This is a genomic window from Microbacterium sp. LjRoot205 (assembly GCF_056175745.1).
On the sequence record NZ_JBGFFH010000006.1, the window covers coordinates 1 to 112,568 of the forward strand.

General features: G+C 67.5%; 114 protein-coding genes, 3 tRNA genes and 1 other RNA gene (1 of these 118 running past the window's edge). 78 read left to right on the forward strand and 40 right to left on the reverse strand.

The features are described from left to right. Positions 1-55 precede the first annotated feature (55 nt). Complete coding sequence (locus AC04ME_RS12535) at positions 56-925, reverse strand: fumarylacetoacetate hydrolase family protein (RefSeq protein WP_079112664.1); 870 nt, start codon at positions 923-925, stop codon at positions 56-58. An 88-nt stretch (positions 926-1,013) separates the two neighbouring features. On the opposite strand from AC04ME_RS12535, the gene AC04ME_RS12540 reads away from it, so the two are divergent. The 4 genes from AC04ME_RS12540 to AC04ME_RS12555 all read left to right on the forward strand — a co-directional run bounded on the left by AC04ME_RS12540 (position 1,014) and on the right by AC04ME_RS12555 (position 4,390). Beyond that, positions 1,014-2,354: a PrsW family intramembrane metalloprotease gene (locus AC04ME_RS12540; RefSeq protein ID WP_309687829.1), complete on the forward strand. Its 1,341-nt coding sequence runs from the start codon at positions 1,014-1,016 to the stop codon at positions 2,352-2,354. A 13-nt stretch (positions 2,355-2,367) separates the two neighbouring features. Then, a complete protein-coding gene (locus AC04ME_RS12545; RefSeq protein WP_475435269.1) occupies positions 2,368-3,063 on the forward strand; it encodes an alpha/beta fold hydrolase in 696 nt (231 codons plus the stop codon). A gap of 222 nt (positions 3,064-3,285) precedes the next feature. After that, entirely contained in the window at positions 3,286-3,654 is a 369-nt protein-coding gene (locus tag AC04ME_RS12550; protein ID WP_042541806.1) for an FKBP-type peptidyl-prolyl cis-trans isomerase, read from the forward strand. A 181-nt stretch (positions 3,655-3,835) separates the two neighbouring features. Continuing rightward, positions 3,836-4,390: a YceI family protein gene (locus AC04ME_RS12555; RefSeq protein WP_042541805.1), complete on the forward strand. Its 555-nt coding sequence runs from the start codon at positions 3,836-3,838 to the stop codon at positions 4,388-4,390. Positions 4,391-4,418: 28 nt separating this feature from the next. Here the strand turns inward: AC04ME_RS12555 and AC04ME_RS12560 are convergent, their stop codons facing one another. Continuing rightward, a complete protein-coding gene (locus AC04ME_RS12560) occupies positions 4,419-5,711 on the reverse strand; it encodes an MFS transporter (RefSeq protein ID WP_475435271.1) in 1,293 nt (430 codons plus the stop codon). A gap of 185 nt (positions 5,712-5,896) precedes the next feature. On the opposite strand from AC04ME_RS12560, the gene rpsO reads away from it, so the two are divergent. The 3 genes from rpsO to AC04ME_RS12575 all read left to right on the forward strand — a co-directional run bounded on the left by rpsO (position 5,897) and on the right by AC04ME_RS12575 (position 7,500). After that, positions 5,897-6,166, forward strand: coding sequence for a 30S ribosomal protein S15 (gene rpsO / locus AC04ME_RS12565; protein WP_017203073.1), 270 nt, complete (start codon positions 5,897-5,899; stop codon positions 6,164-6,166). 154 nt (positions 6,167-6,320) lie between these two features. After that, entirely contained in the window at positions 6,321-7,178 is an 858-nt protein-coding gene (locus AC04ME_RS12570) for a hypothetical protein (RefSeq protein WP_042541803.1), read from the forward strand. Next, the gene (locus AC04ME_RS12575; RefSeq protein ID WP_042541802.1) at positions 7,171-7,500 is read left to right on the forward strand and encodes a transcriptional regulator; all 330 of its coding nucleotides are present in this window, start codon (positions 7,171-7,173) and stop codon (positions 7,498-7,500) included. Before AC04ME_RS12570 ends, AC04ME_RS12575 begins: the two co-directional genes overlap by 8 nt. A 7-nt stretch (positions 7,501-7,507) precedes the next feature. Here the strand turns inward: AC04ME_RS12575 and AC04ME_RS12580 are convergent, their stop codons facing one another. Then, positions 7,508-8,512, reverse strand: coding sequence for an isopenicillin N synthase family dioxygenase (locus AC04ME_RS12580; RefSeq protein WP_475435274.1), 1,005 nt, complete (start codon positions 8,510-8,512; stop codon positions 7,508-7,510). Between the two features lie 158 nt (positions 8,513-8,670). Here AC04ME_RS12580 and efeU point away from each other — a divergent pair, with 158 nt between their 5' ends. The 3 genes from efeU to efeB are packed head-to-tail and all read left to right on the forward strand — an operon-like array spanning position 8,671 to position 12,186. Further along, positions 8,671-9,621, forward strand: coding sequence for an iron uptake transporter permease EfeU (efeU, locus tag AC04ME_RS12585; protein ID WP_311879294.1), 951 nt, complete (start codon positions 8,671-8,673; stop codon positions 9,619-9,621). Beyond that, positions 9,618-10,850 (forward strand): iron uptake system protein EfeO, encoded by a 1,233-nt coding sequence (gene efeO / locus AC04ME_RS12590; protein ID WP_475435276.1) that lies wholly within the window; start codon positions 9,618-9,620, stop codon positions 10,848-10,850. Before efeU ends, efeO begins: the two co-directional genes overlap by 4 nt. Before the next feature lie 22 nt (positions 10,851-10,872). Next, positions 10,873-12,186 carry an iron uptake transporter deferrochelatase/peroxidase subunit gene (gene efeB, locus AC04ME_RS12595; protein ID WP_042541798.1) on the forward strand — a complete coding sequence of 438 codons (1,314 nt, stop codon included), beginning with the start codon at positions 10,873-10,875 and terminating at the stop codon, positions 12,184-12,186. Between the two features lie 16 nt (positions 12,187-12,202). On the opposite strand, the gene AC04ME_RS12600 is transcribed toward efeB, so the two are convergent. Continuing rightward, positions 12,203-13,066 carry a serine hydrolase domain-containing protein gene (locus AC04ME_RS12600; protein ID WP_475435278.1) on the reverse strand — a complete coding sequence of 288 codons (864 nt, stop codon included), beginning with the start codon at positions 13,064-13,066 and terminating at the stop codon, positions 12,203-12,205. Next, complete coding sequence (locus AC04ME_RS12605; protein ID WP_475435280.1) at positions 13,063-14,220, reverse strand: acyltransferase family protein; 1,158 nt, start codon at positions 14,218-14,220, stop codon at positions 13,063-13,065. The genes AC04ME_RS12600 and AC04ME_RS12605 overlap by 4 nt, the downstream gene beginning before the upstream one ends. 109 nt (positions 14,221-14,329) lie before the next feature. On the opposite strand from AC04ME_RS12605, the gene AC04ME_RS12610 reads away from it, so the two are divergent. From AC04ME_RS12610 to AC04ME_RS12620, 3 genes are all read left to right on the forward strand, one after another. Continuing rightward, positions 14,330-15,553 (forward strand): LLM class flavin-dependent oxidoreductase, encoded by a 1,224-nt coding sequence (locus AC04ME_RS12610; protein WP_475435282.1) that lies wholly within the window; start codon positions 14,330-14,332, stop codon positions 15,551-15,553. Between the two features lies 1 nt (position 15,554). Continuing rightward, positions 15,555-16,199, forward strand: a complete 645-nt coding sequence (locus tag AC04ME_RS12615) for an FMN reductase (protein ID WP_042541795.1) — start codon at positions 15,555-15,557, stop codon at positions 16,197-16,199. Positions 16,200-16,280: 81 nt separating this feature from the next. Then, entirely contained in the window at positions 16,281-17,633 is a 1,353-nt protein-coding gene (locus AC04ME_RS12620; RefSeq protein WP_475435284.1) for an FAD-binding oxidoreductase, read from the forward strand. 70 nt (positions 17,634-17,703) lie between these two features. Here the strand turns inward: AC04ME_RS12620 and AC04ME_RS12625 are convergent, their stop codons facing one another. Both AC04ME_RS12625 and AC04ME_RS12630 read right to left on the reverse strand, forming a co-directional pair. Further along, positions 17,704-18,399 carry a response regulator gene (locus AC04ME_RS12625; protein ID WP_311879284.1) on the reverse strand — a complete coding sequence of 232 codons (696 nt, stop codon included), beginning with the start codon at positions 18,397-18,399 and terminating at the stop codon, positions 17,704-17,706. Further along, a complete protein-coding gene (locus AC04ME_RS12630) occupies positions 18,396-19,676 on the reverse strand; it encodes a sensor histidine kinase (protein ID WP_475435286.1) in 1,281 nt (426 codons plus the stop codon). Before AC04ME_RS12630 ends, AC04ME_RS12625 begins: the two co-directional genes overlap by 4 nt. Before the next feature lie 160 nt (positions 19,677-19,836). On the opposite strand from AC04ME_RS12630, the gene AC04ME_RS12635 reads away from it, so the two are divergent. Continuing rightward, positions 19,837-21,276, forward strand: coding sequence for a cation:dicarboxylate symporter family transporter (locus AC04ME_RS12635; RefSeq protein WP_475435288.1), 1,440 nt, complete (start codon positions 19,837-19,839; stop codon positions 21,274-21,276). 60 nt (positions 21,277-21,336) lie between these two features. Here the strand turns inward: AC04ME_RS12635 and AC04ME_RS12640 are convergent, their stop codons facing one another. Continuing rightward, complete coding sequence (locus AC04ME_RS12640) at positions 21,337-21,513, reverse strand: DUF5302 domain-containing protein (RefSeq protein WP_091232420.1); 177 nt, start codon at positions 21,511-21,513, stop codon at positions 21,337-21,339. Positions 21,514-21,552: 39 nt separating this feature from the next. Next, complete coding sequence (locus AC04ME_RS12645; RefSeq protein ID WP_311879281.1) at positions 21,553-22,125, reverse strand: DedA family protein; 573 nt, start codon at positions 22,123-22,125, stop codon at positions 21,553-21,555. A 154-nt stretch (positions 22,126-22,279) separates the two neighbouring features. On the opposite strand from AC04ME_RS12645, the gene AC04ME_RS12650 reads away from it, so the two are divergent. The 6 genes from AC04ME_RS12650 to AC04ME_RS12675 all read left to right on the forward strand — a co-directional run bounded on the left by AC04ME_RS12650 (position 22,280) and on the right by AC04ME_RS12675 (position 29,948). Further along, positions 22,280-24,205: a GDSL-type esterase/lipase family protein gene (locus tag AC04ME_RS12650; protein ID WP_475435290.1), complete on the forward strand. Its 1,926-nt coding sequence runs from the start codon at positions 22,280-22,282 to the stop codon at positions 24,203-24,205. 305 nt (positions 24,206-24,510) lie between these two features. Beyond that, the gene (locus tag AC04ME_RS12655; protein ID WP_475435291.1) at positions 24,511-26,787 is read left to right on the forward strand and encodes a polyribonucleotide nucleotidyltransferase; all 2,277 of its coding nucleotides are present in this window, start codon (positions 24,511-24,513) and stop codon (positions 26,785-26,787) included. A gap of 215 nt (positions 26,788-27,002) precedes the next feature. Beyond that, positions 27,003-28,031 (forward strand): aldo/keto reductase, encoded by a 1,029-nt coding sequence (locus tag AC04ME_RS12660; RefSeq protein WP_475435293.1) that lies wholly within the window; start codon positions 27,003-27,005, stop codon positions 28,029-28,031. Between the two features lie 80 nt (positions 28,032-28,111). Next, positions 28,112-28,714: a histidine phosphatase family protein gene (locus AC04ME_RS12665; RefSeq protein WP_042541788.1), complete on the forward strand. Its 603-nt coding sequence runs from the start codon at positions 28,112-28,114 to the stop codon at positions 28,712-28,714. Positions 28,715-28,773: 59 nt separating this feature from the next. After that, entirely contained in the window at positions 28,774-29,514 is a 741-nt protein-coding gene (gene dapB / locus AC04ME_RS12670; RefSeq protein WP_042541787.1) for a 4-hydroxy-tetrahydrodipicolinate reductase, read from the forward strand. Beyond that, on the forward strand, positions 29,514-29,948 hold the full coding sequence (locus tag AC04ME_RS12675; protein ID WP_052493003.1) for a hypothetical protein: 435 nt from the start codon (positions 29,514-29,516) through the stop codon (positions 29,946-29,948). The genes dapB and AC04ME_RS12675 overlap by 1 nt, the downstream gene beginning before the upstream one ends. A gap of 6 nt (positions 29,949-29,954) precedes the next feature. Here AC04ME_RS12675 and AC04ME_RS12680 read toward each other — a convergent pair whose 3' ends face one another. The 3 genes from AC04ME_RS12680 to AC04ME_RS12690 form a co-directional block, all read right to left on the reverse strand. After that, complete coding sequence (locus AC04ME_RS12680; RefSeq protein WP_042541785.1) at positions 29,955-30,380, reverse strand: OsmC family peroxiredoxin; 426 nt, start codon at positions 30,378-30,380, stop codon at positions 29,955-29,957. A gap of 89 nt (positions 30,381-30,469) precedes the next feature. Then, complete coding sequence (locus AC04ME_RS12685) at positions 30,470-31,033, reverse strand: DUF4395 domain-containing protein (RefSeq protein ID WP_309687902.1); 564 nt, start codon at positions 31,031-31,033, stop codon at positions 30,470-30,472. A gap of 22 nt (positions 31,034-31,055) precedes the next feature. Continuing rightward, positions 31,056-31,469: a thioredoxin family protein gene (locus tag AC04ME_RS12690; protein ID WP_042541783.1), complete on the reverse strand. Its 414-nt coding sequence runs from the start codon at positions 31,467-31,469 to the stop codon at positions 31,056-31,058. A 95-nt stretch (positions 31,470-31,564) separates the two neighbouring features. On the opposite strand from AC04ME_RS12690, the gene AC04ME_RS12695 reads away from it, so the two are divergent. Genes AC04ME_RS12695 through AC04ME_RS12705 form a run of 3 tightly spaced genes read left to right on the forward strand, consistent with a single transcriptional unit; the run spans position 31,565 to position 33,608 of the window. Further along, positions 31,565-32,374 carry a thymidylate synthase gene (locus tag AC04ME_RS12695; RefSeq protein WP_042541782.1) on the forward strand — a complete coding sequence of 270 codons (810 nt, stop codon included), beginning with the start codon at positions 31,565-31,567 and terminating at the stop codon, positions 32,372-32,374. After that, positions 32,371-32,847, forward strand: a complete 477-nt coding sequence (locus AC04ME_RS12700; RefSeq protein WP_042541781.1) for a dihydrofolate reductase — start codon at positions 32,371-32,373, stop codon at positions 32,845-32,847. The genes AC04ME_RS12695 and AC04ME_RS12700 overlap by 4 nt, the downstream gene beginning before the upstream one ends. Next, positions 32,847-33,608 (forward strand): SDR family NAD(P)-dependent oxidoreductase, encoded by a 762-nt coding sequence (locus AC04ME_RS12705; protein WP_475435295.1) that lies wholly within the window; start codon positions 32,847-32,849, stop codon positions 33,606-33,608. The genes AC04ME_RS12700 and AC04ME_RS12705 overlap by 1 nt, the downstream gene beginning before the upstream one ends. A 44-nt stretch (positions 33,609-33,652) precedes the next feature. Here AC04ME_RS12705 and AC04ME_RS12710 read toward each other — a convergent pair whose 3' ends face one another. Further along, on the reverse strand, positions 33,653-34,192 hold the full coding sequence (locus tag AC04ME_RS12710) for an NUDIX domain-containing protein (protein WP_042541779.1): 540 nt from the start codon (positions 34,190-34,192) through the stop codon (positions 33,653-33,655). A gap of 36 nt (positions 34,193-34,228) precedes the next feature. On the opposite strand from AC04ME_RS12710, the gene AC04ME_RS12715 reads away from it, so the two are divergent. From AC04ME_RS12715 to AC04ME_RS12795, 17 genes are all read left to right on the forward strand, one after another. Further along, a complete protein-coding gene (locus AC04ME_RS12715) occupies positions 34,229-34,675 on the forward strand; it encodes an EF-Tu/IF-2/RF-3 family GTPase (protein ID WP_475435297.1) in 447 nt (148 codons plus the stop codon). A 28-nt stretch (positions 34,676-34,703) separates the two neighbouring features. Further along, positions 34,704-35,681, forward strand: coding sequence for a 4-hydroxy-tetrahydrodipicolinate synthase (gene dapA / locus AC04ME_RS12720; protein WP_475435299.1), 978 nt, complete (start codon positions 34,704-34,706; stop codon positions 35,679-35,681). A 68-nt stretch (positions 35,682-35,749) separates the two neighbouring features. Then, a complete protein-coding gene (locus AC04ME_RS12725; RefSeq protein ID WP_042541777.1) occupies positions 35,750-37,426 on the forward strand; it encodes a ribonuclease J in 1,677 nt (558 codons plus the stop codon). A 73-nt stretch (positions 37,427-37,499) separates the two neighbouring features. Continuing rightward, the gene (locus AC04ME_RS12730) at positions 37,500-37,994 is read left to right on the forward strand and encodes a GNAT family N-acetyltransferase (protein WP_311879270.1); all 495 of its coding nucleotides are present in this window, start codon (positions 37,500-37,502) and stop codon (positions 37,992-37,994) included. 82 nt (positions 37,995-38,076) lie between these two features. Beyond that, entirely contained in the window at positions 38,077-40,815 is a 2,739-nt protein-coding gene (locus AC04ME_RS12735) for an FtsK/SpoIIIE family DNA translocase (RefSeq protein WP_079112685.1), read from the forward strand. After that, positions 40,815-41,390, forward strand: a complete 576-nt coding sequence (gene pgsA, locus AC04ME_RS12740; protein ID WP_056376621.1) for a CDP-diacylglycerol--glycerol-3-phosphate 3-phosphatidyltransferase — start codon at positions 40,815-40,817, stop codon at positions 41,388-41,390. Before AC04ME_RS12735 ends, pgsA begins: the two co-directional genes overlap by 1 nt. After that, entirely contained in the window at positions 41,387-41,875 is a 489-nt protein-coding gene (locus AC04ME_RS12745; protein ID WP_311879269.1) for a CinA family protein, read from the forward strand. Before pgsA ends, AC04ME_RS12745 begins: the two co-directional genes overlap by 4 nt. Positions 41,876-42,016: 141 nt before the next feature. After that, positions 42,017-42,325 (forward strand): helix-turn-helix domain-containing protein, encoded by a 309-nt coding sequence (locus tag AC04ME_RS12750; protein ID WP_042541772.1) that lies wholly within the window; start codon positions 42,017-42,019, stop codon positions 42,323-42,325. A 24-nt stretch (positions 42,326-42,349) separates the two neighbouring features. Further along, entirely contained in the window at positions 42,350-42,574 is a 225-nt protein-coding gene (locus AC04ME_RS12755; RefSeq protein ID WP_475435302.1) for a DUF3046 domain-containing protein, read from the forward strand. Positions 42,575-42,841: 267 nt separating this feature from the next. Beyond that, the gene (gene recA, locus AC04ME_RS12760; RefSeq protein ID WP_042541770.1) at positions 42,842-43,885 is read left to right on the forward strand and encodes a recombinase RecA; all 1,044 of its coding nucleotides are present in this window, start codon (positions 42,842-42,844) and stop codon (positions 43,883-43,885) included. 39 nt (positions 43,886-43,924) lie between these two features. Further along, a complete protein-coding gene (locus tag AC04ME_RS12765) occupies positions 43,925-44,764 on the forward strand; it encodes a regulatory protein RecX (protein WP_311879267.1) in 840 nt (279 codons plus the stop codon). A gap of 70 nt (positions 44,765-44,834) precedes the next feature. Continuing rightward, positions 44,835-46,382 carry a tRNA (N6-isopentenyl adenosine(37)-C2)-methylthiotransferase MiaB gene (miaB, locus tag AC04ME_RS12770; protein WP_311879266.1) on the forward strand — a complete coding sequence of 516 codons (1,548 nt, stop codon included), beginning with the start codon at positions 44,835-44,837 and terminating at the stop codon, positions 46,380-46,382. A gap of 14 nt (positions 46,383-46,396) precedes the next feature. Continuing rightward, the gene (miaA, locus tag AC04ME_RS12775) at positions 46,397-47,335 is read left to right on the forward strand and encodes a tRNA (adenosine(37)-N6)-dimethylallyltransferase MiaA (protein ID WP_475435305.1); all 939 of its coding nucleotides are present in this window, start codon (positions 46,397-46,399) and stop codon (positions 47,333-47,335) included. 59 nt (positions 47,336-47,394) lie between these two features. Further along, positions 47,395-47,922, forward strand: a complete 528-nt coding sequence (locus AC04ME_RS12780) for a dihydrofolate reductase family protein (protein WP_475435307.1) — start codon at positions 47,395-47,397, stop codon at positions 47,920-47,922. Then, on the forward strand, positions 47,915-48,388 hold the full coding sequence (locus AC04ME_RS12785; protein WP_475435309.1) for a GNAT family acetyltransferase: 474 nt from the start codon (positions 47,915-47,917) through the stop codon (positions 48,386-48,388). Before AC04ME_RS12780 ends, AC04ME_RS12785 begins: the two co-directional genes overlap by 8 nt. Positions 48,389-48,410: 22 nt before the next feature. Beyond that, positions 48,411-49,283 (forward strand): diaminopimelate epimerase, encoded by an 873-nt coding sequence (gene dapF, locus AC04ME_RS12790; protein ID WP_475435311.1) that lies wholly within the window; start codon positions 48,411-48,413, stop codon positions 49,281-49,283. Beyond that, positions 49,283-49,936, forward strand: coding sequence for an HAD family hydrolase (locus tag AC04ME_RS12795; RefSeq protein WP_042541763.1), 654 nt, complete (start codon positions 49,283-49,285; stop codon positions 49,934-49,936). The genes dapF and AC04ME_RS12795 overlap by 1 nt, the downstream gene beginning before the upstream one ends. An 18-nt stretch (positions 49,937-49,954) precedes the next feature. Here the strand turns inward: AC04ME_RS12795 and AC04ME_RS12800 are convergent, their stop codons facing one another. Then, positions 49,955-50,596: a class I SAM-dependent methyltransferase gene (locus AC04ME_RS12800; RefSeq protein WP_042541762.1), complete on the reverse strand. Its 642-nt coding sequence runs from the start codon at positions 50,594-50,596 to the stop codon at positions 49,955-49,957. Positions 50,597-50,664: 68 nt separating this feature from the next. On the opposite strand from AC04ME_RS12800, the gene hflX reads away from it, so the two are divergent. Then, positions 50,665-52,176 carry a GTPase HflX gene (gene hflX / locus AC04ME_RS12805; protein ID WP_475435313.1) on the forward strand — a complete coding sequence of 504 codons (1,512 nt, stop codon included), beginning with the start codon at positions 50,665-50,667 and terminating at the stop codon, positions 52,174-52,176. Positions 52,177-52,185: 9 nt separating this feature from the next. Here the strand turns inward: hflX and AC04ME_RS12810 are convergent, their stop codons facing one another. Beyond that, positions 52,186-52,854, reverse strand: a complete 669-nt coding sequence (locus tag AC04ME_RS12810) for an SIMPL domain-containing protein (protein WP_042541760.1) — start codon at positions 52,852-52,854, stop codon at positions 52,186-52,188. A 142-nt stretch (positions 52,855-52,996) separates the two neighbouring features. On the opposite strand from AC04ME_RS12810, the gene ssrA reads away from it, so the two are divergent. Further along, positions 52,997-53,366, forward strand: a transfer-messenger RNA (tmRNA) gene (gene ssrA / locus AC04ME_RS12815). A 94-nt stretch (positions 53,367-53,460) separates the two neighbouring features. On the opposite strand, the gene AC04ME_RS12820 is transcribed toward ssrA, so the two are convergent. Then, positions 53,461-54,636: a GmrSD restriction endonuclease domain-containing protein gene (locus tag AC04ME_RS12820; RefSeq protein ID WP_052493002.1), complete on the reverse strand. Its 1,176-nt coding sequence runs from the start codon at positions 54,634-54,636 to the stop codon at positions 53,461-53,463. Between the two features lie 125 nt (positions 54,637-54,761). After that, on the reverse strand, positions 54,762-55,616 hold the full coding sequence (locus AC04ME_RS12825) for a transposase (RefSeq protein ID WP_475435315.1): 855 nt from the start codon (positions 55,614-55,616) through the stop codon (positions 54,762-54,764). A gap of 87 nt (positions 55,617-55,703) precedes the next feature. On the opposite strand from AC04ME_RS12825, the gene AC04ME_RS12830 reads away from it, so the two are divergent. Further along, complete coding sequence (locus AC04ME_RS12830; RefSeq protein WP_056376632.1) at positions 55,704-56,018, forward strand: DUF7882 family protein; 315 nt, start codon at positions 55,704-55,706, stop codon at positions 56,016-56,018. Positions 56,019-56,048: 30 nt separating this feature from the next. On the opposite strand, the gene AC04ME_RS12835 is transcribed toward AC04ME_RS12830, so the two are convergent. Both AC04ME_RS12835 and AC04ME_RS12840 read right to left on the reverse strand, forming a co-directional pair. Beyond that, complete coding sequence (locus AC04ME_RS12835; RefSeq protein ID WP_042542141.1) at positions 56,049-56,612, reverse strand: hypothetical protein; 564 nt, start codon at positions 56,610-56,612, stop codon at positions 56,049-56,051. Between the two features lie 22 nt (positions 56,613-56,634). Next, complete coding sequence (locus AC04ME_RS12840) at positions 56,635-57,432, reverse strand: inositol monophosphatase family protein (RefSeq protein ID WP_042541757.1); 798 nt, start codon at positions 57,430-57,432, stop codon at positions 56,635-56,637. A gap of 147 nt (positions 57,433-57,579) precedes the next feature. On the opposite strand from AC04ME_RS12840, the gene AC04ME_RS12845 reads away from it, so the two are divergent. Both AC04ME_RS12845 and AC04ME_RS12850 read left to right on the forward strand, forming a co-directional pair. Next, positions 57,580-57,652 (forward strand) — tRNA-Lys (locus AC04ME_RS12845). Between the two features lie 106 nt (positions 57,653-57,758). After that, positions 57,759-58,172, forward strand: a complete 414-nt coding sequence (locus AC04ME_RS12850; RefSeq protein ID WP_156145952.1) for a hypothetical protein — start codon at positions 57,759-57,761, stop codon at positions 58,170-58,172. Between the two features lie 7 nt (positions 58,173-58,179). Here AC04ME_RS12850 and AC04ME_RS12855 read toward each other — a convergent pair whose 3' ends face one another. The 4 genes from AC04ME_RS12855 to AC04ME_RS12870 form a co-directional block, all read right to left on the reverse strand. Then, the gene (locus tag AC04ME_RS12855; protein WP_042541755.1) at positions 58,180-58,653 is read right to left on the reverse strand and encodes a YbaK/EbsC family protein; all 474 of its coding nucleotides are present in this window, start codon (positions 58,651-58,653) and stop codon (positions 58,180-58,182) included. 34 nt (positions 58,654-58,687) lie between these two features. After that, positions 58,688-59,914, reverse strand: coding sequence for an MFS transporter (locus AC04ME_RS12860; protein WP_042541754.1), 1,227 nt, complete (start codon positions 59,912-59,914; stop codon positions 58,688-58,690). Continuing rightward, complete coding sequence (locus AC04ME_RS12865; RefSeq protein ID WP_042541753.1) at positions 59,911-60,348, reverse strand: MarR family winged helix-turn-helix transcriptional regulator; 438 nt, start codon at positions 60,346-60,348, stop codon at positions 59,911-59,913. The genes AC04ME_RS12860 and AC04ME_RS12865 overlap by 4 nt, the downstream gene beginning before the upstream one ends. Positions 60,349-60,413: 65 nt before the next feature. Beyond that, positions 60,414-61,199, reverse strand: coding sequence for an IclR family transcriptional regulator (locus tag AC04ME_RS12870; RefSeq protein WP_475435318.1), 786 nt, complete (start codon positions 61,197-61,199; stop codon positions 60,414-60,416). Between the two features lie 103 nt (positions 61,200-61,302). Between AC04ME_RS12870 and AC04ME_RS12875 the strand changes: the two genes are divergently transcribed. The 3 genes from AC04ME_RS12875 to AC04ME_RS12885 are packed head-to-tail and all read left to right on the forward strand — an operon-like array spanning position 61,303 to position 63,954. After that, entirely contained in the window at positions 61,303-62,076 is a 774-nt protein-coding gene (locus AC04ME_RS12875; RefSeq protein ID WP_311879248.1) for a CoA transferase subunit A, read from the forward strand. 1 nt (position 62,077) lies between these two features. Beyond that, positions 62,078-62,728 carry a 3-oxoacid CoA-transferase subunit B gene (locus AC04ME_RS12880; protein ID WP_475435320.1) on the forward strand — a complete coding sequence of 217 codons (651 nt, stop codon included), beginning with the start codon at positions 62,078-62,080 and terminating at the stop codon, positions 62,726-62,728. A gap of 23 nt (positions 62,729-62,751) precedes the next feature. Next, positions 62,752-63,954, forward strand: coding sequence for an acetyl-CoA C-acetyltransferase (locus AC04ME_RS12885; protein WP_311879246.1), 1,203 nt, complete (start codon positions 62,752-62,754; stop codon positions 63,952-63,954). 4 nt (positions 63,955-63,958) lie between these two features. Here the strand turns inward: AC04ME_RS12885 and AC04ME_RS12890 are convergent, their stop codons facing one another. Next, positions 63,959-64,237, reverse strand: a complete 279-nt coding sequence (locus AC04ME_RS12890; RefSeq protein WP_475435322.1) for a hypothetical protein — start codon at positions 64,235-64,237, stop codon at positions 63,959-63,961. A 233-nt stretch (positions 64,238-64,470) separates the two neighbouring features. On the opposite strand from AC04ME_RS12890, the gene AC04ME_RS12895 reads away from it, so the two are divergent. The 8 genes from AC04ME_RS12895 (at position 64,471) to AC04ME_RS12930 (ending at position 74,594) form a co-directional block, all read left to right on the forward strand. Next, complete coding sequence (locus AC04ME_RS12895) at positions 64,471-65,742, forward strand: MFS transporter (protein WP_475435324.1); 1,272 nt, start codon at positions 64,471-64,473, stop codon at positions 65,740-65,742. A 51-nt stretch (positions 65,743-65,793) separates the two neighbouring features. Beyond that, positions 65,794-67,203, forward strand: coding sequence for an alpha,alpha-trehalose-phosphate synthase (UDP-forming) (locus tag AC04ME_RS12900; protein ID WP_042541747.1), 1,410 nt, complete (start codon positions 65,794-65,796; stop codon positions 67,201-67,203). Positions 67,204-67,248: 45 nt separating this feature from the next. Beyond that, positions 67,249-68,046, forward strand: coding sequence for a trehalose-phosphatase (otsB, locus tag AC04ME_RS12905; RefSeq protein WP_475435325.1), 798 nt, complete (start codon positions 67,249-67,251; stop codon positions 68,044-68,046). A gap of 9 nt (positions 68,047-68,055) precedes the next feature. Beyond that, positions 68,056-69,774 (forward strand): dihydroxy-acid dehydratase, encoded by a 1,719-nt coding sequence (gene ilvD / locus AC04ME_RS12910; protein ID WP_042541745.1) that lies wholly within the window; start codon positions 68,056-68,058, stop codon positions 69,772-69,774. A gap of 60 nt (positions 69,775-69,834) precedes the next feature. Further along, a complete protein-coding gene (locus AC04ME_RS12915; protein WP_042541744.1) occupies positions 69,835-71,637 on the forward strand; it encodes an acetolactate synthase large subunit in 1,803 nt (600 codons plus the stop codon). A gap of 2 nt (positions 71,638-71,639) precedes the next feature. Then, a complete protein-coding gene (gene ilvN, locus AC04ME_RS12920) occupies positions 71,640-72,149 on the forward strand; it encodes an acetolactate synthase small subunit (protein WP_042541743.1) in 510 nt (169 codons plus the stop codon). 45 nt (positions 72,150-72,194) lie between these two features. Beyond that, positions 72,195-73,223 (forward strand): ketol-acid reductoisomerase, encoded by a 1,029-nt coding sequence (gene ilvC / locus AC04ME_RS12925; protein ID WP_042541742.1) that lies wholly within the window; start codon positions 72,195-72,197, stop codon positions 73,221-73,223. Positions 73,224-73,331: 108 nt separating this feature from the next. Next, complete coding sequence (locus AC04ME_RS12930) at positions 73,332-74,594, forward strand: alpha-L-fucosidase (protein ID WP_475435327.1); 1,263 nt, start codon at positions 73,332-73,334, stop codon at positions 74,592-74,594. 19 nt (positions 74,595-74,613) lie between these two features. Here AC04ME_RS12930 and AC04ME_RS12935 read toward each other — a convergent pair whose 3' ends face one another. Beyond that, entirely contained in the window at positions 74,614-75,759 is a 1,146-nt protein-coding gene (locus AC04ME_RS12935) for an ROK family transcriptional regulator (RefSeq protein ID WP_042541740.1), read from the reverse strand. A 201-nt stretch (positions 75,760-75,960) separates the two neighbouring features. Between AC04ME_RS12935 and AC04ME_RS12940 the strand changes: the two genes are divergently transcribed. The 6 genes from AC04ME_RS12940 to AC04ME_RS12965 are packed head-to-tail and all read left to right on the forward strand — an operon-like array spanning position 75,961 to position 82,995. Next, entirely contained in the window at positions 75,961-77,217 is a 1,257-nt protein-coding gene (locus AC04ME_RS12940) for an ABC transporter substrate-binding protein (protein ID WP_475435329.1), read from the forward strand. 44 nt (positions 77,218-77,261) lie between these two features. Further along, positions 77,262-78,167 carry a carbohydrate ABC transporter permease gene (locus tag AC04ME_RS12945; protein ID WP_042541738.1) on the forward strand — a complete coding sequence of 302 codons (906 nt, stop codon included), beginning with the start codon at positions 77,262-77,264 and terminating at the stop codon, positions 78,165-78,167. Then, positions 78,157-79,068: a carbohydrate ABC transporter permease gene (locus tag AC04ME_RS12950; protein ID WP_475435331.1), complete on the forward strand. Its 912-nt coding sequence runs from the start codon at positions 78,157-78,159 to the stop codon at positions 79,066-79,068. Before AC04ME_RS12945 ends, AC04ME_RS12950 begins: the two co-directional genes overlap by 11 nt. After that, complete coding sequence (locus AC04ME_RS12955; protein WP_475435333.1) at positions 79,065-80,045, forward strand: ROK family protein; 981 nt, start codon at positions 79,065-79,067, stop codon at positions 80,043-80,045. Before AC04ME_RS12950 ends, AC04ME_RS12955 begins: the two co-directional genes overlap by 4 nt. A gap of 56 nt (positions 80,046-80,101) precedes the next feature. Continuing rightward, positions 80,102-81,646 carry a M81 family metallopeptidase gene (locus AC04ME_RS12960; protein ID WP_475435435.1) on the forward strand — a complete coding sequence of 515 codons (1,545 nt, stop codon included), beginning with the start codon at positions 80,102-80,104 and terminating at the stop codon, positions 81,644-81,646. Then, complete coding sequence (locus AC04ME_RS12965; RefSeq protein ID WP_475435335.1) at positions 81,643-82,995, forward strand: alpha-L-fucosidase; 1,353 nt, start codon at positions 81,643-81,645, stop codon at positions 82,993-82,995. The genes AC04ME_RS12960 and AC04ME_RS12965 overlap by 4 nt, the downstream gene beginning before the upstream one ends. A 75-nt stretch (positions 82,996-83,070) precedes the next feature. Here AC04ME_RS12965 and AC04ME_RS12970 read toward each other — a convergent pair whose 3' ends face one another. Next, positions 83,071-84,003, reverse strand: coding sequence for a hypothetical protein (locus tag AC04ME_RS12970; RefSeq protein ID WP_153302167.1), 933 nt, complete (start codon positions 84,001-84,003; stop codon positions 83,071-83,073). A gap of 76 nt (positions 84,004-84,079) precedes the next feature. Between AC04ME_RS12970 and AC04ME_RS12975 the strand changes: the two genes are divergently transcribed. The 3 genes from AC04ME_RS12975 to serA all read left to right on the forward strand — a co-directional run bounded on the left by AC04ME_RS12975 (position 84,080) and on the right by serA (position 86,673). Further along, positions 84,080-84,604 (forward strand): hypothetical protein, encoded by a 525-nt coding sequence (locus AC04ME_RS12975; RefSeq protein WP_475435337.1) that lies wholly within the window; start codon positions 84,080-84,082, stop codon positions 84,602-84,604. After that, positions 84,601-84,954, forward strand: a complete 354-nt coding sequence (locus tag AC04ME_RS12980) for a hypothetical protein (protein ID WP_042541735.1) — start codon at positions 84,601-84,603, stop codon at positions 84,952-84,954. The genes AC04ME_RS12975 and AC04ME_RS12980 overlap by 4 nt, the downstream gene beginning before the upstream one ends. Positions 84,955-85,068: 114 nt before the next feature. After that, the gene (gene serA / locus AC04ME_RS12985; protein ID WP_475435339.1) at positions 85,069-86,673 is read left to right on the forward strand and encodes a phosphoglycerate dehydrogenase; all 1,605 of its coding nucleotides are present in this window, start codon (positions 85,069-85,071) and stop codon (positions 86,671-86,673) included. Between the two features lie 69 nt (positions 86,674-86,742). Here the strand turns inward: serA and AC04ME_RS12990 are convergent, their stop codons facing one another. Then, a complete protein-coding gene (locus tag AC04ME_RS12990; protein ID WP_475435341.1) occupies positions 86,743-87,288 on the reverse strand; it encodes a TetR/AcrR family transcriptional regulator in 546 nt (181 codons plus the stop codon). A 112-nt stretch (positions 87,289-87,400) separates the two neighbouring features. Between AC04ME_RS12990 and AC04ME_RS12995 the strand changes: the two genes are divergently transcribed. The 6 genes from AC04ME_RS12995 to AC04ME_RS13020 all read left to right on the forward strand — a co-directional run bounded on the left by AC04ME_RS12995 (position 87,401) and on the right by AC04ME_RS13020 (position 94,093). Continuing rightward, positions 87,401-88,936: an MFS transporter gene (locus AC04ME_RS12995; protein WP_475435343.1), complete on the forward strand. Its 1,536-nt coding sequence runs from the start codon at positions 87,401-87,403 to the stop codon at positions 88,934-88,936. Positions 88,937-89,011: 75 nt separating this feature from the next. Beyond that, a complete protein-coding gene (locus tag AC04ME_RS13000) occupies positions 89,012-90,055 on the forward strand; it encodes a 3-isopropylmalate dehydrogenase (protein ID WP_042541731.1) in 1,044 nt (347 codons plus the stop codon). Positions 90,056-90,115: 60 nt separating this feature from the next. After that, entirely contained in the window at positions 90,116-91,216 is a 1,101-nt protein-coding gene (locus AC04ME_RS13005) for a branched-chain amino acid aminotransferase (protein ID WP_042542135.1), read from the forward strand. 83 nt (positions 91,217-91,299) lie between these two features. Then, complete coding sequence (locus AC04ME_RS13010; RefSeq protein WP_042541730.1) at positions 91,300-92,076, forward strand: fumarylacetoacetate hydrolase family protein; 777 nt, start codon at positions 91,300-91,302, stop codon at positions 92,074-92,076. Continuing rightward, positions 92,073-93,332 (forward strand): MFS transporter, encoded by a 1,260-nt coding sequence (locus tag AC04ME_RS13015; protein WP_042541729.1) that lies wholly within the window; start codon positions 92,073-92,075, stop codon positions 93,330-93,332. The genes AC04ME_RS13010 and AC04ME_RS13015 overlap by 4 nt, the downstream gene beginning before the upstream one ends. Next, positions 93,329-94,093, forward strand: a complete 765-nt coding sequence (locus AC04ME_RS13020; protein WP_475435346.1) for a class I SAM-dependent methyltransferase — start codon at positions 93,329-93,331, stop codon at positions 94,091-94,093. The genes AC04ME_RS13015 and AC04ME_RS13020 overlap by 4 nt, the downstream gene beginning before the upstream one ends. Before the next feature lie 89 nt (positions 94,094-94,182). On the opposite strand, the gene AC04ME_RS13025 is transcribed toward AC04ME_RS13020, so the two are convergent. Further along, complete coding sequence (locus AC04ME_RS13025; RefSeq protein ID WP_475435348.1) at positions 94,183-95,427, reverse strand: acyl-CoA dehydrogenase family protein; 1,245 nt, start codon at positions 95,425-95,427, stop codon at positions 94,183-94,185. Between the two features lie 172 nt (positions 95,428-95,599). Between AC04ME_RS13025 and gltX the strand changes: the two genes are divergently transcribed. Then, positions 95,600-97,105 (forward strand): glutamate--tRNA ligase, encoded by a 1,506-nt coding sequence (gltX, locus tag AC04ME_RS13030; RefSeq protein WP_475435350.1) that lies wholly within the window; start codon positions 95,600-95,602, stop codon positions 97,103-97,105. Between the two features lie 169 nt (positions 97,106-97,274). After that, a tRNA-Gln gene (locus AC04ME_RS13035) sits at positions 97,275-97,346 on the forward strand. A 53-nt stretch (positions 97,347-97,399) separates the two neighbouring features. Here AC04ME_RS13035 and AC04ME_RS13040 read toward each other — a convergent pair. Then, complete coding sequence (locus tag AC04ME_RS13040; protein WP_475435352.1) at positions 97,400-98,299, reverse strand: hypothetical protein; 900 nt, start codon at positions 98,297-98,299, stop codon at positions 97,400-97,402. Positions 98,300-98,509: 210 nt separating this feature from the next. Here AC04ME_RS13040 and AC04ME_RS13045 point away from each other — a divergent pair, with 210 nt between their 5' ends. After that, a complete protein-coding gene (locus AC04ME_RS13045; protein ID WP_042541726.1) occupies positions 98,510-99,469 on the forward strand; it encodes a DNA topoisomerase IB in 960 nt (319 codons plus the stop codon). A 6-nt stretch (positions 99,470-99,475) separates the two neighbouring features. Here the strand turns inward: AC04ME_RS13045 and AC04ME_RS13050 are convergent, their stop codons facing one another. Together AC04ME_RS13050 and AC04ME_RS13055 are read right to left on the reverse strand one after the other, a co-directional pair. Further along, the gene (locus AC04ME_RS13050) at positions 99,476-100,333 is read right to left on the reverse strand and encodes a 3-hydroxyacyl-CoA dehydrogenase (RefSeq protein ID WP_475435354.1); all 858 of its coding nucleotides are present in this window, start codon (positions 100,331-100,333) and stop codon (positions 99,476-99,478) included. A gap of 36 nt (positions 100,334-100,369) precedes the next feature. Beyond that, complete coding sequence (locus AC04ME_RS13055; RefSeq protein ID WP_475435356.1) at positions 100,370-100,816, reverse strand: MarR family winged helix-turn-helix transcriptional regulator; 447 nt, start codon at positions 100,814-100,816, stop codon at positions 100,370-100,372. Between the two features lie 80 nt (positions 100,817-100,896). Here AC04ME_RS13055 and pepN point away from each other — a divergent pair, with 80 nt between their 5' ends. Further along, the gene (pepN, locus tag AC04ME_RS13060; RefSeq protein ID WP_475435358.1) at positions 100,897-103,380 is read left to right on the forward strand and encodes an aminopeptidase N; all 2,484 of its coding nucleotides are present in this window, start codon (positions 100,897-100,899) and stop codon (positions 103,378-103,380) included. On the opposite strand, the gene AC04ME_RS13065 is transcribed toward pepN, so the two are convergent. Together AC04ME_RS13065 and AC04ME_RS13070 are read right to left on the reverse strand one after the other, a co-directional pair. After that, a complete protein-coding gene (locus AC04ME_RS13065; protein WP_475435360.1) occupies positions 103,377-104,255 on the reverse strand; it encodes an aminoglycoside phosphotransferase family protein in 879 nt (292 codons plus the stop codon). The genes pepN and AC04ME_RS13065 overlap by 4 nt on opposite strands. Positions 104,256-104,257: 2 nt before the next feature. Beyond that, on the reverse strand, positions 104,258-104,896 hold the full coding sequence (locus AC04ME_RS13070) for an MBL fold metallo-hydrolase (protein WP_042541722.1): 639 nt from the start codon (positions 104,894-104,896) through the stop codon (positions 104,258-104,260). A 153-nt stretch (positions 104,897-105,049) separates the two neighbouring features. Here AC04ME_RS13070 and AC04ME_RS13075 point away from each other — a divergent pair. Continuing rightward, positions 105,050-105,122 (forward strand) — tRNA-Glu (locus tag AC04ME_RS13075). A gap of 82 nt (positions 105,123-105,204) precedes the next feature. Here AC04ME_RS13075 and AC04ME_RS13080 read toward each other — a convergent pair. From AC04ME_RS13080 to AC04ME_RS13095, 4 genes are all read right to left on the reverse strand, one after another. After that, entirely contained in the window at positions 105,205-106,446 is a 1,242-nt protein-coding gene (locus tag AC04ME_RS13080) for an MFS transporter (protein ID WP_475435362.1), read from the reverse strand. Continuing rightward, a complete protein-coding gene (locus AC04ME_RS13085; RefSeq protein ID WP_475435364.1) occupies positions 106,443-106,991 on the reverse strand; it encodes an ArsR/SmtB family transcription factor in 549 nt (182 codons plus the stop codon). Before AC04ME_RS13085 ends, AC04ME_RS13080 begins: the two co-directional genes overlap by 4 nt. A gap of 113 nt (positions 106,992-107,104) precedes the next feature. Further along, positions 107,105-108,187, reverse strand: coding sequence for a DUF4349 domain-containing protein (locus tag AC04ME_RS13090; RefSeq protein WP_475435366.1), 1,083 nt, complete (start codon positions 108,185-108,187; stop codon positions 107,105-107,107). Further along, positions 108,184-108,741, reverse strand: coding sequence for an RNA polymerase sigma factor (locus AC04ME_RS13095; protein ID WP_455904768.1), 558 nt, complete (start codon positions 108,739-108,741; stop codon positions 108,184-108,186). The genes AC04ME_RS13090 and AC04ME_RS13095 overlap by 4 nt, the downstream gene beginning before the upstream one ends. A gap of 340 nt (positions 108,742-109,081) precedes the next feature. Between AC04ME_RS13095 and AC04ME_RS13100 the strand changes: the two genes are divergently transcribed. Further along, the gene (locus AC04ME_RS13100) at positions 109,082-110,086 is read left to right on the forward strand and encodes a TerC/Alx family metal homeostasis membrane protein (protein ID WP_042541711.1); all 1,005 of its coding nucleotides are present in this window, start codon (positions 109,082-109,084) and stop codon (positions 110,084-110,086) included. Between the two features lie 11 nt (positions 110,087-110,097). On the opposite strand, the gene AC04ME_RS13105 is transcribed toward AC04ME_RS13100, so the two are convergent. Then, positions 110,098-110,691: an LON peptidase substrate-binding domain-containing protein gene (locus AC04ME_RS13105; RefSeq protein WP_042541710.1), complete on the reverse strand. Its 594-nt coding sequence runs from the start codon at positions 110,689-110,691 to the stop codon at positions 110,098-110,100. A 36-nt stretch (positions 110,692-110,727) separates the two neighbouring features. Between AC04ME_RS13105 and AC04ME_RS13110 the strand changes: the two genes are divergently transcribed. After that, a complete protein-coding gene (locus AC04ME_RS13110; RefSeq protein ID WP_475435368.1) occupies positions 110,728-111,225 on the forward strand; it encodes a DUF427 domain-containing protein in 498 nt (165 codons plus the stop codon). Between the two features lie 21 nt (positions 111,226-111,246). Here AC04ME_RS13110 and AC04ME_RS13115 read toward each other — a convergent pair whose 3' ends face one another. Beyond that, a complete protein-coding gene (locus AC04ME_RS13115) occupies positions 111,247-112,560 on the reverse strand; it encodes an LLM class flavin-dependent oxidoreductase (RefSeq protein ID WP_475435370.1) in 1,314 nt (437 codons plus the stop codon). Then, positions 112,557-112,568: the end of an O-acetylhomoserine aminocarboxypropyltransferase/cysteine synthase family protein gene (locus AC04ME_RS13120; protein ID WP_475435372.1), read on the reverse strand. Its footprint extends 1,284 nt past the window's final position; 12 of the gene's 1,296 nt are visible here — the last part of the coding sequence; its start codon lies beyond the right edge, outside the window; its stop codon occupies positions 112,557-112,559. The genes AC04ME_RS13115 and AC04ME_RS13120 overlap by 4 nt, the downstream gene beginning before the upstream one ends.

The following is a 112,568-nucleotide window of genomic DNA, read 5'->3' on the forward strand; positions in this document are numbered from 1 at the left end:
GCCCCGGCGCGCCCCGGCGCATGCGCCGGGGCCCCTTCTCGTATCCGCGTCCGGCTCAGTCCAGCACGCGGCAGTGGGTGGTGAGCTCGCCGATCCCGTCGATGCCGACTGTCACGGTCGAACGATCGCGGAGGAAGATCTGCGGGTCACGGGAGTAGCCGGCTCCGCCGGGGCTGCCGGTGGAGATCAGCGTGCCGGGCAGCAGCGTGAGCGACTGCGAGAGGTGTGCGATGAGCTTCGCGACCGATCGGACCATCTGGTCGGTGCTCGCGTCCTGCACGGTCTGGCCGTCCACGACGGCCCAGATGTGCAGGTCCTGAGGGTCGGCGATCTCGTCGGCCGTGACGGCGAACGGACCGGTTGGGGTGAAGCCGTCGAAGGACTTGCACCGTGACCACTGCGCCTCAGAGAACTGCACGTTGCGTGCGGTGATGTCGTTGACGACGGTGTAGCCCCAGACGTACGACAGGGCGTCGGCCTCTGCGACGTCTTTCGCAGGCGTGCCGATCAGCACGCCGAGCTCCGCCTCGTAGTCCACGGCCTCGCTCAGTGCTCGCGGCCACGACGTCGTCTGCTGATGGCCCGTGAGCGAATTGGGCCACAGGGTGAAGACGGTCGGAGCCGCGTCGGTCTTCAGGCCGAGCTCGCTCGAGTGTGCGGCGTAGTTCAGGCCGACCGCGAGCACCGCGGGGGGAGCGATGACCGCTGACACGAATGACCAGCCCTCGAGCGGATGCCGGGTGGCGGTGCCGCTCTCGACAGCGGCGCGAAGCGCGGAGAGCATCTGCTCACCGCCCTCGATCAGCTGCTGAAGCGTCGCAGGGGGGTCGGGAAGGAGATCGGAGACGAGGATGGCATCGGCACCCTCCACCACTGCGAGATGCGCAGCAGGGGAGTCGGCACGACGCAGATGAGCGAACCGCATGCTCCTACGCTATCCGCTGCCCGGCTCGATTGCCTGGAGGAAGTCACCAGACCCGGGGGAAGTTGGTTGTTCGCCATATGCTTTGGCTATGAGTTCCGGAGGACCGTCCCAGCCATCGCCGTACACGCCGCCGCCAGCACAGCAGCAGCCCCCGGCGTATCCTCAGCAGCCCCAGGCCTATCCTCAGCAGCCGCAGGCCGGTCCGCCGCAGTACTCCGCTCAGCAATACGCGCAGTCGAGCTATGCGCCGACGCAGTTCTCGCAGCGTCCGGACTACGCGTCGGTGCTCGCCCAGCCGACCCCGTATTCCCCTCCGGCCCCTGCCGCCCCTTCGCCTGCCCCCGGTCTTCCTGCACTGCCCGCGGCGCGCCGAGGCGGACGAGTCGCTCTGTTCTCGCTGTTCGGCTTCCTCGGTCTGCTGTTGCTCGGCCTGATCGCCTACTTCGGGCTGTTCCTCGGCCCGCTCGCATCGATCATCGGGCTCGTGCTCGCGCTCGTGCCGCTCGCGATCGTCTTCTTTGTCGTGCGCATGATCGACCGGTGGGAGCCCGAGCCCAAGTCGCTCGTGTTCTTCGCGATCGCCTGGGGTGCCATCGCCGCCGTGGGACTCACCCTTCTCGTCGACCTGGGGCTGACCGCCGTCCTGGGGCTCAGGGGTGAGGTCGCGGGCGCTGTGATCCAGGCTCCCATCGTCGAGGAGTTCTGGAAGGGCTTCGGAGTCTTCCTGATCTTCCTCATCGCGCGTCGGTCCTTCGACGGACCGGTCGACGGAGTCGTCTACGGCGCGCTGGTGGGTGCCGGCTTCGCGTTCACCGAGAACATCCAGTACTTCGCGATCAGCCTCATCGAGGGCGGGGGAGAGCAGCTGACGGTGACGTTCATCCTGCGTGCGATCATGTCGCCGTTCGCGCACGCCATGTTCACATCGCTCACCGGCCTCGCAATCGGCCTCGCCGCTCGACGTCACGCATCCACAGGTGCAGCGCTCGGCTTCGGCCTTCTCGGGATGCTGGGCGCGATGGTGCTGCACGGCCTGTGGAACGGCTCGTCCTTCGCGAACTTCTTCCTCCTCTACTTCGTCCTCCAGGTGCCCCTGTTCGTCGGGTTCATCTTCGGCATCATCGCCTTGCGGCGAGAGGAATCGCGCTTGACGAAGGCTCGTCTGGGCGACTACGCGGCTGCAGGATGGTTCACCCCTGAAGAGGTCACGATGCTGGCGACCCCGGCTGGGCGCAAGACCGGCCTCGCCTGGGCCTCGCAGCTGCGCGGCGATCGACGTCCGCTGATGCGCGAGTTCATCAAGGACGCGACGATGCTGGCTTCCGTCCGTCAGCGGGCGATCACGGGCCGCGACCCGATGGCCCCGGCAGACGAACAGGCCCTGCTCGCACGCACGCGCGCCACGCGGGCAGCACTGCTGGCGTACTGAAGGAGGCTGGGTCATGGCCGTCTTCATCCTCGTTCACGGAGCGGGAGACACAGGATGGTCATGGCATCGCGTCGCAGCCGCACTGAGGGATCGCGGACACGAGGTGATCGCGCCCGACCTGCCGGGTGATGACGAGTCGCTCACTCTCATCGACTATGCGGATGCCGTCGTGGATGCGGTCGGCGGACGACGAGGCGGAGTCGTGGTCGGTCACTCGTTCGGCGGATTCACTGCGCCGATCGTCGCCGAGAAGGTCGCAGCTGACGCCCTCGTGATGCTCGCGGCGATGATCCCGATGCCGGGGGAGTCGCCGGGTGAGTGGTGGTCGAACACAGGGTTCGCTGCCGCGGTGAAGGCGCAGGCGGCTCGCGACGGCGGGGTGACCGGAAACGATGATCCCCTCGTCGGCTTCTATCACGACGTGCCGCGACCGCTGGCCGAGGAGGCGATGGGTCGCGAGAGGGCGCATCCGTCCGAAGCCTCGATGGCTGCGCCCTGGCCGCTCACCGCCTGGCCGAGCGTGCCGACGAAGTTCATCGTCTGCACGGAGGACAGGTTCTTCCCGTCTGAGTTCCTCCGGGACCTCGCTCTCGAGCGCCTGGGCGTCGTCGCTGACGAGATCCTGGCCGGCCATTGCGTCGCGCTCAGCCGGCCGGACGAGCTCGCATCGTTGCTCGTCGAGTTCGCGGCCGAGGCGCATCGCGTCTGATGTTGACGCGAGAGACGAATGCCCCGTAGCAAGACTCAGCGCCCGGTGCTGCGGCGATGCCTGCATGTCTACCCGGGCGCTGAGTTGATCTGTAAACAGGGTGCACCCGGTGCGGGCGGGTGTCAAGGGCTTGGAGGGTTCGAGTCGGCACACATCGCCGTTTCGCCCTCAGCGGAGCGATCGCGTTGACCGGCGACCCACGGCTCAGGTTTGATGGAGAGCATGACTGATCGCACAAAGCCTGAGTTCGACGCACCCACCGGGCCCGCCCCCGCGGAGCTCGTCATCCGAGACCTCATCGAGGGAGACGGCGCCGAGGCCAAGCCCGGCGACACCGTGACCGTGCACTATGCCGGTGTCGAGTTCGATTCGGGCGAGGAGTTCGACTCGTCGTGGGGTCGCGGAGAGACCATCCAGTTCCCGCTTCGCGGCCTGATCCAGGGCTGGCAGGACGGCATCCCCGGTATGAAGGAGGGCGGACGGCGTGAGCTCGTCATTCCGCCGCACCTGGCATACGGCCCCGTCGGCGGAGGCCACTTCCTCTCGGGAAAGACCCTCATCTTCATCATCGATCTCGTCGCCGTAGGCTGACCCGATCAAAGCCGGAAGGCGCCGAGACCCTCGTGGGTCCGGCGCCTTCTCCGTTGCAGGAGGAGAATCTGCGTGTTCGGGGAATACATGCATGTGCATGTAAGTTGTAACGCGTGACGCCGTGAACACGGCCCCTCATCCGTTGCCGCGTACTGCGGCTGATGTCTCCCGAGGAGAAACCATGACCAGCATCGACATTCCCGGTTACCGTCCCGGCACCTGGGTGCTCGACCCGTCGCACAGCGAGGTCACCTTCAGCGTGCGCCACATGATGATCTCGAAGGTGCGGGGCACCTTCGGCGTCAAGAGCGCGACCCTGATCGCCCCCGAGAACCCCCTCGAGGCCCGCGTCGAGGCGAGCGTCGACGTCACGTCGATCGACACGAAGGACGAGGGGCGCGACACGCACCTGCGTTCCGGCGACTTCTTCGACACCGAGAACTTCCCGACGATGGAGTTCGTGTCGACCGGTGCGCGCGCCGAGGGCGGCGAGCTCTTCGTCGACGGCGACCTCACCATCCGCGGCATCACCAAGCCCGTCAGCTTCGAGCTCGACTTCGGCGGTTTCGGCTCCGACCCGTGGGGCAACTACAAGGCCGGCGCTTCGGCCAAGACGGTCATCAACCGCGAGGACTTCGGCCTGACGTGGAACGCAGCACTCGAGACCGGCGGAGTGCTGGTCGGCAAGGACGTCACGATCAGCCTCGACCTGCAGGGCGCTCTGCAGCAGGACTGATCGCCTGATCTCGAGAACCCCGGGCCCATCAGGGCTCGGGGTTCTCTGCGTCGTACGCACGGAACCCCGGGCTGCGCCGTGCGAGCAGCGCGACCAGAGCGATCACGAGCAATCCGCCGAGCAGCGGGGGGAACCAGAGAGTTGTCAGGGTCGCGAGCGTGCCGGCGTAGAGGGCGCCGATGCGAGGGCCACCGGCGACGACGATGATGAAGACGCCCTGCAGGCGGCCGCGCATCGCGTCTGGCACCGCCGCCTGCATCATGGTGTTGCGGTAGATCGAGCTCACGTTGTCGGATGCGCCCGAGAGGGCGAGTGCCACGCACGCCGCGACGATCAGCCCAACATTCGGAGCCTGTTCGGTCGCCCCGCCGGAGAGGGCCCCGGCCACCAGGACCGCGCCGAACAAAAGGATCGATGCGCCGTAGGCCTCGACCGCCCGCTCGATGCCGCGCCCGTGCCAGCGATACTGCACGACCCGTCCGGAGAAGAGGCTCGAAGCGAACGTGCCCGCTGCGACGGCTGCGGTGAGGATGCCGGTCGTCACCGCTCCTCCGCCGAGGAGGACCGTCCCGAGAGCCGGGAACAGCACGAGCGGCTGCCCGAAAGTCATGGCGATGATGTCGACGACGTATTGCATCCGGATGTTGCTCGCTCGGCGCAGGAATCGCCACCCGTCCACGAGCGACGCGAAGCCCGGCCTCACGGTCTCGCCCTCGGGGCGAAGCGGAGGCAGGCTCCACAGTCCGAGGAACATCGACAGCATCAGGATCACATCGAGGGTGTACGTCCATCCGTACCCGGTGAGTGCGACGAGGATTCCCGCGATGGCGGGTCCGGCCATCACCGTGAGTCCGAATGCCACTCCGTTGAGGGCGGAAGCGGCGGCGAGCTTGTCGCGGGGGATGAGCCGCGGCACGATCGCCGTGCGGGTGGCCATGCCGACCGAATTCGCCGCGGAGTTGACGATGCTCAGCACATAGAGCCACCAGATGGCCTCCGCGCCGCTCCAGGTGAGCGCCGCGAGCAGCGCGGTGGAGGCGAAGGTCACCGTGGCGGCGATCAACGCCACCCTGCGACGGTCGAAGGCGTCGGCGAGCATCCCGCCGTACAGCCCGGCGAGGACCATCGGCACGAGCCCGGCCACGGCGATCATCGAGACTGCGAAGGTGCTCCCGGTGAGCGCGAACACGTGCAGCATCACCGTGACGATCGTCAGTTGCCCGCCGATCCCTGCGAGGACCGAGCCGATCCACATCCGCGCGAACGCCGGGCTGGCCTTGAGGGGGCTGAGGTCGATCAGATGGCTGCGTGCGTCGCTCACGCCGGGTGTCCGTCATGCATGATTCGAGAGTATCCGAGGCGCCATCGCGCGAGCGCAGTCGCGGTCCTCCAGCGGCATCGAGTCCTGGTAGACTCTTCAGGTTGCCGTTTGATCGGCCGCGGATAAAGAGAGCTCACGCATCAGGCGTCGGGCACCGCGCAACAAGCAGAGAGGGGATCGAATCTATGGCACTGGAAGCAGACGTCAAGAAGGCGATCATCGAAGAGTACGCGACGCACCCCGGTGACACCGGATCCCCCGAGGTGCAGGCCGCGATGCTGACGCAGCGCATCAAGGACCTCACTGAGCACCTGAAGGAGCACAAGCACGACCACCACTCGCGTCGTGGCCTGTTCCTGCTCGTGGGTCAGCGCCGTCGTCTGCTCGGCTACCTCCAGAGCGTCGACATCGAGCGTTACCGCTCGCTGATCGCTCGCCTGGGTCTCCGCCGATAACGCAGAGCGCTCCAGCGTACAATCGCGCAGAACATTCTTGAGAAGGCCGCCCCAGGTGTGGGGCGGCCTTCGTCATGTTCCAGGGGTTGACCTCGCGCCAGCTTTCCCGTAGGAAAGTAAGAAGCTTTCCAAATGGAAAGCGCGAGGGGGCATCATGGAGCAGAAACCTGTCGACGGCTACGAGGTGCTCGCGCCTCCCAGTGCCGACATCGCTCAGAGATATCTCGATGAGGCGGCAGCGGTCGCCACGCGTCGCGAACGCAAGGTGGACCGTCGAGCACTGGCATGGCTGCAGATCGTCAATGCCGTGGCGACAGCGGCGTATCTGGCGGTGTTGGCGTTCGCCCTCCGGGCCGACAGCGTGCTCGCGTCACAGACCATCGTCTTCAGCTTCCTCCTGTGGGTTCAGCTCGCGAGTGGCATGGCGCAGCGCAGCGGCATGCAGCGCCGCCCCTCGTGGTCGAAGTGGCCGGCGCTGCTCGCGGGCGGTCTGCTCGTCGCCACGGCGCTCGTCGTCTTCGGCTTCGCCGTCTGGGCGCCGGGCTTCCCAGCCATCGGGGTGCTGATCCCACCCGCACTCGTCCTGGTGGGCTTGGGCGGCTACGGAGCCGTGCAGCTCGCTCGTGCGTCCGGCGACGTCCGTCCGCCGCGCTCGCACCCACAGCCACTTTCGCGCGTCATTCGTTGGGGGACGATCCTCGTCGGCGTCGCGCTCGGGGTGCTCATGACGCTCGCGTCGGCGCCGGACGGAGTGCTCGCGAGTGTTCTGGTCATGCTCGTCCTGCTGATGCTGTTCATCTGGATGTTCGCGTTCAGCAGCGATCTCGGGCTTCCTGCGATCGGCGCATCCTGGCGATGGCCACACCTGGCGATCTTTGCGGTCGCGGTGTCGGCGCTCTCCGGAGCCGTGCTGCTTCCCGTTCCCCTCGACGCGGGAGCGCTGGCGGGGGCCGCCGTGATCATCCTGTTCGTCGCCGTCTCCTTCGTCCCCGGGCGGGCTCTCCGTGACTGAGTCGCCGCCGGCGCCGCATCCCCGTACCCGGCTCGACGACAACTTCGCGTCACCGATCCGCTTCTCGCTGATGGCCTCGCTCGGGGAGGGCATCGAATTGGACTTCGCGACACTCCGCGAGATCCTCCAGTGCGGAGACTCTCCGCTGAGCAAGGCCATCACGCACCTGCAGGCGGCGGGTTATGTCGTCGCCCGCAAGGGCAGTCTCGGCAGTCGTCCGCGCACCTGGGTGTATTCGACCGCGACGGGGCGAGCGGCCTTCGCCGGCCACCTCCAGGCGCTGCGCGAGATCGTCGCGCTCGGAGGCGGCCCGGCGCTGTAGTCGGTGGTCAGGCCTTCGTGGCGACCAGGTCCGGGTGGTGGATCGCAGCGACGTCGGGGTGGGCGCGCAGCCGTGACTTCATGGCGTTCTCCCCGTACGTCGCGTGGATCGGATTGCTCGGGTCCTCGGTGATGCCGGTCGCCTCTGCAGCGAGATCGGCTGGAAGGTCGAGGAGCGGCAGCTGCTGGTCGAGCGCCGGATTGAAGAAGAACGGGATCGAGATGCGCTCCTCCGGTGCCCTGGGGGAGATCACGCGGTGGTTGGTCGCCTTGAGATAGCCACCGGTCGCGTACTCCAGCAGTTCCCCGATGTTGACGACGAACGCGCCGGGAACGGGCGGAGCCGACACCCACTCGCCGTTCCGCTCCACCTGCAGTCCACCCTTGCCCGGCTCGACCCAGAGCAGCGTGAGCACGCCGGAGTCCTTGTGGGCGCCGACGCCCTGCTGGGGCTCCGGCTCATGAGTGCCCGGGTAGCGGACGATCTTGATGAGCGTCGAGGGGTCACGGAAGGGCTCGTCGAAGTACGACTCCTCCGCTCCGAGCGTCACAGCCCAGGCGCGCAGCAGCTTGTGCGCGACCTCGGTCAGAGTGTCGTGCCATTCGGTGACGACCGTCTTGAGCTCGGGCTGGGCCTCGGGCCAGAGATTCGGGCCGGTGAGGCGGTTGAAAGCGGGTCCGCCCTCGACGGGTTCGCGCTCGGGGCCGATGTCGATCTGCTCGCGCCAGTCGATCTTGCCCTGCGTGCGTTCGCCGCCGACACGGGTGTATCCGCGAAAGTGGGGGCTGTTGACGTTCTCGATCGCGAGCTTGTCCTGTTCGGGCAGCGCGAAGAAGTCGAGCGCGGCCCGGTGCAGGCGAGCTTCGAGCTCGGGGGAGACCCCCGTGCCCGTCAGGTAGAAGAAGCCCACATCGTGTGTCGCTGCACGCAGTTCGTCCCGGAACCGTGCCGCGGCGTCGGGGCCGGCATCGAGCTGGGACAGGTCGAGGATGGGAAGCGAGAGATCAGCCATGCATCGAGCGTAAATCGGTCGCGAGGTGCGCGGTCGAGTGTTGCGTCGCATTACTCCCGCCGGTTCGAGCACGTGAATGAGGCGACCACGATCTGGTGATAACCTCTCTGAGGTAAGGGATGCCTTACCTCAGTCTTTTCTCAGAGAGTCTCCATTCCGTGCTCGCAACGTTCCTGATCGGTCTTCGCGAAGGCCTCGAGGCCGCTCTCGTCGTCGGCATCCTCGTCGCCTACCTCCGCCGTCTCGGGCGCAGCGACGCTCTGCCGAGGCTCTGGGCCGGTGTGGGGCTGGCGATCGCCCTCGCTCTGGGCATCGGCGCGGTCCTCACCTTCGGTGCCTACTCGCTCACGTTCGAGGCGCAGGAGCTCATCGGCGGCCTTCTCTCGCTGCTCGCGGTGGGCATGGTCACCTGGATGATCTTCTGGATGCAGAAGGCCGGGCGCACCATGAAGGCGACCCTCGAAGGCGGACTCGATCGTGCTCTCACGAACGGAGGCCTGTGGGCGCTGATCGCGATCGGCTTCGTCTCCGTGGCCAGGGAGGGGATCGAGACGACCCTGCTCCTGTGGTCGATGGTCCAGTCCTTCGGAGACGCCCCCTCCGCCCTGCTCGGGGCGATGCTCGGTCTCGTCGCCGCCGTCGTGATCGGATGGCTGCTCGCCCGCGGTGCCGTCCGACTCGACCTCCGCCGGTTCTTCACCTGGACGAGTGGCTTCCTCGTGATCGTCGCGGCAGGCGTCCTGGCTTACGCGATCATGGACCTGCAGGAGGCAGGTGCCCTACCCGGCCCCTTCACCTCGGCGGCTCCCATCGACGCCGTCACCGGCGCCGTGGCGCTCGGCTGGGCGGCGTTCCCGTTCGGATGGGCGTTCGACGTGACGAACGTGATCGCCCCGGACGGAGCATGGGCCACCATCCTGCAGGCGACCGTCGGCTTCATGCCGCGGATGACGTGGCTTCAGGTGACGGCCTGGGCCGCCTACCTCGTCGTCGTCGGATTCTTCTTCGTCCGCGGGCTGCGTTCCCGTCGGCCGACCACGCCTCGCTCGTCCACGTCCGCAGACCGCGACGTCTCGACTCCCACTCTCACCCAGCAAGGAGCAGCATGACCACCTCTCGCCGAATCCTCGGTGCTGTCGCCGCAGCCGGCGCGGCAGCACTCGTTCTCAGCGGCTGCGTCGCCAAGAGCGATGTCGCAGCAGGCGTCGCGTTCGACGTCTCGTCGACCGACTCCGAGTGCGCGGTCTCTGCGACGACTGCCGAGAGCGGCACCCTCACGTTCGACGTGACGAACGTCAGCGGCCAGACCTCGGAGTTCTACCTGCTCGCCGACGACGGACTGCGCATCGTGGGCGAGGTCGAGAACATCGCGCCGTCCGCCTCCCGCACACTCACCGTGGTGGCGCAGCCGGGCAAGTACTTCACCCTGTGCAAGCCGGGGATGATCGGCGAGGGCGTCGGCAAGTCGGAGTTCACGGTGACCGGAGACCGCGTCGCGGTCGAGGGTGAGGATGCCGACCAGAAGCAGCAGGCCGTCGACCTCTACGCGGCGTTCGTGAAGGACCAGGTCGGACAGCTCGTGCCGTCCGTCGACGAGTTCGTCGCCGCCTACGAGTCGGGCGACGACGAGACCGCTCGCGCGCTCTTCCCGCAGACTCGGGCCTTCTACGAGCGCATCGAGCCCGTCGCCGAGGCTCTCGGCACCCTCGATCCTCGCATCGACTACCGAGAGGTCGATGCTGTGGCCGAGGGTCTCGACTGGACCGGCTTCCACCGCATCGAGAAGGACCTCTGGGTGCCGGCGCAGGACGCCCTCAACGCCGACGGCGAGACACCGGCCTGGCAGGACTGGGCGCCCTCGACGACCGAGGAGCGCGCCGGTTACGGTGACCAGCTGCTCGCAGACGTTCAGGAGCTCTACGACTACGTGCACTCCGACGACTTCACGACCGCTCTGGACGACCAGGGGATCGGCGGGATCTCGAACGGTGCGATCGCGCTGCTCGACGAGGTCGCGACCGGCAAGATCTCCGGAGAAGAGGACTGGTGGTCGGGAACCGACCTCTACGACTTCGCGGCCAACGTCGAGGGCTCCAAGATGGCCTTCTCCCTCGTGCAGGACTTCGCCACCGCGCAGGGCGATGACGGCGCCGCGCTCGTCACCGAGATCCAGGACGGATACGCGGCTCTCGACGAGTCGCTGGCAGCCCACGGTTCGCTCGAGGCGGGCTTCGTCGGTTACGCGGAGCTGACCGACGCCGACAAGCGCGAGTTCACCGACCTCATCAACGCTCTCGCCGAGCCGCTGTCGCAGCTCACCGGCACAGTCCTCGACTGATTCGAAGGGGACGATCCCGCCCGTGAACGAACGCTCGAACGATGCTGCGACTGTCGACTCCGCGCCGGAGTCGGCAGCCACGGCATCCCCATCAGCAGGCCTCAGCCGACGCGGGCTCCTCGGCCTCGCGATCGGCGGGGGAGTCGCCTCCCTCGCGGTGGGGGTGGGCGGCGGACTGGCCGGCGGCGTGGCCCTCGGCCGCGCCAGAGCCGAGGCGGATGCGCAGATCGCCTACGAGTTCTTCGGCGCGCACCAGGCGGGGATCACGACTCCGGTGCAGGAGCATCTGCACTTCGCGTCGTTCGACATGATGCCGCGGACCGATCGTGACGACCTGATCACGTTGCTGCAGGACTGGACGTATGCGGCGTCGCGAATGACCAAGGGTCTCGAGGTGAGCGCCACGGGCGCGGTCGGAGGCGACGCCGAGGTGCCGCCCGATGACACCGGTGAAGCTCTCGGCCTCCCTGCCGCCGGTCTCACGATCACATTCGGATTCGGGCCCAGCCTGTTCGAGAACGAGGACGGCGACCGCTTCGGAATCGCCGCACGCCGCCCGCAGAAGCTCGAGAGGCTGCCCGCTTTCCTGGGCGACGACCTCGACCCGCAGGCCTCGCACGGCGATCTCTGCATCCAGGCCTGCGCAGATGACCCGCAGGTCGCGGTGCACGCGATCCGCAACCTCAGTCGCATCGCCTTCGGTCGTGCTCGGCTGCGCTGGTCGCAGCTCGGTTTCGGCAAGACCTCCCGCACCACCTCCGCCCAGGCGACCCCGCGCAACCTGTTCGGATTCAAGGACGGCACGGCCAACATCCTCGCCGATGACGCCGCCGCGCTCGACGCGAACGTGTGGGTCGGCGAATCGGATGAGCCCGCATGGATGACGGGAGGCTCGTATCTCGTCGCGCGGAAGATCGCGATGCTGATCGAGACCTGGGATCGGGTGCGGCTCTCGGAGCAGAACACGATCGTGGGTCGTGACAAGGGGGAGGGGGCGCCGCTGTCGGGCGGCGACGAGTTCACCGCACCGGACTTCGGCTCGTCTGCGATAGACCGGAACGCGCACGTGCGGCTCGCGCATCCGGATCAGAACGACGGCATCCGCATCCTTCGCCGCGGGTTCAACTACGTCAACGGCAACAATGATCTCGGCCGCCTCGACGCGGGACTCTTCTTCCTGTCGTACCAGCGCGATCCGTCGCAGTTCATCTCTCTGCAGCGACGGCTGTCGACCGACCGCATGAACGAGTACATCAGGCACGTCGGCTCGGGCATCTGGGCGATCCCGGCCGGGGCGAAGCCCGGATCGTACGTCGGCGCCGGGCTCTTCGCCTGACGGACGCGGAACGCGGTCAGGCGCTGAGCGTCTCAGCCACGAACGCCGACATGGCGTCTGCGCCGAAGTGGTCGTCAGCGGTGATGGTCACGACGGCATCGCCGGAGAAGATCAGCAGCTGCCCGTAGGCGCCGTGCAGGCGCCAGGCCGCGCCCGGGCCGTCCCATCCCGACAGCGCGTAGCGCTCGTAGCCGGGGTTCTGGCCCGCCGTCACCCAATCGGCGTGCATCGCGTCGATGACGGCGGCGGAGACGAGACGCCGCCCCTCCCATTCGCCGCGATCTCGGATCAGTCGGCCCAGGCGTGCCGTCTCCTCGGTGCGCAGGGCGATGCCGCTGCCGCCGACGATTCGGCCGCGCGGGCACCGCGCCCACTCGAGGTCGTCGATGCCGAGAGGCGCGAGCAGCCGCGGTCGCAGGTAGTCGACGATGTCGCCGACTCGTGTCGCGAGCACGGCCATGGCCGTGTAGGTGCTCGCGTTCGAGTACTGGAAGACGTGACCACGCGACGGGCGCGAGAGGAACTCGCGCGCGAGGTCGGGCCAGTCGGTCATCATGGTCTCCGACCAGGGGAGGTCGATTCCGCTCGACATCGAGAGCAGGCGTCGGAGGGTGATCCGATCGACGCCGTCTCCGAGCGGGAGATCCGGGACGTACTCGGCGATCGGAGCGTCGAGCGACACGAGACCCTCGTCGGCGGCGATTCCGGCCGCGAGGACGCATACGCCCTTCGCCACCGAGTGGATCTCCTCGCGGACGTCAGCGGTCCACCGGTGCTCTGCGACGTCGGCTCCCACCAGAACGTGAAGCCCGTGGGCTCCGAATCCCGAGGCATCCGCGTGGTCCACCAGGCGGTCGCGGATCGTCTCGGCTCTGGTCACTCCTTCAGGCTAGCCGCTGCCCCCTGGCGCGGCCGACGGGACCCGGTCGGGTCGCTGCGGTGGCCTTCGCGTCGAGCGAGCTCAGGATCGCGGAAGAGCCACTGCGGGCGGGGCTCGACCAGAGGACGGAAGAGCCAGCGCACCGGCTTCGTCGCGAGAGCGAGGGCAAGGACCACAGACAACAGGGTCACGAGCGGCAGCCACAGCCACGTCGGATCGAGATCGCGCAGCACGCCGGACTCGCGGAACGGGTAGAGCACGAACGAGTGCAGCAGGAACACGTACATCGTGTACTGGCCGAATYTCGTCCACCAGTATGTGCGTCGGGGGATCAGGGCGAAGAACGCGGCGCTCAGGAGCACCGCCAGCAGCATCAGCGCGATGCGCACGCCGCCGGCCCACCACTGCTCTCCGCCGAGGTCCGCGTACGCATCCTCGTAGAACAGCCAGTGGCGCAGGTCGATCTCTTTCCAGAGGTCTATCCAGTGCCAGGCGGCGAAGCCGGCCGCGCCGAGCAGGGCGACACTGGCGACGCGGGTCCACCAGGGACGCGTCTCGAGCAGACGGAGGCGTGCGACCACGTCGCGCTCGCGCAGCCACCATCCGAAAGCGAAGAAGGGCAGCAGGCCGAGTGTGCGCGACAGCGAGAACGTGCTGTCGACGTTGGGGAGGTAGCCGACGCCGACTGAGATGATCACCGTCCACAGCAGCGGCCAGCGCAGCAGCGCGAGGTAAGGGAGCACGAGGCGGAAGATGCCGAGTGCGAGCAGGAACCACAGCGTCCACGAGGGCTTTGTGAGGTTCGGGTCGGCCTGACCCTCGACCAGCCACTTCGTCAGAGTCCACAGGAGTTCGAAGATGACATAGGGGAGCAGGATGTCGGTGATCACGCGCGCCATCTGGACTCGCGTCGGCGACCCGGACTTCGAGAAGTAGCCGGAGATGATCGCGAACGCGGGCATGTGGAAGGCGTAGAGCGCGAGATACGCCGCCAGCGCGATGTCCGAATCGTACGTGAGACGCTGGATGGCGTGACCGAGGACGACCAGGACGATGCAGGCGTAGCGGGCGTTGTCCCAGAACGGGACGCGCTTGCGAGGCTTCTGGACGGATCCGGTGGCGGGGTTCGTCGTGGCGGCTCCGTCGCTGTGCATCCTCTGAGGCTACTCGGGGAATAAAGTTGTCCGCATCGCGTTGACTCAGATACATTCAAATGAATAGAACCGGATGCAGGGCACCCGATTCGGAGAAGACGGAGCAATCATGAGCGAGCAGGCAGGCGTCCCGGTGCAGTTCGGCATCATGTCGGTCAGCGACATCACCCGCGACCCGACCACCGGCGAGACGCCGAGTGAGCAGGAGCGGATCAAGGCGACCCTGGCGATCGCCAAGCACAGCGAAGAGGTCGGTCTCGACGTCTTCGCGATCGGCGAGCACCACAACCCGCCCTTCTGGTCGTCGAGTCCCACGACCTTCCTCGCCGCACTCGCGGCGCAGACGGAGCGTCTGATCGTCTCGACGTCGACCACGCTCATCACGACCAACGACCCCGTGCGCATCGCCGAGGAGTACGCGATGCTGCAGCACGTCTCCGACGGCCGCATGGACCTCATGCTCGGCCGCGGCAACACCGGACCGGTCTACCCCTGGTTCGGCCAGGACATCAGGCAGGGCCTCCCGCTCGCGATCGAGAACTACGCCCTGCTGCACAAGCTGTGGCGTGAGGACGTGGTGAACTGGGAGGGCAAGTTCCGCACCCCGCTGCAGGGCTTCACCTCGACGCCGCGCCCCCTCGACGGGGTCGCACCGTTCGTGTGGCACGGATCGATCCGCACACCCGAGATCGCGGAGCAGGCGGCGTATTACGGAGATGGCTTCTTCGCGAACAACATCTTCTGGCCCAAGGAGCACTACCAGCGTCTGATCGAGCTGTACCGTCAGCGCTACGCGCACTACGGCCACGGCACGCCTGAGCAGGCGATCGTCGGCCTCGGCGGCCAGGTCTTCATGGCGACGAAGTCGCAGGACGCGGTGAACCAGTTCCGCCCGTACTTCGACAACGCCCCCGTATACGGTCACGGACCGAGCATGGAGGACTTCACCGAGATGACTCCGCTGACGGTGGGTTCGCCTCAGCAGGTCATCGACCGCTATGCCGCGATGCGCGAGCACTACGGCGACTACCAGCGCCAGCTGTTCCTCATCGACCACGCGGGCCTTCCGCTGAAGACGGTGCTCGAGCAGCTCGACATCCTCGGCTCCGAGGTCGTGCCCGTGCTCCGCAAGGAGATGGCGAAGGACCGCCCGGCCGGCGTGCCGGATGCTCCCACGCACGCGGCACGGGTGAAGGCGGAGTTCGGCGACGGTCCGACGCGTCAGGCACGGCCCGGCGCCAACCGCGGCGACAACCTGACGGGTGACTCGCCCTATCAGGACTCTCCCGCTCCTGCGGGGGCAGCGTTCGGACTCAGCCGGAAGGGGGCCTGAGATGAGCACTCGTCGCATCGCAGTCGTATCCGCCGGGCTCTCGAATCCGTCCTCCACGCGGATGCTCGCGGATCGTCTGGCGGCGGAGACCGTGAAGTCCCTCGCCGGTCACGACATCCAGGCGAGCGTCGACGTGATCGAGCTGCGGGATTACGCGCACGACATCACGAACAACCTCCTCACCGGATTCGCGCCGCCCGCACTCGAGACCGCGATCAACACCGTGGTCTCGGCGGACGCGCTCATCGCCGTCACGCCGATCTTCTCGACGAGCTACAACGGTCTGTTCAAGTCGTTCATCGACGTGCTCGACCCTGATGCGCTCACGGGCAAGCCGGTGCTGATCGGAGCGAACGCCGGCACGGCTCGGCACTCGCTCGCGATCGACTACGCGATCCGACCGCTCTTCGCATACCTGCATGCCGACGCGGTCTCGACCGGCGTCTTCGCCGCATCCAGCGACTGGGGCGGGACTGGTGACGAGGTCGCTCCTCTCGCGAAGCGCGTCGAGAAGGGCGCGCGCGAGCTGGCCGAGGCGATCGCGAAGCGCGAGGTGGCTGCGACCGCCGACCCCTACGACCCTGCGACGTATCTCGGAGAGGGCCGATCCTTCGGTCACATGCTCGGCGGTCTCGCCGGAGAGTGATCCATCCCCGGCTCGACCGGGAAACGCGAACAGGGCCATGAGGCCGTAGACGATGTCCGTAGGGCGTCGTACGGTGACCTCATGGCCCTTCGCTCTGTGCTCGAATCCGCGCGGGATGCCTTGCGCGGCGATCTCATCCTTCCCGGCGACGCATCCTTCGAAGCCGCGCGCCGTCCCTGGAACCTGGCGATCGAACAGCATCCGGCGGGTGTTGCCGTGCCGGTCGATGTCGACGATCTGCGCACGCTTCTCCAAGCCGCCCGCGACGCGGGAGCGACGCTCTCGGTGCAGCCCACCGGTCACGGGGCCGACGGAGATCTGGCCGACGCCGTCGTCGTCCGCATGGCCGCCTTCGACGAGCTGTCGGTCGACCTGGGTTCCGGCGTGGTCCGGGTCGGCAGCGGAGTCCGTTGGGGGGCGGTGGTCGAGGCGCTCGAAGGCACCGGCTGGGCGGCTCCGGCCGGTACGAGCCCCGTCGTCGCCGTCGCGGGGTACACCCTGGGCGGCGGCCATTCCTGGTTCAGCCGCACGGCAGGGCTGGGGTCCGACAACCTCAGGGCCGCGTGGGTGCTGCGCAGCGACGGGACCCACGAGCGTGTCGATGACGACAGCGACCCCGAGCTGATGTGGGCGCTTCGCGGGGCCGGCGGCATCGTCGGAATCGTGACGGCACTCGAGATCGACCTGGTTCCCACCCCGGCGCTGTGGGGCACCGAGCTCACATTCGAGGCCGCAGACGCCGGGTCGGTGATGCGGGCTGTCCGAGACCTGTCCGCAGAGGCCCCGACGTCACTCAACGTGTTCGTGAGCTCGATGCGCATGCCTGACGCTCCCCAGCTTCCCGAGGAGATCCGAGGACGCAGCTTCCTCACCGTGCAGGCGCTGTCCACCGCCGGAGCCGCCGATGACCTGATCGAGCGCGTTCGGGGAGCCGGCACTGTTCGCCGTGAGGTGTCAGGAGCCACGTCGCCGAAGACCGTCGCCGCGTCGAGTGGTGAGCCCACCGAGCCGACGCACGGCAAAGGCGTGTCGGCGGCGCTCTCGTCGCTGGACGACGCGACGATCGACGACCTCTTCCGCTTCCGCGGGCTGCCGGAGCAGTGGCCGATCATGGGCATCGACATCCGGATGCTCGGTGGCGCCCTGAATGAACCTCGACGGGCCGGGTTCGCGACGCTTCAGGGGGTCGGCTGGCTCCTCCACGCCCTCGTGCCCGTCTTCCCGGGGGTGCCGAGCGAACCCGGTGAGGCGAGCATGGCCGGCTTCCGGGACGTGCTGGCGAGGGCCGCCGCACCGCAGACGGTCCCGACCTTCCTCGCTCCGGGCGAGACTCTCGAGCGGTGCGGTGATCCGGCGTCGATCGATCGTCTCCGCGACGTCAGGGCTGCCGCGGATCCCGAGTCGCTGATCCACGAGGGGCGGCTTCCGCGCTGACCGCGGTCCGTGCTCGCGGACGGATTGACGACCGACAGCGCGAGCGCTCGACAACAGCGCCGGATCGACGTCAGTCCGCGTCGGTGCGTCGGATCCAGCGGTACTCCGTCTCGGGGCGGCCTCGCGCGCCGTAGCGGGCGCTGCGCGAGATGACGCCCGAATCCGTGAGATGCTCCAGATATCGCCGCACGGACACGCGCGACATCCCGAGCCGTGCGGCCGCCTCGCTCGCCGACACCGGGGCGCCCGAGGAACGCAGCTCGGAGGTCACCTTCTGCAGCGTGGCCGCTGAGAGGCCCTTGGGAATCGGGATGGTCCCGGTGGTGCGTCCGAGAAGCGCATCGATCTCGGCCTGGGTCGCCTCGCCGGCCGTCGAACGCGCCTGCTCCCGATACGTTCGATAGGCAGTGAGGCGCTCGTGGAACACCGCGAACGGGAACGGCTTCACGAGGTACTGGTATACCCCGAGGGCGGCCATCTGTCGCACGGTCGCGGCGTCGCGCACACCGGTGATGGCGATCACATCCACCGCCGCCGCACGGGCGCGGAGTCCGCGGAGCACGTCGATGCCCGAGCCGTCGGGCATCGTGATGTCGAGGAGCACGAGGTCGAAGGGCTCGTCCGGTGGCTGTTCGAGCACCGCCGCGAGCGCGGCACGGGCTCCGGTGCACTCGCCGCCGACGACGAAGCCGTCGATCCTCTCGAGATAGGAGCGATGGAGTTCGAGGGTCAGAGCGTCGTCGTCGACGATCAGGGTCCGGATCACGGTGTCCTCCGTCCTCGTGCCGACGGGAGGACGACGGTGAAAGTGGTCGGATGAGAGGTGAGATCCACGGAGCCGCCGGCCCCGACGACGACCGCCTCCACGAGGGCGAGCCCGACGCCCCGTCCTTGCGCTCCCGTCGGTTTCGTCGAGTACCCGTGAGTGAAGACCCGCTCGTGCAGCGCCGAGGGGATGCCGTCACCGCCGTCCGACACCTCGAGGACGATTCCTCCCTCCGTGGACGGCCGCAGCACGACCTCGACCCAGCGCTCGGTGCCCGCCGCTGCGGCATCCATGGCGTTGTCGATCAGGTTTCCGAGCACGGCGACGCTGTCGACGGGCGAGAGGGGCGACGCGGGGGTGTCCGGGTCGATGTGGACCCGCCAGTCGATCCCGCGCTCCCTGGCCTGCGATGCCTTGCCGAGCAGCAGCGCGCCCACGGCAGGATCGCCCGCCTGCCGTGCGGTCACCTGGTCGACGAGCGACTGGCTCTGGCGTGAGGTCTCGGTCAGGATCTCGATCGCCTCGTCGTTGCGTCCGAGCTCGAGAAGCGCGACGGCGGTGTGCATCCGATTCCCGTGCTCATGCGTCTGGGCGCGCAGAGCGTCTCCGAGTGTGCGCAGCGATTCGTACGACGAGACGGCGTCGCGCACCTTTCCCGGTGGCAGATCGCCGGCGATGCCTCGGGTGAATCGACGTGCGATCCAGGCGCCGAGGCCGCCCAGGGCGACCAGTCCGGCCGTGATGCCGATCGAGAGGGGCAGGCGGCGGATCAGGGTCTCGGAGATCGACTCGATCGTCACTCCCGACGACACCCATCCGACCAGTTCGTCGTCGGCGGCGAGCACCGGCACGATGGTTCTCACAGACGGGCCGAGCGTGCCGGTGAAGACCTCGGTGAGCGTCCGTGGCGAATCCGGGATGGTGCCGAGGTAGTCACCGCCTATCTGGTCGAGATCAGGGTGGGTGAGTCGGAGGCCATCCGGCGTCATGATCGTCACGAAGTCCAGATCGGCGTTGGCGATCACGTCGAGTGCGTAGGGCTCGAGCACCCGGGTCGCTGCGTCCGGCTCCTGGGTCGCGAGTGCATCGATGACGAGGGGTGACGAGGCGAGCGACACCGATGTGGCCGCCGTCACACGCTCCGCTTCCGCGTGTGCACTGCGCTGCGCATCGACGACGAGGAACACCGCAACCAGTGCGCCGACCACGACGGCGGACGCGAGGAGCACCAGGAAGACCCGGGAAGCGATGCTCCTGGAGTCGCGGGCGGGTCTCATCGCGTCCTTCCGATCGTCGGTGATCGCGGAGCCGGCATATCGGTGGTGACCAATACGACCACAAATGGCGCTGCCGTGTGAAGTCCGCGACGGTGAGCTTACCGAAGGCGAGGGCGCCAGAGGGCATGAGACGAAGACGTTCATGATCAAGGAGGAAAACATGGCCATCACGACAGGGTTCTCGCTTCCCGGATTCCACTGGCGGCGCGGCAAGCAGGCGTGGGACAGGCACACATGGCTGTATGTCTCGGTGATCATCGCGGTCGTGCTCGGAGCGGCGGTCGGCCTCATCTGGCCCGAGGTAGGTCAGAGTCTCGAACCGATCGGCAAGGGCTTCGTATCGCTCATCAAGATGATGATCGCGCCGATCATCTTCTGCACGATCGTCGTGGGCGTCGGCTCGATCGCGAAGGCCGCGACCGTGGGCAAGATCGGCGGACTCGCGCTGCTCTACTTCATGGTGATGTCGACCTCCGCGCTGGCGATCGGACTCGTGGTCGGCAACATCATCCACCCGGGTGCGGGCCTCGACATGGCGAACTCCAGCTACGACGCGACCGAGACCGAGGCGAAGACCACCACGGAGTTCATCCTCGGCATCATCCCGACGACCTTCTTCTCCGCCTTCACCGGTGAGAGCGTGCTGCAGGTGCTCTTCATCGCGTTGCTGGTCGGCTTCGCCCTCCAGGGGCTCGGCGACAAGGGCGCCCCGATCATGGATGCGGTCAAGAACCTGCAGAAGCTGGTGTTCCGCATCCTCGGCATGATCCTGTGGCTGGCGCCGCTCGGCGCGTTCGGAGCGATCGCGGCGGTCGTCGGGAAGACGGGCATCGCCGCCATCTGGAGCCTCGGGGTGCTGATGGTCGCGTTTTACATCACCTGCATCCTGTTCATCGTGGTCGTTCTGGGGACGCTGCTCTATGCGGTGACCCGGGTGAACATCTTCAGCCTGGTGAAGTACCTCGCCCGCGAGTACCTGCTGATCGTGGGCACCTCGTCGTCGGAGTCCGCTCTTCCGCGTCTCATCGCGAAGATGGAGCACATCGGCGTCTCGAAGCCGGTCGTCGGGATCACGGTGCCCACCGGATACTCGTTCAACCTCGACGGCACGGCGATCTACCTGACCATGGCCTCGCTCTTCATCGCCACCGGTATGGGCCAGCCGATGACGATCGGCGAGCAGATCGGGCTGCTGGTGTTCATGATCATCGCGAGCAAGGGAGCCGCCGGTGTCACGGGGGCAGGACTCGCCACGCTCGCGGGCGGTCTGCAGGCGTACCGCCCTGATCTCGTCGACGGCGTCGGGGTGATCGTCGGCATCGACCGGTTCATGTCGGAGGGGCGCGCTCTGACCAACTTCACCGGCAACGCGGTCGCGACCCTGCTCATCGGCACCTGGACCCGCGAGATCGATCGCGAGCGGGTGCAGCGGGTGCTGAGCGGCGCGCTGCCGTTCGAAGAGTCGTCGCTCGACGGTGTGGACGACCACGGGATGGCAGACGAGAGCAAGGCCGTCGACATCCAGGGTCTCAAGGAGTCGGCGCTCGATGAGATGGCCGCGAAGGAGGAGCGAGCGCGGGCTCGAGCAGCGCAGAACTGAGCAGCGAGCGGGTGAGAGGGATGCGGGAGTCGACGCTGGTCGGCTCCCGCATCCGTGTGGTCAACCGCTCTTGCGTCGGAACTCGCGCCGCGTCTGCGGGGCGGGCGCGCCGTGGACGGCGGAGTCGCCATCCAGGTGGGCTTCGCCCTGCCGGTGGTGCGCGTTCTTCTTCTCGAGCGCTTCCTTGAACTTGCGCTTCATCTCCTCGCTGGAGGAGGCGCCTTCTTCGGTGCTCATGCTCGCCAGCCTAGGGCACGCTCCTGACCGGTGGGTGGATCACTTCCGGGACCGGCGGGACACCACGTCGATCACAGCACCGAGTCCCACCGCGATGGCGACCGACACCGCGATCGCGACGACAGGGCCGCCCGGCACCAGCGCGGCGACGACGGCACCGACGGACGCCTGGTACGCAGCCCATCCGAGAGCCGCCACTGCGACGAGCAGCAGGTATCGACCCGGGGCGATATGCGAGGCGCCGGCGACGAGATTGATCGCCAATCGCGCGAACGGCACGAACCGAGCGGTGAAGAGCACCGTCGCTGTCCCGCCTTCGAGGCGGCGTCGGGCCCAGTCGAGGGCCTGGCGCACACGCGGCGCACGCATCCATCGCCAGCGCTCGGTGCCGACGGTGCGACCGATGAGATAGCAGGCGGTGTCACCGACTGCGGCCGCCGCTGCCGCGCACACGATCACCGCCCAGAGCGGGGGAGCGCCCGTGGTCGACGCGATGGCCCCCAGGGCGGTCACAGCGATCTCTCCGGGGACGACGACGAAGAACGAGTCGCCGAGCACGAGAAGGCCCATGATCACGAGGGCCCACGGGCTGCTGAGTAGATCGGACGGCACGCCTCCACAGTGCTCGGCGCAGGTGAACGGGAACCAACGTCCGCATAGCCGGTGACCAGCGCTCCAGCATCCGGTGAACTTCTGGTGCAAGGGGTCGTTTCCCGCGTCTCGCGGCTGACGCTGGCAGCATCCTGAGGTTGTGAGAGTCGCGATCGTGACAGAGTCCTTCCTTCCGCACATGAACGGTGTCACCGGATCCGTGCTGCAGATCCTCGGCCACCTCGAACGCGCAGGCCATGACGCACACGTGATCGCGCCCGATGCGGTCGGCATGCCCGCTCGGGTCCACGGTGCCGCTGTCGAATCCATGCCCAGCCTCGCGCTCCCCGGCTACCGCAACGTGCGGGTGGGCACCTCGCCGGCGCGCCAGGTCGCGGCATCGCTGCGCCGTTTCGGTCCGGATGTCGTTCATCTGGCCTCCCCCTTCGCGCTCGGCTGGCGAGGCGCGCTCGCCGCGGAACACCTCGGCGTGGCATCGGTCGCCGCGTACCAGACCGATGTGGCGGCGTACACGCAGAGGTACCGCATCCCCGCGGCGACGGGCGTCGCGCAGTCGCACATCGCTCGGCTCCACCGGCGGGCGACCCTGACGCTCGCACCATCGGCTGATTCGGCGCAGCAGCTCGCCGAACTCGGTGTCGATCGCATCCGCCGGTGGGGCAGGGGCGTCGATGYTGAGCGTTTCCGACCCGACCGACGCAGCGTGACACTGCGCGCGGAGTGGGGGTCGGAGGTCGTGATCGGCTATGTGGGCCGACTCGCCCCGGAGAAGCAGGTCGAGGACCTGGGTGTGCTGCAGACGATCCCGGGGACGCGTCTCGTGATCGTCGGTGACGGCCCGAGCAGGCCCAGGCTCGAAGCGCTGCTGCCCGACGCTCTCTTCCTCGGGCACCTCGAAGGCGATGCACTCGCGGAAGCGATGGCATCGTTCGACGTGTTCGTGCACCCGGGGGAGAGCGAGACCTTCGGCCAGACCCTGCAGGAGGCGCACGCGAGCGGGGTGCCCGTCATCGCCACCGGACGCGGCGGTCCCCTCGGCCTCGTGCACATGGGGATCGACGGATGGCTCTATCGGCCGGGCGATCTCGACGACCTGCGCATGCGCGTCGCCGATCTCACCGGAGACGCGCGCAAACGCCGGGCCTTCGGCGAAGCAGGAAGCGCGGCGGTGCAGGGGCGCAGCTGGTCGAGCATCTGCGATCAGCTGCTGGGACATTTCGTCGAGGCACGAGAGCTCCATGCTGTGGATGCCGGACTGCGCGCTCGCCGTCTGACGCGCCCGGAGCCGAGTGTCCCCGTCGACGCGCGTCGCTGGCAGCGATACGTGGCGTTGGGAGACTCGCTCACCGAGGGACTGTGCGACCCTGCACCGGACGGAGCGCTGCGCGGATGGGCCGACCGACTCGCGCTTCTGCTCGCCGCACGAGGGGGGCTCCACTACGCGAACCTCGCCATCAGGTCCAAGCGCGTGCGCGACGTGTGCGCCACGCAGCTTCCCCGGGCACTCGAACTCGAACCGGATCTCGTGTCGATCCTCATCGGGGCCAACGACCTCGTGAAGCCCCACGTCGACGTGGCGGCGCTCGCCGCAGAGCTCGAGGGTGCGGTCACGCGCCTCCGGAGCACCGGAGCGGATGTCCTCCTCGTCACCCCGTTCCTTCCCCGTCGGCGCGCGGCCGCGATGTACACGAAGCGGTTCGCGGCATTCGCCACGGCACTCACGGGCGTCGCGGCACGCACCGGCGCGATCCTGATCGACACGGACCTGCACCCCTCGCTCCCCGAACGCCCGAACTGGGGTGAGGACCTCGTGCACCTGAGCAGCCGAGGACATAGATTCCTCGCGTACCGGGCGGGGGAGATGCTCGCCGTGCCGCATGCCGACGCCCTCGGAGCCCTGGATGCGGCTCTGCACGAGAACGAGCCGATCGGGGCAGGGCTCTGGTGGCGTCGGCACGCGTTGCCATGGGTATGGCGACGACTGCACGGACGCACGGCGGGAGACGGGCGGGTCGCGAAGCACGACGACTACGTCTATCTCGGGCGATCGAGCGCCCCGAGCGATGTCACCGTCGGCTGACTTCCGGGCTGTCGCGGCGTGGAAGGACAGCCGGAGCGAGGACTTTCAATGCCCCGCTGATAGGCTGGACGCGGTCGGCGTATGTCGACCGGACAATTTCATATCGACTCATGGAGCGATCGGCGGAGAGCTGGTCCCCTGTGGTGGGTTCCTCGGCGCGACGTCGGGTGGCTTTCTACTGGTGGCCAGCGCAGGTGAGATTCGCGGGAATGCCCGCGCGCCCATATCCGTCAGAACCCGCTCCTTCATGAATGCGCTCGCGCGTCACACGGACTCGCGAGTCTAAACAAAGAAGGAGAGACCTCTTGGAAGGTCCTGAAATCACCGCCACCGAGGCCGTTCTCGACAACGGCCGCTTCGGCACCCGCACCATCCGCTTCGAGACCGGCCGCCTCGCGCAGCAGGCTCAGGGCGCAGTCGCCGCGTACCTCGACGGCGAGACCATGCTCCTCTCGGCCACCAGCGCGGGCAAGCACCCCCGCGAGGGCTTCGACTTCTTCCCGCTGACGGTCGATGTCGAAGAGCGCTCGTACGCCGCAGGAAAGATCCCCGGTTCGTTCTTCCGTCGTGAGGGTCGCCCCTCCACCGAGGCGATCCTCGTCTGCCGTCTGATCGACCGTCCGCTGCGCCCGTCGTTCGTCGACGGTCTGCGCAACGAGGTCCAGGTCGTCATCACCGTGATGTCGATCGCTGCGGGAGAGTTCTACGACGCTCTCGCGATCAACGCCGCTTCGGCGTCGACGCAGATCTCTGGCCTTCCGTTCTCCGGTCCCGTCGCCGGTGTGCGCCTCGCGTTCATCCCCGGTCACGGCGAGCACGCCGACCAGTGGGTCGCGTTCCCGAACGCCGAGCAGGTGTCGGAGGCCGTGTTCGACCTGATCGTCGCCGGCCGCGTCGTCACCAAGTCCGATGGCACCGAAGACGTCGCGATCATGATGGTCGAGGCTGAGGCCACCGAGGGCAGCTGGAACCTGATCAAGGCCGGCGCCACGAAGCCCGACGAGACCATCGTCGCGCAGGGACTCGAGGCAGCGAAGCCGTTCATCGCTCAGCTCGTGAAGGCTCAGGCAGAGCTGGCAGCGACCTCGTCCAAGGAGCCGGGCGTCTACCCGGTCTTCCCGGCATACAGCCAGGAGGTCTACGACTTCGTCGCAGGCCGTTCCTACGACGACCTCGTCGGCGTCTACCAGATCGCCGACAAGGTCGAGCGTCAGACGTCGGACGACGCGATCAAGGACCGCGTCCGGGCCGAGCTCATCGAGGCGACCGAGGCGGGCAACCTTCCTGCCGCCGCGCCGCTCGAGTTCTCCGCGGCGTACAAGTCCGTCACGAAGAAGATCGTCCGCGGCCGCATCCTCACCGAGGGCGCGCGCATCGACGGTCGTGGCCTGGCGGACATCCGTCCGCTCGACGCCGAGGTGCAGGTCATCCCGCGCGTGCACGGTTCCGCGATCTTCCAGCGCGGCGAGACCCAGATCCTGGGTGTCACCACGCTGAACATGCTCAAGATGGAGCAGCAGATCGACTCGCTGTCGCCCGTCACGAGCAAGCGCTACATGCACCACTACAACTTCCCGCCGTACTCGACCGGTGAGACCGGCCGTGTCGGCTCGCCGAAGCGTCGCGAGATCGGGCACGGCTTCCTCGCCGAGCGCGCCCTCGTGCCGGTTCTGCCGAGCCGCGAGGAGTTCCCCTACGCGATCCGTCAGGTCTCCGAGGCGCTGAGCTCCAACGGCTCGACCTCGATGGGTTCTGTCTGCGCGTCGACCCTGTCGCTGCTGAACGCGGGCGTGCCGCTGCGTGCACCCGTCGCCGGCATCGCCATGGGTCTCGTCTCCGATGAGGTCGACGGTGAGACCCGCTACGCGGCGCTGACCGACATCCTCGGTGCGGAAGACGCTCTGGGTGACATGGACTTCAAGGTCGCGGGCACCGGCGAGTTCATCACCGCCATCCAGCTCGACACGAAGCTCGACGGCATCCCGACGTCGGTCCTCGCAGGTGCGCTCACGCAGGCCCGCGACGCTCGTCTGACGATCCTCAACGTCCTGAACGCCGCGATCGACGCTCCCGACGAGATGGCGCCGACCGCGCCTCGCGTCATCAGCGTGCAGATCCCGGTCGACAAGATCGGCGAGCTGATCGGCCCGAAGGGCAAGACGATCAACGCGATCCAGGACGAGACCGGCGCACAGATCTCCATCGAGGAGGACGGCACCGTCTACATCGGCGCGACCGACGGCCCCTCGGCCGAGGCCGCCCGTGCCCAGGTCAACGCGATCGCCAACCCGACCAACCCCGAGGTGGGCGAGCAGTTCCTCGGAACCGTCGTCAAGATCGCGACGTTCGGTGCATTCGTCTCGCTGCTTCCTGGCAAGGACGGCCTGCTGCACGTCACCGAGGTGCGCAAGCTCGCCGGTGGCAAGCGCGTCGAGAACGTCGACGACGTGCTCTCGGTCGGCCAGAAGATCCTCGTGAAGATCACGAAGATCGACGACCGCGGCAAGCTGTCGCTCGAGCCCGTGCTCGATGACGCTCCCGCAGCGGACGCAGCTTCAGGCGAAGAGGCCGCAGCCGAGTAATCGACGGCGCTTCTTGACGAAGCCCGGGTCGTCCTCGCGGACGGCTCGGGCTTCGTCGTATCCGATGTGACCAAACCGTTATCGGAAGTTCTCGCGCCGTTCCCTGGATTGGTCAGCGCGTTCGCGGATCTCGCTTACTCTCGAAAGTACGCACCGGGGGGTGCATTCGAGGCAGTGACGTAGGTCGGTACGCACCGATCGACGGGGGTGAGGATATGCGGTTGTTCGGCGTAGGCGCAGGAGCGTCGGTGGAGCGTGCGCAGCAGGGCACGGCAGAGCACCCCTCCGCGCCCATACCCATCGTCGGCCCGGGAATAGGAGAGAGCATCCGCGTACCTCTCGGCGAGACCAGACTCGAGACCTTCCCGCTGATGCTCGGCGCGGCCGAGTTCGGCTGGAACGTCGATCTCGAGACGAGTCACGGGATCCTCGACCGCTACGTCGAGTTCGGCGGCAACGCGATCCACACGGCAGACGGGTTCTCCGGCGGACGCAGCGAGCACATCATCGGCCAGTGGCTCCAGTCCAGGGGGCGACGTGATCGCGCCCTGTTGAGTGTGCGGATCGGCGCCCACGCAGACAACCCGGGTCTCGGCTCGGTGAACCTCGTGCGCGCGGTCGAAGGCTCGCTCACGCGTCTGGGCGTCGACCGTATCGACGTGCTGTATCTCGACGCGACGCTCGACCGGACGACGAACCTCGAAGACACCCTCGCGACCGTCGAGTGGATGATCGACGCGGGCAAGATCGGCGCCCTCGGGGCGTATGGATTCGCACCCGAGCGGCTCGTCGAGGCGCGCATCCTCGCATCCGCGGGGTACCCGCGCATCGAGGTGATCGATTCCCCGTACAACCTCATCCGTCGTCAGCCGTTCGAGGGCGATCTGCGTCTCGTCRCCGGCGCACAGAGCCTCGCAGTCACGCCGTCGCACGCTCTCGAGCACGGCTTCCTGTCCGGCAGGCACCGCAGCAAGGCGCTCACCTCGCAGGGCGTGCGTGGAGAGCAGCTGCGTGGTCACCTCAACCGTCGTGGCACGAAGATCCTGCGCGCTCTCGACCAGGTGGCGATCGAACTCGAGGTTCCGGTGGCAGCCGTGTCGATCGCCTGGTTGCTCGCGCAGCGCACCATCGCGGCACCGATCGTCAACGCCTTCGCGACCGACCATGTCGACGAGCTGATGCAGGGCGCCGGCGTCACGCTCTCGCGCGCACAGGTCGCCGAACTCACCCGCGCCGGCAACTGAGCGTCGTAACGCCTCTGTCACAGACCTGGCATAGGGTGGAGTGAATCCCGGCGGATGCTGTCGATGAAGCGAGCGAGTTTGTGACGCATTACATATATCTGGTCAGACACGGTGAACATCAGGACGCCGAACACGGTCTCGCCGACGGCCCCCTGTCGCCACGCGGCCAGCGTCAGGCCGAACTCATCGCCGACCGGCTCTCCGGACTTCCGCTCGATGCCGTGTGGCATTCGCCTCTCCTGCGCGCGAACGAGACGGCACGGGCGATCGCGCACCGACTCCCGTCGGTCGACCCCGAACCGACCGCGCTCCTCTTCGACTGCGTGCCCACGGGAATGACCGACGAGACGCCCGCAGCGTACGAGCCGTTCTTCGGCTCGGTCACCGAGGCCGAGCTCGACGCCGGCCGTGCCCAGATGTTCGACGCGGTCAACGAGTTCCTGGTGCGCAAGCCGGGCGACGTGCACGAGGTGCTCATCACCCACAACTTCGTGATCTCTTGGTTCGTGCGGGAGGTCCTCGGCGCACCGGAGTGGCGATGGATGACTCTCAATCAGGCGCATTGCGGGCTGACCGTGATCGCGCAGAAGCAGGGGCGTCCGTGGACGCTGCTCACCCACAACGACACCGGGCATCTTCCGTTCGAGCTGCGCACCGGCATCCCTGACGCGATGTCGGTCTGATTCCCGATACCCCGGCCCGCCGTGGCGGTCGTGGTGCCCCCGAGAAATAGACTGAACGCATGACCACGCAGGTAGCACTCGTCGGCGGAACCGGGAAGCTCGGATCGATCATCGGTGCGGTGATCGACGGGCTCGAGGGCTTCGAGGTGAGTCGCGTGCTCACCTCTCGGAGCGACCTCGCTGAACTCGACGGGGCGGATCTCGTGATCGACGCCACCACGCCTCAGGTGAGCGTCGATGTCGTGCGCGCTGCGGTGGAACGCCAGATCAACGTCCTGGTCGCGACCTCCGGGTGGTCCACGGAGCGCATCGCTCTGGTGCGTCCGCTGGTCGAGAACGCAGGAACCGGGGCTGTCTTCATCCCGAACTTCTCGCTGGGATCGGTGCTGGGCTCAGCGCTGGCTGCGGCAGCTGCGCCGTTCTTCGGATCGGCGGAGATCGTCGAGGCTCATCACGCGGCGAAAGTCGACTCTCCGAGCGGCACCGCGGTGCGCACCGCGGAACTCATCGCCGCGGCTCGAGCCGAGCAGGGTCCCGTCAGTGCTCCGCATGCCGACCAGCGTGCGAGGGGGCAGCAGGTGGGCAGCGTGCCGATCCATTCGCTCCGGCGCCCTGGCGTCATCGCCAAGCAGGAGGTCATCCTCTCAGGGCCGGGCGAATCCCTGACGTTCACTCACGACACGGTAGAGCCGGCGCTCGCGTACGCTCCGGGCATCCGTCTGGCGGTCCCGTTCGCGGCTCAGGCGAACGGGGTCTTCGTCGGGCTGGAGAGCATGATCGATATCGGCATCCGCTCGTGATGTCGCGCATCGGTGTCGGTCTGATGGCCGCGGCGCTTCTGGTCTATCTGGCGGTCTCCGTGTGGCTGGCCGTGATGTTCTTCGCCGTCGGGACACCGGTGTCGATCGGCATGGGCGTGGCGTTGATCGTTCTCGCTCCGATCGGCGCCTGGGCGCTCGTCCGCGAGATGCAGTTCGGGTTCGCGGCCGATCGGCTGGGGCGCGCGCTCGATGCCGAAGGGGGAATGCCTGAGGCGGAGTCCGAACTCACTCCCAGCGGTCGGATCGCCCGAGCCGACGCCGACCCGCTGATCGCGAGGTATGCGGAGGAAGCGGACGCCGCGCCGACTGACTGGCGCGCGCGGTACCGACTCGGTGTGGTTCAGGATGCGGCGGGGCGCCGCAAGGACGCCCGCGCCAGCATCCGCGAGGCTATTCGCGTCGCTCGCGGCTGATCCGATTCAGGCGAGCGTGGCTTCGAGCGTGATCTCGATGCCGGCCAGCGCCTGGGAGACCGGGCAGCCGACCTTCGCCTCGGCGGCGATCCTCTGGAAGTCCTCGGGGGAGAGCCCCGGAACGACGGCGTTGACGTTCAGGTGGCTCCCGCTGATTCCGACCCCGGGCTTGAAAGTGACCGACGCGCTCGTGTTGACGCGCTCCGGCGGAGTGCCGTTCTCCGAGAGTGCGTGGGACAGCGCCATGCTGAAGCACGAGGCGTGAGCCGCGGCGATCAGCTCTTCAGGGGTGGTGGTGGTGTCGCTGCCCTCGCTGCGAGCCTTCCAGTTGATCGGGAAGGTGCCGAGCTTCGACGAGGAGAACGCGACTGTGCCCGAGCCCTCTGCGAGGGATCCGGTCCAGGTGGTGGTGGCTTCACTGGTGACGGGCATGATTCCTCCGTTGTCTCGCGCGCTGCTCGATGTGCGGGTCGCGTGTTCGGCCAGCCTATCGACCGGTCGCTCGCGGCGGAACCRCAGCCTCAGGCGGACGCAGCGCGGCCGATGACGCCTGCTCGTTGCAGCAGCAGATAGATCTGGCAGCCGAGGCAGAACGAGAACGCGGCATTGAGGAACGCCGCGATGAAGGCGGCAGCGGTCGAGATGGGCAGCGCCCAGGGCACGCCGGCGAGATGCAGCAGGAGACCGATCGTCACGACGAAGAGACCGACCCCCTGAGCGAAGCGGGGAGGGCGCGGGTCCTCGAGCTCGCTCGGAGGTGCCAGTCTCGGACGCACCAGCCTTCGGAAGAGCACACCCCAGGGCGCGGTCCTCGGCGACAGCACACCCCACAGGAACAGCAAGGCGATCACGACGGTGAGGAGGAACGCCGGGTCCAGCGCGCGCTGTGCGAGCGTCGCCGAGCTGACAGCCCAGGTGTCCGAGTCCAGGTCGGCTGACGCCAGCGGTTGATAGGCGAACCAGCCGAACGTCCTGGCGGTCGAGATGCCGATGAGCCCGAGGAACGTCGCGACGAGCAGCAGCACCGTCGTGATCGTCGCTGCGAAGCGCGGCCCTCGCGGGTCGATGCCTGCGGGTGTGGTCATCTGCGTTCCGTCCTCGTCTGTCTCATACGGCGGCCAGTGCTTCGCTCAGTGCGTGACGATGCGGCACGCCGTGGAATCGTGCGCGGACGGCGCCTGAACCGTCGACGACGAATGTCGTCGGTGTCTGCAGGACCCTGTAGCGGGCCGACAGATCGGGCCGATGCGTCAGATCGACCTCGACATGGTTCAGCCCGTCCGTCTCGGCGGCGTAGCCGCTCAGCATCCGCCGCACCTGAGGACAGCGAGTGCACATCTCCGTGCTGAACTGCACGAAGGTCGCTCGGGCGCCCAGCTGCGAGTCACCGGCATCGACCGGATCGAAACGCAGGTGACCGCCGCGGCGACGCCGTCCGTCGAGCAGACGCAGCACGACGCCGATGGCGACGGCGAGCACGAGCAGCGCTGCGGCGATACCGAGGGCGAGCACGGGAGACATGGCTCGACAATACGGCGATCTGAGAGCGTCGAGGACGATGTGTCGCATCGTGACGATCCGACTCTTCCGTCCTCGGGGCGGGTAGTCTGGCACACATGAGCGCAGCCGTCCCGACGCCGTACGAAGACCTTCTCCGAGACGTGCTGGAGTCGGGCACCCACAAGTCGGATCGAACCGGCACCGGGACCACCAGCGTCTTCGGCAGGCAGATCCGCTTCGACCTCTCACAGGGGTTCCCCCTGATCACGACGAAGCGCGTGCACTTCAAGTCGATCGCGTACGAACTCCTGTGGTTCCTCAGGGGCGACTCGAACGTGAAATGGCTGCAGGACCACGGCGTCACGATCTGGGACGAGTGGGCCGATGCCTCGGGAGATCTGGGCCCCGTCTACGGAGTCCAGTGGCGAAGCTGGCCGACTCCCGACGGCGAGAGCATCGATCAGCTCGCGCAGGTGATCGAGCAGATCCGTCAGACTCCGGACTCGCGTCGACTCATCGTGTCTGCCTGGAACCCGGCGGACATCCCTGACATGGCGCTCGCTCCCTGCCATGCGCTCTTCCAGTTCTACGTCGCTGACGGCAAGCTCTCCTGCCAGCTCTATCAGCGCAGCGCCGATCTCTTCCTCGGCGTCCCCTTCAACATCGCGTCCTACGCCCTGCTCACACTCATGGTGGCGCAGCAGGTCGGACTCGAGCCCGGCGACTTCGTCTGGACGGGCGGCGACTGCCACATCTACGACAACCACCTCGAGCAGGTGAACGAGCAGCTGACTCGCGAGGCATACCCGTACCCGACGCTGCGGTTCGCTCGAAAGCCGGAGTCGATCCTCGACTACGGCTACGACGACTTCATCGTCGAGGACTACCAGCACCACGCTCCGATCCGGGCGGCGGTGGCGGTATGACGTGGGTCGGACTGATCTGGGCGGAGGCCCACGGCGGCGTCATCGGAGCCGAGGGCGGCATGCCCTGGAACGTCCCCGAGGATCTCGCGCATTTCAAGGAGATCACGCTCGGCGCGCCCGTGATCATGGGACGGAAGACCTGGGACTCGCTTCCGGAGCGTTTCCGTCCGCTCCCCGGACGCGAGAACATCGTCATCACCCGCCAGCAGGACTGGTCCGCGGAAGGTGCCCGTCGTGCGGCGGCCGTGACCGATGCGGTGCGAGGCCATGACAAGGTCTGGATCATCGGCGGAGCCGAGATCTTCCGACTCGTGATCGCCGACGCCGACCGCCTCGAGGTCACAGAGCTCGACATCGATGTCACCGGTGACGCCTACGCGCCGTCCAAGGCCGGGTGGCGGCTCGTCGACGAGGGGGAGTGGCAGACGTCCCGCTCCGGCATCCGCTACCGCTTCCTCGGATACGAGCGCTGATGCCCACCGCACTGATCACAGGTGCCAGCGCCGGACTCGGTGTCGAGTTCGCTCGTCAGCTCGCCCGTCGGCGCGCCGACCTCGTGCTCGTCGCGCGGTCGGCGGACGCTCTCGAGAGTGTCGCCGCCGAGCTGCGCAGCGAATACGGCATCGCAGTCGAGGTCCTCGTCGCGGATCTCGCCGAGGTCGCCGATGTGGACCGCGTGGCCGACCGTCTCCGCGACGCCTCCGATCCGGTGGATCTGCTGATCAACAACGCCGGATTCGGCCTGCCGCTGCAGTTCGCCGACAACGACATCGACGACGAGGTGCGTCATCTCCGCGTCCACGTCGAGGCGTCGATGCGTCTCATGCATGCGGCACTCGGGTCGATGCGCGGCCGCGGGGGCCGCATCATCAACGTCGCGTCCGTCGCCGGGTTCATCTCCCGCTCGACCTACTCGGCCTGCAAGAGCTGGCTCATCGGCTTCAGCCGCTGGGCGAACGTCGAGTACGCCTCCGACAAGGTCAGCGTGACCGCGGTGTGCCCCGGTTTCACCCATACGTCGTTCCACGAGCGGATGGGGCTCGCACCCGGGCACGAGGGTGTTCCTGCGTTCATGTGGCTCGACGCACGTGAAGTGGTGCGCGAGGGGCTCCGGGACGCGGCACGGGGCAGGGCGGTCTCGATTCCCTCGCTGCGCTACAAGGCGATCGTGGCGATCGCGAGTCTGCTGCCGAGCGCGCTGACCGCCGGTGTCGCGCGACGAGGCCGCGTCTGATCTGAAGGCCGACGGCACTCCGGCACGAGCGATCGCTGCGCGGATCAGCGGAATCTACCGAGGCGGATGCCGGCGTAGGCGATCGCTGCCACGGTCTCTCCATCGGTGATCCGGCCGTCCGCGATCATGCTGAGCGCCTCGGAGAAAGGCACCCAGGTGACGGCGTCGATGCCCTCCTCCGCTCGGGTGTGCGTCGAGTCATCCGCCCGTGTCATGGCGCGGGCGAGGAACACATGCTCGGGTGCGTGGGCGATCCCGTTGAGCGCGTTCATGGTCCCGAGCGACGTCCACTCGTCGGCGACGAACCCCGTCTCCTCGAGCAGCTCTCGCTGCGCGGCCACGAGCGGATCTTCGCCGTCGCTTCCCCCGGCAGGCACCTCGATCGAGATGCCTGTCGTGTAGCGCTCGAGGGAGACGAGGCAGACGCGGTCCTCGTCATCGAGCGCGACCACGAAGACCGCCGGATGCCGCATGGTCACCACGCCGTAGATCCCGTCGCCCGCGGGGCCGGTGACCTGGTCCTCGCGCACCTCGATCCACCGGTTCTCGTACACCGTCGACGACTCGCGTGTGACCCATGCCATGGAGTCGAGCCTATTCGGATCCCTAGTATCGACTGCATGGGATGGTTGTTCGGGCGCAAGCGCGACTCTGAGGATGCCAATGAGATGCTGCGCCGATACAACGAAGCGGAGGCAGCGCGACTCGCTGCGATGACCTCCGGCGTCGCGGGGGAGACGGCGACGGGCGACAGCACTCGCGTTCCGACGTCGGCTTCGCTGTCGGTGCCCTCGGGGTCGACCGAGTTCCTGGTCGAGGACGTCTTCACCATCACCGGACGCGGAACAGTGGCGACGGGCACGGTCACGTCTGGCGTGCTGCGAGTGGATGACGACATCGTGGTGGTGCGCGACGGAGCTCTGCAGGCGCAGACGCGGATCACCGGCATCGAGATGTTCCGGAAGCACGTGAAAGAGGTGACGGTCGGAGAGCTGTCCGGTCTGGTGCTCCGCGAGAAGATCGAGATCGCCCGCGGAGACGTCATCCGCCCGGCCCCGTCTGGGTGAGCGGCACGCGAACCGATACGCTGGGGGCATGACGCACTCGGGCAACCCTTTCGGACAGGTTCTCGTCGCGCTCGTCACTCCGATGACGGCCGACGGTGAAGTCGATTGGCCCGCCGTCGAGAAGCACATCGATGACGTCATCACCGCCGGTGCTGACGGGATCGTCGTGACGGGAACGACCGGCGAGACCTCGACCCTGACGGATTCCGAGAAGCTCAAGCTCGTCGAGGTCGGGAAGTCGGTGTCCGCCGGCCGCGCCAAGATCATCACGGGCGGCGGATCCAACGAGACCGCGCACGCGATCGAGCTGTACAAGGCGAGTGAGAAGGCCGGCGCAGACGGCATCATGATCGTCACGCCGTATTACAACAAGCCGACGCAGGCCGGCATCCTGACCCACTTCCGGCTCGTGGCCGATGCCACCGATCTCCCGGTGATCCTCTACGACATCCCCGGTCGCACGGGCGTGCCGATCAAGTACGAGACCATCCTCCGGCTCGCGAAGCACCCGAACATCCTCGCCGTGAAGGACGCCAAGGGCGACTTCTCCGAGGTGAGCCGCGTCTTGAATCAGACCGACCTCATGTACTTCTCGGGTGACGATGCCAACGTGCTGCCGCACCTCGCGATCGGCGCGACCGGTCTGATCGGGGTGACCGCGAATGTCGCGGCAGCGCCGTACCGGACCATCATCGATGCCGTCAACCGCGGCGACCTCACGACCGCGACCGCTGAGCACAAGCGGCTCGAGCCTCTCGTGCGCGCCGTCATGACGCACGTGCCRGGCACCGTCGCGGCGAAGTACATCCTGCACGGGCTCGGCCGTATCTCGAGCCCTCGCGTCCGTCTGCCGCTCGTCGGTCCCGAAGAGTGGGAGGCCGCTCTCATCGAGGACGAGCTCGATCTCGTGAAGGACGTCCCCGGCGCAGACTTCTCCAACTTCCGCCCCGACCGCAACGCGGCCGCGGGCGGTGCCCTGCCGAAGGTGCACGGCACGACCCGCTGACACCGGGCGCGGCGAGCCGCGTCACAACGAACGAACGGACGCGTGGAGTGTCCGACTGAGGAGACAGCATGTCCACCCCGATCGCAGAACCCGCAGCACTCGACGAGGGGACGCTGCGGGTCACCCCACTCGGCGGCCTCGGCGAGATCGGTCGCAACATGACCATCTTCGAGTTCGACGGCAAGATCCTGATCGTCGATTGCGGCGTGCTCTTCCCTGAGGAGCACCAGCCGGGTGTCGACCTGATCCTGCCCGACTTCGAGCCGATCAAGGGCCGCCTCGACGACATCGTCGGCGTCGTCCTCACACACGGGCACGAAGACCACATCGGCGCGGTCCCGTATCTGCTCCGTCTGAAGAGCGACATCCCCGTGATCGGTTCCGGCCTCACCCTCGCGCTCGTCGAGGCGAAGCTCAAGGAACACCGCATCAAGGCGTACACGCTCACCGTGAAAGAGGGGCAGCGCGAGAAGGTCGGACCGTTCGACCTCGAGTTCGTCGCGGTCAACCACTCGATCCCCGATGCCCTCGCCGTCGCGATCCGCACCCCCGCCGGCCTCGTGCTGGCGACCGGCGACTTCAAGATGGATCAGCTGCCGCTCGACGGACGCATCACCGACCTCCGTGCCTTCGCCCGCCTGGGCGAGGAGGGAGTCGACCTCTTCCTCGTCGACTCGACCAACGCCGACGTGCCGGGCTTCACGCCCACCGAGCGCTCGATCGGACCCGTGCTCGACCAGGTCATCGGCAAGGCTCCCAGGCGCGTCATCGTCGCGAGCTTCTCCAGCCATGTGCACCGGGTGCAGCAGGTCCTCGACGCCGCAGCGGCGCACGGGCGCCGGGTGGCACTGCTGGGGCGCAGCATGCTGCGCAACATGACGATCGCCGAGGACCTGGGCTACCTGAAGGTGCCGAGCGGCCTGCTGATCGACTACAAGAAGGCGCGAGACCTTCCCGACGACAAGATCGTCTACATGTCGACCGGCTCGCAGGGCGAGCCCATGGCCGTCCTCAGCCGGATGGCCAACCTCGACCACGCGATCGAGCCCGGTGAGGGCGACACCGTGATCCTGGCCTCCAGCCTGATCCCCGGGAACGAGAACGCTGTGTACCGCGTGATCGACGGACTGACCAAGCTCGGCGCGAACGTCGTGCACAAGGCCAACGCCAAGGTGCACGTCTCGGGGCACGCCGCAGCCGGCGAGCTGATCTACTGCTACAACATCCTCAAGCCCAAGAACGTGCTTCCCGTCCACGGCGAGTACCGTCACCTGATCGCGAACGCGAAACTGGCTCAGGACACGGGGATCGACGCCGAGCGCACCATCATCGCCTCGAACGGCACCGTCATCGATCTGAAGGATGGCGACGCTCGCGTCGTCGGTCAGCTCGACCTCGGGTTCGTGTATGTCGACGGCTCGACTGTCGGCGCGATTACCGACGCCGACCTCAAGGACCGCCGGATCCTGGCTGAAGAGGGCTTCGTCTCGGTGATCGTCGTCGTCGACGCCGCGACGGGGCGCATCATCTCGGGACCCGAGATCCACGCGCGCGGCATCGCTGAAGACGATTCCGTCTTCGACGACGTGACGCCGAAGATCATCGCAGCGCTCAAGGAAGCCTCCGGCAACGGCGTGCGCGACACCCATGCGCTTTCGCAGGTCATCCGCCGCACGATCGGGCGCTGGGTCAACCAGAAGCTGCGTCGTCGTCCGATGATCGTCCCACTCGTCATCGAGGCGTGATCGGAGCTGCGTCGCCTGCGGGTTCACAGTCGACCGACACTCGGCTGTAACGCCGGCGGCGTACGCTCACCTCATGCCGGACGTCTTCTCGATCCAACCCGCCGTACAGGCGGACGGGAGCTTCCTCGGCGACATGGTCGTCGAGGCGGCGAATTGGCGTTCGGGCGCAGCACGACCACGCCACGAGATCCTCACCGCGGTCGAGCACCGGCGCTATGTGGCCGGATGGATGCGGCCGGCGGATGCGGGCTTCCTCGCCGTCGATGCCGACGGGCGCCCGATCGGCGCCGCGTGGTATCGCATGCTGTCGCCGGACGACGCGGGTTTCGGATTCGTCGGGACCGCCGTGCCGGAGCTCATCATCGGCGTGCAGCCGATCTGGCGTGCTCACGGAGTCGGTCGCACGCTGCTCCGACGTCTCGTGGTCCACGCTCGTGACCAAGGGCACCCTCGGCTCAGCCTCAGCGTGGAACGGGACAACTTCGCGCGGACCCTGTACCGATCGGAGGGCTTCGTGGTCACCGACGCAGGGAGCGTCCGCGACACGATGGTGTACCGCACGTCCTGAACCATCGCCGCCCGCCGGCGGAAGACCGCGGAATGCCGCGTCATTACGGGCCTATGTCGCCCTCTGGACGTAACGTGAGAGTATGGCCAGGAGTACCACGAAGTCAGCGCGCGCGTCCGAGAGCGCCACGCCTCGCCCGAAGAGGCAGGCTGCTCCGAAGGCTCAGGCAGCGCCCAAGAAGTACATCGACGAGATCGACAAGCCCCCGGTGGCGGTGCGGGCCTGGAACGGGCTCGCCCACGGTGTCGGCGGACTGTTCCGAGCCTTCGGACCCGAGACCCTCGAGAAGGACGATCGGCGCGACGGCTTCCCGTTCCTGCTCGTGCTGCTGGCGATCGCCGGTGCGGTCAACGAATGGTTCTTCATCGGCAACGAGGTCGCTGCCAACATCAGCGCCTACTCGGTAGGGCTTCTCGTCGGACGCGTGGCCTTCGTCATGCCGGTCCTGCTCCTGCTGCTCGCCGGCTGGCTGTTCCGGCATCCCTCGTCGGTGCACGACAACGGTCGAATCGGCATCGGGTTCGGACTTTTCATCCTCGCCCTCGCGGGCTTCTGCCATACCGCGGCCGGCCGCATCGATTCCGCGGGCCTGCTCGTGCGACCGCAGCCCAAGGACGGCATGCCCGCACTCAGCGAGGCAGGCGGGCTGTTCGGGTGGATGCTCGGGGAGCCGCTGTCGTACCTCACCCCGGTGGGCGCGTACATCGTGCTGTCGGTGGTCGCTGCTCTCAGCGTCCTGATCCTGACCAAGACTCCGCCGAACCGCATCGGTCAGCGGCTCGGGGATCTCTATGCGTGGATGTTCGACGCCGAGCGGCCTGAGAAGCCCGCGAAGGATGCCGCTGCGATCGACGAGGCAGACAAGGTCGACGATCCTGATGTCCTGCCATGGTGGCGACGCAACAAGACCGGCCGCGAGGAGGACCCCGACGAGGGCACTCTCGGATCCGACGACATCACCGCTCTGCTCACCACCTCGGAGCCGACTCCTGCATACGACCAGGCCGTCGTCGTGGAGAACGCCTCGGATGCCGCGACGGAGGTGCTGTCCGACGTGCGCTCGGTGACCGAGTCGTTGGCCGGGCAGCAGACCACGGCGCTCCTCGACGACGAGTCCGACACGGGCGAGATGCCCGAGCTGCCGGGACTCGACGGCTTCGGAACCCCGGGGCCGGGGGAGAAGGGGCCGCAGGCGCCCGTGACCCCCTACGTGCTTCCCTCGCCGGGGCTGCTGGTCGAAGGACCGCCGCCGGTCATGCGTTCTGAAGCGACCGACAAGGTGATCGAACAGATCACGAGCGTGCTGACCCAGTTCAAGGTCGACGCGAAGGTCACCGGATTCTCTCGTGGCCCGACAGTCACCCAGTACGAGGTGGAGGTCGGCCACGGTGTCAAGGTCGAGAAGATCCTCCAGCTGAGCAACAACTTCGCCTACGCGGTCGCGTCCAACGATGTGCGTATCCTCTCGCCGATCCCGGGCAAGAGCGCGATCGGCATCGAGATCCCCAATGCCGACAAGGAGATGGTCGCGCTCGGCGATGTGCTGCGGTCGCCCGCGGCGCACAAGAGCACGCATCCGATGACGATCGGCGTCGGAAAAGACGTCGGCGGCAACATCGTCATCGCGAACCTCGCGAAGATGCCGCACCTCCTGGTCGCCGGTTCCACAGGGTCGGGTAAGTCCAGCTTCGTCAACTCGATGATCACGAGCCTGCTCATGCGCGCTCGGCCCACGGACGTGCGGATGGTCCTGATCGACCCGAAGCGGGTGGAGCTGACGAGCTATGCGGGCGTTCCGCACCTGATCACGCCCATCATCACGAATCCCAAGAAGGCCGCCGAGGCGCTGCAGTGGGTCGTGAAGGAGATGGACATGCGGTACGACGACCTCGCGTCGTTCGGATTCCGCCACATCGACGACTTCAACCGGGCGGTGCGCGCCGGTGAGGTCGAGCTCCCTGTCGGCAGCGAACGCGTGCTCAAGCCGTACCCGTACCTGCTGGTGGTCGTCGACGAGCTCGCAGACCTGATGATGGTCGCCCCGCGCGATGTGGAGGATTCGATCGTCCGCATCACCCAGCTCGCGCGAGCATCCGGCATCCACCTGGTGCTCGCCACCCAGCGCCCCAGCGTCGACGTCGTGACCGGTCTGATCAAGGCCAACGTCCCGTCGCGCCTCGCGTTCGCGGTGACGAGCGTCACAGACAGCCGAGTGATCCTCGACAGCCCCGGTGCCGACAAGCTCATCGGCCAGGGCGACGCGCTGTTCTCGCCGATGGGATCATCCAAGCCGTTCCGTCTGCAGGGAGCGTGGGTCGACGAGAAGGAGATCGACGCGGTCGTCAAGCACGTCACCCGTCAGGCTCGTCCCGACTACCGCGCGGACGTGCAGGAAGCACTCGAGCCCACGAAGAAGAAGGAGGTCGACGAGGACATCGGGGACGATCTCGAGCTTCTCCTCGCGGCCGCCGAACTCATCGTGTCGTCGCAGTTCGGATCGACATCCATGCTGCAGCGCAAGCTGCGCGTCGGATTCGCCAAGGCGGGTCGCCTGATGGACCTCCTCGAGTCGCGAGAGATCGTCGGCCCGTCTGAGGGCTCCAAGGCGCGTGACGTGCTGGCGACGGCCGAGCAGCTGCCCCAGGTCATGGCGAAACTGCGCGGCGACGACGCTCCACCGAAGCCGGCCGCTCCCACTTCTGCCGCAACCGCGGCCGGAGCACCGCACGACCCGGTCGAGGCCCAGTTCCAGGGGCTGCCGGTGGTCGAAGCTGAAGACGACGGCGACGAAGACGCCTGGGGACTGACAGGACGAGACTGATGGCTATTCCACGGCAGCTCCCCAACGCGATCACCATCGCGCGTATACCGCTTGCGGTGATCTTCTTCATCCTGCTCCTGATGGGCGGTACCTACGGGCTCGATGACATCGTCATCCGTTGGGTTGCGGCGATCCTGTTCGTCGTGGGCATCTCCACCGACTGGGTCGACGGCTACCTCGCGCGTCGCCACAACATCGTCACCGACTTCGGCAAGCTGTGGGATCCGATCGCTGACAAGCTGCTCACGGGAGCGGGCTTCATCGGACTCGCCGTGCTCGGGGAGCTCAACTGGTGGGTCGTGATCGTGATCCTGATCCGCGAGTGGGGCATCACGATCCACCGCCTCATGGTCGCGAAGGAGCACGTCGTGGCGGCCGCGTGGATGGGCAAGATCAAGACCGCGGTTCAGGCCGTGGCTCTTTCCTGGGCGTTGCTCCCGCTGCACGTGGTGATAGGACCCCAGCTGTGGGTGGTCGGAACGGCGATCCTGATGATCCTGGCGCTGATCCTCACCGTCGCGAGTGGCATCGACTACATCGTGGCGCAGGTGCGAGGGGCACGGCAGCCGTCGTGACGTCGGCGTCGGCGTCGGAGGTGCTCGCCGCGCTGATCGAGCGTGGCTGGACCCTCGGTATCGCGGAGTCGCTGTCGGGCGGGGCTCTCGCTGCGGAATTCGTCTCGGTGCCAGGCGCGTCGGCGTCGCTGCGCGGAGCGATCGTCGCCTACGCCACCCCTGTGAAGCACACGCTTCTGGGGGTCGACGACGACCTGCTCGATGCGTACGGGCCCGTGCACCCCGACGTGGCGCTGCAGATGGCGGCTGGGGCGCGTCGCGCGCTGCAGGTCTCCGGAGTCCCTGCTGACGTTGGCGTCTCGACCACGGGGATCGCGGGACCGGACTCACCCGACGGTCAGCCCGTCGGCACGGTGCACATCGCCGTGGTGACCCCGTACACGTCCGTGAGCGAGGCATTCAGGTTTGACGGCGATCGCGCCCAGATCCGCGCTCAGACGGTCGATGCGGCCGTGGCCATGCTCGTGCGGATCCTGCGGGAATAGCTGATGCGCGGGTTCCGTTATGTCCTATGTGCTCACACCGAAAGCACAGCGTGCGAAGGTAGATTTTGTGAAGGTCGGTAGGACTAGACTGGCGGTCTCCTCGAGGGAGACCTCGAGAAGGCGATCTGGGAGGAGGTTCCGATGATTCTTGTACGACAGGAAATCGGCGATGTGCTGAGGGACTTCCGCCTGCAGAAGGGGCGTACGCTCCGGCAGGTTGCAAGCAAGGCATCCGTGGCCCTGGGCTATCTCAGTGAGGTCGAGCGGGGCCAGAAAGAGGCGTCGAGCGAGATTCTCGCCTCGGTGGCCGATGCTCTGGATGTTCCCATCTCGATCATCATGCGAGAGGTCGGCGACCGCATCTCCGTTCTCGAGGGCATCCAGGTCTTCCCCGATGTCGTTCCCGATGACCTCGTGGCTTCCGTCGAGCCAGAGCTTTCGCTTCACTGAGCGTCGGATTCTCTTCGTTCTCTGATGCGTCGCAGTGAGTTTCTCCGCGCAGTCGACGCGGAATTCGGTGGTCGAGGGTCGTCCCTCGTCAGTGACCTCATTCTGACCCAGCTCGCCGGACGCACTGCGGACCAGGCTCTGGACGCGGGCGTTCCCCCGCGTGACATCTGGCTGGCGCTGTGCGCCGAGACCGATGTGCCTCAGGAGCGGCGGCACGGCGCCGGGCGCCTCGTGCCGCGCAAGCGATGACCCTCCGACGCATACGACGAGCGTTCGACTAACGACATGCCGTGACGGCGTGTCGTCGAATATGTGTTCGAAACGGGCGTAGTCTTCTGCACAAGTGGTTCGGAGACGGTGTTCTCCCTGATTCGCGGAGCTGACGACGCAATGTCCGAGGCCCCTCGTACGGTGAACAGCAAGCCGAAGAGCCATACGCCTTGTCGGAGAGTTCCGCCCAGCCGGGAGGACCGCGACAGCCTACAGGCGGCACCACGCGAGCATAAGGAGCACGTCATGCCATCACCCGCTGACCGCGAGAAGTCCCTCGAGACTGCACTCGCCCAGATCGACCGTCAGTTCGGAAAGGGCTCGGTCATGCGACTGGGCAGCGACGAGCGCGCACCCGTCGCCGTCATTCCGACCGGTTCGATCGCTCTCGATGTCGCCCTCGGCGTCGGAGGGCTCCCGCGTGGACGAATCGTCGAGATCTACGGCCCCGAGTCCTCGGGTAAGACGACGCTCACGCTGCACGCGATTGCAAACGCCCAGCGTGCCGGCGGGATCGCCGCCTTCATCGATGCCGAGCATGCGCTCGACCCCGACTACGCCGCGAAGCTCGGTGTCGACATCGACGCTCTTCTCGTCTCGCAGCCCGATACGGGTGAGCAGGCGCTCGAGATCGCGGACATGCTCGTCCGCTCCGGCGCCATCGATCTGATCGTCATCGACTCCGTCGCGGCTCTCGTGCCTCGGGCCGAGATCGAGGGCGAGATGGGTGACTCCCACGTGGGTCTGCAGGCTCGACTGATGTCGCAGGCACTGCGAAAGCTCACGGGTGGACTCAACCAGACGAACACCACGATGATCTTCATCAACCAGCTGCGCGAGAAGATCGGCGTCTTCTTCGGATCGCCCGAGACCACCGCGGGTGGAAAGGCGCTGAAGTTCTACGCGTCGGTTCGCATGGACATCCGCCGCATCGAGACGCTGAAGGACGGCACCGATGCAGTCGGAAACCGCACCAGGGTCAAGGTGGTGAAGAACAAGATGGCACCGCCGTTCAAGCAGGCGGAGTTCGACATCCTGTATGGCGTCGGCATCTCGCGCGAGGGCAGCCTGATCGACTTCGGTGTCGAGCACGCCATCGTGAAGAAGTCCGGATCGTGGTACACCTACGACGGCGACCAGCTGGGCCAGGGCAAGGAGAACGCGCGGACGTTCCTCCTCAAGAACCCCGATGTCGCGCTTGCGATCGAGACGCAGATCAAGCAGAAGCTCGGCATCGGAGGAGCCACCGAGGCACCTGCTGACGAGCTCGCCGAGCGTCGTCCGGCATGAGCGTGATGGTTCGCGGTTGGGGAACACCCGGAGTGAACCATGAGTGATGGCGGGGGCGGGCCTGAGCAGCTCGCCCCCATCATCCCCCTTTTCGGTCGTGACGACACACGCGCGAAGTCGGTCGACCGGGAAGGTCCGGAGGTCGAAAGCGCGACAGCTCGTTCGGCGCCCGACGCCGGGGTGTGGCAGTCGACAGGGGGCGTCTCGAGCCGCGATTCGAATCCCGTCGCGCCCATCGACTCTCGTGGGCCCAGTGAGCGACATCCTGCTCGCGGCGCAGCGGCTCGGTCCGCACCGCGTCTGCGCGCGTTGCAGTCGCAGGATCTGGGATTCGACGATGTCCCGGGCGTCGACCCCTCCCAATTGCGTGCCGACGCAGAAGAGCTCCTCGTCCGCAAGCTGCGGACTCGTTCGCTCTCTCTGTCGGAAGCGCGGATGGTGCTGAGGGGCTATGAGAAGAACGCCGTGCGGCTCGATGCGGGTGCGATCGATGATGTGATCGATGATTTCTGTCGACGAGGGTACCTCGACGACACGCTTCTCGCCGGCCAGCTGGTGACATCCGGGATCGAGCGCAAGGGGCAGGGACGAGTTGCGCTGTCGAGGGCGCTCTCGCAACGGGGCATTCCTCGCGATGTGATCGATGCGGCCCTTGACGACGTTCCCGACGATGACGCCGAGCGCGCACTCGAGTACGCACGCTCGAAAGCACGAGCCATGTCTCGTCTCGACGGCGACACAGCGCTGCGACGTCTGGTCGGTCAGCTGTCCCGCCGTGGCTACAACGGCTCGGTCGCGATGACAGCCGCCAAGTCTGCCCTTGCTGAGACCTCTTTCGGCTCGTCTTCATCCGGGGTTCGATTCGTCGACTCGGACTGACTGAGGCGAGGGGCTCGAGCCCCTCGCCTCAGCGGCGGTGTCGCGCAACCGCTCGTAGAATGGGGGGATCATGAATATCCCTCGCAGTGAGCCGACGATCATCGCGTCATCGTCCGCAGCAATCGATCTTGATGGACGCCAGCGTTCCTACGAGGTCCGCACCTTCGGCTGCCAGATGAACGTCCACGATTCCGAGCGACTTTCTGGCTCGCTCGAGAGCGCAGGATATGTCCGCGTGACCGACGGTGCCGAGGCCGACGTGGTGATCATCAACACGTGCGCGGTGCGCGACAATGCCGCAGGCAAGCTCTACGGAACCCTGGGCCAGCTCGCCTCGGTGAAGCGACGCAAGGACGGGATGCAGATCGCCGTGGGCGGCTGCCTGGCGCAGATGGACAAGCAGGCCGTGCTGGAGAAAGCGCCGTGGGTCGACGTCGTCTTCGGCACGCACAACATGGGTTCGCTTCCCGGCCTTCTTGAGCGCGCGCGCCACAACGGTGACGCCGAGCTCGAGATCCTGGAGTCGCTCGAGGTGTTCCCCTCGACGCTTCCGACGAAGCGCGATTCTGCGCACAGCGGTTGGGTGTCGATCTCGGTCGGGTGCAACAACACGTGCACCTTCTGCATCGTTCCGAGTCTTCGGGGCAAGGAGAAAGACCGCCGCCCAGGCGACATCCTCAATGAGATCCGCCTGCTCGTCGAAGACGGCGCCATCGAAGTCACTCTGCTCGGACAGAACGTCAACTCCTACGGCGTGGAGTTCGGGGATCGACAGGCTTTCGGCAAGCTGCTCCGCGCCGCAGGCGAGATCGACGGGCTCGAGCGGATCCGCTTCACGAGTCCTCACCCCGCCGCCTTCACCGACGATGTGATCGACGCGATGGCAGAGACTCCTAACGTGATGCCGCAGCTTCACATGCCGCTCCAGTCCGGCAGCGACCGCATCCTGAAGGCCATGCGCCGGTCGTACCGCAGCGAGAGATTCCTCGGGATCCTCGATCGCGTCCGTGATCGTATTCCGCACGCCGCGATCACCACCGACATCATCGTCGGATTCCCCGGTGAGACGGAGGAGGACTTCGAGGACACGATGCGGGTGGTCGAACAGGCCCGGTTCTCGAGTGCGTTCACGTTCCAGTACTCGATCCGTGAGGGCACACCCGCCGCGACCATGGAGGACCAGATTCCCAAGGCTGTGGTGCAGGAGCGCTACAACCGGCTCATGGCGCTTCAGGAGCGTATCTCCCTCGAGGAGAACCAGAAGCAGGTCGGACGCCAGGTCGATGTCCTCGTGTCGACGGGCGAAGGCAAGAAGGATGCCGAGACCCACCGTCTGACCGGACGCGCCGAGGACAACCGACTCGTCCACTTCGAGGTCACTCCCGGTTCCGCTGTCCCACGGCCCGGTGATGTCGTCTCGGTGACGATCACCCATGCGGCGCCCTTCCACCTGCTCGCAGACGACCCGACAGGCCTCCCGTTGCAGATCCGTCGCACGCGTGGCGGGGACGCCTGGGACCGAGGACAGGCGGAGTCCTGCGCAGTGCCGGCACCGACGTCTGGCGATGGCACCCGTGCCGTATCCCTCGGTCTGCCGACGCTCCGCGTCGGCAGGTGACCGCTGCTCGAAGAATGACCGATCCGGCGTCGAGCGACGCGGACAGGGTTCCGCGGCTCTGGGCGATCGTGGGCGCGACAGGGACGGGCAAGAGCGATCTCGCCCTCGATCTCGCTGAGGTGCTGCGCAGCCGAGGCAACGCCGCCGAGATCGTGAATGCCGACGCCATGCAGCTCTACCGCGGAATGGACATCGGCACGGCGAAACTCGCCCCGCACGATCGCCGGGGGATTCCCCACCATCTGTTCGACGTGCGGGAGGTGCAGGAGGAAGCCGCCGTCGCCTGGTACCAGCCGCTGGCGCGGTCCGTGATCACCGACATCCAGCGACGCGGGGCCGACGCCATCCTCGTGGGCGGATCGGGTCTGTACGTGTCCAGCGTCGTTTTCGACTTCGCCTTCCCGCCACGTGATCCGGTGATCCGGGAGCGGCTCGAACGCGAGCTCGAAAGCGAGGGTGTCGGTGGCATGCTCGACCGGCTGCGAAAGCTCGATCCCGCGACGGCCTCCCGCGTCGACCCCAAGAATGCCAGACGAGTGATCCGTGCGCTCGAAGTCCTCGAGCAGGGCAGCGCCACGCACGGCGCGTCTCTGCCGGAACAGCCCGCGCTCTGGCAGGCCGACACGCGTCTCATCGGCTTGCACGTCGACCGCGGAGCCCTGGTCGAGAGGCTGGACGCCCGCGTCGAGGGCATGTGGCAAGCGGGCCTGGTCGACGAGGTGCAGGGGCTCCGTCGCGAGGGGCTCGAGAACGGCGCGACAGCTCGGCGCGCCATCGGCTACAGCCAGGCGCTCGCGCAGATCGATGGCCGGCTCACTCAGGCCGAGGCGATCGCCGAGACGCAGGCGCTCACCCGCCGCTACGCCCGCCGCCAGGTGTCGTGGTTCAAGCGCTATCCCGGCCTCACGTGGCACGAACCACCGGTGGACGCCGCTTCGCTCGTCGCCCCCTGAGCCCGCAGACTCACCGATCTCGGTGGCTGGATGTCGGTGCCTGGTGAGATGGTTGATCAATGGCCACCCACTTCTACACCGCGAGCAGCATCGACGGTTTCATCGCGACTGATCAGCACTCCCTCGACTGGCTCCTGAAGCAGGACATCGACGAAGAAGGACCCATGTCGTACGCCGGCTTCGAGAAGACGATCGGTGCGCTGGCGATGGGAGCATCGACATACGAATGGGTCATGCGCCACGAGGAAGGGCGATGGGGGTACGAGCAGCCGACATGGGTCTTCGCCCACCGACCGCTCGAGCTTCCGGCCGGCGCTGACATTCGCACGGCGGAGGGTGACGTCGCCGCCGTGCACTCCGAGATGGTCGCCGCCGCCGGGGGCAAGGATCTGTGGGTCGTCGGCGGTGGCGACCTGGCCGGGCAGTTCGCCGATGCCGGTCTTCTCGACGAGGTGTGGGTGCAGTACGCGCCTGTGACACTCGGCTCGGGGGCGCCGTTGCTGCCGAGAGCACTGGACCTCGAGCTTCTCGAGGTCGCACGCAACCGCAACTTCATGTGCGGCCGTTACCGTGTGCTGCATGGCTGAGCCGTCGACTCCCGTGAGCCCGGGCGAGACCTGGGAGGTCCGCGCATTCGATCGTGCGGACACGGAGTCTGTGGTGGCTCTCTGGACCGAGGCTGGCCTCACGCGGCCGTGGAACGACCCCCGGCTCGACATCGAGCGCAAGCTCACGGTGCAGCCCGAGCTGTTCCTGGTCGTCGAGGACGAGGAACGGTCGACATCAGCGCGGATCATCGGCACCGTGATGGCGGGTTACGACGGGCACAGGGGATGGCTGTACTACCTGGCCACCGCCCGGTCGCACCGTCGTCAGGGGATCGCGCGCTCTCTCGTGCGCGAAGCCGAGCGACTTCTTCTGGATATGGGCTGCCGGAAGGTGCAGCTCATGGTCAGAGAGGGCAACGAGGAAGCGCTGGGCTTCTACGACGACCTCGGATACGAGCGATTCTCGGTGTCGAACACGGGCAGGCGTCTGATCGTCGACGCATAGCCGCGATCTCTAGACTGGGTAGATGGTCGCATTCACCAAAGGACACGGCACCGGCAACGACTTCGTCATCATCGCCGACCCCGACGGCGCTCTCGAACTGAGCGCCGAGCAGGTCGCCGTCCTCTGCGATCGACACCGAGGCATCGGCGCCGACGGCATCCTTCGTGTGGTGCGCTCTGCGGCGATCGCAGACGGGCAGGCTGCTCTCGCGGAGGAGCCCGCCGCCGAGTGGTTCATGGACTACCGCAATGCAGACGGGTCCATCGCTGAGATGTGCGGCAACGGCATCCGCGTCTTCGTGCATTACCTCGTGCGCTCCGGCCTCGCCACGATCGAGCCCGGTTTCACACTCCCGATCGGAACGCGTGCGGGTGTCCGCGACGTGACGCGCAGCGAGACGGGGTACCAGGTGGATCTCGGCCTGTGGAAGCTCTCCGGCGATGACCCGCTCGTCACTGCCGACGGGCTGCCTGTCACGAGACCCGGTCTGGGCATCGACGTCGGAAATCCGCATGTCGTGGTCGCACTCGCCTCCGAGGCGGAGCTGTCGTCTCTCGAGCTGCACCGCGCTCCCGTGCTCGATCCCGCCCCTCCCGCGGGGGCGAACGTCGAGTTCGTCGTCCCGGGGGAGCCGCTGGTGAGGGACGGCATCGGACACGTCTCGATGCGCGTCTCAGAGCGCGGCGTGGGGGAGACCCTGAGCTGCGGCACGGGTGTCGCGGCCACGGCTCTGGCCGTGCGCTACTGGGCCGGCTCGAAGGCACCCGACAACTGGCGCGTGGAGGTCCCGGGCGGCACTCTCGGTGTGCACATGTTCCCTGCAGAGGACGGTGAGCACGTCGCCCTCTCCGGGCCGGCCCAGCTCGTCTTCAGCGGCGAGGTCGACCTGATCTGATGTCGACGACCGGCCAGATCGACCTGGTCATCTTCGACTGTGACGGGGTGCTCGTAGACAGCGAGAAGCTGTCGATCGAGGTGGATCGCAGGGTTCTCGCAGATCTCGGGTGGTCTCTCTCCCACGACGAGATCCTGCACCGGTTCGTCGGACGCTCCTCCGCGCACTTCCGCGCTGAGGTCGAAGCACACCGGGGACGACCGCTTCCCGACGACTGGGAGGCGCCCTACCAGCCGTGGTATCTCGACGCATTCGCGCGCGAGCTGACGGCGGTGGATGGGGTCGAGGCAGCGCTGGACGAGATCACGACGGCGACGTGCGTCGCCTCGAGCGGCGCCCATGCGAAGATCCGGCGGACGCTCGGCCAGACAGGGCTCCTGCCGCGATTCGACGGACGGATCTTCAGCGCAGACGACGTCGCGAACGGCAAGCCTGCCCCTGATCTCTTCCTGCACGCGGCTGAGCAGCTCGGCGTCAGCCCTGAACGCTGCGTGGTGGTCGAGGACAGTCGATTCGGAGTCCAGGCCGCCCGCGCCGCGGGCATGCGTGTTCTCGGCTATGCCGGCGGACTCACCCCAGCTGACTGGCTGGAGCGCGAGGGCGCCATCGTGTTCACGGATATGCGCGATCTTCCCGAACTCGCGGGTCGGTGACGTCGTCGCTGCGAGGGCTCAGACGAGCGTGATCGGCTCGGTCGGAGGGGTTCCGTGCTTGCGCACCTTCAGGATGCGGTACCCCTTGGACGTGGCGGTCCGGTGGACGCTGAAACCAGGGTGGAACGTCGAGCCGATCCACCGTTGCAGCGAATCCGCGCCGAGGTTGCGCTGCACGACGAGCCAGGCGTCGCTGCGCTCGTCGAGCCGGGGGATCCACTTCTCGAGCAGTCCGTGAAGTTCGTTCTTGCCCACTCTGATCGGCGGGTTCGAACGGATCGAGCGGAATGTGACGTCGGCGGGAACATCTTCGGGCAAGGAGGCGTTGATGTTCTTGAGACCATGAGCCGCGGCGTTGCGCCGCACGAGATCGAGAGCCCGCTCATTCACGTCGACGGCCCACACGGTCGCATGGGGCGCAGCCAGCGCCATCGACAGCGTGATGGGCCCCCACCCGCTTCCGAGGTCGAGAAGATGGCCTCCCGGCGGAACCGGGGGCATGTTTGCGAGAAGGACGGCTGTACCGGCATCCAGCCGATCCGGGCTGAAGACGCCGCCAGCAGTGGTGACGTCCAGCTCTCGGCCTGCGAGCGTCACACGGATCGATCGCAGGTTCTCGGGGCTTGCCGGGGCCGCGGTGAAGTAATGGTCGGACCCCATACCGTGAGCGTAGCGGACAGCGCGGGCTAAGGTTAAGGCTCGCAACAAAACCCAGAGATTAGGGACGGATGACGGAGACCACCACACACTCCACAGGTGACGAAGCAGTCGATCGCGTACTCGCGAATGCGGAGAAGCGGACGGAGGCTCGTGTCTTCGGCACCGCGCAGGCGCTGCAAGACCAGTCGACGGCCTCGCATGCCTCGTCGGACGGCGACCAGTGGGACCTCGAGGATCGTCATGCGCTGCGGCGCGTCGGCGGTCTCTCCACCGAACTCGAAGATGTTACAGAGGTCGAGTACCGGCAGCTGCGCCTCGAGAACGTGGTGCTGGTCGGCGTGTACCCGCAGGGGGCCCAGGACGATGCGGAGAACTCGCTTCGTGAGCTGGCGGCCCTCGCTGAGACCGCGGGCGCGGTCGTGCTCGACGGCGTTCTGCAGCGACGACCGCATCCGGATGCCGCGACCTACATCGGCCGAGGCAAGGCGCAGGAGCTGAAGGGCATCGTCGCAGCCACCGGCGCCGACACCGTGATCGCCGACACCGAACTCGCCCCCAGCCAGCGACGAGCCCTCGAGGACGTCGTCAAGGTCAAGGTCATCGATCGCACCACCGTGATCCTCGACATCTTCAGTCAGCACGCCAAGAGCCGCGAGGGCAAGGCGCAGGTCGAACTGGCGCAGCTCGAATACCTGCTGCCGCGTCTGCGCGGCTGGGGTGACTCGATGAGCCGTCAGGCGGGTGGCCAGGTCGGTGCCGGCGGCGCCGGTATGGGCTCGCGCGGCCCCGGTGAGACGAAGATCGAGCTCGACCGTCGCCGGATCCGCACCAAGATGGCGCTGCTGCGCCGACAGATCCGCGACTACGGCCCGGCGCGAGAGGCGAAGCGGGCCGAGCGCAAGCGCAACACGATTCCGTCCGTCGCGATCGCGGGCTACACCAACGCCGGCAAGTCGAGCCTGCTCAACGCCCTGACGAGCGCCGGGGTGCTCGTGGAGAACGCGCTGTTCGCGACGCTGGACGCGACGGTGCGCCGGTCGGAGACCTCAGACGGACGTGTGTACACGCTGACCGACACCGTCGGGTTCGTTCGCAACCTTCCGCACCAGCTCGTGGAGGCGTTCCGTTCGACGCTCGAAGAGGTCGGCGAGGCGGATGTCGTGCTGCACGTGGTCGACGGATCGCACCCCGATCCCGCCGGTCAGCTGCAGACCGTGCGTGACGTGATGGGCGACGTCGGCGTGCGTGACATGCCGGAGATCGTCGTCTTCAACAAGGCGGATCTCATCGCCGACGATGAGCGTCTCGTGCTGCAGGGCCTCGAGCCCAAAGCGCATTTCGTCTCGTCGCGTTCGGGTGAGGGCATCGAGGAGCTTCGAGCAGCCATCGAAGAGGCGCTTCCGAAGCCCGCTGTCGAGGTTCACGCGGTGGTTCCGTATGACCGCGGCGATCTGGTCGCGGCGATCCACGAGACGGGGATGCTCCTGTCGGTGGACCACAGCGAGCAGGGCACGGTCGTGCATGCGCGTGTGTCGGAGCGGCTCGCGGCCGATCTCGCACCGTTCGCCGTGAGCGCCTGACGGCCCGGATCAGCGAGCGAGGAAGCGCGCCTCCACGGTGGCCGAGATGACGATCTCGTCAGGCTCGTACTCCATCGACGCACCGCCTGCGTCGGATTCCTGCATCATGGCGCCGCGCACCTTCGCCATGCCGGAGAACGGCTGGACGGGTGTCGGCGCGATCAGCCCGACATCGGCGATCTCCACAGGCACGACGGTGCCGAGTCCGAGCGCCGTCGCGTACGCCTGCGCGCGTGTGACAGCCACTCCGACTGCCGCCGCCGCGACCTCGCGCTCGATCCGCGAGCGCGTCTCGGTCGTGAGATGCCAGTCGACCCATCCGACCTCGACTCCGTCCCACGGCGAGACGTCCGATACCCAGAGCGAGAGCTCGGACGCCTCGGCGAAGGTCGCAGTCAGATCGATGCTGGCGTAGTGCACGGGGGCGAGACGCTTGCCTTCGTTGTTCCACGGACGTTCGGCGCGCACGGACAGTCGCTTGCTCGACCAGTCGACGACGACACCGGTGTCATGTCGTGCGACGATGCTCTCGCGCACAGGCTCGGTGAGACGCATGACGCGGTCGACGACTGCTGCTCGCTCGGCGCCTTCGGCGCGGACGCTGACGCGGATGGTGGCGCGCTCGGGCGCGATCCGCGCCTCATGCTCGCCCCGGACGGTGACGGTGACTTCGCTCATGTCGCGACTCTACGCCAGCGCACTGAGGAGCCCAGGAATGGCGCAGCCGCTGCGAACGTTGTAGTCTATGAGGCTCGGGGACTCCGGTTCCCGAGGTGAAAAATCAACAGTGTGACAGCGGCTCCTTCGAGAGAAGGACCACGGGGCTGATCGGTTTCGACAGCGCCTGTGAATCCACGAGAAGCGGGCCGAGGATGCAGAGTTATCTCGTAAACGCTCTCTGCAAAACAATAGTTGCCGAAACCAAGCGCAACGACTTCGCCCTCGCTGCATAAGCGAGCCCGATAGTCCGTCAGGCCGTATGTGATTCCGATACGGATCCTGGCGTCATCTAGGAATCTTGCTGCGTGATGGCGTCTGGACGTCACGTGGGACTCTTCCCAGGCTGGGCTCGTCGACTTAGGTGTCTGTGACAAAGGTCGGAGCCGAGTAGAACGTCTTCACAGACTGCGCCCGGAGAAGGCGTGGAGACTCAGCGTTGGACGGGGGTTCGATTCCCCCCAGCTCCACCACGTCGCTGTCACAAGCAAGAAGGCCCGCCTCCCTGGTGATCAACCAGGGAGGCGGGCCTTCTTTGCGCGACCGTGAGCGCGGCCGCTCTGGTCGCTACTCATGAGGGTTGGGGACACCCGAGGACGGCACACGGAACTCATCGCCCTCGTGCGACCACACCCTCCACCACTTGGCGAGGACCGCGTCGCGTTCTGCTGCGTCGGCGGTGTAGAAGTGGTGGGCTGCGGAGCTCGACCAGAATCGTGCCACCGGAACAGTGTCAGGCTGAGCGGAGTTCGCCGGGTACACGTAGTAGGCGACCCCTTCGTCCTTCCAGATGCTCGGCCACTTGGCGATCACCGCGGCGCGCTCTGCCGGGTCTGCGGTGTAGAAGTGCCCCGAATACTGAGTGCTCCAGAATCGGTACAGCGGAATGGTGCCTGCGACCTGGGTCGTGAACGCGGTGTATCGCTGCCCCTCATATGTCCACACACCGGGCCAGCGCGCGATGATCTGATCGCGCTCTGTCGGGTCAGTGGTGAAGAAGTGACCCTGGTAGACGGGACTCCAGAATCGGTAGACGGCGCGGGGTTCCGGCAACGGCGGCGCGGATGGCCGCCCCACAGCGGGAACAGCCGGGAGGGGGGTGTCCCGCCAGCTGCACTCAGTGAGGAGCGTCTGGATGGCGTTCTTCTCGGCGGGGTCGACGGACAGGTTCCACCGCCATTTCACCGCGACCCACTCGGAGACGTAAGTGCACCGCATGGCACCGTAGGAGGGCAGCCAGGACGCAGGATCCTTGTCGGCTTTCGCGGTGTTGACGGCCGCGGTGACCATCGTCAGCGTGCGGTAGTCGTCGACATCGTTGGAGTATCCCTGTCGCTGTGCGTCGGTCCATGCCCACGCTCCGGACACCCACGCTTCCTTGAGCGCGACGAGGTGATCCATTTCGACTGCGGCGGGGTCGATGTGTATGACGTTGTCGTAGTAGGAGAACCATTGACCCGCAGTGACGGTGCACACGCCGATGACGGTCGCGGGGATGTCGGTCTCCTCGAGGAGAACCTCCTGACGGGTGCGGCAGCCGTCCCCGTCGAGATCTGCGCCTTCGAAGAACTGGTCGCGGTTGTACTTGACGGTGGAAGGAGCCTCGACACGCAACTGATCCAGCAGCGTGGCCACGGGTACCCATTCCGCAGACGTCGGAGGCGCTGCCAGTGCCACCGCTGGTGTGAGCGCTGCGGTGACGATGGCGGTGACGAGAGCGGCCACGAGTACCCGATTGCGCATGCCACTCCTTGTGAATTCGGCTCCGCCGGTGGAGTCCCGCGCTCAGGATACACACAGAATATCGGTTGACTGACGAGCGGGCTCCGCGTCGCGTGTCTCCGCCGGGGGGCTCTCAGAGGCTGACGTCAGGCGTTGGCGAGCCCGTCGAGGGCTTCCCGTGCGGCGCGGAGATCGTCCTCCGCGTCTCGTACGCGCTGCGCGAGTGCTTCCTGCTCGGTCTCCGCCTTCTCGGCCTCACCTCGCGCACGTTTCGCATCGCGCCGCACCTTCGCCAGTTCTGCCTCGAGTTCCTGCTCGCGATGTGCGAGCTCGTCGACACGCACGGATGCATCCCTGAGTGCCCGGTCCGTTGTGGCCGCCTCGCGGACCACGCGATCGTGCGTCCTCTCCGCTTCTCTGACAGTCCGTTCCGCGTCCCGTCGCTCTCTGCGCGCCTTGACCTCATCGAGGGGCTTGGCGATGACCGCGGGGGCATCGGGAACGCCCCCGCCGACGATGCTGTCGGCGATGTCTGCGAACGTGCCGGCGGGTTCCAACTCCCGCACCAACCGAGCGGACGCGACGGCGGCGGCCGCGGTCGGATCGAAGAAGGCGGCGCTGATGGTCTGCTGCACCGCCTCTCTCGTCGACGCCGTGATGCGCTGTCCGCGCGCTTCGGCGAGTTCGGCGGCGTCCGCGGCGAGCCTGTGGGTGAGGGCGCGCCGGTCGCGTCCGAGCTGTGCGAGAGCGCGAGCGTCCAGATCCGCCTGCGCTTCGCGCAGTTCTTCGGCGAGTAGCRACGCCTCTCCGAGTTGCGAGCTGCGTTCGTGCGCGAAGAGGTTCACCACCCAGGCCGCGACCGACGGCTTCTTCAAGGCCCGGATTCGGGCCGCGAGAGCGGGGTCGTCGGTGTCGGCGGCGCGGGCGTTTCGTGCGGTGATGAATTCGGTCGGCGAACCGGTGTAGAGCGTCACCGCGATGTCAGCGAGCTCCGAATCCATGCGAGTGACGATACACCGCTCATGATCGGCTCTTCGGGGCCGCGGCGCGTGCGCACCAATCGCCGTCCGATCAGTATTCTGGTTGGCATGGCAACGCTGTTCTATGGCGCGTCCGACGTTCCGATCCACATCGAGGATCGAGCACTCGCGCATCTGAAGATCGTCATCGCGACCAAGCTCCGCCGACAGGAGAGCTTCACGCTGTCGTGGCGCCACCCCGAGGGAGAGCCCGGCGGGCGGTCCACCATCTGGATCCACCCGTCGATCCCGCTGCGCTTCACCTTCGACGAGCCGGAGCAGCCGCAGCTGAACCCACGCTGGATCGACGATCTCATGCAGTCGGTGAACTCCACCGGCGGCATCCTCCTCGTGGACGAGGTGATCGACGCGCCGGTGCGATGAGCGCACCGAAACGGGCGGACTGGAGTGCCGTCAGCCGGCCCATTCGATCAGGATCAGACCCTGGCGGGTATCCGCGAACTTGACCCATCCGTCGCCGAACAGATAGGTCATGCCGTATCCGTCTTCGTCGGTGCCCATCGCGAACTGCGGGTTCTCGGTGATGTAGATGCCGTCGGGGCCGTCTTCCCGGGTCCAGCCTTCTGTCAGCAGGGAGGACTGCGCGGAGGCGGCATCCTCTGCGCTGATCGTCGACCATCCGTAGAGCTGGCCATGGTCGGAGGCGACGCTGTAGTCGGCCCAGAAGCAGAGGAGACCATCGGCGAGCGTCACGCCGCCGACCACGAATTCCTTCTCCTCGAACGTCCACCCCTGATCGGTGAGCACCTTCACCGTGCCGGCCGACACGATCGTGTCGCAGGTRGGCTCCGCCGCGGATGTGGGGCTCGGAGACGCCACGGGCTCGGCTGTGGCTGAGGGGGAGGGTTTCGGCGCGTCCGGAGTGGGCGAGGCGGATCCCTCCGGCGTCCCGGCACAGGAGGTGAGCGCGACAGCGAGCAGCAGAGCGCCCAGTGCGGCGGAGGTGAAGCGGTTCATCGCGCGAGCCTTCATCGGGGGGTCAGTCGTGCAGGAGGTCGAGGAAGGCCTCGTGGAGGATGCCGTTGGTGGCGAGTGTCGAGAGATCCGAGATCGTCTCCGCACCGTCGAAGCCGGTCATCCGACCGCCGGCTTCCCGCACGATCGGCACGGCGGCGGCGACGTCGTACTCCTTGACGCCGAACTCTGCGACCATGTCGATCCGCCCCTCGGCGAGGAGCATGTATGCGTAGATGTCACCGTACGCACGATCGCGCCAAACGCGATCGGCGAGCGTCAGCAACTGGTCGATGTGCCCGGACTCAGCCCACTGGGCGATGCTCTGGAAGCTGACGCTGGCGTCGTCGAGAGACGACACGGCGGACGCTCGGATGCGGCGCGGCTCGGCGTCCGTGGCGGTCCACGCTCCTGAACCTGCAGCGGCCCACCAGCGGCGTCCGATGGCAGGCATGCTGACGACGCCGACCTGCGGGATTCCGTCGACCGCGAGGGCGATCATGGTGCCCCACAGCGGCACTCCGCGGAGGAAGTTGGCGGTGCCGTCGATCGGGTCGATGATCCACTGCCGGTGGGTGCTGCCCTCGGCGCCGAACTCCTCGCCGAAGATGCCGTCGTCCGGCCGCGCGGTCGCCAGGAGCGAGCGGATCGCCCGCTCGGTCGCGAGGTCGGCGTCTGTGACATGCGAGTTGTCGGCCTTGGTCGAGACCTCGAGGTCGGGACTGTCGAACCGGGGGAGGGATTGCGCGTCGGCGGCATCGGCGAGTCGGAGGGCGAGTGCGAGGTCGCGAGAGAAGTCGTCGACGCGGGGGGAGGCGGTCACGAATCCAGGATAACCGCCAGAACAGGGGAGTCTGAGAGGGCTTGACATGGGGCGACACGCGCGGCGGACGCCGACGACCCGGCTCGATTTCGTCCGGCGGCGATCCGCTGGTAATGTAATTCCTCGGCCGGGGAATTCCCGGGCCACGCACCTCTAGCTCAATCGGCAGAGCAACTGACTCTTAATCAGTGGGTTCTCGGTTCAAGTCCGAGGGGGTGCACGGATCAGCCTCGATGACTCTCGCCAGTCATCGGGGCTTTTCTGCACCCACGGAGATGCCGGAAATCATGCACTCGGTGCGCTAGCGTGATGCAAACGCTAGGGGGATGGCCATGGGCAGACTGGTGAAGGCCTGCGCCGTCGTGGCGGTCGCGACATCTCTCGGTCTGGGACTGACGGGCTGTTCTGCCACCGAGAAGACGGTCGCCTACACGACCTCATCGGTCACACTCGCGCCCGGAGAAGCCCTCGTGGTCGACTTCGGTGAGATCAATCCGACAGTCGGCGATGCGTGGGTTATCACTCGCGAGCCAGACCCGGCCGTGCTCGGACCTGGCGATGAGCGATCCCGCTACCTCGGCCAGGACGGGGAGACCGGTGCTCCGAGCGAGGTCTCGTATCGGTTCGCGCCGGTCGGTGACGGCACGACGGTGATCCAGTTCGAATACGAGTTCCGCGGGGCGGTTCCCGAAGACGCAGACGATCAGCAGACCGCCGAGATCACGGTGACCGTGAAGTAGTGGTCGCTCAGTCGACCGCTATGACGTCTCCGTCGGTGAGGTGCTGAAGGGTCTCGAAGGTCAGCGGCATCACCGTATGCGGGTGCCCGGCTGCGGCCCAGATCTCTCCGTGCTCGCGAAGATCCTCGTCGATGTAGGTGCGCAGCCGCGTCGGATGCCCGACCGGGGCGACTCCGCCGATCGCCTGGCCCGTGGCCTCGCGCACGACGGATGCCGGTGCCATCGCGATAGTGGCCGCGCCGGTGCTGCGCGCCAGGACGTCGAGGTCGACCCGGTGACCGCCGCTCGTCATCACGAGAACCGGCGTCCCGTCGGCGACGAATACGAGACTGTTCGCGATCGCGGACACATCGCATCCGATCGCGGCGGCAGCCTCGGGGGCAGTCCGCGCGGAATCCGGCAGGATACGGATCTCTGCCGCGACACCGGCGTCGACGAGGTGCTGCTGCACGAGCCTGCTGCGCTCGGGGAGGTCGTTCATGACCCCACGGTATCGAACGCAGCAGGCTCGAGTCTCACGCGGCGTCGCCCAGCAGGATCGCTTCGGCGTCTTCGACGGCGGCGTCATCCGGCTCGTCGTCGATGTGCGCGAGGATCCTGCGTCCGAGGAAGATCGTCAGCGCGGCGACCAGCACTGCGGCGGCTGCGACGAGATAGGGGACCGTCGCGTCGAACGCGTGCCACAGGGCTGCCGCGAGCGGCGGAGCGATCGCTCCGCCGAGGAATCGCACCGAGGAGTACGCCGAGGAGGCCACCGATCGGGGCAGGTCCGTCGCCTCCATGACGGCCTCGGTGAGCACGGTGTTCATCACTCCGAGCAGCAGTCCGCCGACGACGATGCAGACGACGAGTGCCGTGGACGACTCCACCAGGAACCCGGCGACGATCAGATCGACGGCGAGAAGCGGGAGAACCGTGAGGATCACACGGGTGCGTGACATCCGGCGCATGAGCAGCGGTGCGACCCACACGCTCGTGACCGCGAGCGCGATGCCCCACCCGAAGAAGGTGAAGCCGATCCCCATCGCTCCGAAGCCGAGGGGGAACGGCGAGAACGCGAGCAGGATGAAGAACCCGATGTTGTAGAAGAACGCCGCCGTGGCGAGCACGGCGAGGGCGGGGCGGCCGAGGGCCTTGAAAGGCGCCGAGAACGGCACCGGTGTGCGCTTCTCAGCGGGGCCGCGCAGAAGGACGAGGACCGCGAGGAACGCGATCGCCATCAGCACCACGACGCCGAAGAACGGTGCGCGCCAGCTCTGCTCGCCGAGGAGGCCGCCCAAGAGCGGGCCGATCGCGATGCCGAGGCCGAGAGCCGCCTCATACAGGACGATGGCCGCGGAGCTGCCTCCGGTCGCCGATCCGACGATCGTCGCCAGTGCGGTGGAGATGAATAGGGCGTTGCCGAGACCCCACCCTGCGCGGAAGCCGATGATCGCGTCGACACTGCCGCTGAGCGCGCAGAAGAGAGCGAACACGACGATCAGCGCCAGTCCGATCAGCAGTGTCTTCTTCGCGCCGATGCGGCTCGAGATCCAGCTGGTGACGAGCATGGCCAGTCCGGTCACCGCGAGGTAGCTCGTGAACAGCAGTTCGGTCTGGAACGGGCTCGCCTGGAGCGATTCAGCGATCGCCGGGAGGATCGGGTCGACCAGTCCGATGCCCATGAAGGCGACGACGCACGCGAATGCGACGGCCCACACCTGGGCTGGCTGCTTCCACACGGAGGTGGCGGGGGTGTTCACTCTGTAGCTCCTGTCGACTCTGTGGTGGTGTGCGCTGCAAGGATCTCGGCAGCGCGGGTCAGGACGCCCCACTCGTCGGCATCGAGGTCGGCGAAGCGCGGAGCGAGAGTGTCGCGGAACTCGTCGCGCCATGCCTGCAGCGCTCGGGAGCCTGGGTCGGTGATGGCGACGGCGATCGCGCGCGAGTCCTCGGCGTCGGGGGAGCGGAGCACAAGTCCCTCGCGCTCCAGATTCCCTATCAGCCGGGTCATCCCGGGTTGGGTCGTGCGCGCCGCGGCCGCGAGCTCTCCGACCCTCTTCGGCCCCGCCTGCTCGAGCAGGCTCAGCACCCGCCACTGTGCGGCAGGTGCGTCGTTGCCGGCGTCCTGCGCGGCGATGCGGCCGAGCGCGTACCCCGAGAGCACGAGTGAGGGAATGACATCCTGACGATTCATACCACCGAGTATATACCCGTTGGTATGTACTGAGGTCAGGTCAGGTCGGGTCAGGTCAGATCAGGTCAGCGCCGTGCCCCTGCGATCCGCGCGGAGAGCTGGTGCGCGTGGGCGAGGAGCGTCCTGCCGAGGTCGCCGATCCGATCGGGTCCGAAGCGGAACCCGACGCCGGTCAGGCTGAGGGCCCATTCAGGCCTCCCCGACCGATCGAAGACCGCTGCACCGATGCCCCAGCTGCCCTCGACGATGAGCCCGGGGTTCACCGCGTAACCCCGCTCCTTCGTCTCCGCGAGGCGTGTACGCAGGGGGCGAGCGCCGTGTGACCGGCCCCACGCCGTCTCCAGGTCGGGATGCCGTTCGAGATAGGCGTCCACATCGTGGTCAGGCAGGAAGGCCAGGATGGCGAGGCCGGCGCTTGCCACGCCGAGAGGGAACCGGACGCCCTCGCTCAGCACGAACGACCGGATCGGGAAGGACCCTTCCTCGCGGAGCAGGCATACAGTCTCGTCTGCCCTGCGCACGGAGAGGAAGGCGCTCTCCTCCGTCTTGACCGCGAGTGATCGAACGATGTCCCGAGCGAGGGCGGTCACGTCGTAGCGCGCGGCCGCGACCGATCCCATGAGGAACAGCTCCGGGCCCGGCATCCAGCGAGCGGTGGATTCATCACGGTCGACCAGGCCTTCCGCGCGCAGCGCGGACAGGAGCCGATGGGCGGTGGAGCGAGACAGCTCAGCGGCTCGTGCGAGGTCTTGCAGCGACGCACCGTCATGCCCGCTGGAGGTGACCAGTCGGAGGAGCTTCGCGGCGCGGGCGATCGCTTGCGTTCCCGGAACGACGACAGCGGATTCCATAATGTGGACGCTAGGCCCTGATGCGTCCACATCGCAAGAGCCGCCTATCTTCCGGGGCCGGAGAGGCGGATGCTGAACAGGTACGTCTTTCGAAGGAGAATGCGTGATCGACAAGCAGTGGGCGAATGCCGCGGAGGCGGTCGCAGACATCGGAGACGGTGCTTCCCTCGCCGTCGGAGGTTTCGGACTCTCCGGCAACCCGATCGCACTGATCGAGGCGCTGCTCGCTCAGGGCACGGCAGGACTCAGTGTCGTCAGCAACAACTGCGGAGTCGACGACTGGGGTCTCGGCATCCTGCTCGCTGCCGGACGCATCCGCAAGATGACGTCCTCGTACGTCGGCGAGAACAAGGAGTTCGAGCGGCAGTTCCTCTCGGGCGAGCTCGAACTCGAGCTGACGCCGCAGGGAACGCTGGCCGAGAAGCTTCGTGCGGGAGGATCGGGGATCGCGGCGTTCTTCACGCAGACTGGTGTCGGCACGCAGGTTGCCGAGGGTGGGCTTCCTCGGCGCTACAACCCCGACGGCAGCGTTGCGGTGGGGTCCCCGCCCAAGGACGTGCGCTCCTTCGACACGCCGGCAGGCCCACGTGACCATGTGCTCGAGGAGGCCATCACCACCGACTTCGCACTGGTGCACGCGCTGGCGGGGGACAGGCACGGCAATCTGATCTTCAACAAGGCGGCCCGCAACTTCAATCCGCTCGCGGCGATGGCCGGACGAGTCTGCATCGCGCAGGTCGAGCAGCTCGTGGAACCGGGCGAGCTGGACCCGGACCGCATCCATCTGCCCGGTGTCTTCGTGCATCGCGTCGTCGAGGTCGGCACTGACATCCCGAAGCGCATCGAGCGACGCACCGTCGCTGCGGAAGGAGTCTGACATGGCACTCACGCGCGATGAGATGGCAGCACGCGCTGCCGCCGAGCTGCGGGACGGGTCGTACGTCAACCTCGGGATCGGGCTGCCGACGCTCGTGCCCAACCACGTGCCGGACGGCGTGACCGTCGTGCTGCAGTCCGAGAACGGCATCCTCGGGGTCGGGCCGTACCCGTCCGAGGATGCGGTGGACCCTGATCTGATCAATGCGGGCAAGGAGACGGTCACGGTGCTCGCCGGTGCGGCGTTCTTCGATTCGGCGACGAGCTTCGGCATGATCCGAGGCGGAAAGATCGACGCCGCGATCCTCGGCGCCATGCAGGTGTCCGCGACGGGAGACCTCGCGAACTGGATGATCCCTGGAAAGATGGTGAAGGGCCCGGGTGGCGCGATGGACCTCGTGCATGGCGCCGCGCGCGTCATCGTCCTGATGGAGCATGTCGCGAGAGACGGATCGGCGAAGATCGTGCACGACTGCTCGCTTCCCCTCACCGGACGCGGCGTGGTCGACAGGATCATCACCGACCTGGCGGTCATCGACGTCACACCCGATGGTCTCGCGCTGGTCGAGCTCGCACCGGGCGTGACAGCGGAACAGGTCGTCGACTCGACCGAGCCGCCGCTCGCCATTCCCGCAGAGATGCTCGACCGATGAACCCAGAGAACGGAGGGGCTGAGATGAGCGCCCACGACCACCCGAAAGACCAGGACGTCGTCATCGTCGCCGCCGCGCGCACCCCGCAGGGGCGGCTCAAAGGCCAGCTGGCGAGCTTCACCGCCCCGCAGCTYGGTGCGTTCGCGATCAGAGGCGCGCTCGAACAGGGATCCATCGATCCCTCTGACGTCGACGCGGTGATCGTGGGTCAGGTCCTGGCGGCCGGGTCCGGCCAGAACGCCGCTCGACAGGCGGCGATCGGCGCCGGCATCGGCTGGGACGTTCCGGCTCACTCCGTGAACAAGGTCTGCCTGTCCGGTCTCACCGCGATCATCGACGCGTCTCGGATGATCCGCACGGGCGACGCGAAGGTCGTCGTCGCGGCCGGGATGGAATCGATGACCAGAGCTCCGCACCTGCTCATGGGTTCGCGCGACGGATGGACGTACGGCAGCGTCGAGGTGCTCGACCATATGGCTTTCGACGGCCTCACAGACGCCTACGACAAAGAGAGCATGGGCGCGTCGACGGAACGCCACAACGCCCGCTACGACCTGACCAGGGACGCGCAGGACCAGGTCGCCGCACTGTCGCATCAGCGCGCCGCGGCGGCGCAGGCGGCCGCGATGTTCGACGACGAGATCGTGCCGGTGGCGGTGCCACAGCGTCGCGGAGAGCCGGTGCTCGTCACCGCCGACGAGGGGATCAGACCCGACACCACCGTCGAGTCGCTCGCAGGTCTTCGGGCGGCGTTCGCCGACGGCGGCTCGATCACGGCGGGCAACTCGTCTCAGATCTCCGACGGGGCCTCGGCGGTCGTCGTCACCACTCGCGGCACCGCGGAGGCCAAGGGATGGCCGGTGCTCGTCACCGTCGGAGCGAGTGGTCAGACTGCGGGCCCGGACAACTCCTTGCAGGCCCAGCCCGCCCGCGCGATCGAGCGGGCCTGCGAGAAGCAGGGGATCGCACCGGCGGATCTGGATGTCGTCGAGATCAACGAGGCGTTCGGAGCCGTGGTCGCACGATCGCAGGTCGAGCTCGGTCTGAGCAGCGACGTCGTCAACATCCACGGCGGCGGCATCGCGATCGGCCATCCGATCGGAGCATCCGGCACGCGGCTCGTCGTCCACGTCGCTCATGAGCTCGCGCGCCGCGGTTCGGGCACCGCTGCCGTCGGGCTGTGCGGCGGCGGTGGTCAGGGTGAGGCGCTGATCCTCACACGCTGAGAAGTCAGCGCTTGAGGGGATTGATGCCCTTCGACTCCTTCTTGGCCTGCTTCTCGTGCTCCCGCTGCTGCTTCGCGTAGACGGGCGAGTCCGGCGAGACGGGGCGTCCCTGCTTCGCCCGCCGGGTGTCGACGACCGCGCCGATCGCGAGGGCCAGGCTGATGCCCCAGCTCACCCACGCGAGCGCAGATCGCCACGTGAGCTGCGTGTCGCGGGAGCCGCGGAGCAGGGTGGTTCCCGTCATGATCGCGCCGAGGAGTCCGGTTCCCGAGAGGTAGTTCATGCCTTCACGCTACCTTCCGACCGCCTCACGGCGCTCAGCCTTGACAATCCGGCGCGAATTCTGTCAGGACGAAGACTCGTCGACCGAGGGCATCCAGAGACGGTTCTGACCCGCGCGGTACAATGGGGGAGTCGCGGCTCGGCCGCGGCCGCAATCCGTGTATCTACCGGCCGTCGGCTTTCCGGCGGACAGCGGCGGCACCCGACCCCGCGTCTGCGGACGCGCGAGAGCCCATGACACACGCAACACCCACGCCTCAGCACCACGCCCCCACGCCCACGCCGGAGACACCAGGACTGCTCCGCATCGCGGGCCTGCCGTACTTCATCATCGCGTTCATCGCCCGACTGCCGTTCGCGATGATGGTCGTCGGAGTCCTCACCGTCGTCGTCTCGGCGCGCGGCTCGCTCTCGCTCGGCGGACTCACCTCCGCAGCGGTCGGCTTGGGCACGGCGTGCTTCGGGCCTCTGCTGGGCGCCGCGGCTGATCGCTTCGGCCAGCGCACGGTGCTGCTCATCCTGGCGATCGCCAACGGAGCGATGCTGGTCATCTTCACCCTCGTCGTCTACACCGGCGGAGCGGATGCCCTGGTGCTGATCGCCGCCTTCGGCATCGGTGCGACAGCCCCGCAGGTCGCCCCCATGTCTCGATCGAGGCTCGTCACGATGATCGCCGACCGGATGCCGGAGGCGCTCCGCACCCGCACCGTCTCGGGCACCATGGCGTACGAGTCCGCCGCCGATGAGACCGTGTTCGTGTTCGGCCCCTTCATCGTCGGCATCCTCGCGTCGGCGCTCGCTCCTTGGGCACCGCTGATCGGAGCGGCCGTGCTCACGGTGGTGTTCGTCGGCGCATTCGCCCTGCATCCGAGTGCGCGCGCCGTGTCCGTGCACCGAGATGAAGACGGCAGGGCCCCGTCCAAGGTGTCGGAGCTCTTCAGCCCGCATCTGCTGATCGTCGTCGTCGGAATCCTCGGTGTGGGGATGTTCTTCGGCACGATGCTCACGGCGCTCACGTCTTTCATGGCCGATCGAGGCGCCCCCGAGCAGGCGGGACTCCTCTACGGCGTCATGGGCGTCRGCTCGGCGATCCTCGCCCTCGGTGTCGCCTGGCTTCCGGTGCGGTTCTCGCTGCGGGCGCGCTGGCTGCTGTTCTCGGGCATCCTGCTCGGAGGCAGCCTGCTGCTGCTGCTCGTCGACTCGCCAGCGATGATGATGGTCGCGCTCGCGATCATGGGAATCGGAATCGGACCGACGCTGGTGACCCAGTACAGCTTCGGCGCCGCGCGCAGCCCGCTCGGACGCTCGGCCACGGTGATGACGATGCTCGGTTCGGGCATCGTCGTCGGTCAGTCCCTCGGCGCGGCGGTGGCAGGGGAGCTCGCCGAGAACGTGGGCACAGGAAGCGCCCTCGTCCTGCCGGTCATCGCCGCCGGCGTAGCGTTCACGGCCGCCCTTGTCAATTGGCCCCTCAGTGCCACTCGACCTCGCGTAGCCTCGGTCTGAGCTTCTGTAGCCTGAGGAGCACCCCCACTGCATCGTCAGGAGCATCCACACATGTCAGTCGCAGATTTCGTCGTCGTCGCCAACCGACTTCCCGTCGACCGGGTCGTGGGTCCTGACGGAGACGAGGAGTGGCGGACCTCCCCGGGCGGTCTGGTCGCCGCCCTCGAGCCGATGATGCGCAGCGCGCGGGGGGCCTGGGTCGGGTGGCCGGGACAGGCCGACCTCGAGCTGGACCGATTCGAGATCAACGGCATCGACCTGATTCCCGTGCCGCTCAGTGCCGAGGAGGTCGCCGACTACTACGAGGGCTTCGCCAACGACACGATCTGGCCGCTGTACCACGACGTGATCGCGCCGCCGCAGTATCACCGCGAGTGGTGGGAGGCGTACGTCAAGGTCAACCGCCGGTTCGCAGAGGCCGCCGCCGATGTCGTCGCGCCCGACGGCACGGTCTGGGTGCACGACTACCAGCTGCAGCTGGTGCCGCAGATGATCCGGGAGCTGAGACCCGACGTCACGATCGGCTATTTCCATCACATCCCGTTCCCGGCGCACGGTCTCTACGCCCAGCTGCCCTGGCGTGATCAGGTGCTGAAGGGTCTGCTCGGCGCCGACGTCATCGGATTCCAGCGCGCGCAGGACGCCACGTACTTCCTGACGGCGGTGCGCCGTCGCCTGCGCTATGAGGTCAAGGGATCAGCAGTGGCGATCCCGACGGACGACGGACGCACCCGCACCGCGGTCGCCCGGGCGTTCCCGATCTCCATCGACACGGCTCCGTATCTCGAGCTCGCTGCCCGCCCCGAGGTGCGGGCACGGGCGGCCGAGATCAGAGCGAGCCTCGGCAATCCCAAGAAGATCCTTCTCGGCGTCGACCGGCTCGATTACACCAAGGGCATCAGACACCGCATCAAGGCGTATGGCGAGCTGCTCGAAGACGGCCAGCTGAGCGTCGACGACGTCACCTTCGTGCAGGTCGCGAGTCCGAGTCGTGAGCGCGTCGATGCCTACGTGCACCTGCGGGACGAGATCGAGCTCGCGGTCGGGCGCATCAACGGCGACCACGACACGATGGGTCACACGGCGATCCGGTATCTGCACCAGGGCTATCCGCGCGAGGAGATGGTCGCGCTGTACCTCGCCGCCGACGTCATGCTCGTGACCGCCCTGCGCGACGGCATGAACCTCGTGGCGAAGGAGTACGTGGCGACCCGAGCCGACAACCGCGGTGTGCTCGTGCTCAGCGAGTTCACGGGAGCCGCCGATGAGCTGCGACAGGCGGTGCGGGTCAACCCGCACGACATCGCCGGGTTGAAGGACGCGATCATGACAGCGGTCTCCATGACGCCGGCCGAGCAGGGCAAGCGGATGCGGTCGTTGCGGCGCCGTGTGCTGGAGAACGATGTGAACGCCTGGTCGTCGTCGTTCCTCCGCGCGCTCGCGGAGGTCCGCCGACGCTGATCCGCCGGGTCATACTGGGAGGACACCGMCTCGATTGGAGACCCTGTGACCCGTAGCTGGACCCCCGGAGAAGCAGACCCGGCGCTGAGCGCCATCGCCGCGACGCCCAGGCTGGTCGTCGCACTGGACTTCGACGGCACGGCGTCTCCGCTCATCTCCGACCCGATGGCGGCCAGGGCGCTGCCCGAGGTCGCGACGCAGGTCACGCGGCTCGCCGCTCTGCCGGACACGGTGGTCGCCTACGTGTCGGGGCGCAGCATGCACGACCTGAGAGTCATCACCGAGCACACGGATGATTCGCTGATCGCTCTGGCCGGTTCGCACGGTGCCCAGTACTGGTACCCGGGTGTCGGTGATGCCGCGACCGACGGTGCCGAGTCCGCCGAGGGCTCCCGTGAGGAGCTGTGGGAGGCGGCACGACCGATCATCGATCGCTACGAGGGTGCCGAGCTCGAACCGAAGACCTTCGGGATGGGCGTGCACACGCGCACTGCCACTCCCGAGGTCGAGAAGGCCGTGTTCGCCGAGATCGACGCGCTGGTGACGGAGCGCTTCCCCCACTGGCGGCGACGCGCAGGACACCGAGTCCTGGAGTTCTCCTCTCGGAACGAGGGGAAGGACGCCGCGATGGCCGCCCTTCGCGAGCATTTCGATGCGACCGCGATCCTCTTCGCCGGTGACGACGTCACGGACGAGGACGCGATGCGGGTGCTCACCGGCGATGATCTGGGCGTGCGTGTGGGCCCGGGGGAGAGCGCCGCCGAGCTTCGTGTGGAGAACCCACAACAGATCGCGCTGCTTCTGGAGGCGCTCGCGGACGAGCGCACCTCTCGGCGGGAATAGACTTCCGTCATGTCCTCGCATGATCCCTCCACCAGCGCGCCCATCGACATCAAGCCCCGCAGCCGCGTCGTCACAGACGGCATCGAGGCGACGACCTCCCGAGGCATGCTCCGTGCCGTCGGCATGGGCGACGCCGACTGGGACAAGCCCCAGATCGGCATCGCGTCCAGCTGGAACGAGATCACGCCCTGCAACCTGAGCCTCGACCGTCTCGCGCAGGGGGCGAAAGAGGGCGTGCATTCGGGTGGTGGCTACCCGCTGCAGTTCGGCACGATCTCGGTGTCCGACGGCATCTCGATGGGCCACGAGGGCATGCACTTCTCCCTGGTGTCGCGCGAGGTCATCGCCGACTCGGTCGAGACCGTGATGATGGCCGAGCGGCTCGACGGCTCGGTGCTGCTCGCCGGATGCGACAAGTCGATCCCCGGCATGCTCATGGCCAGCGCCCGACTCGACCTCTCCAGCGTCTTCCTCTACGCCGGCTCGATCGCCCCCGGATGGGTCAAGCTCTCCGACGGCACCGAGAAGGACGTCACGATCATCGACTCGTTCGAGGCCGTCGGCGCGTGCCGCGCCGGTCTCATGAGCGAAGAGGACCTCAAGCGCATCGAATGCGCGATCGCCCCGGGTGAAGGTGCCTGTGGAGGCATGTACACGGCCAACACCATGGCGTCGGTGGCCGAGGCCCTCGGCCTGAGCCTTCCCGGTTCGGCGGCCCCGCCCGCCGCGGATCGCCGCCGCGACTACTTCGCGCACCGCTCCGGCGAGGCCGTCGTGAACCTGCTCCGTCAGGGCATCACGACCCGCGACATCCTCACCAAGGAGGCGTTCGAGAATGCCATCGCGCTCGCGATGGCCCTCGGCGGTTCGACGAACGTCGTGCTGCACCTGCTCGCCATCGCGCGAGAGGCCGATGTCGAGCTGAGCCTGCACGACTTCAACCGCATCGGCGACAAGGTGCCGCACGTGGCGGACATGAAGCCGTTCGGCAAGTACGTCATGAACGACGTCGACCGCCACGGCGGCATCCCCGTGATCATGAAGGCGATGCTCGACGAGGGGCTGCTGCACGGTGACGCGCTCACCGTGACGGGCAAGACGCTCGCCGAGAACCTCGCGGATCTCGACCCGCAGCCGATCGACGGCGAGGTCATCCACACGTTCGACAACCCGATCCACGCGACCGGCGGCCTGACGATCCTGCACGGCTCGCTCGCGCCCGAGGGCGCGGTCGTGAAGACGGCCGGCTTCGACGCCGCTGTGTTCGAGGGCCCCGCCCGCGTGTTCGAGCGCGAGCGTGCGGCCATGGACGCCGTGGCCAACGGCGAGATCGAGGCGGGCACCGTCATCGTGATCCGCTACGAGGGTCCGAAGGGCGGACCGGGTATGCGCGAGATGCTGGCCATCACCGCGGCCATCAAGGGCGCGGGGCTCGGAAAAGATGTACTACTCTTGACTGACGGACGATTCTCAGGCGGCACAACCGGCCTGTGCATCGGCCACATAGCACCCGAAGCGGTGGACGCAGGTCCCATCGCCTTCGTGCGCGATGGTGATCTGATACGGGTCGATATCGCAGCTCGCTCTCTCGACCTACTCGTCGACGAGGCGGAGCTCGCCTCCCGCCGCTCTGGCTGGGAGCCGCTACCCCCGCGCTATACCCGTGGCGTTCTTGCCAAGTACTCGCGTCTCGTGCGGTCAGCCGCCGAGGGCGCGACGACCGGCTGATCCGCGTCGAATCCGGCATCCAGCCTCCGACGTCGCCTACAGACCATCAGAAGGAGTGTCATGACTGCTGACACCGTCTCGGCTGTGCCGAGGCCGCCCGCACCCAAATCCGCCGCACCGGAGATCTCCGGAGCAGAGGCTGTCGTCCGCACGCTCGAGCTCCTCGGCGTCAGGGATGTCTTCGGCCTCCCCGGCGGCGCGATCCTCCCCGTCTACGACCCGCTCATGGATGCGGCCGACCTTCGGCACATCCTGGTGCGGCACGAGCAGGGAGCGGGCCACGCCGCCGAGGGCTACGCATCGTCGTCGGGCAAGGTCGGTGTCTGCATCGCGACCTCTGGCCCCGGTGCGACCAACCTCGTGACCGCGATCGCTGACGCCTACATGGACTCGGTGCCGCTTCTCGCGATCACCGGCCAGGTGTTCTCGACGCTCATGGGCACCGACGCGTTCCAGGAGGCCGACATCGTGGGAATCACGATGCCGGTGACGAAGCACTCGTTCCTCGTGAAGGACGCATCCGAGATCCCCGGCGCCATCGCGGCGGCATACGAGATCGCCTCGACGGGCCGCCCCGGTCCGGTGCTCGTCGACATCACCAAGGATGCACAGCAGGCCATGGCGCCGTTCGTCTGGCCGCCCAAGTACGACCTGCCGGGGTACCGCCCCGTGACGAAGGCCCATGGCAAGCAGATCCATGCGGCAGCCGCCCTTCTGGCTGAGGCCAAGAAGCCGGTGCTCTACGTCGGTGGCGGTGTGATCCGTGGTCGTGCGTCGGCCGAGCTGCTCGCCCTGGCCGAGACGACGAACGCGCCGGTCGTGACGACGCTCATGGCTCGCGGCGCGTTCCCCGACTCGCACCAGCAGCACCTGGGCATGCCGGGCATGCACGGCACCGTCCCTGCGGTGCTTGCGCTGCAGGAGGCCGACCTGATCGTGTCGCTCGGCGCGAGGTTCGACGACCGTGTGACCGGCAAGGCTGCGCTCTTCGCGCCGAACGCCAAGGTCGTGCACGTCGACATCGACCCGGCGGAGATCTCGAAGATCCGCACGGCCGATGTGCCGATCGTCGGAGACGTCCGCGACGTGCTGGTCGACCTCGAATCCGCGTTCCGCTCGGCCGTCAACACGACGACTCCCGACACGGAGGAGTGGTGGTCGTACCTCGACGGCCTGCGTACCGAGTTCCCCCTCGGATACGCGCCGACGACCGACGGGCTCCTCGCGCCGCAGTACGTGATCCAGCGGATCGGTGAGCTGACCGGCCCGGAGGGCATCTACGCCGCCGGAGTCGGACAGCACCAGATGTGGGCTGCGCAGTTCATCAAGTACGAGCGACCCAACGCCTGGCTGAACTCCGGGGGAGCGGGCACGATGGGCTACTCCGTCCCCGCTGCCATGGGCGCCAAGGTCGCCGAGCCCGACCGCGTGGTGTGGGCGATCGACGGTGACGGATGCTTCCAGATGACCAATCAGGAGCTCGCGACCTGCACGATCAACAACATCCCGATCAAGGTCGCGATCATCAACAACTCGTCGCTGGGCATGGTCCGCCAGTGGCAGACGCTGTTCTACGACGGCCGCCACTCGAACACCGACCTGAACACCGGTCACGGCACTGTGCGCATCCCTGACTTCGTGAAGCTCGCCGAGGCCTACGGCTGCCTCGCGATCCGTGTCGAGAAGGAGGAGGAGGTGGACGCGGCGATCAAGCTCGCTCTCGAGACCAACGACCGCCCCGTCGTCATCGACTTCGTCGTCAGCGCCGACTCCATGGTGTGGCCGATGGTTCCCCAGGGCGTGAGCAACAGCTACGTCCAGTACGCCCGCGAGCACGCGCCCGCTTTCGACGAGGAGGACTGACCATGTCGACTCACGTGCTGAGCCTCCTTGTGGAGAACACCCCCGGTCTGCTGACCCGCGTCGCAGGTCTGTTCGCGCGCCGCGGTTTCAACATCGACTCGCTCGCGGTGGGCGTGACCGAGGTGCCGGGCATCTCCCGCATCACCGTCGTCGTCGACCTCGAGGACCTGCCTCTCGAACAGGTGACCAAGCAGCTCAACAAGCTGATCAACGTCATCAAGATCGTGGAGCTCGACTTCCCGACCTCGGTGCAGCGCGAGCACATGCTCGTCAAGGTCCGCACCGACAACGCGAACCGGTCGAACGTCATCGAGGTCGCCAACCTGTTCCGCGCCTCGGTCGTGGACTATGCGTCCGACGCGCTGGTGATCGAGGTCACCGGTGATCGGGGCAAGGTCGACGCCATGCTCCGTGCCCTCGAGCCGTTCGGCATCAAGGAGATCGCGCAGTCGGGTCTCCTCGCCATCGGCCGCGGCGGCAAGAGCATCACCGAGCGCGTCCTGCGCGGCTGACCAGATTTCCTACACGTACACGAACACCAATCAAGGAGAAAACCAGTGAGCACCGAGATCTTCTACGACGCAGACGCCGATCTGTCGATCATCCAGGGCAAGAAGGTCGCCATCGTCGGCTACGGCTCGCAGGGTCACGCGCACGCGCAGAACCTTCGCGACTCCGGTGTCGAGGTCGCGATCGCGCTCAAGGAGGGCTCGAAGTCGGCGCCGAAGGCGGAGGAAGCCGGATTCGCGGTCAAGACCGTCGCTGAGGCGACTCAGTGGGCCGACCTCATCATGATCCTGGCGCCGGACCAGCACCAGCGCACGATCTACAGCGAGTCGATCGCCCCGAACCTCACCGAGGGCAAGACGCTCGCCTTCGCGCACGGCTTCAACATCCGCTTCGGCTACATCGACGCTCCCGAGGGCGTCGACGTCATCCTCGTCGCACCGAAGGCACCGGGCCACACCGTGCGTCGCGAGTTCGTCGCCGGTCGCGGCATCCCCGACATCATCGCCGTCGAGCGCGACGCGTCGGGCAACGCCTGGGCGACCGCGCTGTCGTACGCCAAGGCCATCGGCGGCACCCGCGCCGGCGTCATCAAGACGACCTTCACCGAAGAGACCGAGACCGACCTGTTCGGTGAGCAGGCCGTTCTGTGCGGTGGCGTCAGCCACCTCGTCCAGGCCGGCTTCGAGACGCTCACCGAGGCTGGCTACCAGCCGCAGATCGCCTATTTCGAGGTGCTGCACGAGCTGAAGCTCATCGTCGACCTGATGTGGGAGGGCGGCATCGCGAAGCAGCGCTGGTCGGTCTCCGACACCGCCGAGTACGGCGACTACGTGTCGGGCCCCCGCGTCGTGACCCCCGAGGTCAAGGAGTCGATGAAGGCGATCCTCGCCGACATCCAGAGCGGTGCGTTCGCGAAGCGCTTCATCGACGACCAGGACAACGGCGGCGAGGAGTTCCTCGCGCTGCGGGCCAAGGAGGAGACGCACCCCATCGAGGCCACCGGCAAGGAGCTGCGCTCGCTCTTCGCATGGAAGCAGCAGGACGAGGACTACGTCGACGGCAGCGCTGCGCGCTGACGCTGATTCGATCTTCGAAAGAACGGGCATCCCTCCGGGGGTGCCCGTTCTTCTGCGTCTGCACCGTTCACCTCGCTAGACATCGGATGTCTGTGCCAGGATGGAGGTATGCGACAGGAATGGTTTGATCACGTCCGCTTCGGCATGTTCGTGCACTTCGGCCTCTACAGCGGCGCCGCCCGGCATGAGTGGGTGCAGAACTACGAACGCCTGACCGACGAGGACTACCGCCCCTACTTCGAGCACTTCGATCCTGATCTGTTCGATGCTCGCGCCCTCGCGCGCACCGCGAAGGACACGGGGATGGGCTATGTCGTGCTGACCACCAAGCACCACGATGGATTCTGCCTGTGGGACTCTCAGCGCACCGACTTCACCTCCGTCGCGGCGACAGGGCGCGATCTGGTGCGCGAGTACGTCGACGCACTCCGCGCCGAGGGTCTCAAGGTGGGGCTCTACCACTCGGTGATCGACTGGCATCATCCCCACTTCACGATCGACTGGAACCACCCTCGTCGAGACGATGCCGACGCGCACGAACTGAACGTGGGCAGGGACATGGCGATCTACCGGGAGTACCTGCATGCTCAGGTGCGTGAACTGCTGACCGCCTACGGCGAGATCGACTACCTGTTCTTCGACTTCACCTACCCCGAGGCCAAGGACGGCTGGTCCGGCAAGGGGCCCGACGACTGGGATGCCCCCGGTCTGCTCGCACTGTGCCGCGAGCTCCAGCCGAACATGCTGGTGAACGACCGCCTCGGGATCCCCGCGGACTTCGTGACCCCCGAGCAGTATCAGCCCACCGCGCCGATCGTCCGAGACGGTGTCGCCCTGACGTGGGAGGCGTGCCAGACGCTCAACGGGTCGTGGGGGTATGACAGGGACAACACCGACCAGAAGTCGTCGACGATGCTGACGCAGATGCTGGTCGATTCGGTCTCGATGGGCGGCAACATGCTTCTCAACATCGGTCCGGACGGGCGCGGGGCCATCGCTCCGCGGGACGCCGCGACGCTCGGCGAGATCGGCGAATGGATGCGGCTGCACGGAGGTGCGGTGATCGGGGCGGGGCACGCCGAGTTCACGCCTCCTCGTGAAGGCGTGTACACCCGCAAGGGCGATCGTCTGTACCTGAGCCTGTTCTCCTGGCCGATGGGATTCGTCCACCTTCCGGATCTCGCCGGACGAGTGACATATGCGCGGCTGCTGCATGACGGGTCGTGGCTCAAGACGAGCGCATCCGACCCTGAGCAGCAGGCTGACCTGATGACCCCGGCAGGAGAGGCCGAGGGGACGCTCACCGTCCATCTGCCCGTCAGGCGCCCCGACGTGCTGCTGCCGGTGATCGAGCTGACGCTCTCGGCGTGAGGCGGGGAGTGGCGGCGGATCAGCCCGCCGCCACGTCCATGCCCTCGAGCGCGAGGCGGGCGGCGCCGTGCAGGATCGCATCCGCTCCCGTCGTCGCGGCCTCGATGCGCAGTCGCTGCGTCGCCAGGGGATGGCACGCCTCGTAGACGCGACTGCGGACTGCGGCGATGAACGGCTCGGAGGCGCTCATGCCCCCGGTCAGGAAGACCGCGTGCGGGTTGAAGAAGTTCACGACCCCCGACAGTGCCTGGCCGAGGTGCGTGCCCGCAGTCCGTACGAGCGAGGTCGCGAGCGGATCGGCATCTCTCGCCAGCGTCAGCACATCGGCGGTCGTGCGCACGGTGTCGTTGCCGCGCTCGCGCATCTGACGCACGAGGCTCGCGCCGCTGGCGACCGTCTCGAGGCATCCGGTGTTGCCGCACGAGCAGGGGATGTCACCGCTGCCGTCGATGCGGGTGTGCGTGATGTCGCCGGCAGCGCTCGTGGCGCCTCGGTGGATGTGCCCGTCGACGATCACCCCGCTGCCGATGGCAGTGCCCGCTTTCACCGTGATGCTGTGGTGCGTGTGGCCGAACTGCGCGCGGTGCTCGCCGAGCGCGGCGAGGTTCGCGTCGTTGTCGACCGTGACATGCGTTCCGAAGCGACCGGCCAGGTGCTCGCCGACCCGAAAGCCCGGCCAGCCGGGCATGCGAGAAGGCTGATCGACGGATCCGGTGAGCGTGTCCACAGGCCCGGGAAGGCTGACGCCGATCGCGTGGATCCGCGTGTCTGCGCCGAGGCGCTCGAAGACCTCGGCGATGCGCCCGAGGGTGGCCTCCGGGCCGTCGGTGAGATCGATCGCGATCGACTCGACGCCGAGCAGCGCGCCGCTCAGCGAGTGCCTTCCGATCCGAGCGTGCTGGCCGCCCAGGTCGGCGGACAGCACGATGCCGTCGCCGGCGATCTGCAGGACGCGTGGTCGTCTTCCCCCGCGTGAGGTGCCGTCGCCTGCCTCCTCCAGCACGCCCGCATCGAGGAGCGACTGCACCCTGAGCCCGACGGTCGACGCCGCGACGCCGAGCAGCGCGGCGATCTCGCTGCGGGAGTGCGCCTCCCCGCGCGCGACGAGATCGAGGATGCGTCGAGAGTGCTGATCCTCGACGGCGAGGGGCGAGGTGTCGGGCATGAGGCTCCTTCGTGATCGAAGCAAGGTCAGCGTAGCGGTCCAAGCCTGCGTTTCTGACTCGTTACGAATTATCAAGCTCCGATAAACATCGGATGTTCGGCTTGCAAGGGATTGTGAAGTGTGACAGCCTCACTTCATACGAAATCCTACTAGGTTGCTTCGATCCTCGAAATAACCTGATCCTTCCCGAGGAGGCATTCAATGAAGAAGTTGCGTGTGGGGGCAGCCATCGCTGTCGCCGGCGTCGCTGTGGCGATGACCGGCTGTGCGAGTGGAGACGCCGGCGGTTCGGCCGACGGTGACACGATCGTCGTCGACATGTGGGCCGGCAGCGAATCCGATGTGGACGCCTTGGAGGCGCAGGTCGCCTTCGCCCAGGAGCAGAACCCCGACATCAAGATCAAGCTGCAGACGTCGCCCTGGAGCGACTTCTTCACCAAGCTCACGACGAACATGGCGAGTGGCAACATGGCCTGTGTCACGGGCATGAGCGGAGCACAGCTCGGCGGTTACACCCAGGGCTTCCGAGAGCTGAGTGCGGATGACCTCGAGACGGCAGGCATCGACTGGTCGGAGTTCAACCCGAGCGCCGACGGCATCCTGAGCTTCGAGGGCAAGGTCTACGGCGTGCCCTTCGACGTCGCCACGATGCTCGTCTACTACAACCAGGACATGCTGACGTCAGCGGGCGCCGCCACCCCGGAGATCGGCTGGACGTTCGACGACTTCGACRAGATCGCGGCCGACGCCACCAAGGACGGCAAGTACGGGTTCGCCATGGGCATGGGCGGCTACCAGTGGATGTCGATGCCGATCGCCTACTCGGCGACGCAGCCCGCGTCGGAGGACGGCTCGCTTCACATCGACGAGAAGGCTTTCGTCGACGCGGCGTCCTGGTACGCCGGGCTCGTCGACGAGAAGAAGGTCGCCGCGCCCGTGGCGTCCGCCTCCGACACAGGCTGGGGTGAGAACCAGTACTCGGGCGGCAACGCGGCGATGGCCGTCGACGGCACCTGGAACGCGGTGACCTACTTGAACAACGAGTCCGGCTTCGCCGCCGGAATGGTTCCGCTGCCCGCGGGCGTCGACGGCAACCCGGGGCCGATCCTCGGCTCGGGCTACGGGATCTCCGCGAACTGCGAGAACCCCGAAGCCGCCCTTAAGGTGATGGGCTCGCTCCTCGGTGAGGATGCGCAGGACTACATCGCGTCGTCTGGTCGTTCGTACCCCGCTCGCATCTCGTCGCAGCCGCTGTACTTCGAGTCCATCGACGAGGAGTACCGCGGTCAGGTGCAGTCGGTGTTCGAGGCGGCCTTCGGCGACACCGTGCCGCTCTACATGACGCAGAACTGGCAGAAGCTCGACAGCTACATCCAGCCCAACCTCGTCAGCGTCTACAACGGCCAGATGACGATGGAAGAGCTGCTGTCGAACGCTCAGGCGCAGTTCGGCGAGTGAGTCGACTCCGCTCTCTGCTGCACTAATCAACGAAAGAAACTGAGATGACGATCACGACGAGACGTCGAGGATCGCTCGCCAAGGTCGAGGCCCGCCAGGCGCTGGGATTTGCCAGCCCAGCCCTGGTGGGGCTCGCCCTGTTCACGATCGTGCCCGTGGGGCTGTCGATCGTGATGAGCGTCTTCGATTGGCCGACCTTCGGCGAGCGGACCTTCAACGGTGCGGACAACTACATCAGGCTGTTCACCAGCAGCCCCGACTTCTGGCCGGCGCTGCGCAACTCGGCGGTGTACACGCTGCTCTACGTGCCGCTGAGCGTCGCTCTCTCGCTCGTGCTCGCCCTCGGCCTCGGTCCGCGCATCCGCGGACGCGGAGCCCTGCGTGTGCTCTTCTTCATCCCGGTCGTGACCCCGATGGTCGCGAACGTCCTGGTGTGGAAGATGATGCTGCAGCCCCAGGGCCTGTTCAACGGTCTCTCGGAGACCTGGTTCGGGATCCAGTTGCCCAACTTCCTCGCCGACCCCTCGTGGGCCATGATCATGGTCGTCGCGATGAGCGTCTGGCAGGGACTCGGGTACAACATGCTGATCTTCTCCGCCGCTCTCGAGCAGCTCCCCGAGAGTGTCCTCGAGGCGGCGAGCATCGACGGTGCGCAGGGGTTCCGCCGCGTCTGGAGCATCATCATCCCGATGATCTCGCCGGCGATCTTCTTCGCGACGATCATGACGATGATCACCTCCCTCCAGGTGTTCGTCCAGCCCCAGCTGCTCACCGGCGGCGGGCCAGGGAACGCCACCAAGCCGCTCGTCATGTTCATCTGGGAGCAGGGCTTCACGTTCGGCGACCTCGGCCTCGCCGCCGCGGCCGCCTGGATCCTCTTCGCGATCATCATCGCGATCACCGGCCTGCAGTTCGCCGCACAGAAGAAGTGGGTGCACTATGAGCACTGAAACCCTCATCACGCCCACCGCGGCCATGCGCACACCCCGAGAGCTGCGGCGCGCACGTGGTGCAGCGACGACGCCGGCGGCCCGTGTCCGCCTCGTCATCGCGCACGTGTGCATCTACATCGCCGCGCTGATCTTCGTCTCGCCCATCGTCTACGCGTTCTTCTCGGCGCTGAAACCGAACACCGAGATGTTCTCGATGCCGCCCACGCTCGTCGGCTCCGAGGTGCGGTGGAGCAACTTCGTGGACGTCTTCGCCTACGGCCCCTTCGTCACGTACATCGCGAACTCGTTCATCGTCGCGATCCTCGGAACTCTCGTGGTGCTGGTCGTCTCGACCACAGCCGGCTACGCGTTCGGGCGCCTCCGCTGGAAGGGCAGGGATGCCGTCTTCATCCTGTTCCTCGCGACTCTGATGGTTCCGGCCGAGGTGCTCGTCATCCCGATGTTCCAGGTGATGCAGTGGTTCGACTGGGTCGACACCTATCAGGCGCTCGTGCTGCCTTTCGCCTTCGGCGCCTTCGGAACCTTCCTGATGCGGCAGTTCTTCCGCGGCATCCCGTATGAGCTCGAAGAGGCCGCCCGCGTCGACGGCGCGGGTCCCGTGCGCACGTTCCTGCAGATCATCCTGCCCCTGTCGAAGTCGGCCGTCGCGGTGCTGGCGGTCTTCACCTTCCTGACGTTCTGGAACAGCTACCTGTGGCCGTTGATCGTCACAGTCGACTACGACGCGCACGGCACGCTTCCGGTCGGTCTCGCGAGCTTCGCGGGGCTCACCGGCACCCGGTGGGATCTGCAGATGGCAGCGGCGATCATCTCGATGATCCCGACGACTCTGCTCGTGATCGTGCTGCAGAAGCACCTGGTCAAGGGCATCGCGATGGCGGGGCTCGGCGGACGATGACGGTCACCGATCAGGAACAGATGGCGGTGACGCCGGGTGCACGACCGCCCGGGGCATCGCAGGGCATCGTCGGGATCGATATCGGAGGCACCAAGATCGCGGGTCTCCTCGTCGACGAATCGGGAACGATCGTCACGCGCGCCAGCGTCGCGGCGCCCGCGAGCGAGGGCGGCGACGCGATGGCCGATGCCGCGGCGACGCTCGTGCGTGATCTCGTCGCCCGCGCCTCGGCGCGGCTCGTCGCGGTCGGCGTGGGAGCGGCAGGGGTCGTCGATCATGCGACCGGCACCATCCGCGCGGCTTCGGCGACCTTCGTCGGGTGGGCGGGCTTCCCTCTGGCCGATGCGCTGTCCTCGCGGCTCTCGGTGCCCGTGAGCGTCGAGAACGACGTCAACGCCTTCCTCCTCGGCGAGGTGGCTGCCGATCGCCGTGCCGACGACGTGCTCGGCGTGATGCTGGGCACCGGAGTCGGCGGCGCCGTGATCATCGACGGACGGCTGCGGCATGGTCCGCACGGAGCAGCGGGTGAGATCGGCCACACCCCCGGGTACAGCGACCTCGTCTGCACCTGCGGCCAGGTCGGTCACCTCGAGACCCTGGCCTCCGGGACCTCGATCGCACGCCGATACTCCGAGCGCGTCGGAGATGCCGTCGAGGACGCGCGCACCGTCGCCGAGCGAGCACGCTCTGGTGACCCCATCGCCGTCGAGGTGTTCGCGTCGGCCGGCCGCGCGGTCGCATTGGCGTGCGCGAGCGCGGCGACCCTGCTCGATCTCCCTCGCGCCATTGTCGGCGGAGGAGTATCAGAGGCCTGGGATCTGCTGGCACCGGCGATCGAGCAGACTCTGCGGACGGATTCTCCCGTCTCCGGCCTGCCGCTCGTCATCGCACCGGCGCGGCTGGGTGCGGATGCCGTCGCGCTCGGCGCCATCGAAGCAGCGCGCCGGACGCTCGTGACGGCGGGAGAGAGATCATGACGAACGTGACAGAGGAGACAGCAGTGACCGCACGACCCGAGGCCAGCGAGATCTGGATGGGCGCGCTTCCTGACGTCGAGACGGGCGGGCTCGAGCGACCGAGGATCGGGATCGCCGGGATCTCGATCGAATCGAGCACGTTCTCGCCGCACATCTCCGGCGACGAGGCGTTCACGGTTCGCACGGGTGCGGAGCTGCGCGCCTACTATCCCTTCCTCGACGAGGGGCGTGAGCTCGCGGAGGCCGCGGACTGGGTGCCGCTGACCCACGGCCGATCGCTTCCCGGTGGTGCCGTGGATGCTGACACCTACCGCCGCATGAAGACGGCCATCGTCGATGGCATCCGCGCGCACGGGCCGTTCGACGGGTTCTTCTTCGACATCCACGGCGCCATGAGCGTCGTCGGCATGGACGACGCCGAGGGGGATCTCGCGCTCGCTGTGCGGGAGGCGCTCGGGGACGACACGCTGGTGTCGACGTCGATGGATCTGCACGGCAACGTCTCGGAGACGCTGCGCGACGCCGTGGACCTGCTCACCTGCTACCGCATGGCACCGCACGAGGACTGGCTGAACACCAAGGAACGAGCCGTGTGGAACCTCCTCGCCCGGCTGCGGGGGGAGTGCGGTGCCGATCCGCAGCGCCGGCGCCCATATACCGCGTGGGTACCAGTGCCGGTGCTGCTGCCGGGTGAGAAGACGAGCACCCGACTGGAACCCGCCAGGGGGATCTACGCCGAACTCCCGCTGATCGACGCACTTCCCGGTGTCGTCGACGCCTCGGTGTGGATCGGCTACGCCTGGGCGGATGAACCACGTTGCCAGGCGTACGTCGTGGTCACCGGTGACGATCGCGAGGTCATCACCCGCGAAGCGGAGCGCATCGCCCGGATGTTCTGGGAGGCACGCGAGGACTTCGTGTTCGTCGCCGAGACGGGGTCGCTCGAGGAGGCCCTCGCCAAGGCTCTCGCGCCGGATGCCGCGCGTCCGTACCTGATCTCCGACTCGGGAGACAACCCCACCGCCGGGGGCGCGGGCGATGTCACCTGGACTCTTGCGCACCTGCTCGACCGCCGCGAGCTGACGGACGGCTCGCACACCGCTCTGGTCGCCTCGGTGTTCGATGCCGACGCGGTCGCCCAGGCGGTCGCTGCGGGAGCCGGCGCCACGGTGTCGCTGTCGGCGGGAGCCCGAGTGGACGACGGCCCGCATGGGCCCGTCGAGATCACCGGCACCGTCTTCTCGATCACCGAGGGTGATCCGGACGCTGGCACGCAGGTCGTGATCGCCGTCGGGGGTCTGTATGCGATCATCACCGAGCGCCGCAAGCCCTTCCATCATCTGGCCGACTTCCGGATGCTGGGGCTGGAACCCACGACCGCCGACATGGTGGTCGTCAAGATCGGCTATCTGGAGCCCGAGCTGTACGACCTCGCTCGCGGCTGGACGCTCGCGCTCACGCCCGGTGGCGTCGACCAGGACCTTCTGCGGCTCGGTCATCATCGGCTGCAGCCGGGCGTGTACCCGTTCGACCCGTCCGGCACGCCGGACCTGACCGCCGTGGTCGGACGCCGCGGCGACCGTGAGGAGACCATCGCATGATGAACTTCGAGAAGCGCACGGGCCCCGACTTCGGCGCTGCGGCGCCTGTGTATCCGACGAACGGCGTGCCCGACTGGTACCGCGACGCGAAGCTGGGCTTCTTCGTGCACTGGGGTCTCTACTCGGTGCCGGCATGGGCGGTGCAGCACGGAGACGGCGTGAACATCCCCACGGAAGACGCCTACGCGTGGCACCAGTACGCCGAGTGGTACGGCAACACGGTGCGAATCGCGGGAAGCCCCACCTGGGAACGGCACCAGCGACTCTTCGGTCCCGGAACCTCGTACGAGGACCTCGCCGATCGATGGGATGCGTCGGCATTCGATGCGGACTCCTTCGTCGGAGAGCTCGTGGATGCGGGGGCTCGGTACATCGTGCCGACCACGAAGCACCACGAGGGGTTCTGCCTGTGGGGCACCGAGACGACAGGATTCAATGCGGTCGCCCGCGGGCCCCGTCGTGATCTGATCGCGGAGTTCCAGGCCGCGACCCGCAGGGCGGGAGCGAAGTTCGGCGTGTACTACTCGGGCGCGCTCGACTGGCATGTGAGCGATTTCCCGCCGATCGAGTCCGACACCGACCTGTTCCGCTACCGCCGCAACGATGAGCACTTCGCCCGCTACTCGGCGGCACAGCTCGACGAGCTGATCGAACGGTTCTCGCCCGACCTGCTCTGGAACGACATCGAGTGGCCGGACGGCGGGAAGGCCAGGGACGACTACGCGGTCGCCGCGCTGCTCCGGCGCTACTTCGATGCGGTGCCCGACGGCGTCGTGAACGATCGGTGGGGAGTGCCCTACCACGGCTTCCTTACCCGTGAATACACGGACATTCCCGAGATCATCCCTGAGCCGTGGGAGTCGACCCGCGGACTCGGCTACTCGTTCGGCTTCAACCAGGACGAGGACTCGCGCCACTCGCTGTCGGGCGCTGCGCTCATCAGACTCCTCGTCGACGTCGTCGCCAAGAACGGCAATCTCCTCATCAACGTCGGCCCTGCCGCAGACGGTTCCATCCCCGCCCTGCAGCGCAGTGCGATGCGCGAGCTCGGAGGGTGGCTCCGGGCGAACGGCGACGCGATCTACGGCACTCGCCCCTGGATCAGGATGGGGGAGTCGACCGGGTCTCCGCGTCGGTACACGCGCTCCGCAGCCGGAGTGCACATGCACGTGCTCGATCCCACGACGGGCACGGCCGAGCTGCCGGCGGAGTTCGACGAGAGCGCGCTGCGCTGGGTGGACGGCTCAGCGGTCGAATCCACGTCCGATGCGTCGGGCGTGCGCACAGCGATCATCCCCTCGGCGCTGCGCGCGGAGGCGGTCGCGGTGCTCACCGCTTCCGGAGTCTGACCGGCCCCGTAACCCGTTCGCGCGAAGGGGCCCGGTGCGCATCGCACCGAGCCCCTCTCGGCGTGCGGTCGTCCGTCACTCGGACGGTGCGTCCTCGATCACGGGCGGGGCGTCGTCGCCGTTGGTCCAGACAGGAGCCGGGAGAGCGGTGTCGACCGCGCCGGCCTGGATCTCGCGCAGCGCGTCTTCGATCTCGTCGGCGTTCTGAGGGACGGACAGTCCGCAGGCATTCAACTCGGACGCGAACTTCAGCGTGAGGCGGGATTTGCCAGCCTCCACGGCTTCTGCCGTGGTGCCGATGCGCTTCTCGCTGCCCGTCTGGATGTCCGACACGTCTTCGCAGACGTGGTAGACCGCGCCGCCGTCGACCCACACGACCTCGTCCTTGCCGAGGAGCTGGATCACGGCTGACTGGTCGGCGGTGTACTTCTCGACGGAGGGCGGGTTGAAGTCCACTCCGATCACCGTGGCGAGCAGAGCGAGGACCACTCCGACGATCCCGGCGGTGGTCTTCTGGCCCTTGCTCATGTCCTTATTGAGGAAGATGAGGATCACCAGGGGCAGGAACGCGACGATCGCGATGATCGCGCCGAGCTGGTTCTGCACGAAGAAGCGCACCGTCTCGGACCTGCGGGCGGGATCGAGACGGTTCGCCTTCTTCCACAGGATCGAACCGGTGATGGCAAGGGCTGCGATCACCACGAGCAGCACGAGGAGGGTGACGAACGCCCACTGCGGGAACACCACGGTGACGCCGCGGTCTTCGAGCAGGCCGGTGTCCGGATCGCGGACGAGGGCTCCGTCCTCGCCGACGTACTCGCGCTGGCGCAGGAGCCAGAAGATCGAGACGCCCTCGCCGATGATCGCGAGCGCCCACAGCACGGCGGCGATCCAGCGGAACGTGGTGGCCCTGGACTTGGCTGCGGCCGTCGGCTTCCACCCGGCTGCGGGTTCGTCGACGGAACCGCCAGAGGGGCTCTGGTCGGCGCTCTTGTTCTGCTCGGCCACGATCTTCCTTCCGGAAAGGGCCCCGGTGGCCCAGATGCCCCCGAGCATAGTGGACGACGTGTCCTACGCTGAGGACATGACTTCCGATTCCGACGACGCCCTGACCTGGGACGGTGACGACGGCGTCGCGCCGAAGACGCCCGCACCGAAGGGCTCTGACAGAGAGGCGTCCGCGCCCCATGGCGACGCCTCCGACGACGCAGCCCTGCCGGACGGGTGGAACGCCGTCGGCCGGGGCAGCGAGGCCGTCGGGCACGTCAATGCCGACGGCACGGTCACGATGCCCGATGAGCAGGAACCGGCGCATCTGAGCACGGCGATGCTCCTGACACTCGGGATCGTCGGCGGCGTCTATCTGCTGTACAGCATCGGCTGGGTCGTCGGCGGCCTCCGGCTCAAGCCGCTCGCCAATCTGATCGTGGCCGATGCCATGTACGTGCCGTGGTTCGTGCTCGCGGTGGCGGCACCCGCTCTGTGGTTCCTCGCGGTGTGGGTGCTCACCCGGGCCAAGGCGGCCTGGATCCGCATCGGGCTGCTCCTGCTCGGAGTGGTTCTTCTCGTGCCATGGCCCTTCGTGACGGTGGGGGTGATCGGATCATGACCGGGACGCAGTCGGCTTCTCCCGCAGCCTCCGGTTCTCCTCGGTGGCTGAGCGCGGTCGTTCTCGGCCTCGCAGGTCTCTTCTACGCCTACGCCATCTGGAATGCCGTCGCGCATGTGATCTCGATGGCGCAGAACGGCCTCACGGGGATCGGATGGGTGACGCTGCTCTTCGGCGTCGTCTTCCCCGCCATCGTGTTCGTCTTCGCGTATGCGATCGGACGACGCCGTCGCGCCGGCGAGCTCGCGCTGGTGCTGCTGGCCGGCCTCGGCATCGTGGCGGTGTTCTGGTTGAGCCTGATCGGATACAGCATCCTCAACATGTCGGATCTCGTGACGGCCGTGGTCTGATCCACGGCGTCACACGGCACGGAGCAGCAGGAGCGCTCGGGTACAGTTGAGGTGATCGCGCCCCCATGGTGTGCGGCGCATCGGCCCCCTGTCGCGCTGCCCCGAAGGATCCCTGTGCCGAAGCCCGTCGTGCTCATCGCCGAAGTTCTCTCTCCCGCCACGATCGAGGCCCTCGGCCCCGACTTCGACGTCCGCAACGTCGACGGCACTGACCGCGAGGCGCTCTTCGCCTCGCTCGCAGAGGCCGATGCGGTGCTGATCCGCTCGGCGACGCACATCGACGAAGAGGCGCTGACGCACGCGCCGAAGCTGAAGGTCGTCGCCCGCGCGGGCGTCGGACTCGACAACGTCGACATCAAGGCGGCCACCGCGGCCGGCGTCATGGTCGTCAACGCTCCGACGTCGAACATCATCTCGGCCGCCGAGCTCACGGTCGGACACATCCTCAGCCTCGCCCGTCGCATCCCCGCGGCCCATGCCTCCCTCGCCGCCGGCCAGTGGAAGCGCAGCTCGTTCACGGGCGCGGAACTCTTCGAGAAGACTGTCGGCATCGTCGGCCTCGGTCGCATCGGCGCTCTCGTCGCCGCCCGCCTCGCCGCGTTCGACATGCGCGTCGTCGCGTACGATCCCTACGTCACCTCGGCTCGTGCGCAGCAGCTCGGTGTGCAGCTCCTCTCGCTCGACGAGCTCGTCGCCGAGGCCGACTTCCTCACGATCCACATGCCCAAGACGCCCGAGACGACCGGCATGATCGGCGCCGAGCAGTTCAAGGCCATGAAGCCGACCGCCTTCGTCGTGAACGTCGCCCGCGGTGGCCTCATCGATGAGGAAGCGCTCCACGCCGCGCTCGTCGCCGGCGAGATCGCCGGCGCAGGACTCGACGTCTTCACCTCCGAGCCGCCCGCCGAGGGCGGAACCGCTCGTCCGCTGCTCGACCTCCCCAACGTCGTCGTGACCCCCCACCTCGGTGCCAGCACCGAGGAGGCGCAGGAGAAGGCCGGTGTCTCGGTCGCGCGCTCCGTGCGCCTCGCGCTCGGCGGCGACCTCGTCCCCGACGCGGTCAACGTCGCCGGGGGAGTCATCGACCCCTACGTGCGCCCCGGAATCTCGCTCGTCGAGAAGCTCGGCCAGATCTTCGCCGCCCTCGCGACGTCGCCTCTCACGAGCCTCGACGTCGAGGTCCACGGGGAGCTGAACGACTACGACGTCAGCGTGCTGAAGCTCGCGGCGCTCAAGGGCGTCTTCACCAACATCGTCAGCGAGACGGTCTCGTACGTCAACGCGCCGCTGCTCGCCGACCAGCGGGGCATCGCGGTTCGCCTTCTCGCGGACGACGTGAGCGACGAGTACCGCAACGTGATCACTCTGAGCGGCGCTCTCTCCGACGGCTCGCAGCTCTCGGTGTCGGGCACCCTCACCGGTCCGAAGCAGGCAGAGAAGCTGGTCGCCATCAACGACCACGCGCTCGAGCTGCCGATCGAGAAGCACCACGTCGTGATGCTCTACACCGACCGCCCCGGCATCGTCGCGGTCTACGGCCAGAAGTTCGGCGAGGCAGGCATCAACATCGCCGGCATGCAGATCTCGCGGCTCGGCGCCGGTGACCAGGCGCTCAGCGTGCTGACGCTGGACTCGCCGGTGTCCGACGACCTGCTTGAGGACCTGCGCACCGAGATCGACGCCGACCTGTTCCGTCAGATCGAGATCACCGACATCTGATCCAGACGCACGAAGAGAGCGGGAGGGGCGGCCGAGCGGCCGTCCCTCCCGCTCTGTCTCTCGCCCGTCTCAGGGAGCGGTGGTGCGGAGCACGAGGGCGATCAGATCGTCGAGCTCGCCGCGATGGGGGACGAGGTGCTCTTCGCCGTTCACGTCGAGTGAGTTGTTGAAGTAAAGTCCGTCGCTGAGCAGCATCACGAGGTTGAGGCTCGCCCGATCGCGCACGTGCGGACGGATCATGTCCTCCCAGCGGCGCCGCACTGTGCGCAGCGCCTCGCCCGCCGGCAGAGAGCCGCCCTGTGCCAGACGCGATGCGGCGATGAGCGCGCGATCCAAGGCGTCGTCCTCCATGACGGACGTGCGCACGTAGTACGCCACCGGACCCTCGTCTGCCGCGGCCATGCGCTCGAGGTCTGCCGTGGTGAGTGCGTCGAGACGATCGAGGAGTCCCGCCGCGAGGTCCTCTTTCGAACCGAAATGGTAGAGCAGCCCGCCCTTCGAGACGCCGGCGGCTTTCGCCGTCGCGTCGAGCGTCGCCGCTCGCTCGCCGTCATTGATGACGATCGACTCGAACGCGTCGAGCACGCGCTCGCGGGCCAGGGGAGGTCGGGGCATCGGGGTTCCTCTGTTCGTCTCTCATCACCGTAACGCCGACAGATGACGATTCTGTTACTATACCAGCTGGACGGTTTAGTTACGATGCCGTCGTGATCCTGAGAGGTGTTCCATGACCCGTACTGCGTCGATCCCGACGACAGAGACGGATGCTCCCCGCGTCGGAGCCCGTGGCTGGGCGGCGCTCGTCGTCCTCATGCTGCCGGTGCTCCTGGTGTCGGTGGACAACACGGTGCTGAGCTTCGCGCTCCCCGAGATATCCATCGCGCTCGCGCCCACCGGGGCGGAGCAGCTGTGGATCATCGACGTGTACCCGCTCGTGCTCGCGGGACTCCTGGTGACGATGGGAACCCTCGGCGACCGCTTCGGACGTCGCCGGATGCTGCTGATCGGTGCGTCCGGCTTCGCGGCCGTGTCGGCTCTCGCCGCCTTCGCCCCGACCGCCGGTCTGCTGATCGCCGCACGCGCGCTGCTCGGCTTGTTCGGCGCGATGCTCATGCCGTCGACGCTGTCGCTCCTGCGTTCGATCTTCCAGAACCGCGATCAGCGTCGCCTCGCGATCGCGGTGTGGGCGTCGGCCTTCTCCGCAGGTTCGGCGCTCGGTCCGATCGTGGGAGGGTTCCTGCTCGAGCACTTCGACTGGGGCTCGGTGTTCCTGATCGCCGTCCCCGTGCTCATCCCGCTGCTGATCGCGGCGCCGCTGCTCGTGCCCGAGAGTCGCGATCCGAATCCGGGACGCATCGACATCGTCAGCATCGTGCTCTCGATGGCCGCGATGATCCCCGTCGTCTATGCGATCAAGTCGCTCGCCGTCGACGGGCCGAGTCTCACCGCCGGCGCCTGGGCGCTGCTCGGCGTCGCCATGGGCTATCTCTTCGTGCGTCGCCAGCTCACCGCTGAAGTGCCCATGCTCGACATGGGCCTCTTCCGTCGGGGCTCGTTCTCGGGGGCGATCCTGGTCAACCTCCTCAGCGTGGTCGCGCTCGTGGGGTTCCTCTACTTCGTCTCGCAGCACCTGCAGCTCGTGCTCGGCCTCTCGCCGATGATGGCGGGCGCGGCACTCGTGCCCGGCATGCTCGCGATGATCGTGGCCGGACTCTCCGTGGTGCCGATCTCCCGCAGGGTGCCACCCCACATCCTGGTGCCGGTGGGACTCGTCTTCTCGGTCGCCGGCTATCTGCTCGTGGCGTTCACGACGTCCGATCACGGCATCGCGCCCCTCGTCATCGCGTTCGTGGTGCTCGGGATCGGCATCGGCGGTGCCGAGACGATCTCGAACGAGCTGATCCTCTCGAGCGCGCCGGCTGAGAAGGCCGGAGCCGCGAGCGCCGTGTCCGAGACGGCGTACGAACTCGGTGCGGTGCTCGGCACGGCAGTGCTCGGTGGCCTCATCACCGCGTTCTACCGGGGCGCGCTCCTGGTCCCGGAGGGCATTCCTGCCGAGGCCGCGCATGCGGCGACCGAGACCCTCGCGGGCGCCTACACCGCCGCGCAGGAGCTTCCTGCGCAGCTCGGAGACGCGCTGTGGGACGCGGCATCGGCGGCATTCGGTTCGGGCGTCATGGTCACCTCGCTGATCGGCGCAGGGCTGGTCGTTCTCGCCGGAGTGATCGCGGCCGTCACACTGCGCAGGGCCCCCTCGCACTGACCAGTACGCTGGGAGAACCGGCCCGCTCGGCATCCGCCCGAGCGCTGGCCGGTTCATCCCGATGCAAGGAGTGTCATGTCGCGTGTCGTGAAGCTGGCCGTCATCCCCGGTGACGGAATCGGCCCAGAGGTCGTCGCCGAGGCGGAGAAGGTCCTCGATGCGGTCACCGCCTCCAGCGGAGTGACGTTCGACAAGACCCGCTTCTCGCTCGGCGCCGCTCGTTTCCTCGAGACCGGCGACACGCTGACGGACGACGACCTGCAGGCGATCGCGGCTCACGACGCGATCCTGCTGGGTGCCGTCGGCGGCACGCCGGGCGACCCCCGGCTCAAGGATGCGAACATCGAGCGCGGGCTGCTCCTGAAGCTGCGTTTCACGCTCGACCACTACGTGAACCTGCGCCCGTCGAAGCTGTTCGCGGGTGCTCCGGGACCGCTCGCGAACCCGGGCGCCATCGACTTCGTCGTCGTGCGTGAGGGCACCGAGGGTCCGTACGTCGGCAACGGGGGCGCGATCCGCAAGGGCACCCCTCAGGAGGTCGCCAACGAGACCTCGGTGAACACGGCGTTCGGCGTCGAGCGCGTCGTGAGGTACGCCTTCGACCTCGCCGAGCGGCGCGGCAAGAAGGTCACACTCGTTCACAAGACCAACGTGCTCGTGCACGCCGGTGCCATCTGGCAGCGTGTCGTGAACGAGGTCGCTGCGGAGCATCCCCAGGTGACGGTCGACTACCTGCACGTCGACGCAGCGACGATCTTCCTCGTGACCGACCCCGCGCGCTTCGACGTGATCGTCACCGACAACCTGTTCGGCGACATCCTCACCGACCTCGCCGGCGCGGTCACCGGAGGCATCGGACTGGCCGCCTCGGGCAACATCAACCCCGATGGCGCGTTCCCGTCGATGTTCGAGCCGGTCCACGGATCCGCCCCCGACATCGCCGGCCAGCAGAAGGCCGACCCCACGGCGGCGATCCTCTCGGTGGCGCTGCTGCTCGACCACCTCGGGCTCGGCGCGGAGGCCGCTCGCGTGAGTGCCGCCGTGGAGTCCGACATCGCGTCCCGCACGGGGGCGCGCAGCACGGCGGAGATCGGCTCCGCGATCACTGCTCTGCTCTGAACGACAGGCGTAGGCTGAGACGGCGCGAGGATGCGCGCCACACGAGGAATGGATGACGAGATGACGACCATCGATGCCGAGACCACCGTGGCTCCACTGGAGTTCGCTGTGACCAAGAACCTGGCCGCCGCGACGGCCGGTCGTGTCGCCGAGGTTCATGAGAACCCCGGCTTCGGCGTGGTCTTCACCGATCACATGGTCGACATCTGCTGGTCGGCGAAGGGCGGATGGCACCGCCCGCGCGTGCAGCCGTACGGACCGATCCCGCTCGACCCCGCCGCCTCCGTGCTGCACTATGCGCAGGAGATCTTCGAGGGCATCAAGGCCTACCGTCACGCAGACGGGTCGATCCACACCTTCCGCCCCGACCGCAACGCCGCACGACTCCAGGCCAGCGCCCGTCGCCTCGCGCTGCCGGAGCTGCCCACCGAGTACTTCATCCAGTCGCTTCGCGAGATCATCGCGGTCGACGGGCGGTGGGTGCCGTCCGGCGCCGACCAGAGCCTCTACCTGCGCCCGTTCATGTTCGCCAAAGAGGCGTTCCTCGGTGTCCGAGCCGCGCAGAAGGTCGCCTACTACGTGATCGCAAGCCCGGCCGGCGCATATTTCAGCGGCGGCGTGAAGCCCGTGCGCATCTGGCTCTCCGAGGACTACGCACGCGCCGGCAAGGGGGGCACGGGCAAGGCCAAGACGGGCGGCAACTACGCGTCGAGCCTGCTCGCACAGAGCGAGGCCTCGTCGAAGGGATGCGACCAGGTCGTGTTCCTCGATGAGCAGCGCAACGTCGAGGAGCTCGGCGGGATGAACGTCGTGTTCGTGTTCAAGGACGGCCGCGTCGTCACGCCCGAGTCCGACAGCATCCTCGAGGGGATCACGCGCGACTCGCTGCTCCAGCTCGCCGAGGATCGCGGCTACACGGTCGAGAAGCGGCCGATCTCGATCGACGAGTGGCGCGAGGGCGTGGCTTCCGGCGACATCGTCGAGGTGTTCGCCTGCGGCACGGCCGCAGTCGTGACGCCGATCGGCGCACTCGTCGGCGAAGGCTTCGATGAGCCGCAGCCGCTCGGTGAACTCGCGCTGTCGCTCCGCGAAGAACTCACCGACATCCAGTACGGCCGCCGCGAAGACAAGCACGGCTGGCTCCTGCGCCTCGACGCCTGATCTTCGCAGGAACTCCCCGAGACCCCGCTGCGCGACCTGCGCAGCGGGGTCTCGTCGTCCGGCGCTCTGGATAGGCTGGTGGCATGAAGATCGCCCGATTCAGCCATGACGACGCCATCCTCTTCGGGATCGTCGACGACACCGACCTGGTCGTCCTCGCGGGCGATCCGCTCTTCGCCGGGTACGAACCCACCGGAGACCGAGTCCCGATCGCGGACGCGGTGATCCTGGCGCCGGTCATCCCTCGATCCAAGATCGTGTGCGTCGGCAAGAACTACCACGACCACGCCGCTGAGATGGGGGGAGTCGCCCCCGAGGAGCCGCTGCTGTTCCTCAAGCCCAACACCGCCGTCATCGGCCCGGGCGACGCGATCGTGCGCCCGTCGATCTCAGAGCAGACCGAATACGAGGGCGAGCTGGCCGTCGTGATCGGACGGGTCGCGAAGAACGTGAAGGCGGCGGATGCCCTCGACCACGTGCTCGGCTACACGATCGCCAACGATGTCACGGCGCGCGACCTCCAGCGCAAGGACGGCCAGTGGGCTCGGGCCAAGGGCTTCGACACGTTCTGCCCTCTCGGTCCGACCATCAGCACGGAGTTCGATCCGTCGGCGGCGACGATCGAGACCCGGGTCAACGGCGAGGTCCGTCAGAAGGCACCCCTGACCGACATGATCCACTCCGTCGAGGCGATCATCGAGCATGCATCCGAGGCCTTCACCCTGCTGCCGGGTGACGTCATCCTGACCGGCACGCCGGCTGGTGTGGGGGAGTTCGTCGCCGGCGACACCGTCGAGGTCGAGATCACCGGTCTGGGTATTCTGCGCAACACCGTGCGCGACGCCGTGCGCCCATCATGACCGTGGTCGCCCTGACGGCGGCTCAGCAGGCAGCGGTCCAGCGGAGAACCGTGCTGGTTCTCTCGTCTGGCCAGGTGCTCGGCGGCATCGCGTTCGGGGCGACCGTGTCGCTCGGCGCGCTGCTCGCCGCCGACATCTCCGGCAGCGACGCCTTGTCGGGACTCGCGACCGCATCGGTCACGCTGGGCGCCGCAGTGTGCGCGATCCCTCTCGCTCGCCTCGCCGCCAGGGTGGGGCGTCGCCGTGCACTGACGCTCGGCAATCTGTTCGCGCTCGTGGGGATCGCCGTCGTGATCCTCGCGGCGTCGCTGCGGGTGTTCCCGCTGCTGCTGGTCGGCATCCTCATGATCGGCGCCGGGAACGCGGGCAATCTGCAGTCGCGATTCGCCGCCACCGACCTCGCCGCGCCGCAGCACCGAGGGCGGGACCTCTCGATCGTCGTGTGGGCGACCACCATCGGCGGGGTCGCGGGCCCCCTGCTGCTCGGACCGGGTGAGGTCGTGGGCGCCGCGATCGGCATGCCGCCTCAGACCGGTTCCTACGTCTTCTCGTTCGTCGCTCAATGCGCGGCTCTCATCCTGTATCTCGTGGCGCTGCGGCCAGATCCTCTTCTGGCCGCGCAGAGGCTCGCGTCAGCCGCTGCTGCGGGGGCTACAGGCAAGGCGTTCGCAGACAGGCCGGTGGTGGCTCGCTACGCGATGTTCGCGGTCGCCGGTTCGCACGTCGTGATGGCGTCCGTGATGGCGATGACTCCTGTGCATCTCGCGCACATGGCGCACGGCGCGCACGGAATGGCGCCCACACCGGCCGATGTCTCGGCTCTCGTCGGCATCACGATCGCCCTGCACGTCGGCGGCATGTATGCGCTGTCGCCGCTCTTCGGCATCCTCGCCGACCGGTGGGGGCGGCTGCGTGTGGTCCTGCTGGGGCAGGTGCTCCTCGGGGCGGCCCTGGCGTTCGCCGTGTTCGCGAATGATCGGGAGTGGGGCGTGATCGTGGCTCTGATCCTGTTGGGGCTCGGATGGAGCGCGGCGACCGTCGCGGGGGCCGCGCTGCTGACCGAGTCGAGCGCCCCCGAGATCCGCACACGCAGGCAGGGTCGCAGCGATTCGCTCATGAGCCTCTCGGCAGCTGCCGGCGCGGTGCTCGCGGGCGTGGTGCTCTCGAACTTCGACTATGCCGGACTGGGCATCGCCGCGTCTGTCATCGTCGTCGCCATCGTCGCGCTCTCTCCTCTCGGGCGTCCGAGGCGATGAAGGACTGGGCGGGCACGGGGCGGGCATACGCCGATTCCTATGCCTCGCTGTGCGTCGGCACGGCGGGGACTCTGCTCGGGCGGCTCGGAGACCCTGCGGGTCGCTCGCTGCTCGATGTCGGTTCCGGAACCGGTCTCCTCACGGCCGCATTCACGGATGCCGGATGGGATACGACAGGGTGCGAGCCCGAGCCGACGATGCGGGAGGTCGCGCTGCGGCAGCACCCGGCGATGCGGGTGCGCGACGGAGCGCTGCCGTCGCTGCCGTTCGAGGACGCGGAGTTCGATGCGGTCGTGGCGAACTTCGTGTTGAACCACGTCGCCGACCCCCGCGCATCGGCCGGAGAGCTTCTCCGCGTCTCTGCCGGCCGCGTGGCGGCCACGATCTGGACGAACTCGCCGACCTGGCTCTGGCGAGAGGTGTGCCAGCGCGCGGCGCTCGTCCCGACCGAGGGCGAGCGGCTTCCGCCGGAGAAGGACTTCGAGCGGACCGTCGACGGCTTCGCGAGGATGCTCGACGATGCGGGCTGGATGCGCCCGCGGGTGTCGGAGATCACCTGGACGTGGTCGGCGGATGCGACTGCGCTGTGGGTGTCAGCCGAAGCAGGCGTCGGGGGAGCGGGCCAGTTCTACCGAGCGCTCGACGACACCGGTCGGCGCTCGTTCCGTGCTGCCTTCGAGTCGGTGTGCGCCGAGCGATCGATCGCCGGCCGCCTGCCGCTGGTGCATTCTGCCGCGGTTGCCGTGGCGTCGCGCGGCTGAGGCCGCCCTCGGCCGGAGTGCCCCGCGGTCGCTCGGTGCCGCGACCGCCCGTGTCGGTGCGGCACCGAGGACCACCTGCATCGCGGCGATCAGGTGTACCAGGTCGGCTCAGGCACCTCGTTGCGCAGCACGTAGTCGCCGACCTCCCGCTTCTTGTACGCGATCGGGTCGTGCAGGCTGTGCGTGCGCAGGTTGCGCCAGAAGATGTCGAGGCCGACAGAGTTGGCCGACGCTCTGGCACCGGTGAGCTCGTAGATCTTCGTGGCGACCTCCAGGCCGTCGTCGACGATGCGCAGCTTCCCCGCTGCGATGCGCACGGCGATCTCGCCGCGTCGGCGTGCAGTGAGGTCTTCTCGTGGAGCATGCAGCACCGCGCTGATCTCGGAGCCCACGGCATCCAGCAGCGCCTCATCCGCCCACAGCTTCGAGGCCAGTTCGCCGTAGCCCTCGAGCAGGTACCACTCGTCCGTCGCGTGCTGCTTGTCGTCGCCGCCGTACGGCCACGGTCGAGTGGTCGATCGGGTGTAGGCGGATGCCGTCTCGAGTGCACCCTGTGCGATGCCGAGGTAGAAGTTCGCGAACACGAGCTGGATGGTCGGCACGTTCAGCGTGTTGTAGGTCAGAGGCTGGAACACCCGGTCGACGAAACCGGCTGCCGCTGCCCAGGGGACGCGCACGTCGCGGATCTCGACGGACCCTGATTCGGTGAGCCGCTGGCCCAGGTTGTCCCAGTCGTTCCCGAAGACGATTCCCTCCTGCGCCGTGAGCACGATCGCGAAGATGTGCGTCTCGGTGCCTTCGAGGACCCCTTCGAGGACCGTCAGGTCCGAGATCCGACCACCGGTGGAGAAGGACTTCCGGCCGGAGAACACGAGGTCGTCGCCGTCTTCGCGGATCCCCAGATCGGAGTCGCGCGGGTTCACCGCGCCGCCGAAGACGTAGTCGTTCGCGGTGTACAGCTCCTCGATCGCGGCGATCTGCTCGTCGGTTCCGACGAGACGCGCCGCCCATGCCCAGAGGTAGTGGTACCCGAGGACCTGCCCGATCGAGCCGTCGCCGCGGGCCACCGCTCTGATCACCCGGTACGCGGTCTCCCAGCTCTCGCCCGCGCCGCCATGGACGCGCGGGCCGAGCAGAGTGACCAGACCCGAGTCCTTGAGCAGCTGCACCTCTGCACGAGGTGTCGCGTTCGCGCGGTCCCTCTCGACGGCGTCCACCGCGAGGATGTCCGCAACCTCCTCGGCGCGCTCGATCCATTCGAGGCTGGTCTGAGGTCTCGGTGCGCTCAGCCAGCGATCGCTGAGGCCTGTCGTCACTGCATCCGTGATTGTCACGTCGTCACCCTTCCGATTGGTCGATGCGGCAACGATAGGAGCGCGACGTGGTCGCATGCGGGTTGTTACCCACGGTGAGTGACTGTTACCCACGGTGACCCCTCTCACCGGCCCCGATCGTGGGCGGATCGGGGAGGTCGAGACGCCGCCCGGCAACTAGAATCGAGGGGATATGGCTACCCCGCACCCCCTCACCACGACCGCCAGTGGCGCCGACGTCCGCGTCCGCTTCTGCCCCTCTCCGACCGGACTGCCGCACGTCGGCATGGTCCGCACGGCCCTCTTCAACTGGGCGTACGCCCGCCACAACGGCGGCAAGATGGTGTTCCGCATCGAGGACACCGACGCCGCCCGAGACAGCGAGGAGAGCTTCCGGCAGCTGGTCGACGCTCTGACCTGGCTGAAGATCGACTGGGATGAGGGTGTCGAGGTCGGTGGACCCCACGCTCCCTACCGTCAGTCCGAGCGCCACGACATCTATCGCGGCGTGATCGACAAGCTCCTCGCATCCGGCGCTCTGTATGAGAGCTTCTCGACCGCGGAGGAGATCGACGCTCGCAACGAGGCTGCCGGGCGGGCGAAGCAGCTCGGGTACGACAACCATGACCGCGACCTCACGGCGGAGCAGAAGGACGCCTTCCGGGCCGAAGGGCGTCAGCCCGCACTCCGCCTGCGTGTGCCGGACGAGGACCTCACCTACGTCGACCTGATCCGGGGCGAGGTGACATTCCCCGCAGGATCCTTCCCGGACTTCGTGGTGGTGCGTCCGAACGGCATCCCGCTGTACACCTTCGTGAACCCGGTCGACGACGCGCTGATGGGCATCACGCACGTCCTGCGCGGCGAAGACCTGATGCCCTCGACGGCTCGCCAGCTGGCGCTCTACGCGGCGCTCATCGATGCGGAGGTCACCACCTTCGTGCCCCGCTTCGCCCACATGCCTCTGGTGCTCGGCGAGACCGGCAACAAGAAGCTCTCCAAGCGCGACCCGCAGGCCGATCTGTTCCTGCATCGGGATCGCGGCTTCATCCACGAGGGACTGCTGAACTACCTCGCGCTCCTCGGCTGGTCGATCGGTCACGACCGCGACGTGTTCTCGCTCGAGGAGTTCACCGATGCGTTCGACATCGTCGACGTGAATCCGAACCCGGCACGCTTCGACCAGAAGAAGGCCGAGTCGATCAACGGCGACCACATCCGCAAGCTCGACGAGAAGGACTTCGCCGAGAGGACGATCCCCTACCTCGCGGCCGCCGGCCTCTTCGATGAGCCGACGCACGAGCAGCTCGTGCTCGCCTTCCGCGTCGCACCGCTCGTGCAGGAGCGCGTGCAGTTGCTCGGCGATGTGCCCGGCATGGTGGGGTTCCTGTTCACCGACGACGTCTCGTATGATGCCGACGCGCTCAAGGGGCTGCCCGCGAACGCCGCCGAGGTCCTCGACGCCTGCGTCGTCGCCCTCGAGCCGGTGACCGAGTTCACTCCAGAGAAGATCCAGGAGGCTCTCGCGGAGGCGCTCGTCGAGAAGCTCGAGCTCAAGCCCCGCATCGCCTACGGCCCTCCGCGCGTCGCGATCACCGGTCGTCGGATCTCGCCGCCGCTGTTCGAGTCCATGGAGCTCCTGGGCAAGGACGAGTCGCTGCGGCGCCTCCGGTCTCTGTCGGCGTTCCTCGCGAACTGACGAGGCAGGCGGGCGGGGGAGCATCGCTTCGATGAGCTCCTGCCCGCTGCCGAGGTCACGCACCCGCAGCGATCACCGGGCGACGCGCCCGGACGGACCGAGGCGTTTTGGCATTAGGGCCACGGCTCGGGTAAGCTTGACTCTCGGTGCGAGACTCCGGTTTCGCCCTTGGGGTATGGTGTAATTGGCAACACGGCGGTTTCTGGTTCCGTTGTTCTTGGTTCGAGTCCAGGTACCCCAGCAAGACGAAAACCCCCGCTCAGGCGGGGGTTTTGTCGTTTCCGGTCCAGTGTCTCACTCGCACTCTCCGATGAATCCGAGGTAGCACACCGCCTCGTGGGTGACGGCGGGCTCGTAGTCGTCGTTCGAGACCTGGCGGGTGTCGATCTCAGGCGTCTGATGCAGGCTCCCGTAGCTGCCGAGCGTCGCGACGTAATAGCCCTCGCCGTCCTGCGCCTTCATCTCGTCTATCGCGGAGCTGTACTCGGTGCACAGAAGGGCCGCGGTCTCGGTGAGCTCGACATCGACGCAGGCGGCCGTATAGGTCGCGACCATCAGGTTCGTGCAGTCGGTCCAATCCTGGTTCACCGAGCACGGGTTGACGTCGTCCATCGTGACGTCGACGCGGCCGGTCTCGTACTCCTCGCTGTGGAAGGTCTCGGGCTGCTCAGGAACATCGGTCTTGGTCCAATGGCGTGCTGTGGCGAAGGCGAAGATCACGACGATGGCGGCGATCACCAGCAGGGCGCCGAGGATCGACAGAGTCACCCACAGTCCGACCCTCTTCTTCTTGCCGGGTCGGCCGTCGGGAACGGGCGCGTATCCCGGATAGGCGGGAGAACCGACGGAGACGTCGCCCTGCGAGGGGTAGCCGGGAGCCGCGGTGTAGGCAGGCTGTGGCGCGTCGTAGGCGGGTGGCGGTGTATCGAACGCGGGCGGTGGCGCGTCGTAGGCGGGTGGCGGTGTATCGAACGCGGGCGGTGGCGCGTCGTAGGCGGGCGGCGGTGCATCGAACGCGGGGCCCGTTGGTGGCGGGGGAGACGTCGGCTGGGTCGAGAGCCAGTACGCGTACCAGCTCTGAGCGGAGGCCGGATCATCGGCGACCTGCTGCGCTTCGAGGTCGGTGAGCTGCACCCCCAGGCCGGCCCGCAGATCTGCACTGGTCAGGGATGTGCGGAATTCCTCGAAAGACATGGCCATAGTGAAGAGGATGGCAGACCTCGGTGTGCCCCGACAATCGGATCCCTGGGCAGCGGCCGCACCCTCCCGGCATCGCCTGAAGGAGCCTGCGTCGCCTAGCAGGTCGCCCGTGCGTCGCGCCATGCCCTTCACGCCTCGCTCTTCGTCGGCGATCGTGAGCGGGAAACACCCGATGCCCGACGAGGCATGACCGAGAGGACGAGAATGGCGCTCACGAGAGTCGTTCCGGGCGAGACACCAGGAATCCGCCGTGTGCGATCCGGGTCGGGGTTCCGATACGTCGACGCGGGCAACACCCCCGTCGTCGAGGCCGACAGGGAGCGCATCCGCGACCTCGCGATACCCCCGGCGTGGAAGGACGTGTGGATCGCCGCCGATCCGCTCGCTCATATCCAGGCGGTCGGCACCGACGATGCGGGACGACGTCAGTACCTCTACCACCCGCTCTGGCGCACGGGGAGGGATCAGCGCAAGTTCGCGCGGGCGCTCAAGCTCGCCGCGGCGCTGCCTGCGGCCAGGGCCAAGGTCACGCGCGCCATCGGCGAGCCGGGGCTGACACGAGAGCGAGCACTCGCGGTCTCCTTCCGGCTTCTCGATGACGCCGCGCTGCGCATCGGCTCCGAGCGCTACCTCGTGAAGCACGGCAGTCGGGGGCTGAGCACCCTCCGGCGACGGGACGTGCGCATCGACGGCAGCGACGTGTCCCTGAGCTTCCCCGCGAAGAGCAAGCAGCTCGCCGCGATCGAGATCTCCGACGCCGCCCTCGCCGAGGCGCTGTCGGAGTTCGCCGTCGGCTCGCCGCGGGCCCCGCTGCTCGCGTACCGCAAGGGTCGCCGCCGCGTCCGACTCACGTCGACCGAGGTCAACGACTATCTCCGGCAGGTGGCCGGGGCATCGTTCACTGCGAAGGACTTCCGCACGCTGCACGGCACGATCCTCGCGGCTGACGCCCTCGCGCGGATCGGCCGACTCGAGACGAAGAACGAGCGGCGGCGTGCCGAGCGCCTCGCCGTGCAGGCGACGGCGTCAGCGCTCGGCAACACCCTCGCGGTGGCCAGGGGGAGCTACATCGATCCACGCGTGTTCCGGCTCTACGCGCGCGGTCGCACTCTCGATCTCACGGTGTCGCCTGAGACGGCGATCCGCAAGCTCCTCGGGCGCTGAGGGAATTCAGCTCTCTCGCGGGTAGGTGTAGAACCCCTCGCYCGTCGCCACGCCCAGCTTGCCCTTGTCGATGTACTGCTCTTTGAGCAGCTCGGCGAAGCGCTGCTGCTTCTCGCCTCCCATGCGGGAGATGTTGTATGCCGTGGTCAGTCCGACGATGTCGTAGATCTCGAACGGGCCGGCCGGGGAGCCCGTGCCGATCCGCCACGTCGCATCGATCGCCTCGGGTTCGGCGATCCCGTCGACGAGCAGCTCGGCTCCGGCCTGGAGGAAGGGCACGAGCAGCGAGTTCAGCAGGTATCCGGCCTTCTCCTTCTTGATCTGGATCGGGACCATGCCGATCCGGGTGGCGAATTCCACCACGGCGTCGTAGACCGCCGGGTCGGTGGCCGGTGTGCCCATGACCTCCGCGGTGTTGTGCGACCAGATCTCGTTCGCGAAGTGCAGGGCGAGGAAACGGTCGGGGCGCCCCGTCGACTCTGCGAGCGCACTGGGGAGCAGAGTCGACGAGTTCGTCGCGAAGATGGTCGTCGCCGGCGCGGCGTCGGCGAGAGTCCGGTAGATGCCCTGCTTGAGCTCGAGGTTCTCCGGCACGGCCTCGATGATGAGGTCGGCAGAGGCTGCGGCTTCCGCGAGGTCGGACGTGAGCCGGATGCGGCCGATCGCCGCCTGGGCGGCGCCGTCTGCGGCGTTCTCGACACCGTCGGCGACGTAACGCGCGGCGAGACCCTCGAACCGCTCGGCCGCGCGGTCGAGCGCAGGCTGATCGATGTCGTAGGCGACGACGTCGAAACCGTGGAAGGCGGTCTGGAACGCGATCTGCGATCCGAGCACGCCGGTGCCGAGAACAGTGATGTTCTTCATTTTCTCTTCTTCCTCTGATGGCCTTGTGGGCCGTGGTCAAGCGGGTTCGTGGCCTCTGTCGAAACGCCGGAGGTCCTGCGCGAAGCGATGCACCTCGGCATCCGTCCACTGAGCGAGATGCACGTCGATCACGCCCTGCAGCGATCGCAGCGTGTTGCGGAAGGCTTCTTCGCCCTCGGCGGTCAGCTCGAGCGGACGGCCGCGCCCGGAGACCGACGGCGTCTCCTGCACGAGGCCGAGAGAGACGAGCGTCGAGAGCTGACGCGACACGGTCGATCGGTTGAGGCGGAACATGCGGGCGATGTCCGTCGAACGGATCCCCGGCTCGTCGGCGATCGCCATGACGATGGACTGATCGGTGATCGACAGCCTCGGTTCTTCCGCGCGTGCGTCGATGAGACCTCGACGCGTGATGGCGACAAGGGAACGAAGCACGTCGGCGCTGTCACCGCGACGTCCGCCGGAGTCTTCCTGCTGTTGCATAATGCAACTCTACGCCGTTCTGTTGCGTGATGCAACGCAAGGGGTCCGCCGCTGAGCATGTCAGATGGAAGGATGGAGGCATGGACACAGCCAACCTCTCGCGAGAGGAGACCGCGGCGCGATCCGCCGCCGTCTCCGTGTGCAGCATCCGCGTCGAACTCGACCTCACGGGTGCACCCGAGCGGGCGCGCAGCGGGTTCTCCACGACCACCACGCTGGAGTTCACCACGACGGCGCGCTCGACCTGGTTGGACTTCATCGGGGAGAGCGTCGAACGAGTCGTCGTGAACGGCGTCGAGCGCGACGTGATCTACGACGGTGCGCGCATCGAGCTGCACGACCTCGCCGACACGAACGTGGTGCGTGTCGAGGCGGTCGGAAGCTACAGCCGGTCCGGCGAGGGGCTGCACCGGTTCCACGACCCCGTCGACGATCGCACCTACCTCTACACGCAATACGAACCGGCCGACTCGCGGCGGGTGATGGCGTGTTTCGAGCAGCCGGACATCAAGGCGCCGTATACCTTCGTGATCGATGCTCCTGCAGGCTGGGAGGTGCTCTCGAACCAGGTCGCGGCGACGGTCGACGCCGGAGTCGGGGTGCAGCGTGTCGAGTTCGCCCCGACGCTCCCGATCTCGAGCTACATCACCTCGGTCGCGGCCGGGCCGTATGCCCGTGTCGACGGCGAATGGGCGCGCGATGATCAGCGCGTCGCACTCGGTGTGTTCGCGCGGCAGTCGCTCGCGCAGTATCTGGAGTCCGAGGAGATCCTCGAGATCACGCGCCAGGGTCTGGACTTCTTCACCGATGCCTTCGCCTACCCCTATCCCTGGGGCAAGTACGACCAGATCTTCGTTCCCGAGTACAACCTCGGTGCGATGGAGAACCCGGGACTCGTGACGTTCACCGAGTCCTATCTCTCGCGGGGTGCGGCCACCGACGCGCAGCGTGCCGCACGCGCGAACACGATCCTGCACGAGATGGCGCACATGTGGTTCGGCGACCTCGTGACCATGAAGTGGTGGGACGACCTGTGGCTCAAGGAGTCCTTCGCGGACTACATGGGCTCGCACGCATCAGCGGTGGCGACGCGCTTCCATGACGCGTGGGTCAAGTTCGCCGCCAACCGCAAGGCATGGGCGTACCAGCAGGACCAGCTGCCGACCACCCACCCGATCGTCGCCGACATCACCGACCTCGAGGCCGCGAAGCTCAACTTCGACGGCATCACCTATGCCAAGGGCGCCGCGGTGCTGAAGCAGCTCGTGGCCTTCGTCGGCGATGAGGCGTTCTTCGAGGGGGCCCGCAGATACTTCGCGGCCAACGCGTTCGGCAACACGACTCTCGACGACTTCCTCGTGCAGCTGAGCGCGGTCTCCGGCCGCGACATGACCGAATGGTCGCAGGCATGGCTGCAGACGACGGGGGTGTCCACGCTGCGGCTCGAACGAGAGGCCGACGGCAGCGCCACGCTCGTGCAGAGCGATCCTCGGCCGCATCGCCTGCGCGTCGGGCTCTATCACCGCATCGACGGGCGCGTGGTGCGTCGCGACCAGCTCGCCCTGGACATCCACGACGAGCGGACGCCGATCGAGGTCCCCTCCGCCGATCTCGTGCTTCTCAACGACGACGACCTCACTTACGCCAAGGTGCGGCTCGACGAGGCATCATTGACGACGGTGCAGGAATCACTGTCCTCCATCGACGATCCCCTCGCGAGGGCCGTCGTGTGGTCGTCGCTGTGGAACGCCACGCGCGACGGCGAGCTGACAGTGGCGCGATACACCTCGATCGTGCGCGCACATGCCCCACACGAGTCGAACATCGGTCTTCTCGTCGGCATTCTCTCGAATGCCCTCTTCTCGATCCGGCACTACGCGAGCGACGGCRAGCGACAGGGCGAGYAGCGGGCCTGGGTGGAGACCGCGTGGGCTGCGCTGCAGGCATCGGATGCCGGAAGCGATGCCCAGCTCTCGTGGGCGCGGGCCCTCGCGGCGGCGTCGACGTTCGACGACGTGCACGCCGCCGAGGTCCGCGCGCTCCTGCACGGTGATGTCCCGGCGGGTCTCACCATCGACCCTGATCTGCGGTGGCAGCTGCTCACGGCTCTCGTCACGACAGGGCACGCGGGGACCGATGACGTCGCAGCCCAGCTCGAGTCCGACGACACCGGAAGCGGTCGGACGGCCGCTCGCAGGGCACTCGCGTCGCAACCTGATTCCGCGGTGCGGGCTGCAGCGTGGGACGCGGCGTGGAACGACGGCTCGCTGAGCAACGACCATCTCGATGCCGAGATCGCGGGCTTCCGCGCAGGTGGACGCCGTGATCTCATCGCGGGGTTCGATGCCGAGTACTTCGAGAGGATCGGCGACGCGTGGGGCACGCGGAGCATCGAGCTGGCTCAGCGCCTGGTCGTGGGGCTGTTCCCCGCCTCGCCGACGCTCGATCTCGTGGATGCGTGGCTTGCCAGCAACAGCTCGGCGCCCGCCGCGCTGCGCCGGATCGTCATCGAGCAGCGTGATCACCTGGCCCGAGCGCTGCGCGTTCGGGCTGCGCAGGGCTAGTCGGCGTCGAGCTCGTCGGCGGTGCTCGCCCCCACGGTGAAGTACTCGGGTCGGTCGTCGCTCTGGGTCACGAGAATCAGGGCGATGTACGCCGCCCACGCTCGCGCGCGGACCCAGGTGGCATCGTCATACCGAGATCCGGTCGCTCTGCGGAACGCCTCGCGACCTGAGGCGTCGAAGAGCATCCACGACGAGGCGAGATCGTAGGCGGGGTCACCGACCGTGACGTCGCCGAAGTCGATGAGCGCAGCGAGCGTGCCATCCTCCACCAGCATGTTGCCCGGGTGGAGATCGCCGTGGATCCAGACCTGCTCCGCGCCGACCGGTGCGGCGAGACCTGCGACCCAGGCGTCACGCAGCGCCGTGCGGTGCCTGAACGCGTCGAGCCGCGGTCGCATCGCGTCGTCTCGAGTGGCCAGGGCGCGCCCGCGCACCGGGTTGCGCGGAGCATCCGCGGGGCCGGGGGCGTGCAGCGCCCTCAGGGCATCGGCGAGTCGTGGTGCCCACGCCGCGTTGTCCGATCGGGAGGAGGCGAGCGCCGTCGTTCCGGAGATCCAGGGGACGACCGACCAGGGCCGCGGAAACAGCTCGCTCGGTTCGCCGGAGATCAGCGGCACCGGGGTGCGGATGCCGATGGCCGCCAGCGCCGGTCCGATCGCGGGGAGCGCACGCTGCTCGTTCGCGACGAGCGGCACGGCGAGGTCGCGACGAGGCAGTCGCACGAGGAGCTCCGACCCGAGCCTCCACATCGAGTTGTCCCAGCCGTCGGCGAACAGCCTCAGTGGCAGACCGGCGAGATCAGGGCTCGTCCGCCGGAGAAGGTCTCGTACGCCGCTCTCATCGAGCGAGTATTCGGCGGAGGGGGAGTCCGCCACGGTCAGATGTCGAGCGAGTCGCCCGGCTCGAGGACCGAGAACTCTCCGCCACCCTGCTCGGTCGCCCACTGCAGCCGCTGCCGGTGCATCGTCTTGCCTGCGACCGACAGGGTCATGTCGTGAGTGCCGAACGCCCGACGCGGGCGCACGGCGAGAACGTAGTCCATCGCCTCGCCGATCTTCAGCCATGGCGCTCCGAGTGGAGCGGCGAGCGTGCCGACCTCGACACCCTCCGGAACCGCGTAGGAGTCACCGGGGTAGTAGAAGACCTCATTGACCAGCACGCCCACATTCTCGACAGTGGGGAGTGAGGAGTGGATCACCTCGTGCGTGCCGCCGAAGAAACGGAGCGTGAACGCTCCCACCTCCACGGTGTCGCCCGGAGCGACCTCCGAGATGTCATAGCCCTCGGCCGCACGTGCGACGCCGGCAGGGGCGTAGATCGGAGTGCCGGGGGCGGCGCGGAGGATCCGATCCAGGTGCTCGGGCGTCCAGTGGTCGGGGTGCTCGTGGGTGATCACGACGGCGACGAGACCCGAGAGGTCGTTCAGGGGAGCGGTGAACGAACCCGGGTCGATGAGCAGGGTGTCATCGCCCTGCTGAATGCGAAGAGCGGCATGTTCGAATTTCGTGATGCGCATGAGGTGAGTCAACTCCTTCACGGCGTCTCTGGCAAACCGCCGATCCAGCGCGCCACGCCCGGGAATCGACGAGGGCTCGGCTCGATTTGGCGGCGCGAGAATCGTCATGGCATACTTGTTGAGTTGTCGCGGCACGGAAACGTTCCGCCAGACGGCCCCATCGTATAGCGGCCTAGTACGCTGCCCTCTCACGGCGGTAACGCGGGTTCGAATCCCGCTGGGGTCACAACAAGCGAAAGCCCTCGGTTCTCCGAGGGCTTTCGTCGTATGTGCAGGCACAGCGCACCCCTCGCGGAGGTCAGCGGGAGTCAGGTCTTCGACACGAGGGCGAGCTGCCGAAACGTGCGGTTGCTCAGCGGCAGAACCATGAGTGCGATCATCGTGCCGCCGAAGAGCGCGAACGGCACCCAGACTGCCGTGATCGAGGCGAGCAGACCGAACCCCGCCATGGCGACGGGCATGAGACAGTCGTCACCGAGACGGGTGATCGAGCCCATCCGGCCGAGGTAGGCGGTGTCGACCGTGGCGGAGAAGGTGGCGCTCAGGAGGACCGAGGCGTAGCCCGCGGTTGCGCCGATGACGAAGGCCGCGGTCGCGACCGTCCACGCCGGGCCCCAGCCGAGTGCGATGATCCCGACGCCCTGGACGACGAGCGCCCAGAAGCCGGCGAGTGCTTCTCTTCGCGGTCGCCATTTGACGACCGAGACGGCACCGAGTGCCGCGCCCAGTCCGAGCAGCGCCTCGAACAACCCCAGCGACTGAGCGCCCCATCCCTCGTCGTGCGCGCGCAGGGCGAGCCCGATCCCGACCGCCGGTCCGACCGCGAGGTTGAGGCCTGAGAGCGCGATGACGAGGGTGCGGGTGGTCGGGTGAGTGCCGAGGTGGGCGAATCCACGGGCGATGCCGTGCAGCACGGACTCCCTCGCCGCGCGGGCGAGAAGGAAGCGTGGCCGGAGCCAGATCGCGATGAAGGCGACGACCAGACTGAACGTGAGGGCGTTGACCGCCGCGCTGCCCACCAGTCCCGCGTACGCGACGAGCACGCCGCCGATCGCCGCGCCCGCCATGGTTCCGAGGCGCGACGCGGTCTGGGTCAGCGCACCATAGGAGGGGAGATCCCCCGGGCGCACGAGCTGGCGGGCGACGGTTCCTGCAGACGGCTCATAGAACGCATCGCAGATTCCGAAGGCGATCGCCGCGAACAGCAGGACGCCCACCGTCGGTGGGGTCGCGAGGACCCAGAGGGCCACGGCCACGAGCACGCCGACACGCAGCACGTTGAACAGCATCATCACCCGCCGCGCATCGGAGCGGTCGGCGATCACACCGCCGAAGAGGAGCACGATCGCCCGAGGGATCGTCCCTGCCGCGACGATGAGCCCGGCGATAGCGGGAGAGGCAGTCTGCACGGCCGTCCAGGCGAGGGCGATGGTCCAGAGGGCATCCCCGGCATCCGAGAGCGCCTTGACGGCGATCCACGCGTGCACACGACGGTCTCGTCTGAACGTCGGTGGCTCCGACAGCTGCACGGGTTCGACCGCGGTGCTCATGGCGTCGTCGGGAACGCGTGGGCGAAGAAGAAGATCGGCGTGCGCTCCTGTCCGTCCTCGAGGTCGACAGACGCCCGCCATTCCTCCATCGTGCGCAGAAGGCGCGCACTCAGATCACGGAGTTCGTCCGGAGAAGCCCAGGCGGTCGTCTCGGTGTTGGAGGCGTCGTACGCGGCATAGGCAGGGTCATCATGGCGGCGCTGCCACCGCTGAAGACGCTCGATCTGCATCCGGATGCCCTGGCGCTGCGCCTCCCGTGCGAGCAGAGCGTCGGCGGGGGAGTCGGCGAAGTCCTCCGCCGACCAGGTGAGCCCACGTCGAGCGGGCTTCCACCAGCTGGTGCGACGGTCGCCGGAGGGGTCTTGGTCGCGTTCGACGAGCCCGGCTCGTTCGAGCATCCTCAGGTGGTGGCTGATGCTCCCGACCTGGCTCCCGAGCGAGTGCGCGAGCGTGGTGACCTGCGAGGTGCCGTAGAGAAGCAGATAGTCGTAGATGCGGCGGCGCAGCGGATGGTGCACCGCTGTGATCACCGAGATGTCTTCCATGGACGTAACCGTAGAACCGGTGCTTAGTTCTCACAAGACTTCTTGTATACCCCGGAAAGACAACGATGATGCCCGCCTCTCGCTGGGAGCTGCGGCCCTTTCGCAGATGCGAGTCAGCCCTCGGCAGGCGGCTCGCCGGCTGCCATACGAGTGCGCCGTGCGCGCCGGATGAGCCAGATCACCAGCACCACCACTCCGGCCACAGCGATCCACGGCAGGATGAATCCGACGGCGATCACCAGCGCGTTCACTGAGACGACGAGGCCGTTCCAGCCGGCGAGGAGCCCGTCCGAGAACCCGGCCGGGTCGGCGGTCGTGGGCGGCGTCGTGCGGGTCAGCTCAACAGTGAGACTCGACATCGCGACCTGGTCCTCGAGCGATGCGAGCTGCTGCTCGTACGACTCGAGCTGCCCCTGGCGATCGGTGAGCGCGACCTCTGCCTCGATGAGCTCCGCGACCGTGCCGGTCTGCGACATCAGCTCGGTCAGCCGCTGCACCGATGCCCTGGTGGCATCCACGCGCGCACGCAGATCGATCGCCGTCGAGGTGACATCCTGCTTCGAGATCGATGAGGAGAGCACTTCGCCCGAGGTGGCGAGCTCATCGATGACGGCGGCGAGGTCGGCGGAGGGTACGCGGATGCTGATCCAGCCGTACCCGGGGTCGGAAGGCGCCGGCTCCGAAGCGCCGTCGACGGCGACGCTCTTGCCGATCTCAGTGCTCTCGACATACCCGCCGCGCGACTCGGCCAGTGCGCCGATCGTGTCGGCGGCGTCCGCGATGTCCTTCACCTCCACTGTCGCGTTGGCGGTCGCGATGATCTCGCGATCAGTGACTGCGACATCTCCGACCGCCGGTGCAGACTCGGCCGAGTCCGTCGCGGCCCCAGGTGCGCCCTGGTCGGCGGAGCCGGTGCGTGACTCCTCCGTGACGACCATGTCTCCGCCCTCGGCCGAGCTCGTCGCCGACCCGCCCACCGCAGTGAGGATCGGAGCAGTGACGAGGACGCCGACGACGAACGCCGCCGCGATCCCGGCACCGGTCATCCACCGACGCCGGCGGTGTCGAGCCCCTGCTGCGGCTGGCGCCCGTCGTGGCCGCTCGGCGGCGATGTCGTCGAACACGGCTTTCTCGATGCGCGCCACTGCGGCATCGGTGAGCTCGGGCAGTCGCTCGGTGCTGGTCTTGTCGTTCATGCGTCGCTCGCTTCCTTCACGGCACCGCGAAGTCGGGTGCGGACTCGTGAGAGACGGTTCCGGACGATGGCATGGCTCACGCCGAGCTCCTCGGCCGCGGCCTGGTAGGCATAGCCTTCGGCGGCGCAGAGTCGGAAGATCGCGCGGTCGAGGTCGCTCAGCGTGCCGACCTCGGCGGCGATCCGCTCCGCGAGGTCTGCGGTGATCACCTGCTCCTCGACGCTGATCGTCGAAGGCAGGGTCTCGTCCACCGCTTCCGTCGTGTGGGCATGGTCGCGCCTGCGCTGACGAAGGCGATTCGCGGCCTGGAAGCGGCAGATCGTCGCGAGCCACGGGAGGATCGATTCTCCCTGAAGCTCGAACCCCGGAAGCTTGCGCCAAGCCGTGACGAAGGTCTCCTGGGTCACATCCTCGGCATCGGCGGGGGAGCCGAGCATTCCATGCGCGATCCAGTAGACTGGGCGGACATACGAGCGGTACAGCTCGCGGAAGGCGCTCTCGTCACCTGCCGCGGCCTGTGCCGCCCATTTCTGATCACTCGTCTGCACTGGCATCCCGATTCCGTTCGGTGTCTCTCACCTGGGAGGTGTCGGAAGATGCCCCATCGTCTCAGATCAGTGTGCGGGCTGCGCGCGCACCTTCGCGAGCGTCCGCTGCCGGAGGACGCCGAGGGAGGACGTTCGCGGCGGTGTCCGGGTGCGAGTTCGAGGTCACATCGACCATGCCACCACGGCCCTTCCGCTCCGCTAGCATTGGTGACGCGAGAGGGAGTATCCCGCAAGCGCATCCACCGTCATCACGAGCACCGACATCGCTGCTCCGGTCGTGCGACGCACTCTGTGCGTGGGAGAGACTTTCGGCGTTCTTCCTACCCTCCCGAAAGGCTGTACGCCCTTGGAAATCCCCGTCTGGTTCGAGATCACCTCGATGATCGTCCTCTCGATCATTCTGATCGGCGACCTGCTTCTGATCCGCCTTCGCCCCCACATCCCCTCGACGAAGGAGTCGACCCTGTGGGTCGTGTTCTACGTCGCCCTCGCGCTTCTCTTCGCTGTGCTCCTCGGCAACGTGGCCGGTTGGCGCAACGCGGGCGACTTCATCACCGGCTGGGCGCTCGAATACAGCCTGTCCATCGACAATCTCTTCGTCTTCGTGCTGATCATGGCGCAGTTCGCCGTCCCGCGACGCCTGCAGCAGCAGGTGCTGATGGTCGGCATCATCATCGCGCTCGTCCTGCGTGGGGCGTTCATCCTCGTGGGAGTGGCGGTCGTCGAGCACTTCTCGCCGATCTTCTACGTCTTCGGCGCGTTCCTCATCTACACCGCGATCAAGCAGGCGATGCCCGAGGGCGAGCACGAAGACGACGTCAAGAAGGAGAACTTCATCGTGCGCCTGCTCCGGCGCCGGATCGACATCAGCGAGACCTACGACGGCTCCAAGCTCCGCACCACGGTCGACGGCAAGCGCATGTGGACGCCGATGGTCATCGTGTTCATCACGATCGGTGTCACCGACCTGATCTTCGCGATCGACTCGATTCCCGCGATCTTCGAGATCACCACCAACGGGTTCCTCGTCTTCGCCGCGAACATCTTCGCGCTCATGGGCCTGCGTCAGCTCTACTTCCTGCTCGGCGATCTGCTCGATCGCCTGCGCTACCTGCATTACGGCATCGCCGTGATCCTCGGTTTCATCGGCATCAAGCTCATCCTGCACGCGCTGCATGAGAACGAGCTGCCCTTCATCAACGGCGGCGAGCATGTCGAATGGGTGCCAGACATCGACAACATGGTGTCGCTGGGAGTCATCGTCGTGTCGATGACCGTCGCGACAGTCGCCAGCCTCATCGCGTCGTCGCGCGAGAAGTCGGCGGCGAAGAAGGCAGCGATCGTCGAGTGAGCGCAGCCCGCTCACTCGGCTGACCAGAGGAGCTCCGCTTCGAGGGTGAGATCGATGACCTGGCCCAGCAGGGCGCCGAGCGAGTTGGACTGCAGCAGGGCGAACTGGTCGTACTCGCCCAGCGGTGCGATCGCGGCGAGCTGCCAGGCTGCGGCGAGCGGATCGTCTGACAGTTCGGTGTCGGCATCCCACGGCGAGTCCACGCGTGCGAGGACTCGCCGCACGATCGCCTCTGCTTCGGTCCGCAGAGGGGTCAGCGCGTCGTGCCACGTCAGCTCAGGCAGCTGCGTGACCTCGGCGCGAGGAAAGGGCGCGTCGTCGAGCCACTGATCGACGGTGAAGCGGGCGGTGCCGACCGCGAGGGTGTGCAGCACCTGGGCGTCCGCCGCGACGCTCACCAGCCGGGCCATCGTGCCGACCCTGCTGCGTCGGTCGCCGCCGCCGACCTCGTGACCGCGCTCGATGAGCACCACGCCGAACTGCGGGTCGTCGTCGTCGAGCAGGTGTCCGATCATCGTGAGGTACCTCGGCTCGAAGACGCGAAGCGGAAGCGGGGTGTAGGGAAACAGCACCGAGCCGAGCGGGAACATCGGTAGTTGAGCCATGACCCCAGTCAACACCGCGCGACGTACAGTGAACAGATGCGCAGACCTCAGCCGATCGTCCCCTCGCCCGGTCAGGAATCCGTATGGGACTATCCGCGGCCACCGAGGGTCGAGCCGGTGCCCGAGCGCGTCACCATCCGCCTCGGCGGCGTTCTGGTCGCCGATACGCGCGATGCCGTGCGGGTGCTCGAGACGAGTCACCCTCCTGTGTACTATCTGCCGATCGCCGACTTCATCGAGGGCGCGCTCTCGGATGCCCCGGGTTCATCGTTCTGCGAGTTCAAGGGTGCCGCGCGCTATCTCGATGTGCGTGGCGGCGGCCTGACGGCCGCGGGCGCGGCATGGAACTACCCGCATCCTTCGCCCGGTTTCGAGGTGCTGCGCGACCGGGTGGCCGTGTATGCGGGGCCGATGGACGCGTGCACAGTCGGCGACGAGGTCGTCGTTCCGCAGCCGGGAGGATTCTACGGCGGCTGGGTCACGTCGTCGGTCGTCGGGCCCTTCAAGGGCGTACCGGGTTCCATGGGCTGGTAGGGCCCGTCCCCGCCGTTCCTGTCAGAACGCGCGGAGGTTGGCCTGCAGGCCGCCATCGACGTGGTCGCGGCGGAGGATCCCACGGCGACGCAGCACCGGCACGAGCTCGTCGAGTGTGCGGTGCAGCGTGACGGGGTGGAAGTCGCCCCACAGCAGCACGCCGTCGTTGCCCCACTCTCCGAGTTCCTCGATCAGATCGGCGAACTCGTCGGCCGTCCCGACGAAGCCCGAACGATCGGCGATGCGGCCGGCGCGGGCGAGGGCGGTGAGGTGGGCGCGCAGCGGAGCATCCTCGCGACGGTCGCCGATCAGGCGCTGGATGCTTCCGCGCGAGACGTGCTCCCCGAAGATCGACACATCGAGCGGCCGCTCGAGGTCGAGTGCGGTGAGGTCGGTCTCGAGATCGCTCGACTGCTTGCGCGCGATCTGCACGAGAGCCGCATCATCGGGGTGCGCGGACGCAGCGACGATCCGGTCGGCCTCTTCGACGGATGCCGTGATCACGGGCTGGATCGCGAACAGGATCTTGATGTCGTCGGCTGAGCGCCCGGCGGCGATCGCCGCGTCGTGGATCTTCGCGCGGTAGGCGCGCACGGATGCTTCGTCCAGCGGAGCGAGGGCGAGTTGGACATCGGAGTTGGCGCCGGCGAACCCGAGGCCGCGACCCGACCCGCCGGGGGAGACGATCGCCGGCTCGCCGTCGGTGAACGGCACGGCGTTCAGAGGGCCGTCGAACGCGTAATGCTCTCCGCGATGCCGGACGGTGCTCAGCTTCGATCCGTCCGCGAAGACATCCGTCTCGCGGTCGCCGACCAGCGCTCCGTCGCCCCAGCTGCGCCAGAGCGAGCGGATGCCTGAGAGCCATTCCTCGGCCCGGTCGTAGGCGGCATCGTGTCCGAGCTGCGCCACGGCCGAGAAGTGACGCGCGCTGCCGGTGTCGGTCACCACGTTGAGCCCGAGACGGTGACCGCTGAGATGCTGAAGGGTGGAGAACTGCCGCGCCGCCGTATAGGGAAGGTACGCCGCGGGATTGACGGTGGGCACGACTCCGAGGTGCCGTGTCGCCTGGAACAGGTAGGGAGCGAGGAGCAGCGGGTCGTGCTTGGGCCCGCCGAAGGCATGGCGTACGCGGAGGTCGATCGTGTCCGGCGAGCCGAGAGACGGTGCGTCCTCGATGATCACGAGGTCGAAGCCTGCCTGCTCGAGCGTCCGGGCCGCCTCCTGATAGATCTCGGGACGCGTCCAGTCGTAGTCCCAGTCCAGAGACGGGTATCCCCACCCCTGCGGACCGAAACCGCGGGCGAGGAACCAGCCGAAGTGCTGGGGCCTGGTCATGCGACGGC

Coding starts and splice junctions, on each gene's coding strand:
- AC04ME_RS12535 (WP_079112664.1), bottom strand. CDS start 925: ATGCGGTTCGCTCATCTGCGTCGTGCCGACTCCCCTGCTGCGCATCTC.
- AC04ME_RS12540 (WP_309687829.1), top strand. CDS start 1,014: ATGAGTTCCGGAGGACCGTCCCAGCCATCGCCGTACACGCCGCCGCCA.
- AC04ME_RS12545 (WP_475435269.1), top strand. CDS start 2,368: ATGGCCGTCTTCATCCTCGTTCACGGAGCGGGAGACACAGGATGGTCA.
- AC04ME_RS12550 (WP_042541806.1), top strand. CDS start 3,286: ATGACTGATCGCACAAAGCCTGAGTTCGACGCACCCACCGGGCCCGCC.
- AC04ME_RS12555 (WP_042541805.1), top strand. CDS start 3,836: ATGACCAGCATCGACATTCCCGGTTACCGTCCCGGCACCTGGGTGCTC.
- rpsO (WP_017203073.1), top strand. CDS start 5,897: ATGGCACTGGAAGCAGACGTCAAGAAGGCGATCATCGAAGAGTACGCG.
- AC04ME_RS12570 (WP_042541803.1), top strand. CDS start 6,321: ATGGAGCAGAAACCTGTCGACGGCTACGAGGTGCTCGCGCCTCCCAGT.
- AC04ME_RS12580 (WP_475435274.1), bottom strand. CDS start 8,512: ATGGCTGATCTCTCGCTTCCCATCCTCGACCTGTCCCAGCTCGATGCC.
- efeO (WP_475435276.1), top strand. CDS start 9,618: ATGACCACCTCTCGCCGAATCCTCGGTGCTGTCGCCGCAGCCGGCGCG.
- AC04ME_RS12610 (WP_475435282.1), top strand. CDS start 14,330: ATGAGCGAGCAGGCAGGCGTCCCGGTGCAGTTCGGCATCATGTCGGTC.
- AC04ME_RS12615 (WP_042541795.1), top strand. CDS start 15,555: ATGAGCACTCGTCGCATCGCAGTCGTATCCGCCGGGCTCTCGAATCCG.
- AC04ME_RS12620 (WP_475435284.1), top strand. CDS start 16,281: ATGGCCCTTCGCTCTGTGCTCGAATCCGCGCGGGATGCCTTGCGCGGC.
- AC04ME_RS12630 (WP_475435286.1), bottom strand. CDS start 19,676: ATGAGACCCGCCCGCGACTCCAGGAGCATCGCTTCCCGGGTCTTCCTG.
- AC04ME_RS12635 (WP_475435288.1), top strand. CDS start 19,837: ATGGCCATCACGACAGGGTTCTCGCTTCCCGGATTCCACTGGCGGCGC.
- AC04ME_RS12640 (WP_091232420.1), bottom strand. CDS start 21,513: ATGAGCACCGAAGAAGGCGCCTCCTCCAGCGAGGAGATGAAGCGCAAG.
- dapB (WP_042541787.1), top strand. CDS start 28,774: ATGACCACGCAGGTAGCACTCGTCGGCGGAACCGGGAAGCTCGGATCG.
- AC04ME_RS12675 (WP_052493003.1), top strand. CDS start 29,514: ATGTCGCGCATCGGTGTCGGTCTGATGGCCGCGGCGCTTCTGGTCTAT.
- AC04ME_RS12680 (WP_042541785.1), bottom strand. CDS start 30,380: ATGCCCGTCACCAGTGAAGCCACCACCACCTGGACCGGATCCCTCGCA.
- AC04ME_RS12685 (WP_309687902.1), bottom strand. CDS start 31,033: ATGACCACACCCGCAGGCATCGACCCGCGAGGGCCGCGCTTCGCAGCG.
- AC04ME_RS12690 (WP_042541783.1), bottom strand. CDS start 31,469: ATGTCTCCCGTGCTCGCCCTCGGTATCGCCGCAGCGCTGCTCGTGCTC.
- AC04ME_RS12695 (WP_042541782.1), top strand. CDS start 31,565: ATGAGCGCAGCCGTCCCGACGCCGTACGAAGACCTTCTCCGAGACGTG.
- AC04ME_RS12700 (WP_042541781.1), top strand. CDS start 32,371: ATGACGTGGGTCGGACTGATCTGGGCGGAGGCCCACGGCGGCGTCATC.
- AC04ME_RS12705 (WP_475435295.1), top strand. CDS start 32,847: ATGCCCACCGCACTGATCACAGGTGCCAGCGCCGGACTCGGTGTCGAG.
- AC04ME_RS12710 (WP_042541779.1), bottom strand. CDS start 34,192: ATGGCATGGGTCACACGCGAGTCGTCGACGGTGTACGAGAACCGGTGG.
- AC04ME_RS12715 (WP_475435297.1), top strand. CDS start 34,229: ATGGGATGGTTGTTCGGGCGCAAGCGCGACTCTGAGGATGCCAATGAG.
- AC04ME_RS12725 (WP_042541777.1), top strand. CDS start 35,750: ATGTCCACCCCGATCGCAGAACCCGCAGCACTCGACGAGGGGACGCTG.
- AC04ME_RS12730 (WP_311879270.1), top strand. CDS start 37,500: ATGCCGGACGTCTTCTCGATCCAACCCGCCGTACAGGCGGACGGGAGC.
- AC04ME_RS12735 (WP_079112685.1), top strand. CDS start 38,077: ATGGCCAGGAGTACCACGAAGTCAGCGCGCGCGTCCGAGAGCGCCACG.
- pgsA (WP_056376621.1), top strand. CDS start 40,815: ATGGCTATTCCACGGCAGCTCCCCAACGCGATCACCATCGCGCGTATA.
- AC04ME_RS12750 (WP_042541772.1), top strand. CDS start 42,017: ATGATTCTTGTACGACAGGAAATCGGCGATGTGCTGAGGGACTTCCGC.
- AC04ME_RS12755 (WP_475435302.1), top strand. CDS start 42,350: ATGCGTCGCAGTGAGTTTCTCCGCGCAGTCGACGCGGAATTCGGTGGT.
- recA (WP_042541770.1), top strand. CDS start 42,842: ATGCCATCACCCGCTGACCGCGAGAAGTCCCTCGAGACTGCACTCGCC.
- AC04ME_RS12765 (WP_311879267.1), top strand. CDS start 43,925: ATGAGTGATGGCGGGGGCGGGCCTGAGCAGCTCGCCCCCATCATCCCC.
- miaB (WP_311879266.1), top strand. CDS start 44,835: ATGAATATCCCTCGCAGTGAGCCGACGATCATCGCGTCATCGTCCGCA.
- miaA (WP_475435305.1), top strand. CDS start 46,397: ATGACCGATCCGGCGTCGAGCGACGCGGACAGGGTTCCGCGGCTCTGG.
- AC04ME_RS12780 (WP_475435307.1), top strand. CDS start 47,395: ATGGCCACCCACTTCTACACCGCGAGCAGCATCGACGGTTTCATCGCG.
- AC04ME_RS12785 (WP_475435309.1), top strand. CDS start 47,915: ATGGCTGAGCCGTCGACTCCCGTGAGCCCGGGCGAGACCTGGGAGGTC.
- dapF (WP_475435311.1), top strand. CDS start 48,411: ATGGTCGCATTCACCAAAGGACACGGCACCGGCAACGACTTCGTCATC.
- AC04ME_RS12795 (WP_042541763.1), top strand. CDS start 49,283: ATGTCGACGACCGGCCAGATCGACCTGGTCATCTTCGACTGTGACGGG.
- AC04ME_RS12800 (WP_042541762.1), bottom strand. CDS start 50,596: ATGGGGTCCGACCATTACTTCACCGCGGCCCCGGCAAGCCCCGAGAAC.
- hflX (WP_475435313.1), top strand. CDS start 50,665: ATGACGGAGACCACCACACACTCCACAGGTGACGAAGCAGTCGATCGC.
- AC04ME_RS12810 (WP_042541760.1), bottom strand. CDS start 52,854: ATGAGCGAAGTCACCGTCACCGTCCGGGGCGAGCATGAGGCGCGGATC.
- AC04ME_RS12820 (WP_052493002.1), bottom strand. CDS start 54,636: ATGCGCAATCGGGTACTCGTGGCCGCTCTCGTCACCGCCATCGTCACC.
- AC04ME_RS12830 (WP_056376632.1), top strand. CDS start 55,704: ATGGCAACGCTGTTCTATGGCGCGTCCGACGTTCCGATCCACATCGAG.
- AC04ME_RS12850 (WP_156145952.1), top strand. CDS start 57,759: ATGGCCATGGGCAGACTGGTGAAGGCCTGCGCCGTCGTGGCGGTCGCG.
- AC04ME_RS12855 (WP_042541755.1), bottom strand. CDS start 58,653: ATGAACGACCTCCCCGAGCGCAGCAGGCTCGTGCAGCAGCACCTCGTC.
- AC04ME_RS12865 (WP_042541753.1), bottom strand. CDS start 60,348: ATGAATCGTCAGGATGTCATTCCCTCACTCGTGCTCTCGGGGTACGCG.
- AC04ME_RS12870 (WP_475435318.1), bottom strand. CDS start 61,199: ATGGAATCCGCTGTCGTCGTTCCGGGAACGCAAGCGATCGCCCGCGCC.
- AC04ME_RS12880 (WP_475435320.1), top strand. CDS start 62,078: ATGGCACTCACGCGCGATGAGATGGCAGCACGCGCTGCCGCCGAGCTG.
- AC04ME_RS12890 (WP_475435322.1), bottom strand. CDS start 64,237: ATGAACTACCTCTCGGGAACCGGACTCCTCGGCGCGATCATGACGGGA.
- AC04ME_RS12900 (WP_042541747.1), top strand. CDS start 65,794: ATGTCAGTCGCAGATTTCGTCGTCGTCGCCAACCGACTTCCCGTCGAC.
- ilvD (WP_042541745.1), top strand. CDS start 68,056: ATGTCCTCGCATGATCCCTCCACCAGCGCGCCCATCGACATCAAGCCC.
- AC04ME_RS12915 (WP_042541744.1), top strand. CDS start 69,835: ATGACTGCTGACACCGTCTCGGCTGTGCCGAGGCCGCCCGCACCCAAA.
- ilvN (WP_042541743.1), top strand. CDS start 71,640: ATGTCGACTCACGTGCTGAGCCTCCTTGTGGAGAACACCCCCGGTCTG.
- AC04ME_RS12930 (WP_475435327.1), top strand. CDS start 73,332: ATGCGACAGGAATGGTTTGATCACGTCCGCTTCGGCATGTTCGTGCAC.
- AC04ME_RS12935 (WP_042541740.1), bottom strand. CDS start 75,759: ATGCCCGACACCTCGCCCCTCGCCGTCGAGGATCAGCACTCTCGACGC.
- AC04ME_RS12945 (WP_042541738.1), top strand. CDS start 77,262: ATGACGATCACGACGAGACGTCGAGGATCGCTCGCCAAGGTCGAGGCC.
- AC04ME_RS12950 (WP_475435331.1), top strand. CDS start 78,157: ATGAGCACTGAAACCCTCATCACGCCCACCGCGGCCATGCGCACACCC.
- AC04ME_RS12955 (WP_475435333.1), top strand. CDS start 79,065: ATGACGGTCACCGATCAGGAACAGATGGCGGTGACGCCGGGTGCACGA.
- AC04ME_RS12960 (WP_475435435.1), top strand. CDS start 80,102: ATGGGCGCGCTTCCTGACGTCGAGACGGGCGGGCTCGAGCGACCGAGG.
- AC04ME_RS12965 (WP_475435335.1), top strand. CDS start 81,643: ATGATGAACTTCGAGAAGCGCACGGGCCCCGACTTCGGCGCTGCGGCG.
- AC04ME_RS12975 (WP_475435337.1), top strand. CDS start 84,080: ATGACTTCCGATTCCGACGACGCCCTGACCTGGGACGGTGACGACGGC.
- AC04ME_RS12980 (WP_042541735.1), top strand. CDS start 84,601: ATGACCGGGACGCAGTCGGCTTCTCCCGCAGCCTCCGGTTCTCCTCGG.
- AC04ME_RS12990 (WP_475435341.1), bottom strand. CDS start 87,288: ATGCCCCGACCTCCCCTGGCCCGCGAGCGCGTGCTCGACGCGTTCGAG.
- AC04ME_RS12995 (WP_475435343.1), top strand. CDS start 87,401: ATGACCCGTACTGCGTCGATCCCGACGACAGAGACGGATGCTCCCCGC.
- AC04ME_RS13000 (WP_042541731.1), top strand. CDS start 89,012: ATGTCGCGTGTCGTGAAGCTGGCCGTCATCCCCGGTGACGGAATCGGC.
- AC04ME_RS13005 (WP_042542135.1), top strand. CDS start 90,116: ATGACGACCATCGATGCCGAGACCACCGTGGCTCCACTGGAGTTCGCT.
- AC04ME_RS13010 (WP_042541730.1), top strand. CDS start 91,300: ATGAAGATCGCCCGATTCAGCCATGACGACGCCATCCTCTTCGGGATC.
- AC04ME_RS13015 (WP_042541729.1), top strand. CDS start 92,073: ATGACCGTGGTCGCCCTGACGGCGGCTCAGCAGGCAGCGGTCCAGCGG.
- AC04ME_RS13020 (WP_475435346.1), top strand. CDS start 93,329: ATGAAGGACTGGGCGGGCACGGGGCGGGCATACGCCGATTCCTATGCC.
- gltX (WP_475435350.1), top strand. CDS start 95,600: ATGGCTACCCCGCACCCCCTCACCACGACCGCCAGTGGCGCCGACGTC.
- AC04ME_RS13040 (WP_475435352.1), bottom strand. CDS start 98,299: ATGTCTTTCGAGGAATTCCGCACATCCCTGACCAGTGCAGATCTGCGG.
- AC04ME_RS13045 (WP_042541726.1), top strand. CDS start 98,510: ATGGCGCTCACGAGAGTCGTTCCGGGCGAGACACCAGGAATCCGCCGT.
- AC04ME_RS13055 (WP_475435356.1), bottom strand. CDS start 100,816: ATGCAACAGCAGGAAGACTCCGGCGGACGTCGCGGTGACAGCGCCGAC.
- AC04ME_RS13070 (WP_042541722.1), bottom strand. CDS start 104,896: ATGCGCATCACGAAATTCGAACATGCCGCTCTTCGCATTCAGCAGGGC.
- AC04ME_RS13080 (WP_475435362.1), bottom strand. CDS start 106,446: ATGAGCACCGCGGTCGAACCCGTGCAGCTGTCGGAGCCACCGACGTTC.
- AC04ME_RS13085 (WP_475435364.1), bottom strand. CDS start 106,991: ATGGAAGACATCTCGGTGATCACAGCGGTGCACCATCCGCTGCGCCGC.
- AC04ME_RS13090 (WP_475435366.1), bottom strand. CDS start 108,187: ATGAACGACAAGACCAGCACCGAGCGACTGCCCGAGCTCACCGATGCC.
- AC04ME_RS13095 (WP_455904768.1), bottom strand. CDS start 108,741: ATGCCAGTGCAGACGAGTGATCAGAAATGGGCGGCACAGGCCGCGGCA.
- AC04ME_RS13105 (WP_042541710.1), bottom strand. CDS start 110,691: ATGGCTCAACTACCGATGTTCCCGCTCGGCTCGGTGCTGTTTCCCTAC.
- AC04ME_RS13110 (WP_475435368.1), top strand. CDS start 110,728: ATGCGCAGACCTCAGCCGATCGTCCCCTCGCCCGGTCAGGAATCCGTA.
- AC04ME_RS13115 (WP_475435370.1), bottom strand. CDS start 112,560: ATGACCAGGCCCCAGCACTTCGGCTGGTTCCTCGCCCGCGGTTTCGGT.